This is a genomic window from Nocardia sp. 2TAF39, from assembly GCF_052114905.1.
Taxonomy (GTDB): domain Bacteria; phylum Actinomycetota; class Actinomycetes; order Mycobacteriales; family Mycobacteriaceae; genus Nocardia.
Map to the genome: position 1 here is coordinate 115,343 of NZ_JBFRFQ010000003.1, position 94,117 is coordinate 209,459.

Sequence of the window (94,117 nt, forward strand, 5' to 3'; positions counted from 1 at the left end):
GCTTGCGTGCGCCGAATCCGATGACGTCGCCGCCGAGATTGCGGATCGGCCAGAGTAGACGCCGGTGGAAGCGGTCGATCGGGCCGCGCTGGCCCTGCCGCGACAGTCCGGCGGCCTCCAGCTCCTTGAAATCGAAACCCTTGCGCAGCAGATGCTTGGTCAGCGTGTCCCACCCGGCGGGGGCGTAGCCGCAGCCGAATTGCTGAGCCGCGGCCGCGTCGAAATTGCGGTCGGTGAGATATTTGCGCGCCGCCTCGGCTTCCGGCTCGCGCAATTGGGACAGGTAGAACTCGTGCGCGGCCGCGTTCGCCGCGACCAGGCGGGAGCGGGTGCCCCGGTCGCGCTGCACCGAGGTCCCGCCACCCTCGTAGTTGATCTGGTAGCCGACCCGGTCGGCGAGCTGCTCGACCGCCTCGACGAAGCCGACGTGCTCGATCTTCTGCAGGAAGGCGAACACGTCGCCGCCCTCACCGCAGCCGAAGCAGTGAAATAGGCCGTGGTTGGGTCGCACGTGGAACGAGGGCGATTTCTCGTCGTGGAACGGGCACAAACCCTTCATGGAGTCCGCACCCGCGCGTTTCAGCGCTACGTACTCCCCCACCACATCTTCGATCCGGACGCGTTCGCGTATCGTCGCGATATCGCGATCAGGGAGTCGTCCGGCCACGGCAGTGAGTCTAGGCGAAGGCGGCGGCGACCCGCCCGGAGGCTGGTCAGGCCGGGTCGGAAGAGTTGACGCGCTATACGTTCAACTGGGCGGCGACGCGCTCCAGACGGCTCTCGGTGTAGGAGGCGATCTGGTCGACGATGACGCGTACATGGGCGGTGTCGTCGGTAGCAGCGTCCCAGACGGGCAGCAGGAGCGGGTCGAGGCTGTGCGGGGCGGTGGCCAGCAGCCGCTCGGCCACCGCGAGGATGCGTTCCCGCTGGGCGGCCTGCCGCAGCTTGTGCGCCGGATCAGACATGACGTAGCGCAGTGCGACGGTCTTCAGCAGGGCCACCTCGGCGGCGACGATGCGCGGTATCTCCAACTCGGCGTCATAGCGGGAGAGCTGCCCTTGCCCCGCGACCTCCCTGGTCGCCATGATCGCGGCGGTGGCGAAACGGCCGACGAGCTCGCTGGTCAGGCGCTTCAACGCGACCGAAGCGGAGAATGTGCCGTCGTACCCGGAGGCCGCCGCGACCACGGGCAACTCCGACAGTCGTTGCGCGGCGGCGGTCAGTTCGTCGGCCGACAGCGAGTGCTGAAATTGGCCGAGGGTCGCCAGCGCGTCCTGCTCGGCAGGGTCGGCGAGGGCGCGTAGATCGATACGCCCGGCGAGCACACCGTCCTCGACGTCGTGTACCGAGTAGGCGACGTCATCGGACCAGTCCATGATCTGGCACTCCAGGCTGGGTCGCCGATCGGGCGCACCCTTGCGTATCCACTCCAGACGCTCGGAGTCGACCTCGTACGCCCCGAACTTGGTGCCGGAACCTGTTCTGCCCCAAGGATATTTGAGGGCGGCGTCCAGTGAGGCACGGGTGAGGTTGAGGCCGGCGCTGGTACCGTCGGCCGCGAGCACCTTGGGTTCGAGGCGGGTGAGGATGCGCAGGTTCTGCGCGTTGCCCTCGAATCCGCCGTACGCATCGGCGAAGGTGTCCAGCGCTGTCTCGCCATTGTGGCCGTAGGGTGGGTGGCCGATGTCGTGGGCAAGGCCGGCCAGGTCGACCAGGTCTGGGTCGCAGCCGAGGCCGTCGGCGATGCTGCGGCCGATCTGGGCGACCTCGATGGAATGGGTGAGCCGGGTGCGCGGGGTGTCCCCCTCGCGCGGACCCATGACCTGGGTCTTGTCGGCCAGCCTGCGCAGCGCGGCCGAGTGCAGCACACGGGCGCGGTCACGGGCGAACTCGGTGCGGTGGCCGGTTTCGAACTCACTGCGCGGCGGCCCGAGGCCCGCAGTCTTGGCGCCTTCGACGACGATGCGTTCCCTGTCGTATTCGGTGTAGCTGTCGCCCATCGGATCTCACTGTCCCGCCGTATATGTGAAGTCCGCCGAGAAATGGGTGAGCTGGTACCACAGTAAAGCGCCGGTCTCCCTGGCGATTCCGTGCGCCTGTGATTCCCGGGTGTAGACGGCGGGACCGGTTCTGGTCGGCGCGGTCCACGCGGCGAGGCCTTCGTCGCGCGCCATGGTGCGGGTGCGCAGCGAATGCCAAGGATCGCTGACCAACACCGCGGAGGTCATGTCGCGCGCACGCATCGCGGTCGCGACCGCCTCGACACTACGCACGGTGTCCGAACCGGTTTCGACGGCGAGGATCTTGTCGCTGGGCACTCCGCGCGACTGCAAGTAGTTCTTCCCGGAAGCGGCCTCGGTGAACAGGTCGCCCTCCTGCTTGCCGCCGACGGTGATCACCCGCGGCGCGACACCGGCCCGGAACAGCTTGTACGCCTGATCGAGTCGCGCCTCGAATACGGTCGACGGGGTGCCGGAATACTGTGCGGCGCCGAGCACGACGATCGCGTCGGCCTTCGTGTAGTCGTCGATCCGCGCGACCTGCCACACGCGGAACGCGGTCCCGCCGACCAGCACCGCGCCCATCACCACCGAACCGACGACCAGTCGCCGTGCCCAGCGCAGCAACCCCGCGCCGAAGCCGAGCGGCCGGGCGAGGTCGCGAGCCGAACCAGCTCTGTTGCGCGTCGTTGGCGAGTTCACTCCCCAAGTCTGCCAGTAGGCGTGCCACTCCCGGCGAGTTCGGGCGCCCGGCGCGCGGTCCTCGGCTGATAGCACCTCTGCGAGGAACCAATCAATCGTGCGAAGAGGCACTGAACGCGCGACGGGGTACAGCTCGGGGATTACCAGCCGCGGGCGCGCCAGTCGCCGAGGTTCGGGCGCTCGGTGCCGAGGGTTGTGTCGTCGCCGTGGCCTGGGTAGACGACCGTGTCGTCGGGGTACCGGTCGAAGAGTTTTGTCGTCACATCTGCGAGCAGCGAGGTGAAGTCGTCGGATGCGGTGGTGCGGCCTACACCACCGGGAAACAGGGAGTCGCCGGTGAACAAGTGGGTGCGACCGGCGCCGTCGGTGAGGGCGAGGGCGACCGAGCCCGGGGTGTGGCCGCGCAGGTGGATGACCTCGAAGACCAGCTCGCCGATGGTGATGGTGTCGCCGTCGGCGAGGAGGCGGTCGGGGCGGACGGGCAACGGCTCGGCGTCCAGCACGTGGGCGGCGGTCGGGGCGGCGGTGGCGGCGGTGATCGCCCGCAGCGCCAACCAGTGGTCGCGGTGCTGGTGGGTGGTGACGATCAGCTGGATACGCCCCGACGTTTCCTGCTCGATAAGGGCCGCGATGCGCTCCGCCTCATTCGCGGCGTCGATGAGCACGGCGGCCCCGGTATTCGCGCACTGCACCAGGTAGCAGTTGTTGTCCATGCCGCCGACGGACATCTTGACGATCCGCGCGCCGGGGACGTCGCGCTGCTGCGGATTGGAGTTCGGGGATACGTGGCCGGTGTACGGGCGATCGATGGTGATCACGGAACGATGTTAACCAGTTAGATTCTTGCCATGTCATTGCCGCTGCCCAATGGCCTTACCCGCTGGACCGCCCGGCTGGCGATCGGCATCCTGCTGGCCGGCAACGCCTTGATCGGCGCTGCGACGGTCGCGGCCGAACCGCCCCTGCGAATGGGGACCTACGTCGAGGACTCGACCGAGGCACTCGACCCGGGCCGGCTCGACCGGGTGCGCTCGTCGGTGGATCAGCTCTATGCCGACCAGCAGGTGCGGCTGTGGGTGGTATATGTGCACAACTTCGACGGGCTCACCCCGGAAACCTGGGCCCGGCGCACCGCCTCGATGTCCGGGTTCGGCGCGCGTGACCTGCTGCTCGCGGTCGCCACCGAGGACCGCGGCTACTGGGTCGAGGGACGGTTGCCCAGCGGGGTCAGCGATTCCGAACTCGACCGCATCCTGACCCGCGAGGTCGAGCCCGCCCTGCGCGACGGGCGCTGGGCCGACGCCGGAGTCGCGACAGCCGACGGTCTGGACTCGGCCATGCGCGGCGGCGGAGTGAACATCGGCGCCATACTGATCATCGGCCTGCCCATCGTCCTCGTGGTCGGCGGTGTGGTGCTCTACTCGCGCAAGCGGCGCCGCGACCGGGCAAAGGCCGACCTGGCGGCCGCGCGAGAACTGGACCCGGAGAACACGGCGGCGCTGGCGGCGCTGCCACTGGAGGCCCTGCATGCGCGGTCGAGTGAGGTGCTGGTGGAGATCGACAACGCGGTCCGCACCAGCGGCGAGGAACTCGAGCTGGCTACCGGCGAATTCGGCGTCACCGCGACCACTCCGTTCACCACCGCGCTCGACCACGCGAAAGCCGCGGCTGCCGAAGCTTTTTCGATCCGGCAGCGGCTCGACGACGACCTTCCGGAGACGCGGGAGGAGCAGCGCACGCTGCTGATCGACCTGATCGGCACCGTGGGTCGCGCCGATCGCGAACTCGACGCGCAGGTCACCGAATTCGACGCCATGCGTAATCTGCTGATCAACGGCTCGGACCGGTTGAACGCCCTCACCAGGGACCTTGTCGATCTCACCGGCCGCATCCCTGCCTCGGAGGCGGAGCTGACCCGGCTCACCGCCGCTCATCCGGCCAGTGCTCTTGCACCGATTCAGGACAACGTCGCCATGGCGCGGGAACGAATCGCGTTCGCGGAGCGCAATATCGACGTGGGACGGTCCGCACTCACCCAGCCGGTGGGCGAGCAGGGTGGCGCGGTGGCGGCGATCCGGTCCGCTGAGGCCGCCATCGGCCAGGCCCGCACCCTGCTCGACTCCGTCGACAACGCGGCGACCACAATCCAGCAGGCCCGCGACGGATTGCCCGGCGTGCTGGACGAGCTGCGCCGCGACATCGCCTCCGCCACCGAGCTTTCCACCTTCGGCGGGCCTGCACTGGCCACCGCCGTCGCCGCTGCGCGATCCACCCTGGAAAAGTCGACCGTCGCCGCGGACTCCGATCCGCTGGACGCCTTCCACGACGCGGTCATCGCCGACAGCGACCTGGACCGTGCCCTCGCCGCGGCCACCGATCGCAAACTGGCCGCCGAGGACCTTCGGCGCAGGCTCGAGCGAGCACTGACCGACGCCGGTGCCCGGGTCGGCGCGGCCTCGGACTACGTCACCACCCGGCGCGGCGGCGTGGACGCCGAGGCTCGCACCCGGCTGTCGGAGGCGCAACGCAACCTCGACGAGGCACAGCGGCTGCGCGCGGGTGACCCGGCGCAGGCGCTCGAGCACGCGCAGGCGGCGGCAACCCTGGGCGGGCGCGCGATGCGGGCGGCGCAGGCGAGCGTGCACGCCTGGGAGAGCAGCCAGGCACCATCCGGCGGCGCCCAGGCCGGGGCGGTGCTCGGCGGCATCCTGATCGAAGGGCTGCTGCGCGGCGCGGCGAGCGGTGCGCGGCGCTCCGGGTCCGGCGGCTGGAGTGCGGGCTCCTACGGCGGCTCGACCGGTTCCCGTCGGATCGGCCGCGGCGGAAGGTTCTGATTACTGCGACATCAGACACCAACCGCCGACAGCGCGGTCAACTCCGCACGGGCCGCGGCGAGAAGACGGTCGGCGTGCACGCCCCCGCCGAGCAGGCCGACGGTCAGCTCACGGGCGAATGTGTAGACCAGGAAGGTAACCGCGGCGGAGGCGCCCGCCGACGGTCGGGGGTGGGCGGAGAGGTAGACGATCTCGTAGTCGGTCAGTTCGATCGCGGCCGGTGTGCGGAAGGTGGGAACGACGCCGGTGTTGGTCACCGCGATGTGCCCGGCCAGCGAGTAGGTTCTGGTCGCACCGTAGAAATCCGGAAAGTGCAGAACAGACTGGTGCACAACGCCCGAGGACAGATCGTCGGCCAGCCGGCCCGAAATGCGCTGCGCCAGTTCGACGAGACTCCCCGCAGGATCGACCTCGGCCACGAACGAGGCCATCCCGGCCATGTTCGTCCCCGCCGCCGCGGCGACGGGCGGATCGAACCGCGAGCGCAGGTCTACCGGATACAGACAGCCCAACGGCAATGCACCGCCGACGGTTTCGCTCGCGTATGCCCGCAACAATGCGGCGGTGACGAGCCCGTTGACCGTCACTCCCGACTTGCGTCCCAGCCCGACGATGCGCGTAGTGGCGTCCGGATCAAGACGCGAGCGCCGCGGACGCGCGAGCGTGCTGGGCGCGGGTTCCTCGCCGGCGGCGGGCACGACCTCGGCCTCCGGGGGAAGCGGCTTGGTCACGTCTTCGAATCCGGACACAACGGACCTGGCGACGCCATGCGCTTCGACGTACCACTCCAGCGGCTTCGGATAGGACTGTGGCACAACGGTTATGGGCGCACGATCGATGATGTCGGTGTAGTAGTCCCAGAGCCGGGACAACAGTCCGACGCAGTGCCCCGCGTCGGCGATGCTGTGGTGCGTGAACAGAGTGACACGCCAGCGGTCCGCGCCCGCGCCGACGACATCCAGGTAGGCCAACTGCGCGGCGGGATCCACCGCGGGTGGATCGATGGTTTCCACGTCACCGTGGCGCACCGACGCCGGGGTCCACGCCTGCTCGTCTGGAGCGAGCAGATATCCCTGTCCCGCAACATCTTCCATGATTCGGCAGGCCACCACCGGATACGCGCGCCGCACACTGTCGAACGCCTCCCGCAGCGCGGCCGCGTCGAGTGGTCCTTGCACCGACACCGACCGCCCCGTGTAGGTGCCGTGCCGTACGAACCGCTGCTCCGACGGCGCCAACGTCCGCAGCACATCATCCTCATCCCGCAACACTTCGCAAGCGTGCGGCAACTCCGGCACGGGTGCAAACCAGGCCGCCCGGGCGGATGCGGAAGACTGCCGGTATGAGTCTCGCGGCACGTCTGGAGGACATCGGCCGACCCCTGGTCGAGGAACAGCTCACCCATCCCACGGTGGCCGGGATCGCCGAAGGCACGCTACCCGAGCCGATCTTCCGCTCCTGGCTGGAGCAGGACTATCTGTTCCTGCTCGACTACGTCCGGGTGTTCGCCCGCCTCGCCTGGCAGGCGCCCGCGGCCCATCTCGGCGACCTGGTCGACCTCGCGCACGCCACCTACCACGAGGAGTTGTCGCTGCACCGGTCGCTCGCCGTCGAGTTCGGCGCCGACCTCGACGGCGCGACCAAAGGCGCGCCGTGCTCCGCGTATACGGCGTTCCTGCTCGAGTCGGCTGCCTCGTACAGCGAGGGCCTTGCCGCCCTCTATCCGTGCATGTGGGGGTACTCCACGCTCGGAGTACTGCTCGCGCGGAACCCGCCCGGCGAGCCGCGCTATCGCCGCTGGGTCGACACCTACGCCGATCCCGGCTTCGCCGAGCTTGCCCGGCGTTGCGCGCAGATGATCGACGAGGCGGGCACCGACCCGGCACGCGCGGAAGAACTATTCAGGGAAGGCATGCGCCACGAACTCGCGTTCTGGGACGTGCCCCGCTGACTCGCCTGCACGGACGGATCAGGGCACAGCTCGCGCCCGGATCTCGCGTCCATCGTGTTGGCGACCAAGCATTTCAGGGGTGCAGCACGATTTTGCCGCGGGTGTGGCGCTGCTCGAGTTCGCGATACGCGTCCTGCACCTTTTCCAGCGGATAGACCGCCGCGATCGGAACCTCGATGTCGCCCGCGGCGGCCTGATCGGCCAGTTCGGCGAGGACGTCGATAGTGGCCGCATCCGCGTTGCCCTCGCCTTTTACGCCGTACTTCTCAACAGCGACGAAGTTGATGATGGTGTCGATGCGATCCACCGGGACACCGAGTTCGATAGCGATGTCCACGTAGTCGGCGCCGTAGGTGTCGATGAATGCGTCCAGTCCATCTGGGGCTGCGGCGCGCAGTGCATCGATCAGATTGTCGCCGTATGCGATCGGGGTCGCACCGGTCGAGCGCAGCCACTCGTGATTGGCCTCGCTTGCGATGCCGATGACTTCGGCGCCCCTGGCGCGCAACAACTGCACCGTGATCGAACCTACTCCCCCGGCCGCACCGGAGACCGCGACCGTGTCGCCCTCCCCAGCCGCCACAGCACGCACAGCAGCGAAAGCCGTTGTGCCGGCTACGAACAACGCTCCGGCGACGTCCCAGTCCAGATTCGCAGGCTTGGGCGTCACCTGATCGGCGGGCACCACCACATGGGTGGCGTGGCTGGCGCGATTATCGGTGAATCCGAGCACCTCGTCACCGGCCCGAACACCGCCGACACCGGCACCGACCGCTACGATCCGGCCCGAGAAATCGGTGCCCTCCCCGGACGGGAACGTCGCAGGCCAGCGTTCGTGCAGCGCACCGGTTCGGATCATCGCCTCACCGGGATTGACGCTTGCCGCGACGACCTCGACGACCACCTGCCCAGGCCCTGCTTTCGGAGTGGGCACCTCGCGAACCTTCAATTCGTCGATCCCGCCGTAGCGGTCGAACTGCACTGCTCTCGTCATGCGTAGCTCCTCACCCTCGCTGATCTGCGGTCTTTCGAAGCGTCAACGGTCTGGTCCGACCGGATATTTCCGCCGACCGAAACCGGGGGATCGCGCCACCCCGACCGATCACGTCGCGGTGCCGTGAAACCTCGCGGTGCTCATTCCGACCACGACCGTCGACACGCGAGAACAGTCCCTGCAACAAACGGCTCCTGATCGAGAAACGCCCCGTGACCGGTTCGGCCACGGGGCGTCGTCGGAGTGAGTCAGGCGCCGATCAGGTGCTGGGCCAGGTAGCCCTCGACCTTGTCCAGCGCGATGCGCTCCTGAGTCATCGAGTCCCGCTCGCGGATGGTCACCGCCTGGTCCTCCAGCGTCTCGAAGTCGACGGTGATACAGAACGGCGTGCCGATCTCGTCTTGGCGGCGGTAGCGGCGGCCGATGGCGCCCGCGTCGTCGAACTCGACGTTCCAGTTCTTGCGCAGCTGCGCGGCAAGGTCTTTCGCTTTCGGCGTCAGATCCGCGTTGCGCGAAAGCGGAAGCACCGCCGCCTTCACCGGGGCGAGGCGTCGATCCAGCCGCAGCACCGTGCGGGTGTCCACGCCGCCCTTGGCGTTGGGTGCCTGGTCCTCGGCGTACGCGTCAACCAGGAATGCCATCAGCGAGCGGGTCAGACCGGCCGCCGGCTCGATGACGTAAGGGACGTACCGCTCGTTGGTGATCTGGTCGAAGAAGCTCAGCTCGGTGCCGGAGTGCTCGGCGTGCGTCTTCAGATCGAAGTCGGTGCGGTTGGCGACACCCTCCAGCTCACCCCACTCGTTGCCCTGAAAGCCGAATCGGTACTCGATGTCGGTGGTGCCCGCCGAGTAGTGCGAAAGCTTGTCCTTCGGGTGCTCGAAGAGCCGCAGGTTCTCGGCGGTGATGCCGAGGTCGGTGTACCAGGAGAACCGCGTGTCGATCCAGTACTTGTGCCACTGCTCGTCCTCGCCCGGTTTGACGAAGTACTCCATCTCCATCTGCTCGAACTCGCGGGTGCGGAAGATGAAGTTGCCCGGGGTGATCTCGTTGCGGAAGCTCTTGCCGATCTGCGCGATACCGAACGGTGGCTTCTTGCGCGCGGTGGTCATCACATTCGCGAAGTTGACGAAGATGCCCTGTGCGGTCTCGGGGCGCAGGTAGTGCAGACCCTCCTCGGACTCGATCGGGCCCAGGTAGGTCTTGAGCATCATGTTGAAGTCCCGCGGCTCGGTCCAGCGGCCGACGGTTCCGCAGTTCGGGCACGCGACGAGCTCCATCGAGACCGTGTCCGGATCGTCGATCTTGTTCTTCAGCGCGTACGCCTCCTGCAGGTGGTCCTGCCGGAAGCGGTGGTGGCAGTTCAGGCATTCGACCAGCGGGTCGTTGAACACGCCGACGTGACCGGAGGCGACCCACACCTGGCGCGGCAGGATCACCGACGAGTCGAGGCCGACGATGTCCTCGCGGCTGGTGACCATCGCGCGCCACCACTGCTTCTTGATGTTCTCCTTGAGTTCGACACCCAGCGGACCGTAGTCCCATGCCGACTTGGTGCCTCCGTAGATCTCACCGCTCGGGTACACCAGACCCCGGCGTTTGGCGAGGTTGGCAACGGTGTCCACCTTCGACTTGGGTGCCACTCGAGAATTCTCCATCCAGTTGCGAGTCGGATCAGGTCAATTGAATGCGTTGTCTTCAATCGAATGCCACGCATCAACCAGGTCGGCTCTAGCCTATAGACCCTGCCCAACCGAGTTTCCACCGCACAGCCAACCCCTGACACAGGCCGACCGACACGCCTGTTTGACATGCGCACCTGTGCATATCAAGATGGTAATGCTTTCCAATAAGGAGTTGGGTGACATGACCGCCGAGACCGCTGCTGCGCCGCCGCACAATCCCTACCGATCGCCCGCCCCCGCGCCGGTTCCCGCGCGGACCGTGCTCGAGGACGCGGGTGAGTTGTTACGGGCGTTGGCCGCTCCCGTGCGCATCGCCATCGTGCTGCAGTTGCGCGAGTCGCCGCGGTGCGTGCACGAGCTGGTCGACGCGCTCGGCGTGACCCAACCCCTGGTCAGTCAGCATCTGCGTATCCTCAAGTCCGCGGGCGTCGTGCACGGTGAGCGGTCGGGTCGTGAGGTGCTCTACGAACTAGTCGACGACCACTTGGCGCACATCGTCGTCGACGCCGTCGCGCACGCCGAGGAAGGGTGATTCGTGCCAGACAATACGGCCGCTCCACAGAAACCGGTCGGTATCCGCAGCACCAGGCAGCGCAGCGCCATCGCCGCGCTGCTCGGTGACATCGACGAGTTCCGCTCCGCCCAGGAGCTACACGACGAGTTACGCAAACGTGGCGAAGGCATCGGCCTCACCACGGTCTATCGGACGCTGCAGTCCCTGGCCGACGCGGGCATGGTGGACGTGCTGCGCACCGACTCCGGCGAATCCGTCTACCGCCAGTGCTCGAATGGCCACCATCACCACCTGGTCTGCAGACGCTGCGGCCGCACCGTCGAGGTGGAGGGTCCGACGGTCGAGACGTGGGCGGAGGCGATCGCGAGCGAACACGGCTTCACCGAGATCAGCCACACTCTCGAGGTGTTCGGCACCTGCACGGCTTGTGTATCGGCGGGCCACCGAGGGGTGTAATCGGCCCACCGCGCCAAACGACCCCGACGAACAGCCGGGCCGAAGAGTTTCCGGTTTCCGGCTGTTCTTTTCGGACCACGCCGCGGGAAGGGCCGGGTCGCACGCTGACGACGGGTGTCGGTCACCTTCCGTACCGTCTCGCACTGGTAGGGCCGCCCTCGGCCGAGGACGGCCCTATCATGACCGAACCAACTCAACCCACGGGGACCGCGTCCCGCGCCGGAGCCGGCTCCGGCGCGGGACGACCGCGCAGCGCGGCAATCCCGAGCAGCACGAGCGCGGCGGCGGCCCAGATCAGCAGCACCGCGAGCGGACCAGTCGCGGCGGCTCCGTCGAAGAACGCGACCGAGCGCAGCAACGAGGCTGCCGCGCCCGGCGGCAGCAGCTGGCCGATGGCGCCCCACGGCTGCGGCAACAGTTCCGGAGCCGACGTCGCCGCCGAGAACGGGTTGCCGACCAGCAGCATCGTGAGCGCGGCGATGCCGATTCCCGCGCGGCCGATCACGGCGGCGAGTCCGACGACCGCGCCCGCGACCGCGAATGAGACCAGTCCGGCCACCGAGGCGAGCACGAGGTAGGAACCGGGCACCACCGACATCCAGCCTTGGATGATCGCCATGCTCAGCAGCCCGCCCGCGACGCCGAAGATCCCCAACCCGATCACCTTGCCGCCCACCGCCGGGATCAGCAGCGCGAGCAGCACGCCCGCCGCAAGGCCGGACATCACCAGCGGCAGCACCATGGCGCCGAACGCAGTTCCCCGCGGATCGTCCGAGTCGGCAGCCACCACATCCTCCACCCTGGCGGCCGGAGCACCGGAGAGCTGCTGGCCGACCTGGGTGAGCTGCTGTGCGACAGCCGGACTCGCACCGGAGGCGACCAGCACGCGGGGCGGCCCGTCGCCGGTGACGATCGCGCCGTAGACCTCCCGATCCGCGATCGCGGCGCGGGCGGCGGCCTCGTCGGCAACGCTGGAGATGTCGAAGGCATCCGGACTGTGCTCGGCCAGCCGGTCGGCGACCATCCCGGCAGGCGGGCCGGTGACGGCCAGCGGCAGGTCACGCGGCGCGATATTGGCGGCGGGCCAGGCGAACGCGATCAGCATCAGCGCTTGGAGCAGGGCGGCGCCGAGGCCGAGCGCGAGCGCCCGCTGCATGGTGTTCATGACGTTCTCCCCAAAATCGAATGATCGTTCTCTTTCGATGGCTTTACCGTGGCATGCGGGGCCGAGGTTGTCAAGAACGGACATTCGTTTTACTTTGGGATCATGCCCCGAGTCAGCGAAGAACACCTGGAACGCCGAAAGCAGCAGATTCTGGACGCCGCGCGGCTGTGCTTTGCCCGCAAGGGGTTTTTCGAGACCTCGATGCAGGACGTGTTCGCCGAATCGGGACTTTCGGCCGGTGCGGTCTACCGGTATTTCAAGAGCAAGGACGAGCTGATCACCGCGCTGGCCTCCCAGACAACCGTGCACCTTCGCATAGTGATGGACGAAGCGATCCGCCACGACCCGCTGCCGACACCCGCAGACCTGATCACGACGATCGCCGAAGAGATCGTGCGCCAGAGCGGTCCCGACGGGCCAGTGCGGCTGGCGCCGCAGGCCTGGGCGCTGGCCCTGGTCCATCCCGAGGCGGGCGAGATGGTCCGGACGACGATGTTCGCGATGCGCGCCCTGTGGGTCACCTACGCCGAACGCATGCGTGCGCAGGGCTGGCTGCCCGATGACGCCGACACCGATGCCGTGGCCAAGGCGATCATCGGACTGTTGCCTGGCTTCATCCTCCAGCACCTCGTCCTCGGCGACATCGACCCGGAGACGCTGGCGCGGGGCGTGCGGACGTTACTCCCCTTCGGTGAAACCGCCGTACGGCCGAAAGCCGGCTGAGACGAACGAATTTCCCACGACGCAACGATCACAGCCAGCCGAGTCGCTCCGCGGCGCGCACCGCCTCGGCCCGCGTGCTCGTTCCGGTCTTGCCGATCGCCGACGAAAGATGATTGCGCACCGTACCTTCCGACAGGTGCAGCTGCTCGGCAATGGTGCTCGCGGGCGCGCCGTCGGCCGCCGCGGCAAGCACCTCGCGCTCCCGCGCGGTCAACGGTGATGTGCCCGAGGTCAACGTCTCGGCAGCAAGCGCCGGGTCGACCACGCGCAACCCCATATGTATCCGGCGCACCGCGTCTGCAAGTTCCCTGGCCGGAGTGTCCTTGACAACGAAACCGCTTGCGCCCGCGTCGATCGCGCGGCGCAGATAGCCCGGCCTACCGAAGGTGGTGACCATCAGGATCCGCACGTCCGGGTGGGCGGCGTGCAGCTGTCGGGCCACCGCGATGCCATCCATGCCGGGCATCTCCACATCCAGCAGGACCACATCGGGGTTCGTCCGCGCGACGACGGCGAGCACCTCATCGCCGCGGCCGACCTCACCGACCACCTCGAGGTCGGTCTCCAAGCCGAGCAGCGCGGCCAGCGCGCCGCGCACCAGCGCCTGGTCATCGGCCAGCAAAACCCGGATCATCGCACCCACTTCCTATTCCGGGACCGTGGCGCGGACACGCACGCCTCCTTCCTTCGGTGCCGACAGCGTCAGCGTTCCACCCGCCGCACGCACGCGTTCTCGCAGCCCGGCCAGCCCGGAGCCGGACGCGCTGCCCGCGGGGAGTCCGCGGCCGTCGTCGACCACCTCGATGGTCGTCGCGGTCACCGTCACCGTGCAGTGGCGGGCGGCGCTGTGCCGGATCACGTTGGTCACCGCCTCGCGCAGCACCCACCCGAACAGCTCGGTGGACGGCGTTTCGGCCAGCAGCGCCGGATCGGGCAGCACGGCGGCGATGTCGGCGGCGGCGAGAGCGGTTCTGGCATTGGCAAGTTCGCCGCGCAAGGAGACCCCCCGCAGGCCGCCCACGGTCTCGCGCACTCCGGCCAGCGCCTCCCGCGCGAGGCGTTCGATATCGGCGAGCTCGGTTCTGGCCCTGGTCAGGTCGACATCGACGAGTCGTTGCGCGAGTTCGGTCTTCACAGTGATCACGGTCAACGAGTGTCCGAGGATGTCGTGCACGTCGCGGGCGACGCGATTGCGCTCCTCGATGAGCTCCAGCTCGGCGCGCTGACGGCGGGCCAGCTCAGCGAACCGGTCCCCGCGCAACCCCAACTGCCTGGCCACCCACACGGCGGCTGGGACGAACGCCAGATAGAACGGCTCTCCGTCCAGATGCCACGCCCGTACCGCCACCGGGACCAGCAGCATGCTCAGCATCACCGCGACGACGACGAGGGCGGACGTGCGCAGCGGGAAACTGAACACAGCAACCACTGCGACATAGATGGCGGTGGGCATGGCGACTTCGCCGAGCAGCGCGACCATCGCCACCGACAGCGCGACCATCAGCGCCAGCAGTGCCCATGCCCTGCGGTCGACTGGCAGGTCCTCGAACGGGCTGTCCTCGGCCGACTTGCGGAACGTGACGAAGGCAGTGACGATCAGCGCGGCGAACACGAGCACGCAGGCCGCGGCGGTCACTGCGATCGCGCGTTCACCGTGTATCCAGCTCTGGCGGATCGGGCCGATCAGATAGGCCAGCCAGACCACCGCCATGATGGCACCGAACCACGCCCTGCCCCGTCCGTCGGTACCGAACGACCGCTGGTCGAGCAGACCGTCCACCGCGCGCGCGTACCTCTTCGCCCACGCGGCCGCCACTACCGTCCGCACGCCCATCCGCTGCTCCCACGCGTCCCGGCACAAGGCCCGGCACGGTATCGGCCCTGCGCGTCATACCCGGTCACGAGGACCGACGCTACCGAACCCCGTTCGGCCCGCACCGCACGTACACGGACGCGGCGGCGCGTGGTGTGTACCCGGCGCAGCGCGGCAACACCGGCCGTCCGGACGGAGGGCCGGTCGCGTGGCCGGGCCACGCGCTGCTCAGCGCGCGGTGTCACGGCGGAACAGGGCGGCGGCGCCGACCACGAATACCGCTGCCCAGACGACGATGTTGAGGACGGCCAGCGCGATCGACCCGCCGTCGGTATCCCCGAACGGCATCCTGGCCAGTGTTGCGACGCCGTTGGTCGGGAACACTTTCGACACCGTCTCGAACCATCCGTGCAGCGGCATGAACAACCCGCCCGCGAACGACAGCCCCGCCAGCACCGGACCGAGCAGCTGCATCACGTTCTCCGAGGGCAGCAGGTAGCCTACGAACAGGCCGAATGCCGCGAAGACGAGCGAGCCGACCCAGGCGAGCAGGAAGCACCCGACCCAGGCGGAGGGCGTGAGGTGCGCGCCTAGCAGCCCGCCGACGACGAACACCGCCGCAACCGAAACGAGCCCGAGCACCATCGCGACGGCGACCTTGGTGGCGATGTAGGCGACCGGCCGCAGCGGTGTGAGCCGCAACTGGCGGCTCCAGCCTTGCGCGCGCTCGACGGCGACCATCGCTCCCCCGCTGGTGGTTGCCAGCATCGCGCCGTACACGGCCATCGACACCATGACGTAGCCGGTGACATTGCCGGAGCCGAAAACCTGTGTCTTGTAATCGGATTTCAGCCCGAAGATGACGAAGAACAGTGGCGGCATGATCAGTGTGAAGATCAGGGTGCGCCGGTTACGCAGCATGCGACGCAGTTCCAGTCGCAGAAACCCGAGGTTGAAACCGCCGAGCGCGAGCGGGGCCCTGGCCGAATGAGTTTGCGGGACAGTCATGTCAGTGGTCTCCTGCTGTGTGATGGGACGTGGTCAGGGCGAGGAAGGCGGTTTCCAAGTTGTGCGCGGTGATCTCCAGATCGACCGCGGCGGCCTCGCTCAGCAGGAACCGCGCGACGACGTCGGAGTCTTTGGCGTGCACCAGAATTCGATCACCGCGCAGCTCGACGTCGTCGACGCCGCGAATGGCGAGCAGCCGGGCCGGGTCGGCGCCGGGCAACGTAGCGCTCACGATGCGGCCCGCGGCCAGGTTCTTGATCTCGGCGGCACTACCGTCCGCGACCACCCGACCCGCACGAACCAGCACGATCCGGTCGGCGTAGGCATCGGCCTCGTCCAGGTAGTGGGTGGCGAACAGGACAGTACGTCCACGCCGCGAGTCCTCTCGCATCGCCTGCCAGAATTCCCTGCGCCCTTCGACATCCATGCCGGTGGTGGGTTCGTCGAGCACGATGAGGTCCGGGTTCGGCAGCAAGGCCAGTGCGAACCGCAGTCGCTGGCGCTGTCCGCCGGAGCACTTGCCCACCATGCGGTCGGCGATCTCGGCGATGCCGGCACGGTCGAGCACCTCGTCGACCGGCCGCGGGCTCGCGTGCAACGTCGCCACCAGCCGGACGGTCTCGGCGACGGTGAGGTCCGGCAGCAGCCCGCCCGCTTGCAGGACGGCCGAAACACGGCCGGCCGCCAGCGCCGCACCGGGTGTTCCGCCGAAGACGGCAACGGCGCCCGAGTCGGGCCGCGCCAGGCCGAGCAGCAGGTCGATGGTGGTGGACTTGCCCGCGCCGTTGGGGCCGAGGAACGCGACGATCTCGCCCGGCTCGACGACCAAGTCGAGCCCGTCTACGGCCCGCACCACGCCCCCTGGCGTCGGGAAACTCTTACGCAGGTCGCGCAGTTCGATAGCGGGCGCGTCCCGGTGCGGCGCCGAACCTATCGCCGCGGCGGTTGTCGTTGCTGAAGTCATGACTCAACGGTCGCTCGAATCCGCGCCCGATACCTCGCACAGCTGTCACGACCTCGGCATGACAGATGTCATGCTCTCAGGGCAGCAGACCGTGCCTGGCCCGGCCCGCGTTCGACAGGACGAGCAGCAGCATCGTGGTCAGCGCCTGGTCGTCCAGCCCGGCGGCAGGGAAGGTGTACCGCAGGATGACGTCGGCGAGATTGCCGCGACCGATCACGGTGAGCGAGCCGAACTGCAATGCGTTATTGCGCTCGGCCACCCGCTTGTGCAGCTGGGATTTGAGCGGCCGGTCCCAGGCCAGCACGCAGGTGAGGGTCAGCACGTCCAGACCTGGCGCGAGATTCACCGCGCGCAGCGAGCACAGGGCGCCCTCGTATTCGAATCCGAGCGACCCTTCGGGGTCGACACGCACGTCGATGTCGTAATGCGACAGGCAGGCCCCGGCCCGTGCCTGCAGCTCCCGGTCCGGAGTCACCGCTGCGTCCATGTCCGTCCTGCCGTTCACTTGGCGCCGCCGAAGCGACGGTCACGCGAAGCGTACTGGAGACATGCCTCCCACAGGTTGCGCCGGTCGAAATCGGGAAACAGCGTGTCCTGGTAGACATATTCGGCGTAGGCCGACTGCCAGATGAGGAAGTTGGAGCTGCGGAACTCGCCCGACGGACGCAGGAACAGATCCACGTCGGGCATGTCCGGCTCGTCCAGGTATTTCGCCACCGTCGACTCGGTGATCTTCTCCGGATCGATCTCGCCCGCCGCCACGCGGCGCCCGATCTCCCTTGCCGCATCGGCGATTTCGGCCCGGCCACCGTAGTTGACACACATGGTGAGGGTCATCACCGTGTTGTCCTCGGTAAGCTGCTCGGCGATCTCCAATTCGTTGATCACGCTGCGCCACAGGCGCGGTCGGCGTCCAGCCCAGCGCACCCGCACGCCCATCTCGTTCATCTCGTCGCGGCGGCGGCGGATCACGTCGCGGTTGAAGCCCATGAGGAAGCGCACCTCTTCGGGGCTGCGCCGCCAGTTCTCGGTGGAAAAGGCGTAGGCCGACAGCCACTTCACCCCGATCTCGATGCAGCCCTCCACGGTGTCCATCAGCACCGCCTCGCCGCGTTCGTGACCGGCGGTGCGCGGCAGCCCGCGCTCCTGGGCCCACCGCCCGTTGCCGTCCATCACCAGCGCGACATGGTTCGGCACCAGCTCCGGCGGCAGCTGCGGCGGACGAGCTCCCGACGGATGCGGCGAAGGCGGACGGATGGCACCCGCGGTGTTCGGCCTGGTCGTGGTGGAAGAGTCTCGACGGAGGATCACGGGCTCCATCCTGCCTGATTGCCCCGGCACCCTGTACTGGCGAGTTGCTTCCTGATGAATTCCGGGGTCCCCTTCGGCAAAAGTGACCTATTCTTTTCCATACCGTGATGCTGGGGAGGGGTTTCTCGCACGTGATCGATCTACCAAGCACCGGAACCGCAGCAGGTTTCCGCGCCACTCGCGAATTACTCGGACTGCCGGTCCCTTGGTGCGCGCGATTCTTCGAGGTCGCCGAGCGCACCGTCGAACGGTGGGAGAAGGGCGCCTTCCAGATCCCCGACACCGTGGCCCGCGAGCTCGCCTCGATCGCGGACGAGACCGAGCAAGTGGTCGATGCCATGGTCGACGCCATCTACACCGGAGAGATCTCCCCGCGCCTGCACACCTACCGAAGCAACGACGATTACTGCAAGCACGAGCCCAACACCCGCTACCCGGCCACCTGGCACCGTGCGGTGTGCGCCCGCGTCATGGTCGAGCTACCCCAGGTAGAGCTTCAATTCGTGGAGTAGTGGCTTTCCCGGACCGCTCGAGCAACGGCAAGGTACGCAACTGACGCTCCAGATGCCACTGCAGATGCGCCGCGACCAGGCCGCTGGCCTGTCTGCGCACCGTGTCCGGCACCGTCTCGACGTACTCCCACTCGCCGCGCAGCAGTGCGATCAGTAGATCGAGCACCCCGGGGGCGGGTGTCGCCGCGCCCGGCGGACGGCAGTGCACGCACACCGCACCCCCGGCCGCGACATGGAAGGCCCGATGCGGGCCCGGCGTCGCGCACTTGGCGCATTCGTCCAGCGCGGGCGCCCAGCCCGCGAAACCCATGGCGCGCAACAGGAACGCGTCCAGGATCAGTTCGTGCGGGCGCTGCTTGGCCGCGATCGCGCGCAACGCACTCGCGGTCAGCGCGTGCAGCCGAGGCGCGGGCGCGTGCTCCTCGCCCGCCAGACGTTCGGCGGTTTCCAGCACGGCGCACGCGGTGGTGTAGCGCCCATAATCGTCGATGATGTCGGCGGCGAACACCTCCATCGTGTGCACCTGGGTGACCGTGTCGAGCGTGCGTCCCGGATACAGCTGCACATCGATGTAGGAGAACGGCTCCAGCCGGGCCCCGAACCTCGACTTGGTTCGCCGCACCCCCTTGGCGACCGCCCGCACGAGACCGTGCTGCCGGGTGAGCAGCGTGACGATGCGATCCGCCTCGCCGAGCTTGTGCTGGCGCACCACCACAGCCTCATCCCGATACAAACGCACGGCGTCAGTTTAATTGCAGCGCCTGCGGCGCTGCGTGTTCGCGGCCCTTTTGTGGCTCGCGTCCGAGAGACCGACGCTGGCGACTGCGTCGCGGACGCGTCGGCCGCTCGGACGCGAGCCGGGCCGCGAACAGGCAATGCTCGGTCTCGCTTCGCTCGGAAACGGCGGTCGGGCCGACGTGGTCGCGTCAACTCCTGGCCGCAGGACCAGGGCGTTGGCCAATTGCTGGAAGCTTACGGACGAGCGGACGGCCATCGACGACTTCGGCGCGGACGCATAGGCCACTCGGACGCCAGCCGGGCCGCGACCGGCGCTCGATGACCTCGCGCCGGGGTGGATCGAGCGGGTGATTGCCAGCGCCGCCCTGTTCGCGCCTCGGCAGCGAGGCTCCGAGCGCGACCGGATAGGCGCTGCGATGTAGTCCGTCCTATCCAGGACCTGTCCACCGTCGGTGCGGCGGCTCCGCCACGACGCCGAGAGGGGCGCCCGGAATCGGTCGGGTCGCCGAGTTTGGCACACCGATCGCAGGCGTGTCGATTCAACTGCTGGTGCGCACGATCCCGGAGATCAGCAGCAGTACCGATTGCTGGGTCTGCGCACGGGCGGCGTCCGGATCGGCGGCGTGTGCGACGATCAAGGCGGCCTCGCTGATCACGCTGATGACCAGCTGGGCGAGCACCGGGATCGGGGCGTCCGCGATCAGTCCGGCGTCGCGGGCGCGCTCGAGCTGCCTGGTGATCAGGCCGAGACCGTGGGCCGACTCGAACTCGCGCCACGCCTGCCAGCCGAGCACTGTGGGGGCGTCGGTGAGGGCGATCCGCAACATCGGGGGCCGCTGGCAGATCTCCAGGAAAACACCGAGTCCGACGGCCATGCCGGCCATCACATCGTCGGGATCGGCCGAGGCGATGGCCTTTTCGATCTCCTCGGTGGTCTCGACCTCGATCTGCTCGAGCACGGCCAGGAACAGTCCACGCTTGTCGCCGTAGTGGTGGTGCAGCGCGCCGCGGGTGACCCCCGCCTCGCCGACCAGCTCTTCGCCAGAGGTCCCCGCGAAGCCGCGCTCGGTGAACAGGCGGCGTCCGGCCTGTTCGAGCGCCGCCCTGGTGACGCGGGAGCGGTCTTCCTGGCTACGGCGTGGCATGCAGCCGAGTGAACTCCAGGATCGATTCGGTGAGCAACTCCGGCTGGTCTTCGGGCAGGAAGGTGTAGGAGTCGCCGATGAGCTTCAGCGTCGCGTTCGGCAGGTCGCCGGCCAGACGTTCGGCGAACGAGAGCGGGAAGATGCGGTCCTCCCGCGCCCAGACCAGCAGCACGGGAATATCGACGTCGGCGAAGTGGCTCGCGGCTGCCAGCGTGTAGCTGCGATGCGCGGACCGAAGGAAGCGGCGCAGATCTTTTCGGATCGCGGCCGACTTCCGGCTCGGCAGCAGATAGGAGTCGGCGATCTCGGGCGGCACCGGCCGCTTGGTGACCAAGCCGAAGGCCAGCGGCAGGCGGTGCAGCGCCCGAATGCGCATCGCCTCGGTCAGCGGGCGCATCGACCCGGGGATCTTCGCCAGCAGTGGGAGCGCCGTGAACGGCTGCGGCAGGAAGCCCTCGTAGCTGTCGACCGACGCCAGCACGACGCGGCCGATCCTGGACCGATCGCGAGTGAGCAGCACCTGCGTGATCGCGCCGCCGGTGTCATTGGCGACCAGGGTCACGTCGGTGAGGTCGAGGCGCTCGAGGAACGCGGCGATCAAGTCTGCGACGCCGGTCGGGGTCAGTTCCGCGTCGGGGACTGGAATCTCGTGTGCGCCGAGCGGCCAATCCGGTGCTATGCAGCGGTAGCCCGCGGCGGCGATCGCGGGCACCACCTTGCGCCAGAGATCCGCGTTGACGAGCAGGCCGTGCACAAAGACGACCGGAGCGCCCTCCCCGGTCTCGTGGTAGCGGATGCGGCCGGCTGCCAAGTCCACCTCATGGGTGCGGCCGAGTGATGTGCTGGTTGCCATGGTTCCTCCCAGTGGTCGTATGTTCGGGACCACTGTTACATACATACTGTATGTATGTCTAGAGAAGCACTACTACCCAGGGCGGAACTTGCGTAACCGATATGGACGATTGACCAAATGCGGCGCTACGGTTACCGAAAACGATGAGACGGAGCTCAGATGACGGCGTCCGGACCCGTATTACGTCCGATACGCGGGAGTTCGGGCTGGCCGAGCTGGCGGCTGTGATCGCGCGAGGCGTGATCACCTCGACGGCGGCGGTCGGCGCGGTACTCGACCGGATCGAAGCGTCGCAGCCCACGCTCAACGCGTTCCGGATCGTGCGCCGAGAACGGGCGCCGGCCTGGCCGAGCGCGGGATCGGCCAGAAGGGGTACTTCATCCTCGGATTTCCCGGCGAGACCCGCGAAGAGATCGACGCCACCGAGCAGCTGATCCACCGATTGTGGGAAGCTACCGATCAGCTACCCGGCCGATCACCGGCGCCGACTGGTTCGGCCACACCCGCAGCCGACCGGACCCGAACTGGGGAGATGGCTCGCATGATGGGATGGCTCGGCCAACCGGCCAAGCGGGCCGAAATCGAGGCCAGGCCGTTGCATTACGGGTACTGGCTCTCGCTCTTGACGTAACCGTGCTGGTGAAAGGCCCGACCACGATCATCGTCGGCCCGGGCGGTGTTGCCGCCAGCCAGGTCGAGGCCCCTCCGTGGTTGGCCACGGACGGTGCCGGTGACGTGCTCGCCGGAATCGCGGGTGCGCTGATGGCGGCCGGGCTGAACGCGCTGGATGCGGGTGAGCTTGCGGCGTTCGTTCACGGCCGCGCCGCGATGGTCGCTCATCGCGCTCGGGGTGGTGGTCCGCTCACCGCCAGTGCGGTCGCTCAGGCAACCCCGGAGGTCATCGGGGCTTTCCTTGCGTGCTGTCAGTAGCGGTCGGCGGCCTCCGCTCGGGCGGCTGGTCGAATCGGTCAGAAACCCAGTTTGCCCAGTTGCTTCGGGTCGCGCTGCCAGTCCTTGGCGACCTTCACGTGCAGATTCAGGTAGATGCGGGTACCGAGGATGTGCTCGATCTGCTTGCGCGCGTTGGTGCCGACCTCTTTCAGCCGGGAGCCGCCCTTGCCGATGACGATGGCCTTCTGGCTGGGCCGCTCGACATACAGCAGCGCGTGTACGTCGAGCATGTCCTCGCGGTCCGCATAGGGCAGGATCTCCTCGATGACGACGGCCAGCGAGTGCGGCAGCTCGTCGCGGACGCCCTCGAGCGCGGCCTCGCGGATCAGCTCGGCCATGAGCGTCTCCTCCGGCTCGTCGGTCAGCTCGCCGTCGGGATAGAAGGCCGGGCCCTCCGGCATCTTCGAGGCGATGACATCGACGAGGACCTCGACCTGCTCGCCCTTGACCGCCGACACCGGCACCACATCCGCGTCCGGGCCGAGCAGCTGGGAGACCGCGACCAATTGCTCGGCGACCTGGTCCCGGCTCACCTTGTCGATCTTGGTGACCACGCCGAGCAGCGTGGTCTTCGGCGCCATCTGCTTGATCTGCTGCACGATCCAGCGGTCGCCCGGCCCGATCTTCTCGTCGGCGGGGATGCAGAGCGCGATCACGTCGACTTCCGAATACGTGTCGCGCACAAGGTCGTTCAAGCGCTGGCCGAGCAGCGTACGCGGCCGGTGCAGGCCGGGAGTGTCGACCAAGATCAACTGGGTGTGCTCTCGGTGCACGATGCCACGAATAGTGTGCCTGGTGGTCTGCGGGCGCGAGGAGGTGATCGCGATCTTCGCGCCGACCAGCGCATTGGTCAACGTCGACTTGCCCGTGTTCGGCCGTCCGACGAAACAGACGAAGCCGGAACGGAATTCGGCGTCCTCGCGCACCTCGGACCGGTCAGCCACCACGCACCTCGCCGGCATCGGCCGAATCGTCGACGATCTCGAACACCGCGCCGTCGCGGTCGGTGAAGATGATCCGCGCCACCGCCGACACCTCCCGCACCGCGATGACGCCGAAGTCGGACAAGCGCCCGCCGACAACCACGGCCGCCTCGAATCCCTCCGCGCCGCTGGAGATCGCCGCGGCCACCGCGGCTTGCAGCGCGGTCAGGCGCAGCGCCGTCAGGTTGACCTCGCCCGCCGCGTAGGTGCGTCCGTCCGTATCGCGGATGGCCGCGCCACTCGCGCCGCCGGTGCGGCCGAGCGCGCCACGGGCCAGCACCATCAGCTTATTGTCCTCGGCATCCAGTTCGGTCATCCGATGTCTCCGTCCTCGTTACGATCGGCCGGGGTCTCCGGCTCCGATCCGTTGGCCTTGCGCTTGCCATTGGGGTTGTCGCCGTTGGATTTCTCGGCCTGCACCTTTTCGGTCGCCTTGCGCACCACCACGGTGTGCACCCGCATCCGCCCCCGCGCATCCGCGCGACCCTCGCCGCGCAGCACCAGACCGTGCACCGCGACCTTCGAACCGGGCAGCGGCACACGGCCGAGTTCGTGCGCCAGCAGGCCGCCGACAGTGTCGACGTCCTCCTCCTCGATCTCCAGCCCGTACAGCTCGCCGAGGTCTTCCACCGACAACCGGGCAGACACCCGGTAGCGGCCCCCACCGAGGTTCTCGATGGGCGGTGTCTCGTCCATGTCGTACTCGTCGGCGATCTCGCCGACGATCTCCTCGAGCACGTCCTCGATGGTCACCAGGCCCGCGATGCCGCCGTACTCGTCCACCAGCAGCGCCATATGATTTCGCCTGCGCTGCATTTCGTCGAGCAGGCTGTCCAGCGGCTTGGAGTCGGGCATGAACACGGCGGGCCGCATGGCCTCGCGCACCCGCACTTTTCGGCTGCGATCCGCATACGGCACAAGGTCTTTCAGATAGACGACGCCGAGAATGTCATCGACGTTCTCGCCGATCACCGGGATGCGCGAATGCCCCGAGCGCACCGCGAGCGACAGCGCCTGCGCCGCGGTCTTGTCCGCCTCGATCCAGACCATCTCGGTGCGCGGCACCATCACCGCACGGGCTGGGGTGTCGCCGAGCTCGAAGACCGACTGGATCATCCGGCGCTCTTCGTCGGCCACCACGCCGCGCTCGCCTGCCATCTCGACCACCTCTCGCAGCTCGATCTCAGAGGCGAACGGGCCGTTGCGAAAACCCTTGCCCGGGGTGATCGCGTTGCCGAGCAGAATCAGCAGCCTGCTGAGCGGACCGAGCAGCGCGCCGATGAACTGCAGCGGCAGCGCGGCGGCCAGCGCGATCGAGTACGCGTGCTGACGGCCGAGCGTGCGCGGGCCGACGCCGATCACCACATAGGACACCAGCACCATTACCAACGCGGTGACCAGCAGCGCCCAATCGTCCGCCCAGACCGCGAGCAGCCCCGCCGCGAGCAGTACCGTGGCGCCGATCTCGCACAGAATGCGCAGCAGCACCATGAGATTCACGTAGCGGGCCCGGTCGGAGACGATCCGGGTCAGCCGCACGGCGCCGGGCCGGTCGGCGCGCACCAGATCCTCGACTCGGGCCGGCGAAATCGTATTCAGCGCCGAATCGACACCGGCGAACACCCCACCCACCGGGACGAGCAGGACCGCGAGCAGAACGAGGGTCTGTGAATTCACGCGGGTCCCAGGGAATCACCCGGTGTGGTGAAGCCCGCCTTACCCAGCAACCGCGCGTCCCGCGCGGCCAGCTCGACCCGTCGCCGCGCTTCGCGCAGGCTCTCGTACCACTCCTCGAGCAGCCGGGCCTGCAGCGCGAACATCTCCTTCTCCTCCTCCGGCTCGGCATGGTCGTAGCCGAGTAGGTGGAGCACGCCGTGCACGGTGAGCAGCGCGAGTTCGTGATCCAGCGAGTGGCCCGCCTTACGGGCCTGGCCCGCCGCGAACTCGGGGCACAGCACGATGTCGCCCAGCATCGAGGGGCCGGGTTCGGGGCTGTCCGGGCGCCCGCCCGGCTCGAGTTCGTCCATCGGGAAGGACATGACGTCGGTCGGGCCGGGCAGGTCCATCCAGCGCATGTGCAGGTCGGCCATGGTGTCGAGATCGACGAGCACCATCGACAGCTCCGCGGCCGGGTGTACGTCCATCCGGGCGATCACGAATCGCGCGACGCTGACCAGGTCTTCTTCGGGCACGTCGATACCCGACTCGTTGGCGATCTCGATACTCACCCGAATAGCGTACGATCCCGGCGATCGTATGGCGGTAGCGGAGCCCCGCCCGGCGGAACGAGTTACCGCCGGTCCGTCCGGCCCGCGGCGCGCCGCTGTGCCCGGTTGCCGCCATAATGCGCAGCGACCTGCGGACGCGACTCGGCCTCGAACCGCTCGTAGGCGTCGACGATGTCCGTGACGAGCCGATGCCGGACCACGTCGCTGCTGGTGAGCTGTGCGAAGTGGATGTCCTCGATCTCGGTGAGGATCTCCGACGCCGCACGCAGACCCGACCGCGCACCGGTCGGCAGGTCGACCTGGGTAACGTCACCGGTCACCACGATCTTCGAACCGAACCCGAGGCGGGTGAGGAACATCTTCATCTGCTCGGCGGTGGTGTTCTGCGCCTCGTCCAAAATGATGAACGAGTCGTTCAAGGTACGACCACGCATGTATGCCAGCGGCGCGACCTCGATGACACCGGCCGCCATCAGCTTCGGGATGGCCTCCGGATCCATCATGTCGTGCAGCGCGTCGTAGAGCGGACGCAGGTACGGATCGATCTTCTCGTTCAGCGTGCCGGGCAGGAAGCCGAGCCGCTCCCCCGCCTCAACCGCGGGACGGGTGAGGATGATCCGGTTGACCTGCTTGGACTGCAGCGCCTGGACCGCCTTGGCCATCGCGAGATACGTCTTGCCGGTACCGGCGGGTCCGATGCCGAACACGATCGTGTTGGCATCGATCGCGTCGACATAGCGCTTCTGGTTGAGAGTCTTCGGCCGGATGGTCCTGCCGCGCCGGGACAGGATGTCCAGGCTGAGCACCTCCGCCGGGGACTCACTCGAGCCCTCGGTGAGCATCGACACGGTGTGGCGCACCGCCTCCGGAGTGACCACTCGATTGCGGCCGGTGAGCGCGACCAGCTGCTCGATGACCCGCTCGGCCAGCGCGACATCGGCCGCCTTGCCGGTGAGGGTTACGGAATTGCCTCGGACGTGAATGTCCGCGTCGAGCAGCCCTTCGAGTTCGCGCAGATTCTGGTCGGCAGAACCGAGGAACGGAAACACGGATTCGGGAGCGAGTTCGATACTCGAACGCACGGTGCGCGCTGCGGGCCCTGAACCGTCACCGCCACCGATGCCTGCCTCAGGTGTAGTCGGTTCGCCGATCTCGCCTTGTGTTCTCAAAAGTGGCTGAAGCCTGCTTTCCGGTCTCGACTGCTGTATTGAGGCAAGTTTAACGCGCCCCACCGACACCGCCCAGTGAATAAGCCGCCGACAGCGGGACAGCTATCACGGGATTCCCCCGCGCCGCTGGGCCCAATCCGCGGTGAAATCACGAAATCGGCGCACCGCGTCCGGCAATATCGCGGCCGCGGGCCAGATCAGCCCGACCGCGCGGGAGGCACCCGCGTCCGCGAGCGGCACGGTCACCGGACCGGACAGCGGGCTCGCCGACAACGGGTCTTCGCGCGGCAGGATCGCCACGCCCAACCCCGCCGATACCAGCCCGGCCACGGTGACCAGGTCGCTCGACTGGAAGGCGATCCTCGGCCGGATGTCCGCGGCCGCGCACAGCTCGTCGAAGATGCGCCGCATCCCGAAGCCCTGATGCATCACGACGAACTCCGCGTCGGCGACCTCCGCGAGCCGGACCTGCCTGCGTCCGGCCAACCGGTGGTCAGCGGGCACCGCGAGCACAAGAGGTTGACGCAGCACAGTGCGCCAACCGACGCCGGCCACGGCCGGGCGTGGCGAGACGATGCCCAGATCAGCCTCGCCGTCGAGCACCCGCTGCGTAACGGACTCGGCAGCCCCTTGCCACAGGGTCACCGTGATCCGGCCGGAGCCGCGCCGGAAACCGCCGATCAGCTGCGGCACGAGCGACCCGCCGAAGGAATGCTGGAACGACAGTCGCACCACGCCCTTGGCGGGGTTGGCCAGATCGGCTACGGCTTGCACGGCCCCGTCCAGCTCGGTCTGCGCGCGGCGGGCGTGCTCGTAGTAGATCCGGCCGAACTCGTTGAGGGTGATGCGTTTACCGCGGCGATCGAACAGCTCGACGCCGATCCTGCGCTCCAACCTGGCGAGCATGCGCGACAGCGTGGGCTGGGCGAGGTGCAGCCGATCGGCCGCCGCGCCGACCCGCTCCAGTTCGGCGAGTGTCGTGAACCACTCCAGGTCTTCACCCAGCACAGCCCGGCCTCCATATATGTGATGAGTGCATGAACTCTCTCATTATTATTCATTTCCTTTCTGAACGACGGATGGCGATCCTGAACCGCAGGAGGAGCCCATGACCACGACGCAAACCCCGGACACCCAGCACGAGCGCCGGATCACGACGGCGCTGTTCGCCGCCGGACTCACGACTTTCGCGTCCATGTACAGCGCCCAAGCCCTGCTGCCCAGCATCTCGGCGGCATTCGGCGCCACACCAGCGCATGCGGCGCTCGCGGTGTCGCTCACCACCGGTTTCCTTGCGCTGGCGAGCGTTCCGGCGGGCGCGCTGTCGTCACGTATCGGACGGACCAAGGTGATGATCGGCTCCGCCGTCGCGGCGGCCGCGATCGGTCTGCTGCTACCGCTGAGCCCGTCGCTGGGTGTGCTGCTCACCGGGCGAGCGCTGCAAGGAATCGCGCTCGCGGGCGTGCCCGCGGTGGCGATGGCCTATTTGGGAGAAGAGATCGGCGGCGCCGGAGTGGGCGCCGCGATGGGAACCTATGTGGCCGGCACGACGATCGGCGGGCTGGCCGGGCGGTTGATTCCGACGTTCACCCTGAACCTGGCGTCCTGGCGATGGGCGGAAGCAGCGGCGTCGGTCGCCGCGGCGGCGTGCACGGTGTGGTTCATCCGGGGCCTGCCGCCGTCCCGCGGTTTCGTCGCACGGCCCGCCGGAATCCGCACGGTACTCGGCGATCTCGCGACACAGCTGCGCCATCGCGGGCTGCTCGCGCTTTTCGGGCTGGCCTTCGTGCTGATGGGCGGGTTCGTCTCGGTCTACAACTATCTCGGCTACCGCCTGATCGGGGCGCCGTTCGGGCTCCCAGAGGCGCTCGCCGGGCTGGCGTTCGTCCTGTACCTGGCTGGAACGGCAGCGTCGGCCGCAGCCGGGCGCCTGGCCGATCGGGTCGGCAGGCAACAGGTGCTCGCGGCGTCGGTGGGACTGATGGCCATCGGTCTCGCGGTGACAGTTCCAGATCACCTCGGCACCGTGATCCTGGGCGTATTGCTCTACACCGCCGGGTTCTTCGGAGCGCATACGACAGCAAGCGCATGGGTCAGCGTGATGGCGGGGGGCAACCGTGGTGCGGCGTCGTCGCTGTATCTGTTCGCCTACTACCTGGGCAGTGCGCTCGTGGGCGGCGCGGCGGGCATCGCCTACGCCAGAGGCGGGTGGCTCGGTCTGGTCGGGGGAATCTGCGTTCTGCTCGTACTCGCGGCGATGCTCGTGTGGGCGTTGGCGAGTCATTCGCGCGGATCGGAGCGACACCCGGGGGTAGTCGGCGCCTGAGCACGCAGGCCGGCGCTACCTCACCAGCGCGGGGTCAGAGCACCCAGGGCGCCGAGGGCGACCGCCGCGGCGGTGGACGTGCGCAGAACGGTCGGTCCGAGCAGCGTTACCTGGGCGCCCGCATCGGCCATGGCCGTCAACTCCGTGTCGTCGAGGCCGCCCTCGGGGCCGACGACGAGGATGATCTCGGTGGTGTCGGCGAACGGCAGTTCGGCGAAACGGGCGGTCCCGGATTCGTGCAGCGCCGCGATGATCGCGCCGTCGGCCTTGGCGGTACGCACCAGTTCGAGCAGGTCGGCGGTGCGGTACAGGTCGGCTACGTGCGGGATGTAGGCGCGGCGGGATTGGCGTGCGGCCGAGCGGGCGGCGGCGCGCCATTTGTCGACCGCCTTGGCCGCCTTGCCTTCCCAGTTCGCGACGCAGCGCGCCGCCTGCCATGGAATGACGACATCCGCGCCCGCCTCGGTCATCAGCTCGACGGCCAGCTCCGAGCGATCCGATTTGGGCAGCGCTTGGACCACGGTGACGCGCGGCGCAGCCGGGGCGGCGAGCATCCGGTTGCGTACCGCCAGTTCTAGCCGATCACGTTGCACAGCAACGACTTCGGATTCGGCGAGGACACCGCGACCGTCGGACAGGGTGATCGGCTCGCCGACCCGGATACGGCGCACCGTGGCGGCGTGCCTGCCCTCCGGGCCGTCGAGCACCGCGACAGCGCCCGGTTCGGGCACCTCGTCGAGGTAGAAGACCGTCGCGGCCAACTAGCGTCCGCTGAACGACGCGCGCAGCCGCGCGAACAAGCCGCTGTTGTGCTCGGACTGCGCCGACATCACCTCGGCGCGCTCGCGCTCGCGCAGGCCCTTGTATGTGCGCAGCAACTCGGCCTGCTTGCTGTCCAGCTTGCTCGGGATCACGATGTCCAAGTGCGCGAGCAAGTCGCCGCGCGCGCCGGAACGCAGGCGCGGCATACCATGGCCGCGCAGCACGGAGACCTCCCCCGGCTGGGTGCCTGGTGCGATGGTCAGCTCGGTGGGGCCGTCCAGGATAGTGTCGATCACGACGGTGGTGCCCAGCGCCGCGTCGACCATCGGAACCCGGATGGTGCAGTGCAGGTCGTCACCATCACGGACGAACACGTCATGCGGCTGCTCGACGATCTCGACGTACAAGTCGCCCGCGTGGCCACCGCCCGGGCCCACCTCGCCCTGCGCGGCAAGGCGCACCCGCATGCCGTTGGCGACACCCGCGGGGATCGGCGCGGCGATCTCGCGGCGCGCCCGCACCCGACCGTCTCCACCGCACTTGTGGCACGGGTCCGGGATGGTCTCGCCCGCGCCGCGGCAGGTCGGGCACGGACGCGAGGTCAGCACCTGGCCGAGGAAGGAGCGCTGCACGGACTGCACTTCTCCCGCGCCGCCACAGGTTTCGCAGCGCACCGGCTTGGATTTGCCGTTGGTGCCCGAGCCCTGGCAGATGTCGCACAGGATCGCCGTGTCCACGGTCAGGTGCTTGGTCACGCCGACCGCGCATTCGGCCAGGCTGAGCCGGGTGCGGATCAGCGAATCGGCGCCCGGCTGGACGCGACCACGCGCCTTGCGGGGCGCGCCCGATCCGCTCATGCCCCCGAAGAACGCCTCGAATACGTCGCCGAGGCCACCGAAGCCCGCGCCGTTGAAGCCGCCACCACCGCCGCCGGATTCCAGCGGGTCGCCACCCAAGTCGACGATGCGGCGCTTCTCCGAATCCGACAGTACCTCGTAGGCGGTCGACACTTCCTTGAACTTGGCCTGCGCTGCCTCGTCGGGGTTGACGTCGGGGTGGAGCTCACGCGCCAGCTTGCGGTATGCCCGCTTGATCTCCTGGTCGGTCGCGTTCTTCGCGACGCCGAGCAGTCCGTAGTAGTCCCGTGCCACTTGAGTTCTCTAGTCCTTGGTCGTTTCGACAGTGCCGCCGGTGCCGGCGCCACATCCACCGCACGCTGACATCAGCATTAGTCTTGTGCACTCAACTTTATCCGGCCGGAATGTCGAGCTTATCAGCGGCGGGGGTGGCCGGTGTCACGGTCAGCGTTCGGCGAGGACCTCGCCGATATATCGGGCGACGGCCGCCACCGAGGCGATCGTTCCTGGGTAGTCCATCCGGGTCGGGCCGAGCACACCCATGCCGCCGAGTACCGCCCCCGCCGCGCCATAGCCGGTCGACACCACCGAGGTGCCGCGCATTTGCTCGACCTGCGTCTCCTCGCCGATCCGCACCGTCACCGTCCCCGGCTGCTGGGCGGCGGCCAGCAGCTTGAGCACGACCACCTGCTCCTCCAGCGCCTCCAGTACCGCGCGCAGAGAGCCGGGGAACCCGAAGTCCGCGGCGTTGCGGGTGAGGTTGGCCGTGCCGCCGAGCACCAACCGCTCCTCTGGATGTTCCACCAGCGTCTCGACCAGCACCGTGGACACCCGAATCAGCACTTCACGCAGTCGCGGCGGCGCGTGTTCGGGCAGTTCCGCGACCGCCGCCGAGGCCGCGGCCAGGCGCTTGCCGTCCATCGCGCCGCCGAGCATGCCGCGCAGCGCGGCCAGATCCTCGTCATCGATCACCGCACCGAGTTCCACCAGGCGCTGGTCGACGCGGCCGGTATCGGTGATCACCACGAGCAGCAACCGCGCGGGATTGAGCGCGACGACCTCGATGTGCCGGACCGTCGACGCCGACACCGTCGGGTACTGCACGACGGCGACCTGCCTGGTCAGCTGGGCCAGCAGCCGCACGCCACGACGCAGCACGTCATCGAGGTCGACACCCGACTCCAAGAAATCCATGATCGCCCTGCGCTCCGCGGCCGACAGCGGCTTCACCTCGGAGATCCGGTCTACGAACTGGCGATAGCCCTTGTCCGTGGGAATGCGCCCGGAACTCGTATGCGGCTGCGCGATATAGCCCTCTGCCTCCAACACGGCCATATCGTTGCGCACCGTCGCGCTGGAAACACCTAGGTTATGCCGCTCGACCAGGGACTTCGACCCGATCGGCTCCTTGGTCGCGACATAGTCGGCGACGATCGCGCGCAGGACCTCGAAGCGCCGATCCTCGGTGCTCGACATCGGCCCCACCTCCTCGCTTTCGTCTTCGGTCACGCCGGACCCCGGCGCCGACGGCCCGCACCCGGCCCACAAGTCCGGGTGAATTCGGGGTTCGTCTGTTTATCCAGTCTAATTGTTTCGCGCCGAATCGCCGGTTTGCGCGGGTGCACGGACGCTCGCCGCACGCGGCCGTTGGCCAGGCGACGAGTGGCATATGACTGCGGCAAAGAAGACCTCCCTGGTGTGCCACTCGACAAGATCTGGTGGTGAAGCCGGCGCGCCGCCGGCCACGAGGTTCATGCGATGTGCGGCAGAACCTCTGCGGCGAGGCGCTCCATCTGGGCGGACGAGTCGAACAGAGGGTTGACGAGGATCAGTTCGGCTCCGGCGGCCACCACCTCTTGCAGACCTCGGATGCAGGTGGTGGGCGGGCCGCAGACGGCGACCGGGAGAAGGGTTCTGCCGTAGTCGCCGTATTGCGCGATGAGCGCGTCGGACATGCGGGAGCGGGCGCGGTCGGGGTCGTCGTCGACGGCGATGTAGACGCGTTTGGCGATGCGGAATTCCGTGGTGTCCCTCTCGGTTTCGGCGAGGGCGGCGCGGACGATCGGGACCTGCTCGGCGAACTGGGCCGTGGTGGTGGAACCCGCGCCGAAGAAGCCGTCGCCGTGTCGGGCGGCGCGGCGCAGTGCGGCGGGCTTGCTGCCGCCGAACCAGAGCGGCGGGTAGGGCTTCTGGAATGGCTTGGGCTCCATGGTGGCTCCGGACAGCTGCCAGAAGCTGCCGTCGATGTCGATCGTCGGCTGGGTCCACAGCGACTTCATCACCCGCAGGCCCTCGTTGAAACGGATTACGAGGTTGTCGCCTGGGTCGACGTCGAAGGCGGTGAGCATCCGGTTGCGTCCGCCGATGCCCACGCCGACCTCGACGCGTCCGCGGCTGAGCTGGTCCAGCGTCGAGATCCGTTTCGCCAGGTGGACCGGGTTGTGCAGGGGTGTGACGAACACGGCGCAGCCGAGCCGAAGCCGCTGGTTGCATGCCGCCGCGAACGCCAAGGTCTCCAGCGGGCTCAGGCTGGGTGCGGACCCGATGACCTGCTCGGTCATCCACACGCTCTCGAAGCCGAGTTCCTCGGCCCGATCCAGATACGCCCGCAGTTCGGTCGGCTGGAACGCACCGTCATCGACATGCTGCGGAACCGAGATCGCGTATCGCATAAAGCCTGACCCTAGACCCCGGCCTGAGCACCGTGCCGCACCAACACGGGCAGTCGAAAAGCCGCCGAGCGGCACATGACCGCGGCAAGGTCGACCGAGTAGACCCCACCGTCACGTCCCGCTCGGCGGAGCGATCAGCGTGGAATGGCGGATTCGACCATGGCGGCCACGTCGTCGGGGCGGGAAACCAACGAGGCGTGCGAGGCGTTGATCTCGCTGCTGTGCGCGCCCATGCGCTGAGCCATGTAGCGCTGGGACGCGGGCGGGATCACGCGGTCGGCACCCGACACCAGGTACCAGCTGGGGGTGTCGGACCACGAAGGCGGGCCGGAAGGTTCGAGGTTGGCCGCCAATGCGATGGAGTGCTGGTGGTCGATCATGTCCGCGGCGGTGGCGGGGCCGACGTCCTGGGCGAAGACGGAGTTGAAGCTGGCGGGCGCTACGAAGCCGTCGATGTTCTTGCCCGCGATACCCCCGGGGTCGTCGACGATCGCCACCTGGAGCGCGGGCGGCAGCAGCTGACTGCCCGGGAACCGGATCGGGTCGAGGGCGAGCTGGGCCACCTCGCCCTGCACCGGCGCGAAAGCGGCGATGTAGACCAAGGATTCGACCTTCGGGTCGTGCACGTTGCTGATCACGAAGCCGCCGTAGGAGTGGCCGACCAGCACCACGGGACCGGAGATCGTATCCAGCGCGCGCTGGACGGCGGCAGCGTCCTTGGCCGGTCCGCGCAGCGGATTGTCCGGCGTCACCACGGGATAGCCGCGGTCGCGCAGCAGGGCGGCGACACCATCCCAGCTGGTGGTATCGGCGAAGGCGCCGTGGACGAGGACGATGGTCGACAGTCGCGCCGCCTGTGCGGGCCCTGCGGACACAGTGGCGAGCGCGAGGGCGAGCGCGGCCAAGACGCCGCGCACGGTATGTCTGCGCTTCATCGAGTTTCCGCCCTTCTCAGCTCGTCAGGAAGTCGAGCAGGTCGGCGTTGAATGCCTGTTCGTAGTCGCCGCAGAGTCCATGCGGCGCACCCGGATACACTTTGAGCTGACCCCGCGGGAGCAGGTTCGCGGTTTTGGGGGCGGAGGCAACGAACGGGACGATCTGATCGTCGTCACCGTGTGCGACCAGAACCGGTATGTCGATATTGGGCAGCTCCGCGGTGAAATCGGTCTCGGAGAACGCCTTGATGCAGTCGAGTGCTCCCTTGAGCCCGACCTGCATGCCCATCAACCAGAAGTGATCCCGAAGCCCTTGCGAGACAGTCGATCCCTCGCGGTTGGCGCCGTAGAAGGCAGCGGTGAGATCTTGGTAGAACTGCGATCGGTCAGCGGCGACACCGGCTCGAATCCCGTCGAAGACGTCGATCGGCAGCCCATCCGGATTGGCGTCGGTTCGCAGCATCAGCGGCGGAACCGCGCCGAGCAGAACAGCTTTCGTGACCCGGGCGGTGCCGTGCCTGGACAGGTACCTGGTGACCTCGCCGCCACCGGTCGAATGCCCCACCAACACCGCGTCGGTGAGCTCGAGCTCGTTGATCACTGCGGCGAGATCGTCGGCGTAGTGGTCCATGTCGTGCCCGTCCCACACCTGGCCGGAGCGGCCGTGACCGCGGCGATCGTGCGCGATGGCACGGTAGCCGTTGCTCGCCACCAGGTTCATCTGGTTGTCCCAGGCATCGCCGTTCAGCGGCCAGCCGTGGCTGAACACCACGGGACGTCCGGTACCCCAGTCCTTGTAGTAGATCTCGACACCATCGGTGGTCGTGATCGTCGGCATGCGGAAACTCCTTCTGTTTGGAACGGATGGACGGACTACACCGCACCGGGCACTGCCGGCAGGTTCCTGGCGAGGAATTCCAACGCGGTGTCGGCGAGTTCGCGCCAGCCGTGGTCGGCGGGCATGGAATGCCCGCGATCCGCGAACACCGCGAGTTCGGTCACCGCCGGATTGCGGCGCTGGATCCGGTAGGCCGACCGCACGGTGGCCTCCGGGACGGTCCGGTCGAGCCCGCCCGCGAACATCAGCAGGGGCCCTCGCTCACTACGCGTGTCCACCGTCGCTTCGCTGCGCGGCACGAAATTGGCCGGACCCGCCTGGAACAGCGGCCGTCCCGGCGCCGGGATGGCGTAGTCGGCGAAAAGCTGGTCGGATTCCGCACGGGACACAGCGTTGGCGAAGGCGCGGTGATAGCTCTCGGCGGTGTGCGACCACGTCTTGGTGCGCAGCCACGGGCGGCCGAGGACCGGCAGTACGTTGCGCAGCTGCACGAGCGGCAGCGTCAGCACCCCTTTGAACTGCGCGGGCGCTATCGCCACACACGCGCTGGCAAACCCGGTGCCGAGCAGTTTCTGCGCGATCAGCCCCCCGAAGGAATGCCCGATGACGACCGGCGGCATCGGCAGCGTGGAGATGAACTCCGCATAGTGATCGGTGGCCTCGGCGATGCCGCGGTTGTTCAGCGCCGCGGGATCCTTCCTGGTCGCCTCCGGCGTCGCACCGTCGCCAGGCCACCCCGGGGCCGACGCCTGGTAGCCGGCGCTGTCGAACAGTTCGAGCCAGGACGCCCAGCTGCTGCTGTGCATCCACAAGCCATGAATGAACACCACCGGGCGTGATTGCGGTCGCGACACCTGGCCTCCTCGGGCGAACAGGAATCCACCGACGTGGAACTCCGTTCGACAGCGTATGACGGGCGGTGGCCGGAAAAATGACTGTCCGTGCACGATCCTCGGCTGAGAATGCACGACCCGATCGGCCTTGGACGTGCGACGATTGCCGGATCTGTCCCATTGCGACGGAGGCTGCCATGACGGTCGTGTTCAATTCGGACACCATCGCGCCCCATGAGCGGGTGGACGCGGTGGCTGCCGCGATGCAGGAGGCGTCGGTCCCGTCCCACGTCGTTCTGGATCCGCCGGCGGAGGGTGTGCACGCCACATTCGACGTGTGGCAGTTCGGCGAGGCGAGCATCTTCCGCGCGCGCACCACCGGCATCCAGCTGATCCGCACGCCGAAGCAAGTGCGTACCTCACCAGCGCCGGTGCTGGCCGTCGCCGTGCAGCAGGCGGGCGACGGGCGGTATGAGCAGGGCGGCGTCCAGCGCACCGTTCGGCCGGGCGAACTGCACGTCATGGACCTGAACGCACCCTACGACTTCAGTTGGCACGGCGAGGGCACATCAACCTGCCTGCACGTGCCGCTCGACCAGCTCGGCCTGCCTGCCGAGCTGATCCGGCAGGCCGCGATCCGGGTACAGGACAGCCCGCACTATCGGCTGGTGGCCAACCACATCGTTCAGCTGACCACCGACGGCGACGCGCTCAGCGCCGACCCTGCGGCCGCGCTGTCCGGTTGTGCCAGTATCGAATTGATCCGGGGGCTGCTGTTGTCGGCAGGAAGCGACGACGGCAACGGCGCCGTAATCCCCTCGGATATCCAGCTGTCTCGGATTCGCGCCTACGTGCGGCGCAACCTGGCCGATCCCGACCTCGGCGCGGAACAGATCGCCGGGGCACACAGCATGTCGGTCCGGCAGCTGTACAAGATCTGCGCGAACGCGGAGTACAGCCTCGAACAGTGGATCATCAGCCAGCGGCTCGACCGGGTGCGCACGGATCTGACCAGGCCGGAACATATGCACCGGACGATCGCGATGATCGCGCGGCGCTGGGGCTTTCGCGATCCGTCACATTTCGCCCGGCGCTTCCGCACCGCCTACGGGCTCTCGCCCCGGGAATGGCGGCGGGTCGCGACGGCCGAGGGCGAGCCGTAGCCGCGAACTAGCCGCGATCGCAGACCTTCGCGTGCTTGCCCGCGAGGGCGTCGAGGCCGAGCATCGCCAGTAATGACTGGCAGTCGGCGGCGTTCTCCGCGTAGCTGGCGACGGTGCGGGCAGCGACGGCGCTCTGGCGCGCGTTCTCCGCTTTCTCCGCTTTCCTCGCCTCAGCGAACTCGCCCGGTTCATGGATAAGGGTGATGTGTCGTGCCGACGCCATGAGTCTCCTTGAGGGTTGGTCGAAGCCTACAAGGCTCGCCAGCGCCGCGATACCCGAACCGAACGGGCACTTCGTCGAATCGCCGAATCCTGGCACCGGGCCGGGCGCTCGGCGCGGCACGCGACCGCACGGAACGTCGTTATGCGAGTTCGAATCTCGTCGGCGGCGCCCCGAACTTCACCCGGAGGTCTTCGCCGGGTCAGCCGCCCACGCCGCATCAACGTCCATGGCCGGTACGGCTAGCTCAGCAGCTCTCGGACCACACCGTCGGCGAGCAGCCGACCGCGATCGGTGAGCACCAGCCGATGATCACCCGACCGGTACGCGAGACCATCGGCCACGACCCGATCCACCGCGACCGTCCCGGACGCGTCGAGTTCGGCCAGCGGCAGACCAGTACGCAGCCGGACAGCGAGCATGACGCGCTCCAGATAACGCTCGTCGGCACCGAGCGCCTCCCAGCCCCCCGCCGGCAACCCGCCCTCGGCGACCCGGTCCGCATAGCGTGCCGGGTGTTTCACGTTCCACCAGCGCACTCCCCCCACGTGACTGTGCGCGCCGGGCCCCGCGCCGAGCCAGTCACCGCCGTCCCAGTAGCCGAGGTTGTGTCGGCAGACCGCTCCGTCGCCAGCGGCCCAGTTCGATACCTCATACCAGCCCAGCCCGGCCGCGCCGAGCCGGGCATCGATGCGTTCATAGCGCGCGGCGAGCACATCGTCGTCGGGCGCGGGCAGTTCGCCGCGGCGCACCCGACGCGCCAGGGCGGTGCCGTCCTCCACGATCAGTGAGTAGGCCGAGACGTGATCGACGCCCGCGCCGAGCACCGCGTCCAGGCTGGCGTCGAGATCGGCGTCGGTCTCGCCCGGCGTCCCGTAGATCAGGTCCAGGTTGACGTGCTCGAAGCCGGCGGCGCGCGCCTCGCGGGCGGCAGCGACCGCGCGACCGGGGGTGTGCGTCCGGTCGAGCACCCTCAACACGTGCGCCGCGGCGGACTGCATGCCCAATGAGACCCGAGTAAACCCGGCGTCCCGGATGCGCTCGAACAATTCCGGCGAGGTGGATTCCGGATTGGACTCCGTGGTGACCTCGGCGTCGGCGGCGAGGGTGAATTCGCCGCGCACCGCGGCGAGCACCGCGGCGAGCCCGTCGCCGCCCAGCAGAGAGGGTGTCCCTCCGCCGACGAAGATCGTGGCCACTTCCGGGGTCGAGGTCGGCAACGCCGCGAACTCCCGCGCGGCCGTGGCCAACTCCCCACGCAGCGCGTCCAGCCAGGACTGCGGCGACGCCGACGTGCCGAGCTCACCCGCGGTATAGGTGTTGAAGTCGCAGTATCCGCACCGCGTAGCGCAGAACGGAACGTGCACGTAGACGCCGAACGGCCCACGTCCGAAATCACGCAGCACCGGCGCGGAGCGGTCGGCGCTCGAGGGGGCGACGGCGGAAGAAGTCACCTATCCAGTGTGAACGTCGCCGTGTCCGCACCGCTGGCCGGCCCGTGGTACACGGTGGCGGCCACCGCCCGGATGGCGTCTGTATCGGCGACTGAACTACTCATGGCGCAGAGCCTGCTACCTCGAGCATGCTTCAGGTCAAACGGCGTGCGCGGCGTCACAGCAGACCACCGGACCTATCACGAGCCTCGTTCGGCACAGGAACTATGACTGCCGTCACAAATCAGGTCGGCAGTCCAGGGAATTTCCCTCGAAATTGCGGAAAATATGGCCGCGGGGTCGGGAGGCCATTGCTGACGTGGCACAATGGCCCCCATGCGCGTTTTGGGAGTACGGCTTGTGGCACGTCGCCACGTCGACTACAAGCGCGTATGTAGCGCCTGCTGTCTGCCCGGTTCCCTCCGGTAGCTCGAGCGGCGCCACAGTCCGGGTCTCCCCGGCGATTCCCGAGACCGACTTCATCGGCCCGCTGACACCGCAGGCGTGAGTCAGCCCCTCACGCCCTCACGACGGATGTACCACCCACCCCGCAGGAGCGACCCTATGACGTCGAGCACCGGCGCCGGTCCGACCGAACAGCCCGAACCCCGGCCGGGGCACCACGCGCGCCCCGAACGCCCCGCCTCCGAACGCCGCGTCCGCCCGGACCGCCCGCGTCCAGCGGCCTCCGCCGGGCCACGCGCCCGCACCGGCAAACCCGTGCGTCGCAAGGCCGAGGGCCAGTGGGCGCTGGGTTACCGCGAGCCGTTGAACCCGAACGAGCAGTCCAAGAAGGACGACAACCCGCTCAACGTCCGCGCGCGGATCGAGAACATCTACGCCAAGACCGGCTTCGACAGCATCGACAAGGGTGACCTGCGTGGGCGGTTCCGCTGGTGGGGTCTCTACACCCAGCGCGAGCAGGGCTACGACGGTAGCTGGACCGGCGACGAGAACATCGACCTGCTCGAGGCCAAGTACTTCATGATGCGCATCCGCTGTGACGCGGGCGCGCTGAATGTCGCGCAGCTGCGCACCCTCGGCCAGATCTCCACCGAGTTCGCCCGCGACACCGCCGACCTCTCCGACCGCGAGAACGTGCAGTACCACTGGATCGAGGTGGAGAACGTCCCCGAGATCTGGAAGCGGATCGAGGCGGTCGGTCTGAAGACCACCGAGGCGTGCGGCGACTGCCCGCGCGTGGTGCTCGGTTCCCCACTGGCCGGCGAATCGCTGAACGAGATCCTCGATCCGACGCCAGCGATCGACGAGATCGTGCACCGCTACATCGGCAAGAAGGAGTACTCCAACCTGCCGCGCAAGTTCAAGACCGCGATCTCCGGCCAGCAGGACGTGGTGCACGAGATCAACGACGTCGCATTCGTGGGCGTGGTCCACCCGGAGCACGGCCCCGGTCTGGACCTGTGGGTCGGCGGCGGGCTGTCCACCAACCCGATGCTGGCGCAGCGGGTCGGTGTGTGGGTGCCGCTGGCGGAGGTCCCCGACGTGTGGGAGGCCGTGGTCTCGCTCTTCCGCGACTACGGCTACCGCCGCCTCCGCACCAAGGCGCGGCTGAAGTTCCTGGTCAAGGACTGGGGCATCGAGAAATTCCGTCAGGTGCTCGAGGACGAGTTCTTGAAGCGCAAGCTGATCGACGGCCCCGCGCCGGAGCAGCCGACCAAGCCGATCGACCACGTCGGCGTGCAGAAGCTGCGCAATGGGCTCAACGCCGTCGGCTTCTCCCCCATCGCGGGTCGGGTGTCGGGCACCGTCCTGACCAAGGTCGCCGACGCGGCGGAGCGATTCGGCTCCGACCGCATCCGGTTCACCCCCTACCAGAAGCTGATCGTGCTCGATGTCGCCGACGACAAGGTCGACGCGCTGATCGACGAGCTGGAACCGCTCGGGTTGCAGGCCCGCCCGTCGCTGTGGCGGCGGAACCTGATGGCCTGCTCCGGCATCGAGTTCTGCAAGCTCTCCTTCGCCGAGACCCGCAAGCGGTCCCAGGTGCTGGTGCCCGAGCTGGAGGAGCGGCTCGCGGATCTCAACGCGCAGTTGGACGTCCCGATCACCATCAACATCAACGGTTGCCCGAACTCGTGCGCCCGGTCGCAGATCGCCGACATCGGATTCAAGGGCCAGCTCGTCGACGACGGCACCGGGAATCACGTGGAGGGTTTCCAGGTTCACCTCGGTGGCAGCCTCGGCTTCGACAGCGCCTTCGGGCGCAAGCTGCGCCAGCACAAGGTGACCAGCGGCGAACTCGGTGACTACATCGAGCGGGTGGTGCGCAACTTCGTCAAGCACCGCGAGGACGGCGAGCGATTCGCCCAGTGGGCGGTTCGCGCCGACGAAGCCGACTTGAAATAAGTCTCGACGGGAGATCAATTGTGACAACCCAACTCGCGGAAAAGCTGTCCGAGGACGAGCTACGAGCCATCGCCGCACGCGGCGCGGCCGAGCTCGACGGCGCCTCGGCGAGCGAACTCCTGCAGTGGACCGAGGACACCTTCGGTGCGAGCTACATCGTCGCCTCCAACATGCAGGACGGCGTGCTGGTGCAGCTGGCCGCCGAGGTCCGCTCCGGTGTGGACGTGCTGTTCCTGGACACCGGCTACCACTTCGCCGAGACCATCGGTACGAGGGACGCGGTAGAGGCGGTGTACGGGGTGAACGTGATCAACGTCCGCCCCGAACACACTGTTGCCGAACAGGACCGCCTGCTGGGCAAGAATTTGTTCGCCCGCGAGCCGAACGAGTGCTGCCGGTTGCGCAAGGTCGTCCCGTTACAGAACTCGCTCGCCGGCTACAACGCCTGGGTCACCGGCATCCGCCGGGTCGAGGCGCCGACGCGGGCGAACGCGCCGCTCATCTCGTTCGACGAGGCGTTCGGACTGGTGAAGATCAACCCGATCGCGCTGTGGTCCGACGACGAGATGCAGGACTTTATCGAGCAGCACGGCATCCTCGTCAATCCCCTGGTGGAGGAGGGATATCCGTCCATCGGCTGCGCTCCGTGCACACGGAAGCCGGAGCCGGGATCCGATCCGCGAAGCGGCCGTTGGGCTGGCCTCGCCAAGACCGAATGCGGGTTGCACACCGCATGACCGAGTCAGGGCCCGAAGGAGGCAGCGTGCGTAACCACGCAGGGCCCCTCGGGCATGCAGAGAAAGACACCGCATGACCGAGTCAGGGCCCGAAGGAGGCAGCGTGCGTAACCACGCAGGGCCCCTCGGGCATGCAGAGAAAGACACCGCATGACCGAGTCAGGGCCCGAAGGAGGCAGCGTGCGTAACCACGCGAGGCCCCCGGGGCATGCAGAGAAGGACACAGCATGACCGAAACCATCCGAAGCGAACGTTCCCTCGGCATCAGCGAATTCGACACGCTTGCCGCGCTGGAGTCCGAGTCCATCCACGTCTTCCGCGAGGTGGCGGGCGAGTTCGAGCGGCCGGTGATCCTGTTCTCCGGCGGCAAGGACTCCACTGTGCTGCTGCATCTAGCGCTCAAGGCCTTCTGGCCCGCGCCGCTGCCATTCGCGCTGCTGCACGTGGACACCGGGCACAACCTCCCCGAGGTGCTCCAGTTCCGGGACAAGGTGGTCGAGCGCTACGGCCTGCGCCTGTACGTGGCGAAGGTGGAAGACTATCTGGCCGACGGGCGGCTCACCGAGCGTCCCGACGGCATCCGCAACCCGCTGCAGACCGTCCCGCTGCTGGACGCGATCAGCGAGAACCGCTTCGACGCCGTGTTCGGCGGCGGCCGTCGCGACGAGGAGCGCTCGCGCGCCAAGGAGCGGATCTTCTCGCTGCGCAACGCGTTCGGACAGTGGGACCCGAAGCGGCAGCGCCCGGAGCTGTGGAACCTCTACAACGGGCGGCACGCGCCGGGCGAACATGTGCGCGTATTCCCGCTGAGCAACTGGACCGAGCTGGACATCTGGCGCTACATCGCCCGCGAGGACATCGATCTGGCGAGTATCTACTACGCGCACGAGCGGCCGGTGTACCAGCGCGACGGCATGTGGATGACGCCGGGCGTGTGGGGCGGCCCGCGCGACGGCGAGGTGCTGGAGACCAGGTCGGTGCGCTACCGCACCGTCGGTGACGGATCGTCCACCGGCGCCATTCTTTCCGACGCGGCCGACAATGACGCGATCCTCGCCGAGGTCGCCGCGTCTCGACTGACCGAACGCGGCGCGACCCGTGGGGACGACCGAGTGTCGGAGGCCGCGATGGAAGACCGCAAACGAGAGGGTTATTTCTGACATGTCCGACCTATTGAGGCTGGCCACCGCCGGTTCTGTCGACGACGGCAAGTCCACTCTGGTCGGACGCCTGCTCTACGACACGAAATCCGTACTGGCCGATCAGATCGATGCCGTCACGCGCGCGTCGGTGGACAAAGGTCTTGCCACACCGGATCTTTCGCTGCTCGTGGATGGACTGCGCGCGGAACGCGAACAGGGCATCACCATCGACGTCGCCTATCGCTACTTCGCTACGCCGCGGCGCTCTTTCGTGCTCGCGGACACCCCCGGGCACGTGCAGTACACCCGCAACACCGTATCCGGCGCGTCCACCGCGCAGCTGGTGATTCTACTTGTCGACGCGCGCAAGGGCGTCATCGAGCAGACCCGCCGGCACGCCGCGGTGCTCGCGCTGCTCGGCGTGCCGAAGCTGGTGCTCGCGGTGAACAAGATCGACTTGGTCGACGACGCCGCCACCGTGTTCGCCGACATCTCCGCGGAGTTCACCGAACTCACCGGCAGGTTGGGCTGGACGAGTGACGACGTGCTGGAGATCCCGGTATCGGCGCTGCACGGCGACAACATCGCCACCCGCTCGGACAACACCCAGTACTACAGCGGTCCCTCGCTGATCGAGCATCTGGAGTCGGTACCGGTCGACGCGGACAGTACCGGCAATCACTCACTCGGACTGCGGTTCCCGGTGCAGTATGTGATCCGGCCGCGCACCTCCGAATACCCGGACTACCGCGGCTACGCGGGACAGATCGCGGCGGGCACGGTCGCGCCGGGCGACGAGGTCGTCGTGCTGCCCTCCGGTATCCGCACAACCGTCGAGCGAATCGACACCCCGGACGGCGAGCTCGCGGTGGCGCAGACCGGCCGCAGTGTCACGCTGATCCTGGCCGACGATGTCGACGTCTCGCGCGGCGACATCATCGCCTCGGTCGCCGACGCGCCGGAGCCCATCGACACGTTCGACGCGACGGTCTGCTGGCTGGGCGACAAGCCGTTGCGCCCCGGCGGACGCCTGCTGCTCAAACACGGCACCCGGACCACCCAGGCGATCGTCGGCACGCTTCTGGAGCGCTTCGACGAGCAGCGCCTGGCCGCCGACCCGAACCCGGAGTCGTTGGCGCTCAACGATATCGGGCGCATCTCGGTGCGGGTCGCCGAGCCGATCGCGGCCGACGACTACCGGGTGAACCGGCACACCGGCAGCTTCCTGCTGATCGACCCGTCCGGCGGCAACACGCTGGCCGCTGGATTGGTCGGCGATGCGCTGTCCGCGGTCGAGGTCGGCGCCGGAGCCTGAGATGCCGCCCACGCAAGCCCCTTTCGGCGCCGCGCCGGTCGTGCGCGGGTCCGGCACGGCACCATCCAGCGCCGCGGCGGTCCAGGTAACCGCCCGATCGGGTTATGCGACCACCTGGCTCGGCTACCCGCCCGCCATGACCGGCGGCGTTACCGCCTCGAAGCCGCCCGCGCTGATCGCGGTGGCCCACGGCAGTCGTGATCCGCGGTCGGCGGCGACGGTGTCGGCGGTCGCCGCCGCCGTCGCGGCCGCACGCCCGGATATCGATGTCCGACTCGCCTTCCTCGATCTCAACGCGCCCTCGGTCGAGCAGGTCGTGGATGGTGTTGCGGCCCAGGGACATAGGCACGCGGTGGTGACGCCGCTGCTGCTCGGCAGCGCCTTCCATGCCAGAGTCGACCTGCCCGGTCTGCTCGATGCGGCCCGGGCCCGTCAGCCACAGCTGCGGCTGACACAGGCCGACGTACTCGGCCCCGATATCGGACTGATCGCCGCGCTGCGGGATCGCGTCCTGGCCGCCTGCTCCGCGCGAGATGCCGTGCACCCCCTGGCGGATCGTCGCCTCGGCATAGCGGTCGCGGCGGTCGGCTCGTCCTCGGCCACGGCCAATGCGCGTACCACCGAGGTGGCCGATCGGCTCGCCGCGCTCACCGGATGGCGTACCGAGATCTGCTTCGCCACCACCGAACCGTCGGTGGCCGAGGCCATTGCGGCACTGCGTGCCGACGGCGCGGACCGGGTTTTCGTCGCGCCATGGTTCCTCGCCCCAGGTCGGCTGACCGACCGCCTGGTCGGCGCGGCGCCGTACGCGATCCACGCCGACGTCCTCGGCCCGCACCCGGCGCTCACCGACGTCATCCTGGACCGCTATTACACGGCGATCGCCGAGCCGCACGCGCTCTCGGCCTGACCGCGGGATTTCAGCGGATCACCGAAACAGCGGAGCAACCCGCCCCCACCGCATCTCGCTATCTATCCCACCCACTCGCCGATTAGACCCACGCAATCCGAGGCAGTACCGGCCAACTGCGGGAACCCTGATGCCGGTAAAAGCATTCGCCGATCAGGCGGAAACCGGGTGACAGAACTCAGCCGAGCAGGTTTTCCACGATGGAACGGGCGGTGGCGACACCCATTCGTCGCCCATCTGCCGGGCGGTGTTGGCGGCGGCGATGACGGCGTCCAGTTCGAACGCGATGACCTCGGTGGTGCGTTCGCCGAGGTGGCCCTGCTCCTTGGCGCGGCGATGCCCTGCTGCTCGACCTCTGGGACTACCCGCTGCGCCTGCGCCACGACCTGATGAGCGCCGACCTCATCCACCTCACCACCAGCGGCCACACCGCCCTGGCTTCGGAAATGTTGCGCGCCTTGGCTGCCCACATCCCAGCATCACGCTGAGCACGTCGCGTGGGGCAGGACGGCGACTTCTCTCAGTAGGACACCACGTCCCACTCGCATCGCGGCCAGCGGTGCAGGGCGCACGCGCGCCCTGCACCGAGCTCAGCGAGCGCGGCCTTCGGCGTGACCTGGAACGAGCCGTTGACCACGGCGCCGCGCCGACCCCCGTCGTGCTCGGTGCGGACGCCGCGCTCGCCTCAGGCGGGACCGGTTGATGGCGATCGGCGAGTGGTCAGGTCAGCATGTCCCGCTCGTCCGGCCGTCAGCGGTGGGCCGGTAGCGGTCGACCAGTTCGGCGCCGAGGCGGGCCAGTTCGACACGGACGTCGGGCGGACCGAGGACTTCGAGCGAGGCGCCCCATCCGGCCAGCTGCTGCGCGATCATCCACGCGGTCGGGGCGGTGATGCGGACCTGGACGCGGCCGTCGTCGGTGGGGCCGTCCACCACGCAGTTCCTGCCCTGCTGGTCGCGCAGGATCGGCAGCAGGCGCTCGGGGACGAGAACAGTCGCGGCGGTGGTCGCGCGGCGCTGTTCCATCTCGTCGACCACCTGTTCCCAAGCGGCGGAGAGATCGAAATCATCGGGGCGGTGTGACTTTTCGTCGGTCGGGATCACCTCTGCGATGCGATCGACCCGAAAGGTTCGCTGTCCACGCTCGGTTCCGGCCACCAGATACCAGAGGGCGTCCTTGTCGACCAGGCCCCAGGGGTCGACGAGACGCTCGGAGCGCTCGCCTGCCCGGTCGGCGTAGTGCAGCCGAACCTTGGTGCGCTGCACCACCGCTCGCTGCAGCAAAGTCACGACCGGCGGCAGCTGCCGGTCGTTCGCACCCCAGCGGGCTTGGTCGATCACGATGGCGTCGGCCGCCGCCTCCGCGTCTCCGCGAAAGGGTTGCGGCAGCGCCCGGACCAGTTTGCGCAGCGCTGATTTCACCTCCGGCACCGCGCCCGCGGACGGACCTGCCAGCAGGAACAACGCACGCGCCTCCCCCGCGGTCAACCCGCTCAGGTCGGTGCGCGCACCGCCGACCAGCGTCCAGCCACCGCCGCGACCGGGCTGCGGGTACACCGGCACACCGGCCGCCGACAGCGCCTCGAGATCGCGGCGCGCGGTGGCCACCGAGGTCTCGAGTTCCGCGGCGACCTGCGCGGCGGTCACCCGTCCGCGCGTCTGCATCATCAGCAGGATCGCCACCAATCTGTCCGCTCGCATGCACACAATTCTGCCGATAAAAGTGCTCATTCGGTGAGCACTTCAAGGTGGATGATGGTTTCACAAGCGCGAACGAGCACACCGAAGGAGATCCGACATGCTGCGAGGAATGGCGACGAGCACCTTTTACGCCGACGACCTGGAGGCCGCGAAGGACTGGTACACCGAGTTCCTGGGCGTCGAGCCCTACTTCCACGTCCCCAACGGCTACTACGAGTTCCGCATCGGCGACTACCAACACGAATTCGGCATCGTGAACCGGGCCTACGCCCCGGCGGGTGCGCGCAACGAGCCGGGCGGCGCCATCATCAACTGGCATGTCGACGATCTGCGGGCAACGGTCGACCGGCTGCTCGAACTCGGCGCGAAAGAATACGACCCCATCACCGAACGCGGCGCCGGCACGGGTTTCTCGACCGCCTCGGTAGTCGACCCGTTCGGCAACGTCCTCGGCCTGATGACGAACCCGCACTACCTCGAGATCCTCGCCGAAACCGGCCCGGCGTAACCCGAGCCGCGGCCGCGGGCTGCTGGGCGGGTATTCGTTTGCGGACGCCGTGCCCCGCAACGTTTCCCAACCGACCGCCCGCACCGCGACACCATTTCAGGTGGGACGACATCGGCGGCGCGCCGGGTAACCATGTGGTTGCGGTGCGATCTGCGTCATATGATCGGCCGCACACCCGCCGTCGCTGCACAGACGGCATCCGGCTTGGTCAGGCTTGGAAGGACACCGTATGGTCATCCGCGCCCGAGTAGTACACGGCGCCTCTGGCGCCGATGGCGTCACCGGCACAGCAAACACCCCGGACACAGTCCAGGGGGACGACGAGTCCACATCGGACCGGGCGCTCGCCGATATCGGCACACGCGGGGAGTTGCCCGCCGACGGACGGGACGAGCTGGACTCGACCCGGATCATGCCACCGCTCGACGCGTTCGGCCCCGCCGACATCCTGCGCCGACCCGACGCGCTCGGCCACACGAGCATCCTGCCGCCGCTGGAGCTGTTCGGGGAGGACGACAGCGCACCGCTGCCCGCCCGCCACCCGTGGGCGACCCGAGTCGTGATCGGCATCGCGACGGCGGTGGCGGTCGCGCTCGTGGCGATCACCGGGTTCGCGCTGGTCGATCGGGCCGCCCACGGCGACGCGACCGTCGCGACAGAGCAGGTGGGCAGGGCGGCCGATACCGTAACCCGCAAGGGAACTGTGGTGGCCGAGGGCGGCTCGGCAACAGCGCTGCTGTCGCACAGCGTGGGCAAGATGGTCGTCTCTGCCGTCGGCCTGCCCGCGCTGGACCGCGAACACGGCTACCAGCTGTGGCTGATCCCTAACACGGGCGCACCGCGGTCGGCCGGAATGATGCACACCGAGGGCATGCGCACCGAGCAGGTGGCCGACCTGCGCGACGACACCGCGTTCGTCGTGATCACCACCGAACCCACCGACGGTTCGCTACAGCCGACTACGCCGATCGCGGTCCGGATCGACCTGGCCTGAGCCAGGCGACGGGGACGCCGTAGAACGTCGTGCCAGTTCGCGAATGCCCTGCGCGAGCCGTGGTTTCACCACTCCGACAGCGATCGGCGTAACCATGCCGAAAGGACGACCACGTCAGGCGTGAAACCAGCGCTCCAGGACGGTCGCGACGCCGTCCTCGAGTACGTGGTCGGTGACCTCGTTTGCGAGGCTCCGCACCTCTGCGGGGGCATTCGCCATCGCCACGGAATGCGCTGCCCAACGGAGCATCTCGCGGTCGTTGTAGCCGTCGCCGATGGCCAGGGTCGCCTCGTGCGGAATGCCGAGGGATGTGCGCAGCCGCTCCAGCGCCCAGCCCTTGGACACACCCCGGCGGCAGACGGTCAGCCACGGGCCGAACTCACCATGTACCCAGCTCGCTCCCGGCACCTGGAGGGTGCGCAGCGCACGGAGCATCTCCGCCAGCGAACCGTCGGGCCACCAGCCGTTCAGCCGCGGGGTGGGTTCGCTGCTCAACGCGTGATGGTCGACGAGCAGGTACTCCCCGATCGAGAATTCGCCCGGACTGATGCCGGTGGCCCAGGTTCCGATCCCGACCTTCTCCACGGCGAAGATCATTTCCGGGAACAGCGCACGCAACGCGGTGACGGCCGGTGCTGGGTCGAAGGTCTGCACTGCGACCGGCTCGCCCTTCGCCACGTCGATGTGCACCGCCCCGTTCGAGCACAGCGCGTGGCCTTCGTTCAGCCCGAGCTCGGTGAGCACGGAACGCGTCGTCAGCAGGGTGCGCCCGGTTGTCACCACGACATGCGCGCCTGCCTCGACGGCCCCGCGCACCGCAGCGATCACGCGCGTACTGACCGGCGTCCCGGTGTCCAGCAGCGTCCCATCCACGTCCAGCGCGATCAGCTGGGGTCCCCCGGATACCACCAGCCCATTGTGCCTCCGTAGCCCCGCACTCGTCAGCCGATCAACAGCACCGAGATCTCCACTTGCGCCCGAGGATTCGGCGCCGACACAGCCAGGGGCTAACGACCGCGAGCTCCACTCCCGCCGGAACCCCCGACGCCACCGGACGAAGAACCGCCGGACGTCGGCCCTCCGCCCGAGCCGAAACGGCCCGCGGAACCACCGGGAGACGAAGCGCCCGACGAGTTTCCGGCCGGCGACCCACCACTGGAAGACGGACGCCCAGAGCCACCACCCGACGTAGAGCCACCGGTCGACGCACCCCCTGGATAAGCACCGGAGGACGCACCACCGGACCCCCCACCCACGCCAGGACGCCCCGCCGCACCACCGGAAGACGAAGTCCCCGACGAGTTTCCGGCCGACGACCCGTCACCGGAAGAAGGACGCCCAGAGCCACCGGTCGACGCACCCCCTGGATGACCACCGGAGGACGCACCACCCGACGCCCCACCCGCGCCAGGACGCCCCGCCGCACCACCGGAAGACGAAGTCCCCGACGAGTTTCCGGCCGACGACCCGTCACCGGAAGAAGGACGCCCAGAGCCACCGGTCGACGCACCCCCTGTGGAACCACCTGACGACGCACCCGCGGGACTACCAGCAGAACTGTCCGAGGAGGAACCGCCTGTCGAGGAACCTCCGGAGGCGGTGCCGCCGGAGGCACTGTTGCCCGAAGACGCTGCGCCGGTAGAGGTTCCATCAGCCGTTTCCGGCGACGTGCCACCGGTCGAAGCGCCAGAGGAGGCGTCGCCCGGTGAGGTCGTGCCGGAGGAGTGGCCCTGGTTTCCACCATGCGTTCCGGATGTCGGAGTGTCGGACACACCCCCGGTGGAGGGAGCGTCGGTCGAATGGCCCGGCGTTGTCGCGCCGGGAACGGTCGGGTTGGACCCGGGATTCGGGACCGGAGGTCTCGAACCTGGCTGGGGCGCTGGCGCGGTCGCGCCTGGTGCCGGGACCGGCACCCCCGCAGACGGTGCGGTAGACGTCTCGGTACCCGCCGCGGGCGGCTGAGCAGGCACGGGCGGCTGATCGGGGACTTTGGGGACGCGGTGGACGAAAGGACCGAACGGCAGCGGGTTCACGAAGTAGGCCGGGTTGGAGTATGTCCCGCCTCGGGATCCCTCCGGCCCGCAGCAGGTTCGAGGTTCCCGATGCGAGCCGCTCGGAGAGTTGGACATCGAAGGGCCATACGTCGTGCTACGAGGAGCCGGCTTGATGAACCGGCTGTACGCGGAGGTTCGCGGTGAAAGGAACGAGGGCATCACCTGCCCTGAGTTCCATCGCACGGGGGCGGCCATCCGGGACCATGCCTCGGCGGCCTCGCCCCGCGCGTCGTACAGCAGGGCGTCGGTCGGCGCGTCGATATCCGGTAAGCGGTCGAGCATCGGCGACAGCTCAGGCACCGTGGGACCGCCGAAAACGGTGACGGCCGACATGGCGACCGCCGAAACCACAGCGGCGCTGGAGAACACGGCTACGCGCGGCGTGACGACCCGACCGCCAGATGCGCCGAGTGCCATGGTCCGCGCCGCCATGAGGGCCGCGCCTGCTGCGACAGTCTGCCCGGGGTCGGCCGAAATCACCACGGGTCGGCCGAGTTCGGCGAGCGTGCGCGCCACTTCGGCGGGCCGGGACGCACCACCGACCAGGAGGACACGACCGATGTCGGACATCGTGATCCCTGCCTCCCGGACGCAGGCACGGACCACCTCGAGCGAGTCGTACACATGTGCGGTGCGCAGCCCGTCGATGTCGACGATCGACGTCATCGACAAGCCCGCGGACCGGGGCGTGACGGTCGGGGCGTACCGCGCGATCATCGATCCCAGCGGCCTGCCACCGAAATCGTAGGAGCGTACCGGCTTTCCGATCATCGGATGGTTGTCCCAATCCGGGCCGACACGCACGACGGTCACGTCGAGGCTGGTGCCACCGAGGTCGTAGACCAGGACGAAGCTCGACTCCAGGGGGCCGTACTCATGTTCCAACCATTCGGCCGCCGCCACCGGTTCGGGCACCAGCAGCACGTCGCCGCCCCCGGATAGGTCCAGCGCCTGGCGTAGCAGCGCGACCTGCTTGTCGGAATAGCTTGCCGGATAGGTCGCTATGACGCCGGACGCACATGCGCCGGGCTCGGCCGCGCGCAGTTCGTTCACCACCGCGGCGACGAGGTTGGCGGGCGACCAGATGCGGCCCCCTACGATCACGGGATCCGGGTCGCGGCTCAGATCGGCGAAATCCTTGACCGCCACGGTGAATTGGGGAACTCCGCCGATCCGGAGTCCACCCGCGCTGTCGAACGTCACGGCGGTGCGCCGCGAACGCACCACGGGACGAGTGCGCTCTCCGGTGACCGAAGCCGTCACGGAGTTCACTGCACCGATGCTGAAACCCAGACCTGTGGTCATCTGCTATCCCGTCAACGCACCGTGACCACGTCCATCACATAGCCTAACCATGTGGCCGCGGTCGTCTTCCAAACAGCGACTACAGGTTAGCCGCTTCGGGTCAATACGTATGCGTAATTGATATGCAGCGTTTCGCCGATCGCCATGGTCGTTCAAACCACCAGGTAGAAGCATCGAAGATCATGCGTTCAGCACCCTGGACACGTCAATTCGACTGCGCGCCGCACGTTTCCGCTACCTTACAGCGATTGAGATATCGCACCCCCAACCAAACCGAAGGACGGCTTTCCCGCCTCGAACCACACCGCATGATCAACACCTACCGGTCGGTAGCCAAATCATTGCCGACGCTGGGGATTTCGTGAAACGGCCGCGCCGGAGCAATTAATTGACACGTCAAACTCGAAGTCCGATATACGCCAGCCCCGGCCGCTTCCGCCAGCTTTACTCGACAGCGCGACCCACCGCACGAGGTGAGATCGCGCGAATGGAAAGGGAGTGGAGAGATGGGAACACGGTTCGCCGAGCAGGTCGTCCTGATCACCGGCGCCAGCTCGGGGGTGGGCAAGGCGGTGGCGATGCGGGTCGCGAGCGAAGGCGCTGCGGTCGTGCTCGGCGCGCGTGGCAAGGACGCGGGCGAACAGGTGGCCGCCGACATCCGCGTGGCCGGTGGCCGGGCGCTGTTCGTTCCGACCGATGTCACGGTGGAGCAGGACGTGGCGCGTCTGACCCAGGCGGCGCTGTCCGAATACGGCCGTCTGGACGCGGCATTCAACAATGCGGGCGCCGTGCACGCGTTCGGGCCGATCGAAGAGATCGAGGAGCCGGGCTGGCGCGCCGACCTGGAGCTCAACCTCACCAGTGTGTACTACGGCCTGCGGCACCAGGTTCCCGCGCTGGTCGCCTCTGGCGGCGGGGCGATCCTGAACAACGCGTCGAATCTCGGTGTGGTCGGAATGGGCTCGGTGGCGCCGTATGTGGCGGCCAAGCACGGCGTGGTCGGGCTGACCAGGGCGGCGGCGCTGGAGGCTGCCGACAAGGGCATTCGGGTCAACGCACTGGTGTCCGGGGCGGTGGACACACCGGCGTTCCGGAATTCGATGGGTGCGACGCCAGAAGGTGTGGCGACCATCGCCGCGCTGCACCCGCTGGGCCGGATCAGTACGCCGGAGGAGATCGCGTCGTTCTGCGCGTACCTGCTCAGCCGCGAGGCGAGCTTCGTCACCGGTGCGGCGCTGGCCGTCGACGGCGGGTTCACCGCGCGCTGACCATCCGGGTTCGGTCGCCGCGAGCGCCGAAGGGCCGGACACCTGGTCCACGCCCTCATCACGGGGGCCGGTGTCCGAAACAGCGGACGCTCGAAGCGAAATACCACGATGTGGGACCTCGAAGTACCGGCGGTGGCGGTACCTCGAGGCGGACTTCGGTCAGCTGCGGGTCAGCAGACGGCGGATGCGGCTCGGGCGAGCGATGACTGCCCCGACGGCGCGGACCGCGGGCCTGCGCCGACGCACCAGGCGGTCGAACTCCGCCGCGGTGCCTGCGGGTTCGGGCAGCCGACCGGCGTTGAAGTCCGCGGCGAGCTGCCGCACCGTCTCCTGTGCGCAGGACTTGTTGGTGCCGATGAAGCCGGTGGGACCGCGCTTGATCCAGCCGGTGACGTAACTTCCCGGCAGCACCGCGCCGCCTACGCGGTCCAGCACCCGCCCGTCCTGGTTCGGAATCACGCCCGCGCTCTCGTCGAACGGCAGACCTGGCACCGGAACGCCGCGGTAGCCGACCGAGGTGAGCACCAGGCCCGCGTCGAACCGATCGGACTCCCCCGTCGCGACCGCGCGGACGCGTCCGTCCCGATCGATGACGAGGTCGGTGCGGCCGACCTCGATGCCGGTCACCCGGTCGGTGCCGAGGATCGCGATGGGCGCGGACAGGTACCGGAACACGATCCGCTTGCGCCTGCCGCCCGGGCGGGTGCGCAGGCCGCGCAGCAGCCACAGCTTCTGTTCGACCTGATAGGGCAGCTCCGGATCGAACTCGGGTAGCTCGCCCTCGATCACGACGTCCGCATCGGAACCGAGCAGTCCGACGAATTCCGGCACGGTGAACGCGGATTCGAGCGGACCGCGGCGGCCGAGCACGACCACCTCCTCGAGCTTGCTCTCCCGCAACGCGCGCAGCGCATACGGGGCGATGTCGGTGTCGGCCAGCATGTCGGGGTCGCTGGTCAGAATGCGCGCCACGTCCAAGGCGACGTTGCCGTTGCCGACGATCACCGCACGCTGCCCGGACAAGTCGAAGACACGGGCGGTGTGATCGGGATGCCCGTTGTACCAGGCGACGAAGTCGGTGGCCGGCACGCTGCCTGCCAGCCGTTCACCCGGGATGCCGAGCTTGCGGTCCGACGACGCACCTACCGCGTAGATCACTGCGTGGAAGTGGTTGAGCAGTTCGGCAGGCGAAATGTGCGCCCCGATCTCGACATTCAGGTACGATCCGAACCCCGGCTGCGCCGAGATCACGTCGAACAGTTCGCTGACCTTGCGGGTCTTCTCGTGGTCGGGCGCGACGCCGTGCCTGGCGAGCCCGTAGGGCACCGGCAGCCGGTCGAACACGGTTACCGACACATCCAGCTGGGTCAGCAACTCGTCGGCCGCATACATCGCCGACGGCCCGGAGCCGACGATCGCTACGCGGAGCGGCTGCCGGTCGGTATGAATCTCCGCCGCGGGCACCGGCCGCGCCAGCAGCGGGCGCGGGCGCGTCTGCCGGTAGAAATCCGCGTTGATCTCGATGAACGGCTTCTGTTCCTCGGTCAGCTTCTTCGATGACACGATGGCGTCGACCGGGCACGCAGTGGCACAGGCGCCGCAGTCGACGCACGCCTTGGGGTCCACGTACAGCATCTCCGCCGTCAGAAAGTCCGGTTCGTCGGGTGTGGGATGGATGCAGTTGACCGGGCAGGCGTAGACGCAGGACGCGTCGCTGCAACAGGACTGGGTGACGACGTACGGCATGGTCGGCTCAGGCGGCCTTGCTCGCGGCGCGCCGCGGCTCGGAGCGGTACCGGGTGGTGTGGCCATCTATCTGGAGCAGCTTCCAGACCGCCTTGGAGACCGGGTTGATCAGTCCGATGTCCTTGGCCAGGGTGCGCACATCGCAGAAGTAGTCACTGAAGACCTGTTTGGCCTCCTCGGACCCGTAGAAGAGCTCCTTGCGAACCTTCTCCGGGATCTCGAACTTCTCGAAGAACGACCGCGGCGGGGTCACGATGGCGCGGCCGAGGATCCACATGACGATCGGCATGGCCAGCGACAGCACGAACTTCTGGCCCGGCTTCGCCTGGGGCACATGGTTCTTCAGGAACTCGTGCGCAAAGGAGATGTGCCGCGCCTCTTCCGCCACGTGGATGGCCATGACCCCGCGCATGATCGGGTGCACCTCTTCGCCCGAGCGCAGGATCTGCTTCTGGATATGGTCGATCGGCTCCTCGCCGGCCAGTACGGCCATGAAGAACAGGTTCGGGAACCAAGCCGCCACCGGCGCGCCCACGTACTTGAACTTGCTGACCAGCGGACCCATCCCGGGAACGTCCAGTCCGATCCGGTTGACCATCTCCTGGAACATCAGCGTGTGGTTGTGCTCCTCGATCATCTCGTGGGAGCAGTACCGGAACTCCGGCGAGCCGTTGGGCAGGCCGAAGTTGTGGATGACCATGCCGCTGATCAGAATCGACTCGAACTGCAGGCCGACCTTGGCGATATTGGACTGCCGATACTTGCCGACCGCGATCTTCGCTTCGGTCGGCAGCGCCTGGTACCAGGGGTGGCGGCCGAGCGTATCGGCGGACACGGGCAGAATCCAGCGATCTTCACCGGCGTCGGCGGCGAAGTCGGGGTTGTCCCAGTCGATGTCCTCGAACGGGTCGAAGTGCTTGTCGACCGATCCCTCGGAGAGCAGCAGCAGCTTCGCGGCGTACTCCTGCGCCTTCGCCAGATCGGGATCGACTGTGGGCGTCACGGCTGTGGACATCGTCGTCACTGCCTCTCCTCGGTGGGACCTTTACCTGTATCCCATAGTTACACCAACGGAGAGTTACGTCAACCCAGCAGTCGCTAGGGTGATCCGGCGATGCCCGCCCTCATCGCGGGCATCGCCAGACAGCCCGCTTACCGCACCCCCACCTGCGACAATCCCACGATCACTCCGTCACTGGGCACGACGGACAGACCTACACCGACCAGCGACAGCGCCGTTACGACGGCACCCCTGGCCAACCGGCGTTTGGCCCGACCCGACAAGAGCAGGGCACGGGCGGCCGCGGGACGACCGGCGCCCCGGCGGCGGCCGCCTCGACGCTGGTCGGCCGATGCCCCGGCCTCTGCCTCGGCGTCCGCCTCTGCCTCGGCCGCCGCCGTGCGCCCGATGATCGCGGCGCCGTCGGCGATGGTGCGCTCTGGGTCCGGCGCGGTGATCACCGGCCTGGCCAGCTCGTCCGCGAGCACTTGTGCCACCTCGACCGGCCGGGCCGCACCGCCGACCACGAGGACGCGGTCGACGTCTGCCATGGTGACGTCCGCGGTCCGCAGGCAGCGGTAGACGAGTTCGAGGGATTTCTTGATATGCGCCGAACGCAGTTCGTCGACATCGGCGACCGACTCCGTTATCGAGGACGAGGGCAGACCGTGTCCGGCCCCGGCGCGTTCGGCACACCGCGCCCCGAACGCGCGTCCACCGAACTCGGTGGAGCGCAACGACTCACCGACGATCGGATTACACGGACGACCCACGCCGACCCGGACCAGCGTGACGTCGAGGCCGGCGCCGCCGAGGTCGTAGACCAGGGCGAGGCCGGGCATGAGCGGGCCGCGATCGGCCTCGAGCCAGGTTGCCGCCGCGACGGGTTCGGCGACCAAGGCCACCTGGGTGAGGTCCGCGGCGTCCAACGCGGCGCGTAGCTCCCCTACCTGCTCATCGGTATAGCGGGCCGGATGGGTCAGCGCGATACCGACACCGGCGCCACGCGACGGATGATCGTGCAGCGCCTCGCGGATCACGCACTCGGCGACCGTCGCGACGAGATTCGCCGGCGAGAGCGTACGGCGCCCGACCCGCGCCCGGATGGTCGAGCGCTGGGTGAGGTCGGCGAATTCGGTGATCGCGCGACCGTGCCGGGGAATCATGCCGACCCTGGCCACTCCGGTGCTGTAGAAGCTCAGCGTGGTGCGGCGGGTAATCGCCTGCGGGCGCAGCCTTTTGCGCGGCCCCGGCGGAGCCTTGGCCGAACCTTCCTCCGCCAGAGCGGAAACCGTGTTCACCGTACCGATGCTCAAACCGAGACCAACCGCCATCGCAATCCACCTGATCGCCGTGCCGATTTGCTTCGAACGCCGTCCAGGCAACCACTCCGCGATCTTCGTGCCAACCCCGGACAACCGATTGTCCGCATGCCGCCTGTTCCGACCCGAGCCGCACAACTCGACCCATCGTTCGACCCATCCGCGCGCCACTTACCACACAGGCCGACCGGTCGGGTTTCCTTGCGGCACGCGGGGTTCAGCGCGGCAAACCCATAGTTTGCCAACAAGGGGACAGCACTGCATCAATTTCGCGGTGATACCTTCTTAACTGCGACAACTGATCAGATTGGATGGAAGCGAACAATTTGCTGAACTGGACCGGCGCATCAATTCCGGCACGATGCCGCGTCGACTAGGAAACCGTGCCCGGCGCGATTCCCGGCCGCGAAAGGTAGCCGTCCCCGGCAATTTCAGCGCGGCAGGAGCCTTCCGTCCATGCCGGTGCGAGACAGTATCGGCCGAGAAATCAGAGGGCTCAGCTACATTCCAGCTGCCAAACGACATGCGGCGCGTCGAGAACGACGCGCCGATGGCCGAATTGGCGCCGACCGCTAATGCGTAGGCAGTTCCGGGATACGGGTGGCGCGGGCGTAGACCGTCTCGCCGTCCGACAGCCGCAACGCCTCCGCGTCACCGCGGGTGACCTGCGCGGCGAACAGGTCGCCGGTCGCGGCATTACGCAGTTCGACACGCACCTCGAAACCGAGATGGACCACGCGCTCCACCGTCGCCCTCGTGACGCCCGCCGATTCCGCGGTGCCTTCGTGTTCGGCGAGCGCCATGCTCGGGTCGCGGCCGACGCGAATGTCGTGCGGGCGCACCAGATGTCCGTTCAGCCGGGCCACCGCGCCGAGGAAGGACATGACGAACTCGTTGGCGGGACGGTCGTACACATCCTCCGGGCTGCCGATCTGCTCGATGCGGCCCTTGTTCATCACCGCGATCCGGTCGGCGACGTCGAGCGCCTCCTCCTGGTCGTGCGTGACCAGCACCGTAGTCACATGGACTTCCTCGTGCAGGCGGCGCAGCCAGGTCCGCAGGTCGGCGCGGACCTTGGCGTCCAGCGCACCGAACGGCTCGTCCAGCAGCAACACCTGCGGGTCGACGGCCAGCGCGCGGGCCAGCGCCATGCGCTGCCGCTGCCCTCCCGACAACTGCGCCGGGTAGCGGTGCTGGAAGCCGTCCAGCCCGACGATGCCGAGCAGTTCGTCGACGCGCTTGCTGATCTCGCCCTTGGGGCGCTTGCGGATCTTCAGGCCGAACGCCACATTGTCGCGTACCGTCATGTGCTTGAACGCCGCGTAATGCTGGAATACGAAGCCGATGTCGCGCTTCTGCGGCGCCACCCGGGTGACGTCGCGGCCCGCGATGGTGACCACGCCGGAGTCCAGCGATTCGAGCCCGGCGATCGAGCGTAGCAGCGTCGACTTGCCCGAGCCGGAGGGGCCGAGCAGTGCGGTCAGCTCACCGGACGGGATGTCGATGGTGACATCGTCGAGGGCCGCGAACGAGCCGTAGTTCTTCTTCGCGTTGGTCACGGTGATCACTTGGTGCCCCGCTTACGTTCGAGGAGGGTCATCAGCAGAAGGCTGACAAGAGCAATGCCCATCAGCAAGGTCGCGGCGGCGTAGGCGCCGAAGGTGTTGTGGTCGTTGATGTATCGCCCGTGCACGAGCAGTGTCAACGTCTGCGACTTGCCGGGAAGGGCGGAGGACACCATGATCACCGCGCCGAACTCCCCGAGCGCGCGAGCCACCGTGAGCACCACACCGTAGGTGAGCCCCCACCGGATTGCGGGCAAGGTGATCCGCCAGAACGTCTGCCATCGAGACGCACCGAGGGTGGCCGCGGCCTGCTCTTGGTCGTCGCCGATCTCGTGGAGCACCGGCTCGACCTCGCGCACCACGAACGGCAGCGTGACGAATATGGTGGCGATTACCATGCCAGGCAAGTTGAAGATCACCTGGAGGCCCAGGTCTTCGAGCCCGCCGAACCAGCCGCCCGCGCCCCACAGCAGGATCAGCGACACGCCGACCACCACCGGCGAGACCGCGAACGGCAGGTCCACGATGCCCTGGACCAGGCTACGGCCGGGGAACTTTCCGCGGACCAGCGCGATCGCGGTGACGATGCCGAAGACGACGTTCACCGGAACGACGATCGCCACGACGAGGATCGACAGCTGGAAGGCCGAGATAGCCGCGGGCGTGCTGATCGAGTCGACGAACGCGCCGACGCCCCGCTCGAAGGTGCGCCACAGAATGATGATCAACGGCAGAAGCAGCAGCACGAACAGATAGCCCAGCGCCACCGTCCGGAGTGAGATGCGGGTCGGTGCGGACAGTTTCATCGGGCGGCCTGCTCTTTGCGCGCGGCGCGTTCGGCGAGTAGCCGCAACACCAGCAGCGTCGCGAACGAGATGACCAGCAGCGCGACCGAGACGGCCGCCGCATTCACCGGCCGGTCGATCTCGATCTGCTTCTGGATGTACTGCGAAGCCATCTCCGTCTTGCGCGGAATGGCGCCGCCGATCAGGACCACCGACCCGTATTCGCCGATCGCGCGGGCGAAGGCCAAGCCGCCGCCGCTGATGATCGCGGGCGCCAGCGTAGGCAGCACGATCCGGCGGAAGGTGGTCCAGTTGTCCGCGCCGAGCGAGAGCGCGGCCTGCTCGACCTCGAGGTCGGCTTCGATGAGCACCGGCTGCACCGAACGCACCACGAACGGCAGGGTGACGAACGCCAATGCCACGACCAGACCGGGCTGCGTGGCGTTGAGGTGGATATCGATCGGGCTCTGCGGCCCATACAGCGATAGCAGCACGATGCTCGCCACGATGGTCGGTAGCGCGAACGGTAGATCGATCAACGTGTTGACGATGCCTTTACCGGGGAACTCGTCGCGGACCAGCACCCAGGCGATCAGCGTGCCCATCACCACGTTGATCAGTCCCACCACCACCGACACCAGCACGGTGATACGGAGCGAGTCCAGCGCGGCGGGCGCGGTGACCGCATCCCAGAAGCCGGACCAGCCGTCCTCGAAGCTGGTCACGGTGAGCGCGGCCAGGGGCAGCAGCACGATGATGCTGAGCCACAGCACCGCGGTGGCGATGCCGAGCGGACCCACCGAGCCGGTCACCCGCAGCCACGACCAATTCCAGCGTCCGGGCCGGCGCGCGGAACCGGTCTCGGCGGCGGAGCCGCCGGGACCGGCCAGCACGGTCCCGGCGTTACTGCTGTCAGTCACGATGGTTCAGTTTCCCGTGTCCGAAACGACCGGTTACTTGGTCGCTTTGTCGTAGATCACCGCGACGGAGCCGGTGTTCGGGGTGAACAGCTCCTTGTCCACGGTCTTCCAGCCACCGAGGTCGGCGATCGTCCACAGCTTCTGGGGTGTCGGAAAGTCCTTGGCGTAGTCGGCGGCCACCGTCGGGTCGACCGGCCGGAAACCGGCCGCGGCCCATGCCTTCTGCCCCTCGGTGGTGAACAGGAAGTCGCGGAAGGCGACGGCCTTCTCCTGGTTCTTGCTGTTCTTCAGCACCGCGACCGGGTTTTCGATCTTGAAGGTGACCGGCGGGACGGTGTGCTCGATCGGGTCGCCGTTACGCTCGGAGAAGATCGCCTCGTTCTCGTAGCTCAGCAGCACGTCACCGGTGCCCTGCAGGAAGGTCTCGGTCGCCTCGCGGCCCGACTTCGGCTGCACCTTCACGTGCTCGTTGGAGATCAGCTGGCTCAGATAGTCCAGGCCCGCCTGCGGGTTCTTGCCGCCGTCGCTCTTGGCCGCGTACGGCGCGAGCAAATTCCACTTGGCCGAACCGGAGCTGAACGGGTTCGGTGTGACCACTTCCACACCCGGCTTCAGCAGGTCGTCCCAATCTTTGATGCCCTTCGGGTTGCCCTTGCGGACCACGATCGCGACGACCGAGCCGAACGGAATCCCCTTGGTGGCGTCGGCATTCCAGCTCGTGTCCACCAGGCCGGCGTCGACGAGGCGGGTGATGTCGGGCTCGACGGAGAAGTTCACGATGTCGGCTTGGGCGCCGTCCTTCACCTTGCGGGACTGGTCGCCCGAAGCACCGTAGGACTGCTGGATCTGGATGCCTTTACCCTGCTCGGTCTTGTTGAACTCGGGAATCACTTTGTCGAAGCCAGGCTTCGGCACCGCGTAGGCATAGAGATTCAGGGTGCCACCGCTGCCGTCGCCGCCGCCTCCCCCGGCCGAGTCGCTGGCTCCACCGCCGCACGCGGTGAGCGCGACCGCCGCGAGCGCAGTGAGTGCGACCGCGCCGTAGCGTCGGCGCGAAGAGAGCCAGGATTTGCGAGACATCGGAGTTGGCCTTTCCTGCGGACCGCCATTTGCCCGGTAGTAGTCATCGGTGGCGGAGACATTGCGGTAATCAGTAGACCTGTCGCCCGTGTAATGGCGATGGCGCGATCGTCGGCCGAGTCGGCCGCCGGGGGTTCGGGTACGTCTGCGGAAAGGTTGCGCGCCAGTCTACGGGGCAGGGAGACACAGAAGGACCCGGGTTCCGATCAACGACAGAGAATGTCCGCGACCGCGAGATCCCCGACAGCGATCAACGCCAATTCATGGCGGACCGGCGGGACGGAACTCGAAGACACGGGCAGACTGTAGCAGAGCACGGCGTCTGAGTTCGAATCATAGAGTCTCGACATAAAGGGGGTTCATCCCATGACTGCCAGCCCAGACCGGGTCCGCACCCGGTTCCCCGGCATCAGCACGCGCGCATGGGAACATCCCGCGGACCGCACCGCTCTGGTGACGCTGCGCTCGCTGTCCGGGTTCGACGTCGTGCTGCGGACGCTGTCGGGTTTGCTACGGGAGCGCCAGCACCGGCTGCTGTACCTGGCCACTGCGGTCCGGGTGGACGAGCGCCAATTCCGCACAGTGCACCACCTCCGCCAGGACTGCATGGAGATCCTCGATGCCCGCACGACGCCAGAGCTGTTCGTGCTACAGAGCCCGCAGGTGAACGCCTTCACCATCGGAATGGACCAGCCGTTCACCGTGCTGACGACCGGACTGATCGACCTGATGGACACCGAGGAACTTCGCTTCGTGGTCGGACATGAGCTCGGGCACGCGCTGTCCGGGCACGCGGTGTACCGCACCATGCTGATGCACCTGCTGCGGATCACGGCGAGCGTCGGATGGATGCCGGTGGGTGGGTGGGCGCTGCGCGCCATTGTCGCGGCGCTGATGGAGTGGAGCCGCAAGTCCGAGCTGTCCGGCGACCGCGCCGGACTGCTGTGCGGCCAGGACGTCGACGCCTCGGTGCGGGTGCACATGAAGACGGCGGGCGGCACCTGGATCGAAGAGATGAATCATGGGGCGTTCCTGGCCCAGGCCGACGACTACGAGCGGTCCGGCGACCTGCGCGACGGGGTGCTCAAACTGCTCAATCTGGAATTGCAGAGCCACCCGTTCTCCGTCCTGCGCGCCGCCGAGCTGCGGCGCTGGATTCAGAGCGGCGACTACGACCGCGTGCTTACCGGCGACTATCCCCGCCGCGAGCAGGACAAGAACACCCGGATCGGCGACGAGATGAAGGAGGCGGCTCGCGCCTACAAGGCGAATTTCGACCAGTCGGAGGACCCGCTGATCCGGACCGTGCGCACCCTCGGCAGGGATGTCGGCTCGGCGGCGACCACGGTCGCACACGAAGTCGGCGACACGGTCTCGAAGCTCGGCAAGCGGTTCAACGACTGGCGGACGGGTGAGAATTAACCTGCGCTCAGCGGGTGAACAACCAGACCACGACGACGAGCACGAGCAGAGCGACCAGCGCGAGCTGGACCCGGGATCGAGGCATCAACGCGCCCCGCTCTGCACGGGCTGACGGTTCTCGGCGGCGACGACCAGCTCGGGTTCCTCGACGGCCGAACGGGACCTCATCGCGGGCGGCGCCGTCAAGGCGGCGTTCCTGCGGTCGAGCATGCGCAGCACGGAGCGCAGAATGCGGTCCAGCCCGTAGGCGATAGCGAAACTGATCGGAACCATGCCCACGAGAACCACAAGGAACTGCGGAATGAACGGCAGTCCCGCGACCCACAGCTCGAAGCCGTCCCACCAACCTGCGATGCGATGCACGGCTCCAGCCTAGTAGGTCCGCCCAGGTGCGCTTCAAGACCGACCGCCCCGGGACCGACAAGACGCCGTAGCAGTGGACGACAGGCACGGATCGGTCCGAAGATGGGGTATGGCGTCCTCCGATGATCTCACCGTCGACGAACCGTACGACCTGCCGGTGCCGAGTTCGTTGATCGAAACACGGCGCTACCGCGCCTATCCCCCGATCGACGACTACGCCTTCTTGTCCGACTGCGAAACCTGCTGTCTGGTCGCCAGCAACGGCGCGGTCGAATGGATGTGCGTGCCACGCCCGGATTCGCCGAGCGTCTTCGGCGCGATGCTGGACCGCAGCGCCGGGCACTTCCGGATCGGACCTTACGGCGTCAGCGTGCCCGCCGCCCGCCGCTACCTGCCCGGCGGGATGATCCTGGAGACCACCTGGCAGACCGACACCGGATGGCTGATCGTGCGCGACGCGCTGGCGCTCGGGCCGTGGCACAACAACGACCAGCGCAGCAAGACGCACCGGCGCACGCCGATGGACTGGGATGCCGAGCACTTGTTGCTGCGCACGGTGAAATGCGTGAGCGGCACGGTAGAGCTCGAGATGAGCTGCGAGCCCGCATTCGAGTACCACCGCGCCACCGCCCGCTGGGAATACACCGGCAAGGTGTACGAGGAGGCGACTGCGGTCCGCAGCGATGACCCGAGCGCTGGCCCGAACCTGGTACTCACCACCGATCTACGCCTCGGCCTGGAGGGTCGGGAGGCCCGTGCTCGCACCAGGATGAAGGAGGGCGATGAGGTCTTCGTCGCCCTGACCTGGTCGGAGCTGCCCGCGCCGCGTACCTTCGAGGACGCCGCGCAGCGGATGTGGCAGACCACCGAGTGTTGGCGCCAGTGGATCACGCTCGGCAACTTCCCGGATCATCCGTGGCGTGACTACTTACAACGCAGCGCACTCACACTCAAGGGCCTCACCTACGCTCCGACCGGAGCGCTGCTAGCGGCGGCGACCACCTCGCTACCGGAAACACCTTGCGGACAACGCAATTGGGACTACCGCTATACCTGGGTGCGGGACGCCAGCTTCGCACTGTGGGGCCTGTACACGTTAGGCCTCGACCGCGAGGCCGACGACTTCTTCGCCTTCCTCAACGACGCGACCACCGGCGATAACGGCGAACCCGTCCCCCTGCAGGTGCTCTACGGCATCGGCGGCGAGCGCGATATCACCGAGAGCATCCTCGACCACCTCGGCGGTTACGACCAGGCCCGGCCCGTGCGAATCGGCAACGGCGCCTACAACCAGGACCAGCACGACATCTGGGGCACCATGCTCGACGCGGTGTACCTGCACGTGAAGTCGCGCCAGCAGGTACCGGAGACCTTGTGGCCGTTGCTGGTTCGCCAGGTGCACGCGGCTATCGCGCACTGGAAGGAACCCGACCGCGGCATCTGGGAGATCCGCGGCGAACCGCAGCACTTCACATCCTCCAAGGTGATGTGCTGGGTGGCGCTCGACCGCGGCGCGAAACTCGCCGAGCTGCACGGCCAGTACGAGCACGCCACCGAGTGGTACACCATCGCCGAGGAGATCAAGGACGACATCCTCGCCAACGGCGTGAACTCCGAAGGCGTGTTCACCCAGACCTACGGCGGCGACACCCTGGACGCCTCGCTGCTGTTGGTGGTACTCACCCGCTTCCTGCCATCGGACGATCACCGGGTGCATGCCACGGTGCTGTCCATCGCCGATCGGCTCACCGAGAACGGCTTGGTGCTGCGGTATCGGACCGAGACCACCGACGACGGATTGACCGGCGCGGAAGGAACTTTCACGATCTGCTCGTTCTGGCTGGTGTCCGCGCTGGTCGAGATCGGCGAACTCCAGCGGGCCAGGCATCTGTGCGAGCGACTGCTGGGCTTCGCCAGCCCGCTGCGCCTCTACGCCGAGGAGATCGATCCGCGCAGCGGCCGCCACCTCGGCAATTTCCCACAGGCGTTCACCCACCTGGCGCTGATCAACGCCCTGACCCACGTGATCAGGGCCGAGGAATCCCGGCACGCGGGCCAATTCCAGCCCGCGCACTCGCCAACCGGCCATCCGGTCTGACCGACGTCTCCGGCCAATGGCTGCTTACTCGGCGACGAGGCCGTCGGCTTCCGCGCGAAGGGCGCGTAGCTTGCGGAGTCGCGCGTCGAGGTCGGCGATTCGTTCCTCCCTGCGATCGCCGTACTTCCCGTAGGCCTCCTCTGCGACACGCAACGCCTCGTCCGCGCGGCGCGATGCCTCCGTCGCGATGTCGGTGAAGTAGTCGCGCAACACCCGCTGCATACCGCGCAAGCGGTTGCGCGACTCCTTTCCGACCTGGAAGATCACGTCGTCCATCAGCCGAGCGACCGCGACCTTGGCCTCGGCGCGCCTGCGCAGCTTGCGGTTCTTGCGGTCGTCCCACAGCGCGTTGACGCCGAGCAGCACGCCCGCGCCCGCCGAGTACCAGTTCACCAGCGACATGCCGAGCAGGCTGGTGGCGAGACCGACCATCAGGATGCCACCGTATGAACCACGCAAACCGGTCAGGAACTGCTGGGTGACACCGGCTTTCGCGCTCTCCAGCGGTTCCAGGGGCTGCACGTGTTGGAGCACCTCGTCCGGGTCGGCCAGGCGCAGGTCGAGCAGTGGCGCGGCGTGGTGGTCGGCCGGGAACTTCGCGGCCACCTGCTCACTCAGCTCCATGGAGCGGTAGTGCGCCACGGCGAAATTTTCCTCGACCGCTGCGCAGACCCGTGCGTCCAGGTCGGCGCCGAAGTCCCGCCACCGGCGAGCCGGATCGGACTTGGCGATCTCGGCCTCGGCGTCGCGGATCAAGCTGCGCAGTCGATGGCGCAGATCGTGCTCGATATCGGCTATGAGCTCGGTGCTGCCGTCGACCAGGGCGACCTGCCAGTTCGCCGTGCGCTGCCGCAGCTGATCGGCCTCGTCCCGCGCACGGACGAGCTGACCGGTGATCTCGGCCCTGCGACGGGTATCGCGTAGCGCCTCGGACTCGGTGCGCAATGTCACCGCGAGGTGGTCGCCGACCAGTCGGATGTCCTGTACCGCTGCTTCCAGCGCGACCGCGTCGGCGCGTGCGACCACATAGTCGCGCAGGTGGTCGATCAGTTGGGGCACACCGGATTCGATGTCGCGCTGGTGGTCGGCGGACATCCCGGCCTGCCGGTGCATCGCCGCCGAGACCGGCGCCACCGCGAAACCCAGCCCTGCCTCGTCGAGCAGTTCCCGGTTCCGCTGCTGGATGTGCGACCAGTTCGGGGACACGTCGATCTTGTTCAGCACACACACCACGGTGGGGCAGATCCGCTGGATGCGCTGCAGCTGGGCGATCTGCTCCATGGTCAGCTCCGCGCCCGCGTTGCCGACGTAGAGCACGGCGTCGGCGGCGGCGATCATCGACCAGGTGGTGCGGTTGTCGCCCAGCGCGCCCGGCGCGTCCATGACTACGACCCCGTCGGCGAGCAGCGGGCTCGGATGGGTGAACTCGGCCCGCACGACACCCTGGGCGGCCAGCGCCGGGCCGGGATCGAGCGGATCGACCGCCTGGCGCTCGGTGCGGCCCAGCTCGGTCTGACGTACCAGCGTAGCGGTCGCCTCCGGACCGTACTCGACGATCACCGGGACGCTCAGATCACTGTTCGTCGCGCTGACCGACGCGCCGACCAGGCCGTTGACCAGCGTGCTCATGCCGTTCTTCGGCTCGCCGACGACCACGAGCCGTACTCGCGGATCGGTCACCCTGGCGTGGACCATGCTCAGCCGACTGCCGAGGTCGTCACGTCCGGCGAATCTGGCCGTCTCCCGCAGTTCGTCGAGTATTCGGATGAGCGGGGCCATCGCGTCCGGATGTTTCACGGTCGCGGCCTTCAGCCCGGCAGCGGCAGACAACCCTCTTCCTTACTCTCGGTGACTCTTGATCGATATACCCCCTGCGAATACTCCGCAGTCGTCCAATCTTTCGGGCCGCTACATGAGCGGGAAGTCCAGCCCGCTGAACACCATGTGGTGCGTCTCGGTCATGGTCGTCTCCGGGAGCAGTGCACCGGACAGGCTGCCGCCTGAGACCATGGCGAGCAACGAGTGGTCGGCAAACATGTGATCGGCGATCGGGAACGGGGCGACACCGGGGTCGGCGGAATGGTCGACCGCGAGCGGCGCGGAGATCCCGTGCGGCTTGGGGTCGATCACCGGTGGCTTGACCGGCGCAGGCACGTGGGTCGGCGCGGGAGCGATGTGGGTGGGCGCGACCGGGCTGGGCGGATCGATGTCGACCGTGGGCGGGTGGGCCGGCGCACTGTAGGTCGGCGCGACGGTCGGCTGCTCCGGCGCGGAGTACGTGGGCTCGGACGGACGCGACGCGGTCGGCACGTCGTCGGTCGGCAGTTCGTTGGTCGGCAGGTCGCTGGTCGGCTGGGTGCTGTGCGAGGTACCCGCCCCAGTGCTCGGAAGGCTGGTGCCACCCGGGGTCGTCGCGTCGTCGTCCGGTATGGACGTCGGGTGCACCGGGGTGTTGGTAACCGTCGCGCCAGGCTTGGTAATCGTCACGTCCGGACCGGTGACACCGCCGTTCGGCATCGTGGTGGTGCCCGCGGCCGGGGGTTTGGTGATGTCGTAGTCCGGCGTTTTCGGCACGGACGGGATGGTCGGCGTCGTGACGTGGCCAGAGATGACCGGCGTCGGCGTGGTCTTGATGATCGTCATCGGCGTGGTCACCGTCGTGATGGGTGACTGGGTCGGGTCGGACGGATGCGAATCGGTCACCGGCGCGGGCTTCACCACGGGAGCCGGCCGCACCGCGTCGAACAACGCGGGGACGGCCGCGGCCGGAGCCGTCAGCACCGACGAACCCTCCGGCGCGGCAAGCACATTCGCGATCGGTGTGGAGGCGGCGTCTGGCTGGATGGTGGTCTGCAACGGGGTGACCGCGACGACCGGAGCGACGGCGGACGCGGCCTGGGCCGGGGCCACTGCGGCGGGGCCGACGGACGCGGTGGGCGCACCCGACGCCGCCGGAGCGGGCCCGGCGGCGATCGGCATCGAGATCGCCAGCGGCTGGGCGACCGGCTGCGCCGCCGCGGTCAGCGCCGACGACTGCCCGGCGGTGGGCATCGTGACGCCACCGGCGAGACCAGGATTGCCATGCCCCGGCGACTGCGCCTCGGTGAGCGCGCGGCCGGTGCCGTCCGGCACGCGCATGCCTTCGGACAACCAGTCGGTGTACTCGTCGAGCTGGTCCCCCACGTGGCCGACCGCGACATCGACCTCCACTTCCGAGGTGAAATAGGCAGCGTTCGGGCCGAGCCCGAATTCGGCCGACCACTGCGTGCCGATGAAAACCCCGAGCCCGTCGCCTCCCGCGCCGATACCGTCGAACGGATCTGCCGCTGTCGGCGTCGCACCGAGGCCGTTGCTGCCCGGCAGGTCGAAGATCGTGGAGCCGGGTGCGACGAAGCCGTTCGCGCCTGGAAGGCCGAAGCCGTGCCCGGCCTGACCGAGCCCGTGGCCGGGCAGACCGAAGCCGTGGCCGCCGGGAAAGTCGACATCACCGGACGATTCGGTACGGGCGGAGCCAGGCGTCGACCGTTCGTCGGAGACAACGCCGCCCGTTCCGGCGATCGGCAGCGCGGCGTGGTGACCGGCGACGCCGGGTATGCCCGACACACCAGGGATACCCGGGATACCTGACATACCCGGCACGCCAGGGATACCCGGCACACCAGGGATACCCGACATACCGGGCGCACCGGGGATACCTGGCATCCCGGGCACGCCAGGGATACCCGGCACAGGAGAGATGCCCGGCACACCAGGGATACCGCCCAGCCCGGGGATACCGGCACCGGAGGATCCGGGCAGCTGCATTCCGTGCCCGCCATCATCGGCGCCCAGCGGGGTGGGCACCACGCCCGCATCGGTTCCGCTGTACTCGCTGTCGAACGTGTGCAGCGGAGCGGTACCGGTACCGCCGACGTTCACGTCGACATGAACGTCAACGTGCAGTGTGAAGCCCGATGCAACCCCGCCTTGCGCGACCGGGGCGATCGGTGGATGTGGCGGCGTGAACGGCGCGGGCTCCACCACGGGGTCCGGGAAGGTGATCACCGGGCTCGGCTCGTCGGGATCGGGATCACCGTTGTGCGCCCAGCCGGTGTTCCAGCTGTCGAGCCGGGACGCGCCCGGCTCTGCGGGAACACCACCGCCGTTCGCGGCCACGAGAGCGCCGCCCGTGACGTACGCGCCCGCGCGCGCGACCCGCGCGACGCCGGTTGCCACATGATAGGCGGTGTCACCCGCGCGTTCGGCCGCTTCGGTGTCGTCGTCGAAGGGCAGATCACGCGTCATAGAAACTCCGCTCTCGGGTGTCCAGCATCCTCACCGCGCCGGACCGACCAAGTGAAGATCACCTAACAGTATTTCGGGAATATTCGCCTGTCACATTCTTGAGGACTGTAGAGAATACGACTGTTGCGAGCAAGACGACCTTGCCATCTGCGATATCAGGAACGAAAGCCCTATTTCGGGTGGCTTTACAGACTGGACGCAGTCTCGGAACGAAGCGTCGTAACCCATTAACGGGCGCCTGCGGCGCCGCCCGACAGTTCACACTGGAACCTGCGCCGCCGACGCCGACCACCGGCCCGGCCGCATACCGCGCGCGGCGGGTGATCCACACCGCGCGCGGCGTCGGCTTCGGACTCCGGGAGCAGGACGTCAACAAGAAAGCCCGCTCAGGGCCGACGCTTGCGCATGCGCCTACGCGCGCCGGGCTAGCGCTACTTTTTGTCCTTCGGTTTGTCCGAGGCGGCATCCGAAGACAGCGCGGCCACGAAGGCTTCCTGCGGGACATCGACGCGGCCGATCGTCTTCATCCGCTTCTTGCCTTCCTTCTGCTTCTCCAGCAGCTTGCGCTTCCGGCTGATATCACCGCCGTAGCACTTCGCGAGCACGTCCTTCCGGATGGCCCGGATATTCTCGCGCGCAATGATCTTCGAGCCGATCGCGGCCTGGATCGGCACCTCGAACTGCTGGCGTGGGATCAGCTCGCGCAGCTTCGTGGTCATCTTGTGGCCGTAGGCCTGGGCGGCATCCTTGTGCACGATCGCGCTGAACGCGTCCACCGCCTCGCCCTGCAACAGGATGTCCACCTTCACCAGTTGCGACTCCTGCTCGCCTGCCTCTTCGTAATCGAGACTCGCGTACCCGCGGGTGCGCGACTTCAGTGAGTCGAAGAAGTCGAAGATGATCTCGGCCATCGGCATGGTGTAGCGCAGTTCGACACGGGTCTCGGACAGGTAGTCCATGCCGCCGAGCTCGCCGCGGCGAGACTGGCACAGCTCCATGATCGAGCCGATGAACTCGCTCGGGGAGATGATGGTGCACTTCACAATCGGCTCGTAGACGTTGCGCACCTTGCCTTCCGGCCAGTACGACGGATTGGTGACAACCTGCTCGGCACCGTCTTCCATCTCCACCCGGTACACCACGTTCGGTGCGGTCGAGATCAGGTCCAGGTCGAATTCGCGCTGCAACCGCTCGCGGGTGATCTCCATGTGCAGCAGTCCGAGGAAGCCGCAGCGGAAGCCGAACCCGAGCGCGACCGATGTCTCCGGGGTATAGGTCAGCGCGGCGTCGTTGAGCTGGAGCTTCTCCAGAGCGTCACGCAGGTCCGGGTAGTCGGAGCCGTCCACCGGGTAGAGGCCCGAGTAGACCATCGGGCGCGGCTCGCGGTAGCCGGTGAGCGGTTCGGTCGCGCCGCCGCGCGCGGCGGTCACCGTGTCACCGACCTTCGACTGACGCACGTCCTTCACGCCGGTGATCAGGTAGCCGACCTCGCCGACGCCGAGCCCCTGAGTCGGCTTGGGCTCCGGCGAGACGATGCCGATCTCCAACAGCTCGTGCGTGGCGCCGGTGGACATCATCTTGATCTTCTCGCGCGGGGTCAGCTTGCCGTCCACCACGCGGACGTAGGTGACCACGCCGCGGTAGGTGTCGTAGACCGAGTCGAAGATCATCGCGCGGGCAGGCGCGTCGGCGGCGCCGACCGGCGGCGGCACCTGCGCGATCACCTGGTCGAGCAGATCGGCCACGCCCTCGCCGGTCTTGCCGGACACGCGCAGCACGTCCGACGGCTCGCAACCCACGATGTGCGCCAGCTCGGCGGCATAGCGCTCCGGATCGGCGGCGGGCAGGTCGATCTTGTTCAGCACCGGGATGATCGTCAGATCCTTGTCCAGCGCCAGGTACAGGTTGGCCAGCGTCTGCGCCTCGATGCCCTGCGCGGCGTCGACCAGCAGGATCGCCCCCTCACATGCCTCCAGCGCACGCGACACCTCATAGGTGAAGTCCACGTGGCCGGGCGTGTCGATGAGATGCAGCACGAAGTCGGTGCCCGCGCTCTCCCCCGTTCGGGGCTGCCAGGGCAGCCGCACGTTCTGGGCCTTGATCGTGATGCCGCGTTCACGCTCGATATCCATCCGGTCCAGATACTGGGCGCGCATCTGCCGCTCCTCGACCACACCGGTCAGTTGCAGCATCCGGTCGGCCAGCGTCGACTTGCCGTGGTCGATGTGCGCGATGATGCAGAAGTTCCGGATCCGGGTGGGATCGGTGAAAGTCGTGTCGGCGAAGCTGGCGGGCACTCCACTCCTCATGGGTATCGGCAAACTGCCGTCCATCGTCCCATGAGCAGTACGAAGGCTCCGCCAGTGGTGCTCTGTCTGATTGGCAGCGCCTGCGGCGCTGCGCGTTCGCGGCCCCCTCTCGGCTCGCGTCCGAGCGGGCGAGACTCGCGACTGCGTCGCATGCGCTTCGCCCGCTCGGACGCGAGCCGGGCCGCGCACGGTGCTCGTAAGACTCGCACCCGTCGGGGCTGAGAATTCCGCGGCTTGCCCCGGGTTTACCGTCGCGCTCCAAAATCACACGCCGCGCTGAGAGCGGAGGACCCCGACGACACGGCGAATCGGGCGCGGATGAGAAGGGGTGGGCGCGCCGTTATTCTCCAGGGATGGCCCGAAGTTGGAACTCTCTCGGCAAGCAACTCGGTCTCATCGCGAAGAAACAGGGGCCCAAGATCGTCAAACAGCAGGGACCCAAGCTGGTGGAACGACTGGTGGGGACGCTGGCGCAGCGTCGCGCGCCCAGCGGCGTCTCGGTGCGGCCTGCCGCGTCGACACCGGTCCCGACGGCCGAGCGGGCACGACAGATCGTCTATTCGCCGCAGCTGGACGGACGGGCCGATCCGGGTGAGATCGTGTGGACGTGGGTGCCCTTCGAGGAGGATCCCAGCAACGGCAAGGACCGGCCGGTGCTGGTGGTCGGCCGCGACCGCAGCACACTACTGGGCTTGATGCTGTCGTCGAATCCCGAACGCGCGCACGACCACAACTGGGTCGGCATCGGCAGCGGGTCCTGGGACCACGACGCACGGCCCAGCTGGGTCCGGCTCGACCGGGTACTCGACGTGCCGGAGGCGGGCATCCGCCGCGAGGGAGCGATCCTGCCGCGCAAGACGTTCGACGTGGTCGCACACCGGCTGGTGATCGAATACCGATGGAGCTGAGCCGCTCCAGCGCAAAAGTCGGTCAACCCAGTCCTGCGAGGGAGGGGTGTCGATCGTGATGCCGATACCCCTGTCATCGCCGACCTCCGCACCGAAGCGTTGCGGCCCGGACCCACTCGGCCCGATGCGCCGCCCGGAGCGACACCGTCAGGAGAGCATCTCGCGCGAACGGCCGTACAGCAGGCCGTACACCAGCGCGCCGAGCACGCCGCCGATCAGCGGGAACACCACGAACGCCCAGACCTGCCCCATCGCACCGTTCTGGTAGGGGGCCACGGCGAGACTGCGGGCCGGGTTTACCGAGGTGCCGTCCACCGGAATCGAGACCAAGTGGATCACCGCCAGCGTGACACCGATGGACAGCCCGGCCAGCGGTACGTCGGAGATCTGGTCGGTGGAGGCCAGCACCACGAATACCAGCAGCGCTGTCAGCATCACCTCGATGATGATCATGGCGGCCATCCCGTAGCCGTTCTGCACGACCACCTCACCGAGCGGCCCGGTCTTCGCCGACGGACTGTGCGCGCCCCACCCGTTCGCACCGAGCCCGTCGACCGAACGGTCGTAGGATGGCAGATTCTTGGCCAGCGCGAACAGCACGAGGCCTGCCAAGAAACCGCCGATGAGCTGGGCGATCACGTACCCGGCCGCGGACACCGCGCTCACTCGGCCGAGCAGCAACTGGCCGATGGTGACCGCCGGATTGACATGACAACCCGAGATCGGCCCGATCGCGTAGACGAGGAACAGCAGCGTGAGTCCGAAGGCCAGCGCAATCCCGAGCGCGCCGACCCGCTCCCCCGCCAGCACCGCCGTGCCGGCGCCGCCGATCACCAGGACAAAGGTGCCGAGCGCCTCGGCGCCCCATTTCTTGCTGTCGGGAATCGGTTTGTTCTCGGCAACCTCTTCCACGACTTCCTGAGCCGTTGGAGACATCTGTCCACCTTCCGCGTTCCAGACGTGGTGCTCTTGCGAGCCGTGGTACCGCTTCGACAACAGAGCCGCTCGAGATCAACGGTTGCCCGCCGGACGCTATGCGAGTCTGGTGATCTCTACAACGACTTCGAGATCGGTGGAGCTACCTCCGGAGAATATGCCCTTCAGAAGTGGAACATCGGCATAATCGCGGCCGACACCCAGGAAACGTGCTGTTCAGCGCTAGCGATGTTGTTCGCCAGAGCGTAGCCACACCAAGCGCCGGTGCACGCATCGATCCAGCCGTGCGACTGTCCAGCAACCGTTACGCCGATCTCGGCGGACGGGCTGGGGTGTCACACGTTGCGGCAACGCCGTGTGAGACACAGATAGATATCTCGCGTCACTCACCTCCCCGGGTGGAACTCCGGCGGCCGGACAGAGCGGTCGTCCTCGCTTCGGCCAGGTCCGACACGCACCGATTTCGTGTGCCGAACGGCGACTGGTACCCTCGATCTTCGGCGCTGCGTTACCCATTTACCCCGGGTTTGTGTCGCGCGCTCCCGAACTTTCCAGGACAGACACCCACCAGACAGGAACACGAGGAAACAGGCGTGGCCAACATCAAGTCCCAGATGAAGCGGATCCGTACCAACGAGGAAGCGCGCAAGCGCAACCAGTCGGTCAAGTCCGCGCTGCGCACCGCCATCCGCAGCTTCCGGGAGGCCGCGGCCGCCGGTGACAAGGAGCAGGCCGCCGAGCGTCTGCAGTTCGCCAGCCGCAAGCTGGACAAGGCAGCCTCGAAGGGTGTCATCCACGCCAACCAGGCCGCCAACAAGAAGTCGGCCCTGGCGCTGACCCTCAACAAGCTCTGACGCACCGGTACCGCGTGCCGGTACCACGCTCTGACGCAGCCGCCGTGGCCTCGATGACCACGGCGGCTTTTGTCGTGCCCAGACCGCGTCGCCAGGGTTTCTGCGGACCTGTCCTTCGTCGACCCGACTCCCCACCTGGCGCTCTCCAGGGGATTCCGGATCAGCCCACGCCGTGTCGATGGTTCCAGCTACCATTCCGCGCATGGTAACCGTGTATGCCAATCAGACCGTCGTCCGCGCCGAGGACCTGCCGGATGTGATCCGGGCGGCCGAGGTGCTCGGATTCGGCTTGAAGATCGAGAATGTGCTGGTTCCCGACGATGACGGCGGTTACTCGTTGGAGTGGATCGTCACGCGGGACGAAGACGTCCCCGCCTTCGAGGAGTGGGAAGGCCGCTACGAGGACGGGGAAGACGACGAGGAGCTGGTGATTCTCAGCTCGGCGGAGTAGTCCCGGTCACAGCTGGATCGGCGGCCAGCCGATCCAGCGCGGTCTGGGAGTCCTCGTCCGCGGCCCGGTAGATCACGATCCGCTGGTCGGGATCCTGCACCGGCATCAGGACCTCGTAGGTGACCACCAGCGGGCCTACCACCGGATGGCGCAGCGGCTTCTTCCCGCGCCCCTGCACTCGGACGTCGTGGCGGGCCCACGCTTGCTCGAACTCGGGGCTGTGCGCGGTGAACTCGGCGATCAGGTCGGCCAGCACCTGGTCGTCGGGGTGGGCGGCCCAGGCCGCGCGCAGATCCGCGATGCCCTCGCGGATGATGCGTTCCCGTTCGACGTAGAACTCCCGCATGCCCGGGGCCATCAGGCACAGCCACATGGAGTTTCGCTGCCGCTCTGGCAGGGCACCGAAGTCCGTGATCAGCCGCGCCATCTCCCGGTTCCAGGCCAGGATGTCGTAGCGGTGGTTCACCAGCATCGCGGGCAACGGCGACAGATCGTGCACCAGCACAGCCAGCGCGGGCGCGGGCACCGTGCTCGGTTTGCCGTTGTTCGGCAGCCGCTGCCGCGCCAGGTCGAAAAGGTAGGCGCGCTCGTCGCTGTCCAGCCGCAGCGCCTGCGACAGCGCTTCGAGTACCTCCGCCGACGGCCGCAGCCCGCGTCCCTGTTCCAGTCGCACGATGTAGTCCGTGCTCACCCCCGCCAGCTCGGCGACCTCCTCACGCCGTAGTCCCGGCGTCCGCCGCGCCTGTCTGCGCTGCGGCAATCCGAGGTCACGCGGGGTCAGGCGTTCTCGCCGGGCCCGCAGGAAGGCCGCCAGTTCCTGTGTTCGATCCACGCCGATCCCGGGCCCTCCGTGGTTACGCAAACTTCCGCCTCCGGGGCTGAGATCGCGGCGCGGTGTTGAATCTGCGCCGCTCTCGACCCCTCCGTGGTTACGCAAACTTCCGCCTCCGGGGCTGAGATCGCGGCGTGGTGTTGAATCTGCGCCGCTCTCGACCCCTCCGTGGTTACGCAAACTTCCGCCTCCGGGGCTGAGATCGCGGCGCTGTCGCCTTCACCGTGCCAGTCATCATCGTCGATCCTACGGCTGACTAGGACTGGCTTTCCCAGGAAGAGGCCTCCCTTACCCCCGCCCCGCGCGTCGCGGAAGACTCGATACCGACAACACAGCATCTCGACGACAAGGAGCTGGACATGTCCGGAGCCCGCACCCTCGACACCTACCGGCTGCTCGGCCGCTCAGGTCTTCGGGTGTCTCCCCTGTCCCTCGGAACCATGACCTTCGGCGCAGACTGGGGCTGGGGCGCCGACAAGGACGAGGCACGCAAGATCTTCGACACCTACGTCGACCGTGGCGGCAACTTCATCGACACGGCCAACCAGTACACCAACGGCACCTCCGAGCAACTGCTTGGCGAATTCACCGCGGACAACCGCGAAAGCCTGGTGCTGGCAACCAAGTACACAATGCTGCGCCGCCCTGGCGACCCGAATTCCGGTGGCAACCACCGCAAGAGCATGTTCGCCTCGGTCGAGGCCAGCTTGCGCAGGCTGAACACCGACTACATCGACCTGCTCTACCTGCACGCCTGGGACTTCCTGACCCCGGTCGAGGAAATCCTGCGCGGCATGGACGATCTGGTGCGCTCGGGCAAGGTGCTCTACGTGGGCATCTCCGACGCACCAGCCTGGCAGGTCTCCCGGATGCAGACCATCGCCGACCTACGCGGCTGGTCGCCGCTGATCGCGCTGCAGATCGAATACAGCCTGATCGAGCGGACCGTGGAACGCGACCTCATCCCCATGGCGCGTGAGCTGGGCCTCGGGGTGATCCCGTGGTCGCCGCTGGCCAGCGGCGTGCTCAGCGGCAAGTACAGCCGCGCCGATCTGGACCATGAGGCGGAAGGTTCGCCCGAGGGCAGCCGCAAGAACGTGGCCGCCGCCAACGGCTCGCTCACCGAGCGCGGCCTCGCCATCGCTGACGTCGTGAAGGAGGTCGCGGGCGAAATCGGCACGACCCCTTCACAAGTCGCGTTGGCCTGGACCCTGCGGAACCCCGGCGTCACGTCGCCGATCATCGGCGCGCGCACTGCCGCGCAGCTCGAGGACAACCTCGGGGCGCTCGACGTCGAGTTCGACGCGGCTCAGCTCGTCCGGCTGGAGCAGGCCAGTGCCGTCGACCTCGGCTTCCCGCATGAGATGCTCGCGCGCCCGATGACGCGCAGCGTCACCTTCGGGGACCTGAAAATCGAAGGGCGCGACTGATCGTCGGCCCCGTGCGGCGGTGCGACCGGGACTTGCACCGCCGTATGGGGCTGTCCTAGGCTCGTGCCGCACCTCACGGCGCCGTAAGCGTTCACGTCAACCAACGCACCGGCCCCGCCGCCCGGCGGAGTCGTTGCTTGACGACAGACTTTCGGAGCGACCGATGAATTCCGCGAACACCCACTCCCGCGCCGGCTTCGGCAGGCTGCCCGCCCGCTACGCGGCGGTACTCTTGCCCATGCTGCTGTCGATCCTGATGACCTGCATAGTTTCCCTGATCAGCACCCTGATGAGCGACGGCATCGCAATCGGCGTGTGGCTGCGTTCCTGGGCCGTGTCCTGGCCCATCGCGTTTCCGACGCTGCTGCTGGTGCTGCCTCTGGTGCGCCGCGCCACCGCAACCCTGGTCGAGACCCCGTAGCGGCGTCACCGCTCGGTCGATGAATTCCGGTCCGCCGAACCGTCTGCATCGGTGACAGCACCGACCGCGGAGAGTGACGATGGACTTGGACGAAATCATGGTGTGGACGCGCACCGAACGGCTCGGGCTCGCCGAATTCCTCGACGATCTGGACGAACACGAGTGGTTGACCGACTCCCTGTGTCCCGGCTGGACCGTGCACGATGTGCTGGCCCACGTCACCCTGTCCAACCGGGTCACCTTCTGGCCGACGATCGCCGGAGTGATCCGGGCTCGGGGGAACTGGAATCGCATGACCGAGCGGATGGCACGCGATCGCGCCGCCCGCTACCCACCCGCCGAGCTGATCGCGCAATTACGCGAGGGTGCCGGTTCGGCGCGGCGGGCGCCAGGAGCCGGTCCACTGGCCCCTTTGGTGGACACCATGATCCATGGACAGGACATCGCGCGGCCGCTCAGGCGGGGGCGGGCGATGCCGACCGAACAGGCGGTCGTCGCACTGGAACATGTGCTGCGCAGCCCGTTCTACGGCGCAGAGAAGCGGGTGCGCGGCGTTCGGCTGATAGCCACCGATGCGGACTGGTCGGCAGGCATCGGGACAGAGGAGATTCGCGGACCACTGAGCGATCTGCTGCTTATGGCGACCGGGCGCACGGCTGGGCTCGACGGAGTGACCGGGACGGGGGTGCAGCGCATCGCGAGCAGGCTGTAAGTGACCTTTCCGATCTCGTCATCGGTGGTCACGCAGAACTACTCGTCGGCCTCCCTGAAAGCGGCTGGCTCGACGTCAAGTCGCAACACTACGACTCGAGCTCAGATCGTCGGAAAATCTCACCAGCCGAAGTCGGGCGTGCGGCTGCCCACCGAACTCGTCGTCCACCCCGGTCACGTGCGCGATCCTGACGTCGGCGAACAGTCGTCCGCCGAGCAGGTCGCCGAGGTCCGCCGCCTGCATGATGAACTCGATGAACTCGGCGACCAGTGGCCGCGTTAACGCGCGCCCAGCGAGTCGTGATTCGATTCGGATCGACTCTGTCCGTATGACATTCGAGGTGACCGTGACTCAGCCGCCCGTCCAGCCGAATTCCGTCGAGCCGCCGACCCCGGACCGGCGCCGAACCAAGGCACTGATCCTCATCGCACTCAGCGCCGCGCTCGGCGCGATCGCGTTGATTCTCGTATTCGTCGGCCTGGTCGTCGGCGACGACAACGAGTCAGCCTCTGCCGCTGCGCCATCGACGACGAGCGAGGCCGCGCCAGCACCGCCGGCCGCCGCGAAGCCGTCGCCAACACGGGCACCGGACGCCCCGTTCGGGGCGTCCGACCCACGATGCGCGCCCGCGGCGGCATCCGTCATCGATCTCGTGCAGCCGGGACTCATACGTGCCAGTTGGCAACTGACCAACGGCGCAGTGATCAGCATCGGCGACACAACATATTTCGGAGCGGAGATCGTCGACCAAAACGGTGCGATGAAAGAGCGCTCGAGCGTATGGATCATCCGCAATGGCCAGGTGTATGCGTCGACCGGCAGCGCGCGGAACAACACGATGTTCCCGAAAGCTTCAGCCGCACCGGTGAACATCTCGCCCAGTGACGAGCTCGTGCAGGCCGTCGACACCTGCGTGGTGAACGTAACGCTCGGGCGCTGATATCCGGCTCCAGACACACGAAATCGCCCCGGCCGTGGCCGGGGCGATTTCATTGCCAGGCATTTCTGCGCTCAGCTGAAGTAGACGAATGTATTCGATGCTCCGGCCGCCGGCGTTCCCGTTGCGCCGAACGGAGTCGTGGAGGCGACCTACACCGTATCTCCGCTGTCGAGCGGTGATCGACTGCGGTGTGAGGGTGGCTGACGACAGGCTGAATCCAATACTCAGCGTCGCAATCGTGGTTGAGTTCTTGATCTCGGCACCACAACACCGTTCGGCACCATCACGCCGATCCGTCGACCGCGACGCCACGGTCGAGGTAGGGCGGTCGCCCCGCATCGCCACGGCCTCCCGACAACCAAGGGGAAGTCCGACGGTCGGCTACCAGGGTGCTCCGTGACGAGCGCCCACCGGCGAAACCGGTTACCACCACTCGCTGCGACAGCCGCGCAGGCGAATCCGGCGACCACTTCGGGTATCTCGCGGCGGGTCCGCCTCGGTCAGCTTGCGCCGTGCAGGTCCAGGATCTGGGTGAGGGCGTGTTCGAGGGCGTAACCGGCGTCGGCGGCGCCACCTTTGACATCGGCATTGAGAGTGGCGACCACCTGGAGGGCCGAGCCGATGGTCGCCGGGGTCCAGCTGCGGGCTTGGGCCTGCGCCTTTTTCACCTTCCATGGCGGCATGCCGAGCTGCTGGGCCAGTGCGAACGGGTCGCCGCGGCCTGCCGAGCCGACCCGCGCGATAGTGTGCACCGAATCAGCGAGGGCGTCGGCGAGCAGGACGTACGGCACGCCGCGGTCGTTCGCCCAGCGCAGTGCCTCCATCGCACCGGGGCGGTCTCCCGCTACGGCGAGTTCGGCCACATCGAACCCGGAGACTTCGGCTTTGCCCGAGTAGTAGCGACGCACGGCCGCGATATCGATCTTGCCTCCGGTGTCGGCAGCCAGCTGCGCACACGCGGCCGCCAGCTCGCGCAGATCCGAGCCCACCGCTTCCAACACGACCTGCACGACTTCGCCCGACACCCGGACCCCGGCGTTGCGGAACTCGCCGCGAACGAACTCGACCCGCTGCGCGGCCTTGGTCAGCTTCGCGCAGTCGTGGGTGACGGCCCCCGCCTTCTGCAGCGCGGGCGCCAGGGCCTTGGCCCGCCCACCCCCGGAGTGCAGGACCGCCAGCACTACGCCCTCGGGCGGGTCCTGTGCCGCCTCGGTGATCACCGCGACCGCGTCTTTCCCCGCCTCGGCCGCTGCCTCGAGAATGATCACCCGATCCTCGGCAAACAGCGACGGGCTCAGCAGTTCGGCCAGTTCGGCAGTACTCGCATCCCCCGCCCGCAGCCGATCCACCGGCACCGCGTCCCCGTCCGGCGCAGACGCCCGCACCTGCGCGGTAACCTCGGCCAACGCCCGCTCGATCAGCAGCTCTTCTTCCCCGAGCGCCAGGTGCACCTGTGCAGAACGCCCGCTCACCACAGCGCCTCCCCGGTACCCGACTCCGCAGTGCCCGAGGGCCCTGCCTCGGCAGTTCGCTCGCTCATGCCTCCCCCTCGCTAGCACTCGGCTCCACCATGACCGAGAACCCGGCTGTGCCCATCGCTCGCTCGCTGCGCTCGCTCATGGCGTGATCCTACGATCCCCCACCGACACCCGAAGCCCGGTACCTCGTCGGCCGACTGAAGCCGCCGAACCGCCTCGGCTCCGGGCCGATGTGGGCTGCTGCGGCGGTCAGCTGGGTTCGCCAATCTCGCACAGGATTTTCAATAGGTCGTGTGGGGCGTCGCGCATGAGGTTGTGCTCGGCGTCCAGCGCGTGCGTTGTCCACGCCGGGTCTTCTCGTAGGCGCTGATAGAGGGGAGTGAACGGGGACTGGCCTTTCCACCCGGCGGCGTACACGTACACGTTGCGGCGGATGTGGGTGAGGTCGGTCGCGAGCTGGAGTGGTTGCAGCACCGAGGCAAGCGGATGAGGCGTGGCCCGCGGGTCGAAGAAGGGTAGTGGCCGCACCGCATCGCCTGTTTCCACCACGTCCACGTACCACTGTCGTTCCTGGTCGGATACCAGGCTCCAGCAGGAGTCACCGTGTCGGGGCACCATGGCGTCCAGATATACCAGCGAGTCGACTCGGTCCGGGTTTCGATCGGCCGCGCCGGTGATCACCATGCCGCCGTAGCTGTGGCCGACCAGGACCGCATTTCGTACGTTCTCGCTGACCAGCACACCGGCGACGTCCTGGACGTGGGTATCCAGGTTCACCCCGGTCCGCAGCAGATGACTGCGTTCGCCGAGGCCGGTCAGAGTCAGTGGGTGGACGTTGTGGCCGTGCGCGCGAAGTTGTTCGGTGAGCTGTTCGAAGCACCAGCCACCGTGGCACATACCGGGTACGAGGACAAAGGTCGTCACTGCTGTTCTCCTTCGTGAAGTGGGTGGGAAGCCCGGATTGTGTTGCCGCGCAGGGGATGAACTGTCAGATCGGTCGGGGTGCCGGAGTGCTGCGGGCGATCGGCCGCACGTGGCGATCCGGTCCGCGACGGGGGCGTGGCCGCGATCGCGGCGGCGGAGGTGCACAGAATCGCACGCCCGCGATGCCGCCCTCGCCCTGCTCGCCGCCGCGGCCGACTCCGTAGTCAGCTGACGCCGGGAACGCACCGCCGCACACATCTCCGGAACCGTGCGCACCGAACGCCAGCGGGCACATCTCGACTGCGTTCGCTATGCCTCGCGGTCCCCCGGGCGATCGAGTAGCTGCATCGACGCGTTCGATGAGCACCTTCGGAGCTCATGGCTCAACGTGAGGTCGTCATGCCCAGGCTTCGGCCGTCGCCGACGATCGCGATGTCTCCGTGCTGGTCGGTGCGTGCCACCGTCGCGCCGAGCGCCGACAGGTTCGCGAGGACGGCGGGGTTCGGGTGGCCGAAAGTGTTATCCGCGCCGACACTGACGAGCACGAGGCGTGGACGCACTGCGTCGAGGAAATCTCGTGTAGTAGTGCGTGATCCGTGGTGTGGGAGCTTGAGGATCTCGGCCTGGATGGGGATTCCGGCATGCATCAGCGCGCGCTGTGCGGGTGCTTCGATATCCCCGGTGAACAGGATGCGACCGGCGGGAGTGCTGGCGGCGACAACCACGGAGCGATCGTTCGCGTCATCCGTTTCGGCTCCGCGGGTGGGCCGCGGCCCATGCAGGGTTGGCGCCAGAACTTCGAGTTCGACCGCGCCGAAACTCAACACGTGTCCAGCCGACAGCTCCAGCAGCGGCACCCCCGCGTTTCTGGCGACGGTCGAGACCTGCGCCAGATCCGCGACCGGCACCAGCGGATCCGTGCTGCCAGTCCGATTCACCGTCGGCACCGGCCCGTATCCCGCAGGCCGGCAAGCAGTGTGCGCCCGCGTCGAAGCGCCGTCGCCGGTTCGGTCGCCTCCGGACAGTCGCCACTCGGCCACGGATGTCGTCCGGTCGTCAGTGCCTCCCGGCACACCCGCATCACCCTCGACAGCACTATCGCGCCCACCGCTAGTGCGGAACCGCACACCCGCACCACCCCCGGCGGCACGATCGCGCCCGCCACCGGCTCGGAACTGCGGACCCGCATCACCTTCGATAGTTCTGTGTCGCCCGTCGCTTCTTCGGAACCGAGCACCTCCCGGCCCTACACGGCTGTCGCGCACACGGCTTGGCCAGGCGTCCGCGTGTCTCCGCTCGGCTGGCGGTGTCGGGGCATCACCTGATTCGCAGCCCGCGTCGGCCCCAGGGGTTGAGTGAGCGTATTCGGGTGCGACGGCCGGTGGGAGTCCATCGAGTTCGTGCAGGCCGACAGCTATCGCGGCGACCGCGCGGTCGTTCAAGGCGCCGGTGAGGCCGCCGATGTGGTCGGCGTGCGGATGGGTGAGGATGAGCAGGGGGATCTGCGAGATGTGCAGGCGGTCCAGACAGGTTCGGATCGGACGCGGGTCGGGTCCGACATCGATCACGACGGCGGCGCCGGGACCGACCGCGAGGGCAAGGCCGTCGCCTTGGCCGACGTCGCAAGCCGCGAGGATCCAGCCGTTCGGCGGCCAGCCGGGATGCCAGACGCGGACCGGAATCAAGATCGCCGCGACGCCGAGCGCTACCGCGGCGGCGATTCGACGCACGGCACGCGAGCGCAGCGTCACGATTGCCGCCGCGACGACGACGCTCGCGATCAGCCCACCCGCGAAGCCGCCCGGCACCACGACGGACGCCCCGGGTAGGGCGGCCGCATGTTCGGCGACGAACAACAACCACCACATCGGTGGAGCGACGCACCGTAGAACGAGGTCGGCGAGTGGCGACCAGAGGCAGGACAGAACCGCACCACCTGCCCCGATCACGGTGATCGGCGCGACGACCGGTGCCACAAGGACATTCGCGAGGACGGCGACCAGGCTGAGCCGCCCCGTGAGTGCGACCATGATCGGCGCGGTGACCACGAACGCTCCCGCGGACACCGCGACGATCTCGGCGGGCGCGCGCCGCCAACCCCTCGCCCGCAACCAATCGGCCCAGCTGGGCGCCACCAGAATCAGGCCGGCGGTCGCGACAACCGACAGTGCGAAACCCGCGTTCACGGCGAGTCCGGGCCACAAGGCGAGCAGCGCGATGGTCGCGGCACACAGCGCGGGCAGTGCCTGTTTCCGGCGACCGGTGATCAGGGCCAGCACTGCGATCGCGCCCATCGCCCCGGCACGCAGCACACTCGGGTCCGGACGCGCGACAACCACGAACATGAGCAGCGCTGCCGCCGCGACCGCCGCCGCGGTACGCGGGCCGAGAGTCAGCAGCCGCACCGCGAACAACACGACGGATAAGAGGATGGTGAAGTTCGCGCCACTCACGACACAGAGGTGCTGCATCCCCGCGATGCCGAACTCGTCGCGGACCTGGGTGGGCAGCGCCGAGGTGTCGCCGACGACGAGCGCAGGTAGGAGTCCCGCGGCGTCGGCCGACAATACCCGCGCGGCCGCCGCCGCGAAATCGGCACGCACCGAACCCGCGACGCCCTGCCACCACGGCAGCGGCCCGACGGACTTCGGCGGTCCATGCGCGCTCAGCGCCACGACGGTGAGATCAGCTCGACGTGGCTGATCCACCCGCGCCAGGAACTCGACCGGCCTGCCGGGTGACAGCTCGGCCCATCCCTCTCCGGCGGCGAGGACCACCACCGCACCACCGGCACGGACTGTCGCGTCGCCGCGCCGGTACTCCCGCAGATCCGCCTGGACCACCCACTGCTTTTCGCCGCCGAGTGTCTTGCCGCGCACCGGTTTCGGATCGTCGTTCAGCGTCACTACCACGCGCAGCGATTGTCCCGACGCCGCACGCAGCGGATGTGTCGCCACCCGATGCGCCCGCCACGCCGCGGCGGACGCGAATCCCGCGCCGAGCACCACGGCCGCGAGTGCCACCACCACCACGGCCCGCCATCGTTCACCGCGGTGCGCGATCGCCCACAGCAACAGCACCCACAGCCCGATAGCCAACACGGCCAATGCGGCGGCCAGCATTACTCCCGTCTTCCACCCCGCCGTCAACGCCACGATCGTCGCTCCCCAGCAGCACAGCGCCGCTGGCAACAGCCTGGCATCGAGCACTTGGGCGGCATCGGGATCGGCGTCGTCGCGAGCCGAACGGTGACCGGCGGCGCGCACAGCCGTGTCGTCCCTCTCCGAACGTGCACCTGTTGCGCTTGTCGAGCGGATCGCGCCGCCCGAGTCGGCTTTCATACCGTCACCAGATCACGCAGCCGGGCCAGCCGGGCCGGGCCGATTCCCTCGACCTCCCCGAGCTGCTCCACGGAGGTGAAGCGCCCATTGGTAGCACGCCAGCTGACGATGGCGCGGGCGGTAACCGGCCCGACCCCCGGAAGAGCGTCGAGTTCGGTCTCGGAAGCGGCATTGAGGTCGACCCTGGCCGCCGGGCCCGCCGGGCGGCCCGAGGAAGACGACGAACCGGACGATGGGCGACCGCCTGCGCTGATCGCCGAACTGCCCGGCCGCGACAGACCAGGGTTCGGTGCGGCCGGACCGACCAGCACCTGGTCTCCATCCGACAGACGCTGGGCCAGGTTCAGCCCGCTGGTGTCGGCGCCGTCGGTCGGGCCGCCCGCCGCGGCGATCGCGTCGGCGACCCGCGATCCCCCGGGCAGTCGGACGAGGCCGGTGCGATGGACCAGGCCGACGACGCTGACGACCAGTTCGGTCGCCGACTGGCCCGGATCAGTGTGCACCGGCAACGCATCGGGTGGCGTGACCACGCTCGCTGACAGAACCGCGGCGGGTCGCGAAGCGGCCGTCGGCCGGATCGCGGGCAGCGGCGGAACCGCCTGGGCTATCGGACGCTCGCGGAACACGACCGCCGCGGCGACCGCCATCGCGGCCAGCCCGACCACCGCCAGCGCGCGCACACCGCGGCGGCCCGGATCGAGCCGCACACCCCGGAACCGCACCGGCACAAGGCGATCTCGCCAACCCGAGCCGGCAACCGGTTCCTCGAGCCAGCCTGGAGACCGCACCCGGCCGACCTCGCGCCCGTTCTCCTCCACCGGGTCCAGGTCGGCGGGCAACTGCTCGAGATCCCATCGCCCCACGCCGACGGGCCGACCGGCCGGGCCGGTACCCGCACCGTCCGTTCTGCTCGCGCTGATCTGGGCGGTCAGGGCGCCCAGTCGCCGTCGCACTCGCTCGCGTTCGTCCTGTCGTGGCATGGCGGCGACGGTAGTGCCGCGGCACGGGCGAAAGGCCCAGCACGACCAGCTGATTCAATGAACCTGTTGATAGCCGCCGCGTTGTGGACAACTCGATCCGGAGCTCCCGGAAAGCCGACGCATACGTCGCTACGCTCGGCCGTCACAGGATTCCACCGTGCCCTGATCGCCGCCGTGGGCGAACGGCGCAGAAGTTCGCCCTCACCGGCAGGGCGCGCGAAAGGGACCCCGTATGACCCACCCTGCCGGCCTCTTCCCGCGCTACTTCGCCCGCGGCAGGTACCTGGGTGCTGTCCCCGAATCGTCGCGATCTACCGAAACTCGACTGGGCTGCTCGCGGTAACCCGTGCCGCGCCACCGGGCATGATGCTCCGCTCCGCGGCACCGCTACCGACCGCGACGCCCACCCGAGTTGGCCCAGCTACCGGGATCAGCCAGGAGGTTTATGCCCTGCTGGGCGCGACCCGACACCGACAGCGCCCCGCCGTTCCTCCTCCGCAATGCGCTGATCCGACACGTCAGCCCAGATTTTTGGCGAAGCAGTTCGACAACGGCAGCGGTTCGTACGGCGAGAAAATCGGAATCCGATGGTAACCATTGCGTTGGTAGAAGCGAACCGCTTCCGGCTGCAGGTGACCGGTCTGCAAAATCAGTCGCGGGCGCCCCGCCGCGCGAGCGGCCTCCTCGGCGGCGCCGAGAAGCAGCGCCGCGGCGCCGGAACCACGGTGCGCGGGACGAACGAACATCCGCTTGACTTCGAGATCGTCGGCGTTCCAGCGGATCCCGGCGTGGCCGACGGGCTCATCGGAGTACGCGACGAAGGTGCGGTGCACGGTGGCGGGATCGACCGCATGCGGGTCGGTGCGCAGCGTCCGCTCCAGCTCGGCGTAGCGCGGTCGAACCTCGACGGCCATCTCCGCACGCAGTGCCGCGGCGTCGGGATGCTCCCATTCGACCGAGGACACGGTCACCGGCGGACGAATCGGCGGAATCGCGGAACTCGTCATTCCCCCGACGCTAACGGTCGGTCCCGCGCAGTGCTCGAATTCGGATCACCGAGATCGCTGGTCCGGGTCAGGCGCAGCCGCCGGGGACGACAAGAACGCCGACGGCGCCGAGGCCGAGATGGACGGCGAGGGTGGGGCCGAATTCGGTGATCAGGAGTTCACGGATGCCGGGGATGAGTTCGCGCAGCTGGGTCGCGAGGGTGTCTGCCGCGTCCGCGGCGCCGAGGTGCTGGACGGCGACGGCCGCGCCGCCGTCGCCGGCCGCATCGACGGCCGCCGCGACGAGTTTCGCGTACGCCTTGGCGCGGGTGCGGGCCTTCTCGCGAAGTTCGAGCCGTCCCTCGACGATGTGCAATAGCGGCTTGGTGACCAACTCCGTGCCGAAGAACGCCGCCGCGGACGACAGCCTGCCGCCACGCCGCAGCTGCTCCGTGCGGTTGACCAGGATGAACGCGCGGGCGCGACTGGAGGCGGCGACCGCCGTGTCGTAGACGACGTCCAGCGGCGCGCCGGCCCGCGCCCGCCGCGCGGCGGCAAGCGCCGGCAGTCCGGTCGCCAGCCCGGCACCCAGCGAGTCGACCAGACGCACCCGGTCGGCGGCGTCCATGTCGCGGACGGCCTGCCGACCCGCCTCCCAGGTTGCGGACAGCTGCCGGGAAAGGTGCACCGCGACAACGCCGTCACCGCCGCTGCGCAGCAGTGCCTCCTCGTACACCGCGCGCAGCTCACCCGGTGACGCCGCGGAAGTGGTCACCGTGTCCGCGGCGTAGTCGATATCGACCGGATCTACACCTTCCCTGATCGCTCGGTCACCGATCAGGACATGCAGCGGGACGACGGCGATATCCAGCTCGTCGACGTGTTCGGCAGGAAGGCTGGCGGACGAATCGGTGACGACCACGACGGCCACGGACTACCGAACCTCCTGCAAGGTCTTCACCATCGCGTTGGCCACGGCGGTGTGCCCGGCCCAGCCCCAGTGGATGCCGTCCGGGTTCGCCTCGCCGGAGAAGATGTTGTCGCGCACCGCTTCAGCCAGGTCGACCAGCGGCACCGAGGTTCGGCCCGACCAGGCTCGCAACGCCTTCACGGCAGGCTCCCGACCGGAGTGGACGCGCCCATAGGCGTCGCATTGGTGCACCGACGGCAGCACCGCGACAACCGGCAGATCGGGCCGCAACTGAGCCAGCGCGGTGCGCGATTGCTCCAGATAGTCGACGCTCACCTTCGGCGGAAGCGCCACGGGGCGGCCGAGTTTCGAAAGTTTCGGCTGCAACCAGGTATAGGTGGCGCGGACGGCGCGGCGTATGGCGGGCGGGCGCACATAACGGATCAGCTCGCGCAGCGCGGTCGGCAGTGGCGAGGGCAGCGTATCCATGCCGCCGACAGCGAAGACCACCGCACCGGCGCGCGGTACCGCGGCCCATACACGCGGATCACCGATCAGTGCCCAGTAGGCGTCGCGGCAGGTCCAGCCGATACGGCCGACCAGCTCGACGTCCCAATCCAATTCGGCGGCAACCAGGTTCGGCCAAATCCGCGGATCGTCGGCGGGTAGCCCACCCTTGGGTCCGAAATAGGCGAGCGAGTCGGCGATCACCAGCAGAACGGGACGCGGGGAATTCCGCGGTTCGGCGGGTTCTTCCGCGTCTGCCGATTCCGGTGTGGAAGCGACAGATTCGGCGGAGACGACAGACTCGACTTCCTGAATTACCACGTCAACGGCGGGCTCGGCAACTGATGGCGACTTCGCTGCGGGTGCCACGCCGGCGGCAGAGTCGGCGTCGGCGGCAATTTCCGGGTCCGCGGAAAGCTCCGCATCAGCAGCAAGCCCCGCGTCGGCGGCAACCTCCGCGCCAGCAGCAAAGTCGGCGGCGGCCTCGGTGTCCGCGGAAAGCTCCGCATCAGCGGCAAAGTCGGCGGCGGCAACTTCCGAGTCGACGGAGAGCTCCGCATCAGCCCCGAGCTCCGTATCCGGGGCACGGACCACGTCGGTGGCAGCGTCGGTGTCAGCTGCAAGCCCCGCGATGGTGGCGGCATCCGCGTCAGTGGCGAGGACCCCGGCGGCAAGCTCGTCGTCGTGGGTGCCCTCGTCATCGGCGGCAGCGACCGCTGCGACGGGTGAGCCGGTCTCGGCGGGCACAAGTCCGACAGCTTCCGCTACCGGTGCGTCACCCTCCGCGTCCGCTCCGTCGGAGTCCTCGGCGGACGACTGTTCCGCCGCACCGGATTCACCGACCGCACCCGACGGCGCTCCCTCTGGCTGGACACCGGATTCGCGGCGAGGCGGTGGCGGGCCGCCGAACAATGCGTCCGGCAAGTGTCGTTCGGCCTTGGCCGAAACCTTCCGGAACAGTTCGTCCGGGACCGACCTGATCGGCTCTTCAGAGGACATCGGGTGCTACCTTCGCCGCTGCGTTCCACACATCCAGACGCCAGCCGGGCTGTTCGATGCTCGGGCCGTGGCTGCTGAGCTGAACCCAGCTGGTATTGGCCAATCCTCCGAGGATCGGCCAGTTCTGGGGCGGCAGGTCGAGCAGCGCGGCCGTGAGGGCAGCGATCAACCCGCCGTGCGCCACCAGGATGATAGTCCGGCCGGGCCAGTCCTGCTGCTCGACAAGCAATTCCTGGACCACCGGCAGCGACCGCGCGCCGACCTCGAGTTTGCTCTCGCCATTCGGCGGGGTGTAGTTCGCATCGAGCCGCCACGCCATGCGCGCGCCGGGGTAGTCGGCGTCGACCTCGAGGTGGGTCAATCCCTCCCAGTCGCCGAGGTCGGTCTCCCGCAGCCTGGTGTCCGGGACGATAGTCAGCCCGGTGTGGTCGGCGAGCGCCGTAGCGGTGTCGAACGCGCGACGCAGGTCCGAGGAGAGTATCGCGATGGCGTTGCGCGAGACGAGTTCGCGGGCAGCCTCTTTGGCCTGCCTGCGCCCCAACTCGGTGAGATCGGTGTCGATCTGGCCCTGCATCCGGTCGGTGGCATTCCATTCGGTTTGCCCGTGGCGCAACAGGATCAGGGTGCGCACTCCGGCGTATTTGCTCACGGTCTCGCCTCGCCGATGGTATGCGGAGCCGCGAACCATGTTGTCGCGACAGCTCGTTCGCTCACCGGGCCTCGTCCTCCGTCGCCGCGCCTGCGCGAACCTTCGGCGCGGCGGTGATCCCCTCGACCGGCACGACCGGGCAGTCCTTCCACAGACGTTCCAGCGCATAGAAATTGCGCTCGTCGTTGTGCTGGATATGCACCACGACGTCGACGTAGTCCAGCAGTGCCCAGCGGCCTTCGCGGGTGCCCTCACGCCGGACGGGCTTGTGCCCGGCCGCGCGCAGCTTCTCCTCCACGTTGTCGACGATGGCATTCACCTGCCGTTCGTTGGGCGCGGAGGCGATCACGAAGCAGTCGGTGATCACCAGTTGCTCGGACACGTCGAGCACTACCACGTCGGAAGCCAGTTTCTCATCCGCTGCCCGCGCGGCGACCTGCGCAATCTCCACCGACTCGACCGACGCCGTCATACCTGCACCTCGCTGACGCTCATTGCCCGCACCTCGCTGCGCTCGCTCACGCTCAGCTACCTTCCGCTGCTCCGGGCACATACAGGTGCCGCTTCGATATGTACTGCACCACGCCGTCGGGGACGAGGTACCACACCGGCCGGTTCTCGGCGGCGCGGCGACGGCATTCGCTCGACGAGATCGCCAGCGCCGGGATCTCGATCATGGTCACCGCATCGACCGGAAAATCCCGCAGATGCTCCTCGAGATGATCGATGTTCAGCTCGTACCCCGGACGGCTCACCCCGACGAACTTCGCCAGTTCGAACAGTTCTGCCCAATCCTGCCATGTCAGGATGCTGGCCAGGGCGTCAGCACCGGTGATGAAGTACAGCTCGGCGTCGGGATTCTGCGTCTGCATCTCCCGCAGCGTATCGACGGTGTAGGTGACCTTGCCACGGTCGATGTCCATGCGGCTGACCGAGAACCGGGGGTTGGACGCGGTCGCGATCACCGTCATCAGATAGCGGTCCTCGGCCGGGCTGACCTGCTTGTGCGCCTTCTGCCACGGCTGACCGGTTGGGACGAAGATCACTTCATCCAGGTCGAAGCGGTTCGCGACCTCGCTGGCCGCGACCAGGTGACCGTGGTGGATAGGGTCGAACGTGCCGCCCATCACGCCCAGCTTGCGGCGGCGCCGACCGGTTTCGTGCATGACTGCCGAGCTTAACGGGTCGACTCCGGGCAGGTCGGGGCGGTCAGCGGGGCGGACGTCAACGGTGGACGACCGGCCGCGCAGAGGACACTGCTCGGTGGAAACGGTGTGCTGGGCGCCCAACCCTCGAGGCCGCCGACCTCCACTTTCGGAGCCAGGTGATCGCGCGAGGTCAACTCGGCGCACGAAATGGCTCAGTGCAACGGCCTCTGCGTATCGAAGACTCTGCTTAGCGCAACTCACGGATCAGCACATCGAACTCTGGGGCGTCGGGCCACGATGGCCGCAGGGTGCCTACCCGGTGCCACCCCCAACTCTTATAGCGCTCGTAGGCGCGAGTGTTGTCCAGCTCCACCAGCAGCGTTGCCCGCTGTTCCGGTCGCCCGCCCATCAGTTCGTCGTGCAGGGCGCGTCCGATGCCTTGGCCTGTGTACTCCGAGCACACCATGATCTCGCTGAGCGCGAAGGTGCGGCGGCCGTCTTCAGCTGCGAACGCGGCTGGGTCGGCGGACGAGTCGTTCAGTCGCAGCCCTTCCCACCAGCGCGCGTTCGGCGGCAGCGGCCACCCCCACGTTTGGCCAGCGGCCTTGCCATGGATACGGGCAACCACAAGCTCGAACCCGGTGTCGCTGCGACTGGTGTAGGCATCGAAGCGATTCAGGAACTCGGCCGAAGTGTCGAACAGGTTGCCGCTCGCGATGGCCTCGACGTAGGAGCGGCGATAGATGTCGTCCACGAGCTCGCGTAGCTGGCGGGCTTGGTCTGCGGTGTAACGCGTGAACTCGAGACCCGGCAGGTTCTGGGTCATGTAGTGATGGCTTTCTGTGTGAGAGTGTCGAATTGGCCGCGGAAGTCGCTGCCGATCGGGAGCCGGTGGACCGCGACGCGAATCGGGTCCATGACGCGCAGTGTTCGGGTAGATGACACCTTCGCGAGAGCGGTCAGGACCGGCCTGCTCTCCTCCAGCGCACCGCGTATATCGCCCATGCGGGCTCTCGTGGCGGCCGACCACGCGCGCAAGTTCACGGCGTTGCGGGTGCCGACTTGTTGGTCTGCGGCGGCTACGTACAGACCAAGGGATCGGGCCAGGTCGCCGATGTCGCCGTATCCACGTGCCTCGTGACCGCCGACTTCGGCGTGTGTCATGAACCGGAGCCATTGGGGGCATTGATCGATCGGCTCGAACTGGGCGGCGTGATCCATCTCCCGCCACGCTGTTGCCGTTGCGCGCCCGAAGGCTGCTCGGTCCCCGAGAATGCCGTAGAACTGCGCCTCGCGTACGGCGATGAGTGCATGTATCCGGCCCGGTGGGCGTCCGCGCATGAGGTCGCGTGCGCGCTCGACCAATTGGAGGGCTTTTTGTGGGCTGCCGTGTCCGGAGCGGGCGAGGGCGAGGGATTGGTTGGCGGCGCACAGGCAGGTGTCGGCGATCAGGTCGCTGTCGTTGGCTTCGGTGCCGAGGGCCAGGGCGTCGGCGAAGCAGCGGCGCGCAAGCGGGTGCCGGTGGGCGTCGTAGGCGAGCCATCCAGCGAGGACGGCGAGTTCGCCAGTGGCCCTGGTGAAGGCGTTGCCCACAACGCTGTTGTAGGCGCAGGTGTCGAGGAGGTTTTCCGCGCGAGCCAACTGCTCGACGGCGAAGTTGACCAACTCGGCTCCGCCAATGTTTTGATCTGTCTGTTCGAGCGCGTCGACGCCATCGAGCAGGCGTTGCACGTCGCTCGTATCGAGTCGTTCCTGACTGGCCGCCAGCAGGGTGACAGCAACCCCTGCCGTCGCCAGCTTCCCGAATTCCCGCCGTTTCACATCGTCTTCGTCGACTTTCCACTCATTCATGCCGAGCGTGTCGTCACCAGGTTCGGCCGGTTCCGACTGAGCGGTTTCCGTGCCGCTGAGAACAGGATGCCTGCCGATCTGCGATGGCACAGCTGCCAGTTGCTGCCAGAATCGTTCCCGCTGCACCGGGTCGAGGTCGCTGTAGACCGTGTCGAGCGCTTCGGCCGACCGCCCCTTGACTGGGCGCTCGGCTGTGGTCTTCTGTTCCCACTTCTGCACAGTCGCAGTCTGAAACCCGACTTTCTCGGCGAACTCCTCCTGTGTCATGCGCAGAGCAACTTCGCGCAGCGCTCGGACTTCCTTTCGTGTCCATGTGCTGACGATCATTACCGCCCCTCGCCCGTGCCTCCAACGGTCCGTAGGAGAAGCGTACGACCTCGATGCGAGTTCCGTGTCTGGGATTTCATGCTCAGCATGGACAGGCTGGAGGAGCCCCGCCGCCGGGTTGATGCGGTGCCCTCATCGGCTCCCCGGCGGCGGGTGCACACCAGTACATCGAGCAGAGGAGTCGTTTGTGGATCCATCGAAACAGTTTGGGCACACCCCGTTGTCGGTGTGTCACTTCTACCGGAAGGTGTGTGACCTGCCCGCCGAAGTCCACCCGCCGCATCTCGGGCGAATCACGCTGCGGGCGGGGCGGGTGTGCGGGTTGATGATGCCCGCGTTCCTCGGCTCGGAAGTCAAAGCGTGGATGCACCGCACGGGCCAGCAGGCCGGGCCGGTACTGACGCATCCGCGCTCGCAGCGCTGGACTTTCCTGGCCGGGCCGGACCTGCCGGAGGCGGAATTTTTCAAGCTGAATGAGACCGGTGGGTGTGTTTAAGCGGCTGTCGTGTCGGTCTCCTGGGTGGTGCCGTGAGTTGGTTGGTTGATCCAGACGGTGTCGGGGAGGTCAAGGATCTTCGGTGCTGTGGTGGTGGCGAAGCGC

General features: G+C 68.0%; 90 protein-coding genes and 1 pseudogene (1 of these 91 only partly in view). 29 read left to right on the plus strand and 62 right to left on the minus strand.

Annotated features, from left to right (window positions below; genetic code table 11):
* The 4 genes from dnaG to AB4Z47_RS03135 form a co-directional block, all read right to left on the minus strand.
* Positions 1-667 carry the 5' end (the start) of a DNA primase gene (gene dnaG / locus AB4Z47_RS03120; RefSeq protein ID WP_441947647.1) on the minus strand. Its footprint begins 1,259 nt before the window's first position, so the window shows 667 of its 1,926 coding nt (coding positions 1-667); it begins with the start codon at positions 665-667; its stop codon lies off the left edge, out of view.
* Positions 668-740: 73 nt separating this feature from the next.
* The gene (locus AB4Z47_RS03125) at positions 741-2,000 is read right to left on the minus strand and encodes a deoxyguanosinetriphosphate triphosphohydrolase (protein ID WP_441947648.1); all 1,260 of its coding nucleotides are present in this window, start codon (positions 1,998-2,000) and stop codon (positions 741-743) included.
* A gap of 6 nt (positions 2,001-2,006) precedes the next feature.
* The gene (locus tag AB4Z47_RS03130) at positions 2,007-2,702 is read right to left on the minus strand and encodes a YdcF family protein (protein ID WP_441947649.1); all 696 of its coding nucleotides are present in this window, start codon (positions 2,700-2,702) and stop codon (positions 2,007-2,009) included.
* Between the two features lie 140 nt (positions 2,703-2,842).
* Positions 2,843-3,520: an MBL fold metallo-hydrolase gene (locus tag AB4Z47_RS03135; protein WP_441947650.1), complete on the minus strand. Its 678-nt coding sequence runs from the start codon at positions 3,518-3,520 to the stop codon at positions 2,843-2,845.
* 30 nt (positions 3,521-3,550) lie between these two features.
* Here AB4Z47_RS03135 and AB4Z47_RS03140 point away from each other — a divergent pair, with 30 nt between their 5' ends.
* Entirely contained in the window at positions 3,551-5,536 is a 1,986-nt protein-coding gene (locus AB4Z47_RS03140) for a TPM domain-containing protein (protein WP_441947651.1), read from the plus strand.
* A gap of 11 nt (positions 5,537-5,547) precedes the next feature.
* Here the strand turns inward: AB4Z47_RS03140 and AB4Z47_RS03145 are convergent, their stop codons facing one another.
* A complete protein-coding gene (locus AB4Z47_RS03145; RefSeq protein ID WP_441947652.1) occupies positions 5,548-6,807 on the minus strand; it encodes a phthiocerol/phthiodiolone dimycocerosyl transferase family protein in 1,260 nt (419 codons plus the stop codon).
* Positions 6,808-6,878: 71 nt separating this feature from the next.
* Between AB4Z47_RS03145 and AB4Z47_RS03150 the strand changes: the two genes are divergently transcribed.
* On the plus strand, positions 6,879-7,487 hold the full coding sequence (locus AB4Z47_RS03150) for a TenA family protein (protein ID WP_441947653.1): 609 nt from the start codon (positions 6,879-6,881) through the stop codon (positions 7,485-7,487).
* A 73-nt stretch (positions 7,488-7,560) separates the two neighbouring features.
* Here AB4Z47_RS03150 and AB4Z47_RS03155 read toward each other — a convergent pair whose 3' ends face one another.
* A complete protein-coding gene (locus AB4Z47_RS03155; protein WP_441947654.1) occupies positions 7,561-8,481 on the minus strand; it encodes an NADP-dependent oxidoreductase in 921 nt (306 codons plus the stop codon).
* A 248-nt stretch (positions 8,482-8,729) separates the two neighbouring features.
* A complete protein-coding gene (locus AB4Z47_RS03160) occupies positions 8,730-10,121 on the minus strand; it encodes a glycine--tRNA ligase (protein WP_441947655.1) in 1,392 nt (463 codons plus the stop codon).
* A gap of 223 nt (positions 10,122-10,344) precedes the next feature.
* On the opposite strand from AB4Z47_RS03160, the gene AB4Z47_RS03165 reads away from it, so the two are divergent.
* Together AB4Z47_RS03165 and AB4Z47_RS03170 are read left to right on the plus strand one after the other, a co-directional pair.
* Positions 10,345-10,695, plus strand: coding sequence for an ArsR/SmtB family transcription factor (locus tag AB4Z47_RS03165; protein ID WP_441947656.1), 351 nt, complete (start codon positions 10,345-10,347; stop codon positions 10,693-10,695).
* 3 nt (positions 10,696-10,698) lie between these two features.
* Complete coding sequence (locus tag AB4Z47_RS03170; RefSeq protein ID WP_441947657.1) at positions 10,699-11,133, plus strand: Fur family transcriptional regulator; 435 nt, start codon at positions 10,699-10,701, stop codon at positions 11,131-11,133.
* 193 nt (positions 11,134-11,326) lie between these two features.
* Here AB4Z47_RS03170 and AB4Z47_RS03175 read toward each other — a convergent pair whose 3' ends face one another.
* Positions 11,327-12,298, minus strand: coding sequence for a hypothetical protein (locus AB4Z47_RS03175; RefSeq protein WP_441947658.1), 972 nt, complete (start codon positions 12,296-12,298; stop codon positions 11,327-11,329).
* 102 nt (positions 12,299-12,400) lie between these two features.
* Here AB4Z47_RS03175 and AB4Z47_RS03180 point away from each other — a divergent pair, with 102 nt between their 5' ends.
* Positions 12,401-13,021 carry a TetR/AcrR family transcriptional regulator gene (locus AB4Z47_RS03180; RefSeq protein ID WP_441947659.1) on the plus strand — a complete coding sequence of 207 codons (621 nt, stop codon included), beginning with the start codon at positions 12,401-12,403 and terminating at the stop codon, positions 13,019-13,021.
* Positions 13,022-13,049: 28 nt separating this feature from the next.
* Here the strand turns inward: AB4Z47_RS03180 and AB4Z47_RS03185 are convergent, their stop codons facing one another.
* The 6 genes from AB4Z47_RS03185 to AB4Z47_RS03210 all read right to left on the minus strand — a co-directional run bounded on the left by AB4Z47_RS03185 (position 13,050) and on the right by AB4Z47_RS03210 (position 18,126).
* Positions 13,050-13,655, minus strand: a complete 606-nt coding sequence (locus AB4Z47_RS03185) for a response regulator (protein ID WP_441947660.1) — start codon at positions 13,653-13,655, stop codon at positions 13,050-13,052.
* Positions 13,656-13,667: 12 nt separating this feature from the next.
* Positions 13,668-14,855, minus strand: coding sequence for a sensor histidine kinase (locus AB4Z47_RS03190; RefSeq protein WP_441947661.1), 1,188 nt, complete (start codon positions 14,853-14,855; stop codon positions 13,668-13,670).
* 207 nt (positions 14,856-15,062) lie between these two features.
* Positions 15,063-15,842 (minus strand): ABC transporter permease, encoded by a 780-nt coding sequence (locus AB4Z47_RS03195; protein ID WP_441947662.1) that lies wholly within the window; start codon positions 15,840-15,842, stop codon positions 15,063-15,065.
* Position 15,843: 1 nt separating this feature from the next.
* Positions 15,844-16,806: an ABC transporter ATP-binding protein gene (locus tag AB4Z47_RS03200; protein ID WP_441947663.1), complete on the minus strand. Its 963-nt coding sequence runs from the start codon at positions 16,804-16,806 to the stop codon at positions 15,844-15,846.
* 76 nt (positions 16,807-16,882) lie between these two features.
* Positions 16,883-17,293 carry a YbjN domain-containing protein gene (locus AB4Z47_RS03205; protein WP_441947664.1) on the minus strand — a complete coding sequence of 137 codons (411 nt, stop codon included), beginning with the start codon at positions 17,291-17,293 and terminating at the stop codon, positions 16,883-16,885.
* Between the two features lie 14 nt (positions 17,294-17,307).
* Positions 17,308-18,126 (minus strand): isoprenyl transferase, encoded by an 819-nt coding sequence (locus tag AB4Z47_RS03210; protein ID WP_441947665.1) that lies wholly within the window; start codon positions 18,124-18,126, stop codon positions 17,308-17,310.
* Between the two features lie 122 nt (positions 18,127-18,248).
* Here AB4Z47_RS03210 and AB4Z47_RS03215 point away from each other — a divergent pair, with 122 nt between their 5' ends.
* A complete protein-coding gene (locus AB4Z47_RS03215; protein WP_441947666.1) occupies positions 18,249-18,629 on the plus strand; it encodes an Aca2/YdiL-like domain-containing protein in 381 nt (126 codons plus the stop codon).
* On the opposite strand, the gene recO is transcribed toward AB4Z47_RS03215, so the two are convergent.
* From recO to AB4Z47_RS03230, 3 genes are all read right to left on the minus strand, one after another.
* On the minus strand, positions 18,586-19,368 hold the full coding sequence (gene recO, locus AB4Z47_RS03220) for a DNA repair protein RecO (RefSeq protein ID WP_441947667.1): 783 nt from the start codon (positions 19,366-19,368) through the stop codon (positions 18,586-18,588). The genes AB4Z47_RS03215 and recO overlap by 44 nt on opposite strands.
* A 538-nt stretch (positions 19,369-19,906) precedes the next feature.
* Complete coding sequence (locus AB4Z47_RS03225) at positions 19,907-20,512, minus strand: TetR/AcrR family transcriptional regulator (RefSeq protein ID WP_441947668.1); 606 nt, start codon at positions 20,510-20,512, stop codon at positions 19,907-19,909.
* Positions 20,499-21,365, minus strand: a complete 867-nt coding sequence (locus AB4Z47_RS03230) for an alpha/beta fold hydrolase (RefSeq protein WP_441947669.1) — start codon at positions 21,363-21,365, stop codon at positions 20,499-20,501. The genes AB4Z47_RS03225 and AB4Z47_RS03230 overlap by 14 nt, the downstream gene beginning before the upstream one ends.
* Positions 21,366-21,914: 549 nt before the next feature.
* Here AB4Z47_RS03230 and AB4Z47_RS03235 point away from each other — a divergent pair.
* A complete protein-coding gene (locus AB4Z47_RS03235) occupies positions 21,915-22,295 on the plus strand; it encodes an NAD(P)H-hydrate dehydratase (protein WP_441947670.1) in 381 nt (126 codons plus the stop codon).
* A 38-nt stretch (positions 22,296-22,333) separates the two neighbouring features.
* Here AB4Z47_RS03235 and era read toward each other — a convergent pair whose 3' ends face one another.
* From era to AB4Z47_RS03265, 6 genes are all read right to left on the minus strand, one after another.
* A complete protein-coding gene (era, locus tag AB4Z47_RS03240; RefSeq protein ID WP_441947671.1) occupies positions 22,334-23,260 on the minus strand; it encodes a GTPase Era in 927 nt (308 codons plus the stop codon).
* Positions 23,253-23,615 carry a cytidine deaminase gene (locus AB4Z47_RS03245; RefSeq protein ID WP_441947672.1) on the minus strand — a complete coding sequence of 121 codons (363 nt, stop codon included), beginning with the start codon at positions 23,613-23,615 and terminating at the stop codon, positions 23,253-23,255. The genes era and AB4Z47_RS03245 overlap by 8 nt, the downstream gene beginning before the upstream one ends.
* Entirely contained in the window at positions 23,612-24,976 is a 1,365-nt protein-coding gene (locus AB4Z47_RS03250) for a hemolysin family protein (RefSeq protein ID WP_441947673.1), read from the minus strand. The genes AB4Z47_RS03245 and AB4Z47_RS03250 overlap by 4 nt, the downstream gene beginning before the upstream one ends.
* Complete coding sequence (ybeY, locus tag AB4Z47_RS03255) at positions 24,973-25,527, minus strand: rRNA maturation RNase YbeY (RefSeq protein WP_441947674.1); 555 nt, start codon at positions 25,525-25,527, stop codon at positions 24,973-24,975. The genes AB4Z47_RS03250 and ybeY overlap by 4 nt, the downstream gene beginning before the upstream one ends.
* A gap of 62 nt (positions 25,528-25,589) precedes the next feature.
* Positions 25,590-26,648, minus strand: coding sequence for a PhoH family protein (locus AB4Z47_RS03260; protein ID WP_441947756.1), 1,059 nt, complete (start codon positions 26,646-26,648; stop codon positions 25,590-25,592).
* Between the two features lie 153 nt (positions 26,649-26,801).
* Positions 26,802-27,704: a LysR family transcriptional regulator gene (locus tag AB4Z47_RS03265; protein ID WP_441947675.1), complete on the minus strand. Its 903-nt coding sequence runs from the start codon at positions 27,702-27,704 to the stop codon at positions 26,802-26,804.
* 100 nt (positions 27,705-27,804) lie between these two features.
* Here AB4Z47_RS03265 and AB4Z47_RS03270 point away from each other — a divergent pair, with 100 nt between their 5' ends.
* Positions 27,805-29,022 (plus strand): MFS transporter, encoded by a 1,218-nt coding sequence (locus AB4Z47_RS03270; RefSeq protein WP_441947676.1) that lies wholly within the window; start codon positions 27,805-27,807, stop codon positions 29,020-29,022.
* Positions 29,023-29,042: 20 nt separating this feature from the next.
* On the opposite strand, the gene AB4Z47_RS03275 is transcribed toward AB4Z47_RS03270, so the two are convergent.
* The 7 genes from AB4Z47_RS03275 to AB4Z47_RS03305 all read right to left on the minus strand — a co-directional run bounded on the left by AB4Z47_RS03275 (position 29,043) and on the right by AB4Z47_RS03305 (position 35,940).
* Positions 29,043-29,783, minus strand: coding sequence for a 16S rRNA (uracil(1498)-N(3))-methyltransferase (locus AB4Z47_RS03275; RefSeq protein WP_441947677.1), 741 nt, complete (start codon positions 29,781-29,783; stop codon positions 29,043-29,045).
* Positions 29,784-30,935 carry a molecular chaperone DnaJ gene (gene dnaJ / locus AB4Z47_RS03280; protein WP_441947678.1) on the minus strand — a complete coding sequence of 384 codons (1,152 nt, stop codon included), beginning with the start codon at positions 30,933-30,935 and terminating at the stop codon, positions 29,784-29,786. It lies immediately after the preceding gene.
* A 150-nt stretch (positions 30,936-31,085) separates the two neighbouring features.
* A complete protein-coding gene (gene hrcA / locus AB4Z47_RS03285; RefSeq protein ID WP_441947679.1) occupies positions 31,086-32,117 on the minus strand; it encodes a heat-inducible transcriptional repressor HrcA in 1,032 nt (343 codons plus the stop codon).
* Positions 32,118-32,392: 275 nt separating this feature from the next.
* Positions 32,393-33,313, minus strand: coding sequence for an LLM class flavin-dependent oxidoreductase (locus AB4Z47_RS03290; RefSeq protein WP_441947680.1), 921 nt, complete (start codon positions 33,311-33,313; stop codon positions 32,393-32,395).
* Positions 33,314-33,447: 134 nt separating this feature from the next.
* Positions 33,448-34,248 carry an alpha/beta fold hydrolase gene (locus AB4Z47_RS03295; protein WP_441947681.1) on the minus strand — a complete coding sequence of 267 codons (801 nt, stop codon included), beginning with the start codon at positions 34,246-34,248 and terminating at the stop codon, positions 33,448-33,450.
* Positions 34,249-34,264: 16 nt separating this feature from the next.
* On the minus strand, positions 34,265-35,086 hold the full coding sequence (locus tag AB4Z47_RS03300) for an alpha/beta fold hydrolase (RefSeq protein ID WP_441947682.1): 822 nt from the start codon (positions 35,084-35,086) through the stop codon (positions 34,265-34,267).
* A 35-nt stretch (positions 35,087-35,121) separates the two neighbouring features.
* Positions 35,122-35,940 (minus strand): alpha/beta hydrolase, encoded by an 819-nt coding sequence (locus AB4Z47_RS03305; RefSeq protein ID WP_441947683.1) that lies wholly within the window; start codon positions 35,938-35,940, stop codon positions 35,122-35,124.
* A 176-nt stretch (positions 35,941-36,116) separates the two neighbouring features.
* Between AB4Z47_RS03305 and AB4Z47_RS03310 the strand changes: the two genes are divergently transcribed.
* Entirely contained in the window at positions 36,117-37,082 is a 966-nt protein-coding gene (locus AB4Z47_RS03310) for a helix-turn-helix domain-containing protein (RefSeq protein ID WP_441947684.1), read from the plus strand.
* 7 nt (positions 37,083-37,089) lie between these two features.
* On the opposite strand, the gene AB4Z47_RS03315 is transcribed toward AB4Z47_RS03310, so the two are convergent.
* Together AB4Z47_RS03315 and hemW are read right to left on the minus strand one after the other, a co-directional pair.
* Positions 37,090-37,305, minus strand: a complete 216-nt coding sequence (locus AB4Z47_RS03315; protein WP_441947685.1) for a hypothetical protein — start codon at positions 37,303-37,305, stop codon at positions 37,090-37,092.
* A 239-nt stretch (positions 37,306-37,544) separates the two neighbouring features.
* The gene (gene hemW, locus AB4Z47_RS03320) at positions 37,545-38,708 is read right to left on the minus strand and encodes a radical SAM family heme chaperone HemW (RefSeq protein ID WP_441947757.1); all 1,164 of its coding nucleotides are present in this window, start codon (positions 38,706-38,708) and stop codon (positions 37,545-37,547) included.
* A 363-nt stretch (positions 38,709-39,071) separates the two neighbouring features.
* Between hemW and AB4Z47_RS03325 the strand changes: the two genes are divergently transcribed.
* The 6 genes from AB4Z47_RS03325 to AB4Z47_RS03350 all read left to right on the plus strand — a co-directional run bounded on the left by AB4Z47_RS03325 (position 39,072) and on the right by AB4Z47_RS03350 (position 45,209).
* Complete coding sequence (locus tag AB4Z47_RS03325) at positions 39,072-39,164, plus strand: Ms4527A family Cys-rich leader peptide (RefSeq protein WP_441947686.1); 93 nt, start codon at positions 39,072-39,074, stop codon at positions 39,162-39,164.
* 135 nt (positions 39,165-39,299) lie between these two features.
* Positions 39,300-41,105, plus strand: coding sequence for a nitrite/sulfite reductase (locus AB4Z47_RS03330; RefSeq protein WP_441947687.1), 1,806 nt, complete (start codon positions 39,300-39,302; stop codon positions 41,103-41,105).
* A 20-nt stretch (positions 41,106-41,125) separates the two neighbouring features.
* Positions 41,126-41,842: a phosphoadenylyl-sulfate reductase gene (locus AB4Z47_RS03335; protein ID WP_441947688.1), complete on the plus strand. Its 717-nt coding sequence runs from the start codon at positions 41,126-41,128 to the stop codon at positions 41,840-41,842.
* Between the two features lie 227 nt (positions 41,843-42,069).
* Positions 42,070-43,002, plus strand: a complete 933-nt coding sequence (gene cysD, locus AB4Z47_RS03340) for a sulfate adenylyltransferase subunit CysD (RefSeq protein WP_441947689.1) — start codon at positions 42,070-42,072, stop codon at positions 43,000-43,002.
* Position 43,003: 1 nt separating this feature from the next.
* On the plus strand, positions 43,004-44,299 hold the full coding sequence (locus tag AB4Z47_RS03345) for a sulfate adenylyltransferase subunit 1 (protein WP_441947690.1): 1,296 nt from the start codon (positions 43,004-43,006) through the stop codon (positions 44,297-44,299).
* A gap of 136 nt (positions 44,300-44,435) precedes the next feature.
* Complete coding sequence (locus AB4Z47_RS03350; RefSeq protein ID WP_441947758.1) at positions 44,436-45,209, plus strand: sirohydrochlorin chelatase; 774 nt, start codon at positions 44,436-44,438, stop codon at positions 45,207-45,209.
* A gap of 725 nt (positions 45,210-45,934) precedes the next feature.
* Here AB4Z47_RS03350 and AB4Z47_RS03355 read toward each other — a convergent pair.
* Complete coding sequence (locus AB4Z47_RS03355) at positions 45,935-46,909, minus strand: helix-turn-helix transcriptional regulator (protein ID WP_441947691.1); 975 nt, start codon at positions 46,907-46,909, stop codon at positions 45,935-45,937.
* 97 nt (positions 46,910-47,006) lie between these two features.
* Between AB4Z47_RS03355 and AB4Z47_RS03360 the strand changes: the two genes are divergently transcribed.
* Positions 47,007-47,417: a VOC family protein gene (locus AB4Z47_RS03360; RefSeq protein ID WP_441947692.1), complete on the plus strand. Its 411-nt coding sequence runs from the start codon at positions 47,007-47,009 to the stop codon at positions 47,415-47,417.
* Positions 47,418-47,646: 229 nt separating this feature from the next.
* Entirely contained in the window at positions 47,647-48,411 is a 765-nt protein-coding gene (locus AB4Z47_RS03365) for an anti-sigma factor (protein ID WP_441947693.1), read from the plus strand.
* 114 nt (positions 48,412-48,525) lie between these two features.
* Here AB4Z47_RS03365 and AB4Z47_RS03370 read toward each other — a convergent pair whose 3' ends face one another.
* Positions 48,526-49,320 carry an HAD family hydrolase gene (locus tag AB4Z47_RS03370; RefSeq protein WP_441947694.1) on the minus strand — a complete coding sequence of 265 codons (795 nt, stop codon included), beginning with the start codon at positions 49,318-49,320 and terminating at the stop codon, positions 48,526-48,528.
* 98 nt (positions 49,321-49,418) lie between these two features.
* Positions 49,419-51,770 (minus strand): Hsp70 family protein, encoded by a 2,352-nt coding sequence (locus tag AB4Z47_RS03375; protein ID WP_441947695.1) that lies wholly within the window; start codon positions 51,768-51,770, stop codon positions 49,419-49,421.
* Between the two features lie 506 nt (positions 51,771-52,276).
* Here AB4Z47_RS03375 and AB4Z47_RS03380 point away from each other — a divergent pair.
* Positions 52,277-53,038: an SDR family NAD(P)-dependent oxidoreductase gene (locus tag AB4Z47_RS03380; RefSeq protein WP_441947696.1), complete on the plus strand. Its 762-nt coding sequence runs from the start codon at positions 52,277-52,279 to the stop codon at positions 53,036-53,038.
* A 159-nt stretch (positions 53,039-53,197) separates the two neighbouring features.
* On the opposite strand, the gene AB4Z47_RS03385 is transcribed toward AB4Z47_RS03380, so the two are convergent.
* From AB4Z47_RS03385 to AB4Z47_RS03420, 8 genes are all read right to left on the minus strand, one after another.
* Positions 53,198-54,784: an FAD-dependent oxidoreductase gene (locus tag AB4Z47_RS03385; protein ID WP_441947697.1), complete on the minus strand. Its 1,587-nt coding sequence runs from the start codon at positions 54,782-54,784 to the stop codon at positions 53,198-53,200.
* A gap of 7 nt (positions 54,785-54,791) precedes the next feature.
* Positions 54,792-55,799: an AurF N-oxygenase family protein gene (locus tag AB4Z47_RS03390; protein WP_441947760.1), complete on the minus strand. Its 1,008-nt coding sequence runs from the start codon at positions 55,797-55,799 to the stop codon at positions 54,792-54,794.
* 137 nt (positions 55,800-55,936) lie between these two features.
* The gene (locus AB4Z47_RS03395) at positions 55,937-57,085 is read right to left on the minus strand and encodes an Hsp70 family protein (protein ID WP_441947698.1); all 1,149 of its coding nucleotides are present in this window, start codon (positions 57,083-57,085) and stop codon (positions 55,937-55,939) included.
* 593 nt (positions 57,086-57,678) lie between these two features.
* Positions 57,679-58,674, minus strand: a complete 996-nt coding sequence (locus AB4Z47_RS03400) for a sulfate/molybdate ABC transporter ATP-binding protein (RefSeq protein WP_441947699.1) — start codon at positions 58,672-58,674, stop codon at positions 57,679-57,681.
* Complete coding sequence (gene cysW / locus AB4Z47_RS03405) at positions 58,671-59,477, minus strand: sulfate ABC transporter permease subunit CysW (protein WP_441947700.1); 807 nt, start codon at positions 59,475-59,477, stop codon at positions 58,671-58,673. The genes AB4Z47_RS03400 and cysW overlap by 4 nt, the downstream gene beginning before the upstream one ends.
* Positions 59,474-60,274: a sulfate ABC transporter permease subunit CysT gene (gene cysT / locus AB4Z47_RS03410; RefSeq protein WP_441947762.1), complete on the minus strand. Its 801-nt coding sequence runs from the start codon at positions 60,272-60,274 to the stop codon at positions 59,474-59,476. The genes cysW and cysT overlap by 4 nt, the downstream gene beginning before the upstream one ends.
* Positions 60,275-60,409: 135 nt before the next feature.
* Positions 60,410-61,456 carry a sulfate ABC transporter substrate-binding protein gene (locus tag AB4Z47_RS03415; RefSeq protein WP_441947701.1) on the minus strand — a complete coding sequence of 349 codons (1,047 nt, stop codon included), beginning with the start codon at positions 61,454-61,456 and terminating at the stop codon, positions 60,410-60,412.
* 206 nt (positions 61,457-61,662) lie between these two features.
* Positions 61,663-61,752 (minus strand): Ms4533A family Cys-rich leader peptide, encoded by a 90-nt coding sequence (locus tag AB4Z47_RS03420; protein WP_441947702.1) that lies wholly within the window; start codon positions 61,750-61,752, stop codon positions 61,663-61,665.
* 70 nt (positions 61,753-61,822) lie between these two features.
* Between AB4Z47_RS03420 and AB4Z47_RS03425 the strand changes: the two genes are divergently transcribed.
* On the plus strand, positions 61,823-62,878 hold the full coding sequence (locus tag AB4Z47_RS03425) for a M48 family metallopeptidase (protein WP_441947704.1): 1,056 nt from the start codon (positions 61,823-61,825) through the stop codon (positions 62,876-62,878).
* Between the two features lie 84 nt (positions 62,879-62,962).
* Here AB4Z47_RS03425 and AB4Z47_RS03430 read toward each other — a convergent pair whose 3' ends face one another.
* Complete coding sequence (locus tag AB4Z47_RS03430; RefSeq protein WP_441947706.1) at positions 62,963-63,241, minus strand: hypothetical protein; 279 nt, start codon at positions 63,239-63,241, stop codon at positions 62,963-62,965.
* Positions 63,242-63,350: 109 nt separating this feature from the next.
* Between AB4Z47_RS03430 and AB4Z47_RS03435 the strand changes: the two genes are divergently transcribed.
* On the plus strand, positions 63,351-65,339 hold the full coding sequence (locus tag AB4Z47_RS03435; RefSeq protein ID WP_441947707.1) for a glycoside hydrolase family 15 protein: 1,989 nt from the start codon (positions 63,351-63,353) through the stop codon (positions 65,337-65,339).
* Between the two features lie 24 nt (positions 65,340-65,363).
* Here AB4Z47_RS03435 and AB4Z47_RS03440 read toward each other — a convergent pair whose 3' ends face one another.
* From AB4Z47_RS03440 to lepA, 3 genes are all read right to left on the minus strand, one after another.
* On the minus strand, positions 65,364-67,169 hold the full coding sequence (locus AB4Z47_RS03440; RefSeq protein WP_441947709.1) for a hypothetical protein: 1,806 nt from the start codon (positions 67,167-67,169) through the stop codon (positions 65,364-65,366).
* Positions 67,170-67,247: 78 nt separating this feature from the next.
* Complete coding sequence (locus AB4Z47_RS03445) at positions 67,248-69,623, minus strand: hypothetical protein (protein WP_441947710.1); 2,376 nt, start codon at positions 69,621-69,623, stop codon at positions 67,248-67,250.
* A gap of 431 nt (positions 69,624-70,054) precedes the next feature.
* Positions 70,055-71,956, minus strand: a complete 1,902-nt coding sequence (lepA, locus tag AB4Z47_RS03450) for a translation elongation factor 4 (RefSeq protein WP_441947712.1) — start codon at positions 71,954-71,956, stop codon at positions 70,055-70,057.
* Between the two features lie 329 nt (positions 71,957-72,285).
* Here lepA and AB4Z47_RS03455 point away from each other — a divergent pair, with 329 nt between their 5' ends.
* On the plus strand, positions 72,286-72,840 hold the full coding sequence (locus tag AB4Z47_RS03455) for a type II toxin-antitoxin system PemK/MazF family toxin (RefSeq protein WP_441947714.1): 555 nt from the start codon (positions 72,286-72,288) through the stop codon (positions 72,838-72,840).
* A gap of 147 nt (positions 72,841-72,987) precedes the next feature.
* Here the strand turns inward: AB4Z47_RS03455 and AB4Z47_RS03460 are convergent, their stop codons facing one another.
* Together AB4Z47_RS03460 and AB4Z47_RS03465 are read right to left on the minus strand one after the other, a co-directional pair.
* Positions 72,988-73,776 (minus strand): aquaporin, encoded by a 789-nt coding sequence (locus AB4Z47_RS03460; RefSeq protein WP_441947715.1) that lies wholly within the window; start codon positions 73,774-73,776, stop codon positions 72,988-72,990.
* A 96-nt stretch (positions 73,777-73,872) separates the two neighbouring features.
* A pseudogene (locus AB4Z47_RS03465) lies at positions 73,873-74,111 on the minus strand (transglutaminase family protein); the annotation flags it as partial.
* Positions 74,112-74,369: 258 nt separating this feature from the next.
* Here AB4Z47_RS03465 and rpsT point away from each other — a divergent pair.
* Both rpsT and AB4Z47_RS03475 read left to right on the plus strand, forming a co-directional pair.
* Positions 74,370-74,630: a 30S ribosomal protein S20 gene (gene rpsT, locus AB4Z47_RS03470; RefSeq protein WP_441947717.1), complete on the plus strand. Its 261-nt coding sequence runs from the start codon at positions 74,370-74,372 to the stop codon at positions 74,628-74,630.
* Positions 74,631-74,832: 202 nt separating this feature from the next.
* Positions 74,833-75,081 (plus strand): hypothetical protein, encoded by a 249-nt coding sequence (locus tag AB4Z47_RS03475; RefSeq protein WP_441947718.1) that lies wholly within the window; start codon positions 74,833-74,835, stop codon positions 75,079-75,081.
* Here AB4Z47_RS03475 and AB4Z47_RS03480 read toward each other — a convergent pair.
* Positions 75,065-75,913 (minus strand): helix-turn-helix domain-containing protein, encoded by an 849-nt coding sequence (locus AB4Z47_RS03480; protein ID WP_441947720.1) that lies wholly within the window; start codon positions 75,911-75,913, stop codon positions 75,065-75,067. The two genes, AB4Z47_RS03475 and AB4Z47_RS03480, sit on opposite strands and share 17 nt — an antisense overlap.
* A gap of 359 nt (positions 75,914-76,272) precedes the next feature.
* Between AB4Z47_RS03480 and AB4Z47_RS03485 the strand changes: the two genes are divergently transcribed.
* From AB4Z47_RS03485 to AB4Z47_RS03505, 5 genes are all read left to right on the plus strand, one after another.
* Positions 76,273-77,343, plus strand: coding sequence for an aldo/keto reductase (locus tag AB4Z47_RS03485; protein WP_441947721.1), 1,071 nt, complete (start codon positions 76,273-76,275; stop codon positions 77,341-77,343).
* Positions 77,344-77,506: 163 nt separating this feature from the next.
* Complete coding sequence (locus AB4Z47_RS03490; protein ID WP_441947723.1) at positions 77,507-77,764, plus strand: DUF2798 domain-containing protein; 258 nt, start codon at positions 77,507-77,509, stop codon at positions 77,762-77,764.
* Between the two features lie 79 nt (positions 77,765-77,843).
* Positions 77,844-78,476: a maleylpyruvate isomerase family mycothiol-dependent enzyme gene (locus AB4Z47_RS03495; protein ID WP_441947724.1), complete on the plus strand. Its 633-nt coding sequence runs from the start codon at positions 77,844-77,846 to the stop codon at positions 78,474-78,476.
* Positions 78,477-78,758: a hypothetical protein gene (locus AB4Z47_RS03500; protein ID WP_441947726.1), complete on the plus strand. Its 282-nt coding sequence runs from the start codon at positions 78,477-78,479 to the stop codon at positions 78,756-78,758. It abuts the gene before it with no gap.
* Positions 78,759-78,804: 46 nt separating this feature from the next.
* On the plus strand, positions 78,805-79,416 hold the full coding sequence (locus tag AB4Z47_RS03505; RefSeq protein ID WP_441947728.1) for a DUF2510 domain-containing protein: 612 nt from the start codon (positions 78,805-78,807) through the stop codon (positions 79,414-79,416).
* A 500-nt stretch (positions 79,417-79,916) separates the two neighbouring features.
* Here AB4Z47_RS03505 and holA read toward each other — a convergent pair whose 3' ends face one another.
* From holA to AB4Z47_RS03565, 12 genes are all read right to left on the minus strand, one after another.
* Positions 79,917-80,888, minus strand: a complete 972-nt coding sequence (gene holA, locus AB4Z47_RS03510) for a DNA polymerase III subunit delta (RefSeq protein WP_441947730.1) — start codon at positions 80,886-80,888, stop codon at positions 79,917-79,919.
* A gap of 255 nt (positions 80,889-81,143) precedes the next feature.
* Complete coding sequence (locus AB4Z47_RS03515; protein ID WP_441947732.1) at positions 81,144-81,818, minus strand: alpha/beta fold hydrolase; 675 nt, start codon at positions 81,816-81,818, stop codon at positions 81,144-81,146.
* A gap of 383 nt (positions 81,819-82,201) precedes the next feature.
* Entirely contained in the window at positions 82,202-85,159 is a 2,958-nt protein-coding gene (locus AB4Z47_RS03520; protein ID WP_441947734.1) for a ComEC/Rec2 family competence protein, read from the minus strand.
* Positions 85,156-86,139 carry a helix-hairpin-helix domain-containing protein gene (locus tag AB4Z47_RS03525; protein WP_441947736.1) on the minus strand — a complete coding sequence of 328 codons (984 nt, stop codon included), beginning with the start codon at positions 86,137-86,139 and terminating at the stop codon, positions 85,156-85,158. Before AB4Z47_RS03525 ends, AB4Z47_RS03520 begins: the two co-directional genes overlap by 4 nt.
* A 518-nt stretch (positions 86,140-86,657) precedes the next feature.
* Positions 86,658-87,146, minus strand: coding sequence for a GNAT family N-acetyltransferase (locus tag AB4Z47_RS03530; protein ID WP_441947738.1), 489 nt, complete (start codon positions 87,144-87,146; stop codon positions 86,658-86,660).
* A gap of 67 nt (positions 87,147-87,213) precedes the next feature.
* Positions 87,214-88,056: a DegV family protein gene (locus AB4Z47_RS03535; protein ID WP_441947740.1), complete on the minus strand. Its 843-nt coding sequence runs from the start codon at positions 88,054-88,056 to the stop codon at positions 87,214-87,216.
* Positions 88,057-88,059: 3 nt separating this feature from the next.
* Positions 88,060-88,752, minus strand: a complete 693-nt coding sequence (gene octT / locus AB4Z47_RS03540; RefSeq protein WP_441947764.1) for a diglucosylglycerate octanoyltransferase — start codon at positions 88,750-88,752, stop codon at positions 88,060-88,062.
* Between the two features lie 778 nt (positions 88,753-89,530).
* Positions 89,531-90,229, minus strand: a complete 699-nt coding sequence (locus AB4Z47_RS03545) for a histidine phosphatase family protein (RefSeq protein WP_441947742.1) — start codon at positions 90,227-90,229, stop codon at positions 89,531-89,533.
* 22 nt (positions 90,230-90,251) lie between these two features.
* A complete protein-coding gene (gene rsfS, locus AB4Z47_RS03550) occupies positions 90,252-90,662 on the minus strand; it encodes a ribosome silencing factor (protein WP_441947744.1) in 411 nt (136 codons plus the stop codon).
* Positions 90,663-90,714: 52 nt separating this feature from the next.
* A complete protein-coding gene (gene nadD, locus AB4Z47_RS03555) occupies positions 90,715-91,356 on the minus strand; it encodes a nicotinate-nucleotide adenylyltransferase (protein WP_441947746.1) in 642 nt (213 codons plus the stop codon).
* Positions 91,357-91,585: 229 nt separating this feature from the next.
* Positions 91,586-92,164: a GNAT family N-acetyltransferase gene (locus AB4Z47_RS03560; RefSeq protein WP_441947748.1), complete on the minus strand. Its 579-nt coding sequence runs from the start codon at positions 92,162-92,164 to the stop codon at positions 91,586-91,588.
* Positions 92,161-93,456: a hypothetical protein gene (locus AB4Z47_RS03565; protein WP_441947749.1), complete on the minus strand. Its 1,296-nt coding sequence runs from the start codon at positions 93,454-93,456 to the stop codon at positions 92,161-92,163. The genes AB4Z47_RS03560 and AB4Z47_RS03565 overlap by 4 nt, the downstream gene beginning before the upstream one ends.
* Positions 93,457-93,703: 247 nt before the next feature.
* On the opposite strand from AB4Z47_RS03565, the gene AB4Z47_RS03570 reads away from it, so the two are divergent.
* Entirely contained in the window at positions 93,704-94,012 is a 309-nt protein-coding gene (locus tag AB4Z47_RS03570; protein WP_441947751.1) for a hypothetical protein, read from the plus strand.
* The last annotated feature ends 105 nt before the right edge of the window (positions 94,013-94,117 follow it).

What these genes read in the sequence shown, in the direction of transcription:
- AB4Z47_RS03125 (WP_441947648.1), bottom strand. Translation starts at nt 2,000, where the DNA reads ATGGGCGACAGCTACACCGAATACGACAGGGAACGCATCGTCGTCGAA.
- AB4Z47_RS03140 (WP_441947651.1), top strand. Translation starts at nt 3,551, where the DNA reads ATGTCATTGCCGCTGCCCAATGGCCTTACCCGCTGGACCGCCCGGCTG.
- AB4Z47_RS03150 (WP_441947653.1), top strand. Translation starts at nt 6,879, where the DNA reads ATGAGTCTCGCGGCACGTCTGGAGGACATCGGCCGACCCCTGGTCGAG.
- AB4Z47_RS03155 (WP_441947654.1), bottom strand. Translation starts at nt 8,481, where the DNA reads ATGACGAGAGCAGTGCAGTTCGACCGCTACGGCGGGATCGACGAATTG.
- AB4Z47_RS03165 (WP_441947656.1), top strand. Translation starts at nt 10,345, where the DNA reads ATGACCGCCGAGACCGCTGCTGCGCCGCCGCACAATCCCTACCGATCG.
- AB4Z47_RS03175 (WP_441947658.1), bottom strand. Translation starts at nt 12,298, where the DNA reads ATGAACACCATGCAGCGGGCGCTCGCGCTCGGCCTCGGCGCCGCCCTG.
- AB4Z47_RS03180 (WP_441947659.1), top strand. Translation starts at nt 12,401, where the DNA reads ATGCCCCGAGTCAGCGAAGAACACCTGGAACGCCGAAAGCAGCAGATT.
- AB4Z47_RS03185 (WP_441947660.1), bottom strand. Translation starts at nt 13,655, where the DNA reads ATGATCCGGGTTTTGCTGGCCGATGACCAGGCGCTGGTGCGCGGCGCG.
- AB4Z47_RS03190 (WP_441947661.1), bottom strand. Translation starts at nt 14,855, where the DNA reads ATGGGCGTGCGGACGGTAGTGGCGGCCGCGTGGGCGAAGAGGTACGCG.
- AB4Z47_RS03195 (WP_441947662.1), bottom strand. Translation starts at nt 15,842, where the DNA reads ATGACTGTCCCGCAAACTCATTCGGCCAGGGCCCCGCTCGCGCTCGGC.
- AB4Z47_RS03200 (WP_441947663.1), bottom strand. Translation starts at nt 16,806, where the DNA reads ATGACTTCAGCAACGACAACCGCCGCGGCGATAGGTTCGGCGCCGCAC.
- AB4Z47_RS03205 (WP_441947664.1), bottom strand. Translation starts at nt 17,293, where the DNA reads ATGGACGCAGCGGTGACTCCGGACCGGGAGCTGCAGGCACGGGCCGGG.
- AB4Z47_RS03210 (WP_441947665.1), bottom strand. Translation starts at nt 18,126, where the DNA reads ATGGAGCCCGTGATCCTCCGTCGAGACTCTTCCACCACGACCAGGCCG.
- AB4Z47_RS03225 (WP_441947668.1), bottom strand. Translation starts at nt 20,512, where the DNA reads ATGCCACGCCGTAGCCAGGAAGACCGCTCCCGCGTCACCAGGGCGGCG.
- AB4Z47_RS03230 (WP_441947669.1), bottom strand. Translation starts at nt 21,365, where the DNA reads ATGGCAACCAGCACATCACTCGGCCGCACCCATGAGGTGGACTTGGCA.
- AB4Z47_RS03235 (WP_441947670.1), top strand. Translation starts at nt 21,915, where the DNA reads ATGGCTCGGCCAACCGGCCAAGCGGGCCGAAATCGAGGCCAGGCCGTT.
- AB4Z47_RS03245 (WP_441947672.1), bottom strand. Translation starts at nt 23,615, where the DNA reads ATGACCGAACTGGATGCCGAGGACAATAAGCTGATGGTGCTGGCCCGT.
- AB4Z47_RS03270 (WP_441947676.1), top strand. Translation starts at nt 27,805, where the DNA reads ATGACCACGACGCAAACCCCGGACACCCAGCACGAGCGCCGGATCACG.
- hrcA (WP_441947679.1), bottom strand. Translation starts at nt 32,117, where the DNA reads ATGTCGAGCACCGAGGATCGGCGCTTCGAGGTCCTGCGCGCGATCGTC.
- AB4Z47_RS03290 (WP_441947680.1), bottom strand. Translation starts at nt 33,313, where the DNA reads ATGCGATACGCGATCTCGGTTCCGCAGCATGTCGATGACGGTGCGTTC.
- AB4Z47_RS03295 (WP_441947681.1), bottom strand. Translation starts at nt 34,248, where the DNA reads ATGAAGCGCAGACATACCGTGCGCGGCGTCTTGGCCGCGCTCGCCCTC.
- AB4Z47_RS03300 (WP_441947682.1), bottom strand. Translation starts at nt 35,086, where the DNA reads ATGCCGACGATCACGACCACCGATGGTGTCGAGATCTACTACAAGGAC.
- AB4Z47_RS03310 (WP_441947684.1), top strand. Translation starts at nt 36,117, where the DNA reads ATGACGGTCGTGTTCAATTCGGACACCATCGCGCCCCATGAGCGGGTG.
- AB4Z47_RS03315 (WP_441947685.1), bottom strand. Translation starts at nt 37,305, where the DNA reads ATGGCGTCGGCACGACACATCACCCTTATCCATGAACCGGGCGAGTTC.
- AB4Z47_RS03325 (WP_441947686.1), top strand. Translation starts at nt 39,072, where the DNA reads ATGCGCGTTTTGGGAGTACGGCTTGTGGCACGTCGCCACGTCGACTAC.
- AB4Z47_RS03330 (WP_441947687.1), top strand. Translation starts at nt 39,300, where the DNA reads ATGACGTCGAGCACCGGCGCCGGTCCGACCGAACAGCCCGAACCCCGG.
- cysD (WP_441947689.1), top strand. Translation starts at nt 42,070, where the DNA reads ATGACCGAAACCATCCGAAGCGAACGTTCCCTCGGCATCAGCGAATTC.
- AB4Z47_RS03345 (WP_441947690.1), top strand. Translation starts at nt 43,004, where the DNA reads ATGTCCGACCTATTGAGGCTGGCCACCGCCGGTTCTGTCGACGACGGC.
- AB4Z47_RS03350 (WP_441947758.1), top strand. Translation starts at nt 44,436, where the DNA reads ATGACCGGCGGCGTTACCGCCTCGAAGCCGCCCGCGCTGATCGCGGTG.
- AB4Z47_RS03355 (WP_441947691.1), bottom strand. Translation starts at nt 46,909, where the DNA reads ATGCGAGCGGACAGATTGGTGGCGATCCTGCTGATGATGCAGACGCGC.
- AB4Z47_RS03360 (WP_441947692.1), top strand. Translation starts at nt 47,007, where the DNA reads ATGCTGCGAGGAATGGCGACGAGCACCTTTTACGCCGACGACCTGGAG.
- AB4Z47_RS03365 (WP_441947693.1), top strand. Translation starts at nt 47,647, where the DNA reads ATGGTCATCCGCGCCCGAGTAGTACACGGCGCCTCTGGCGCCGATGGC.
- AB4Z47_RS03375 (WP_441947695.1), bottom strand. Translation starts at nt 51,770, where the DNA reads ATGACCACAGGTCTGGGTTTCAGCATCGGTGCAGTGAACTCCGTGACG.
- AB4Z47_RS03380 (WP_441947696.1), top strand. Translation starts at nt 52,277, where the DNA reads ATGGGAACACGGTTCGCCGAGCAGGTCGTCCTGATCACCGGCGCCAGC.
- AB4Z47_RS03385 (WP_441947697.1), bottom strand. Translation starts at nt 54,784, where the DNA reads ATGCCGTACGTCGTCACCCAGTCCTGTTGCAGCGACGCGTCCTGCGTC.
- AB4Z47_RS03390 (WP_441947760.1), bottom strand. Translation starts at nt 55,799, where the DNA reads ATGTCCACAGCCGTGACGCCCACAGTCGATCCCGATCTGGCGAAGGCG.
- cysW (WP_441947700.1), bottom strand. Translation starts at nt 59,477, where the DNA reads ATGAAACTGTCCGCACCGACCCGCATCTCACTCCGGACGGTGGCGCTG.
- AB4Z47_RS03415 (WP_441947701.1), bottom strand. Translation starts at nt 61,456, where the DNA reads ATGTCTCGCAAATCCTGGCTCTCTTCGCGCCGACGCTACGGCGCGGTC.
- AB4Z47_RS03425 (WP_441947704.1), top strand. Translation starts at nt 61,823, where the DNA reads ATGACTGCCAGCCCAGACCGGGTCCGCACCCGGTTCCCCGGCATCAGC.
- AB4Z47_RS03435 (WP_441947707.1), top strand. Translation starts at nt 63,351, where the DNA reads ATGGCGTCCTCCGATGATCTCACCGTCGACGAACCGTACGACCTGCCG.
- AB4Z47_RS03445 (WP_441947710.1), bottom strand. Translation starts at nt 69,623, where the DNA reads ATGACGCGTGATCTGCCCTTCGACGACGACACCGAAGCGGCCGAACGC.
- lepA (WP_441947712.1), bottom strand. Translation starts at nt 71,956, where the DNA reads ATGGACGGCAGTTTGCCGATACCCATGAGGAGTGGAGTGCCCGCCAGC.
- AB4Z47_RS03455 (WP_441947714.1), top strand. Translation starts at nt 72,286, where the DNA reads ATGGCCCGAAGTTGGAACTCTCTCGGCAAGCAACTCGGTCTCATCGCG.
- AB4Z47_RS03460 (WP_441947715.1), bottom strand. Translation starts at nt 73,776, where the DNA reads ATGTCTCCAACGGCTCAGGAAGTCGTGGAAGAGGTTGCCGAGAACAAA.
- AB4Z47_RS03475 (WP_441947718.1), top strand. Translation starts at nt 74,833, where the DNA reads ATGGTAACCGTGTATGCCAATCAGACCGTCGTCCGCGCCGAGGACCTG.
- AB4Z47_RS03485 (WP_441947721.1), top strand. Translation starts at nt 76,273, where the DNA reads ATGTCCGGAGCCCGCACCCTCGACACCTACCGGCTGCTCGGCCGCTCA.
- AB4Z47_RS03490 (WP_441947723.1), top strand. Translation starts at nt 77,507, where the DNA reads ATGAATTCCGCGAACACCCACTCCCGCGCCGGCTTCGGCAGGCTGCCC.
- AB4Z47_RS03495 (WP_441947724.1), top strand. Translation starts at nt 77,844, where the DNA reads ATGGACTTGGACGAAATCATGGTGTGGACGCGCACCGAACGGCTCGGG.
- AB4Z47_RS03505 (WP_441947728.1), top strand. Translation starts at nt 78,805, where the DNA reads ATGACATTCGAGGTGACCGTGACTCAGCCGCCCGTCCAGCCGAATTCC.
- AB4Z47_RS03520 (WP_441947734.1), bottom strand. Translation starts at nt 85,159, where the DNA reads ATGAAAGCCGACTCGGGCGGCGCGATCCGCTCGACAAGCGCAACAGGT.
- AB4Z47_RS03525 (WP_441947736.1), bottom strand. Translation starts at nt 86,139, where the DNA reads ATGCCACGACAGGACGAACGCGAGCGAGTGCGACGGCGACTGGGCGCC.
- AB4Z47_RS03530 (WP_441947738.1), bottom strand. Translation starts at nt 87,146, where the DNA reads ATGACGAGTTCCGCGATTCCGCCGATTCGTCCGCCGGTGACCGTGTCC.
- AB4Z47_RS03545 (WP_441947742.1), bottom strand. Translation starts at nt 90,229, where the DNA reads ATGGTTCGCGGCTCCGCATACCATCGGCGAGGCGAGACCGTGAGCAAA.
- rsfS (WP_441947744.1), bottom strand. Translation starts at nt 90,662, where the DNA reads ATGACGGCGTCGGTCGAGTCGGTGGAGATTGCGCAGGTCGCCGCGCGG.
- nadD (WP_441947746.1), bottom strand. Translation starts at nt 91,356, where the DNA reads ATGCACGAAACCGGTCGGCGCCGCCGCAAGCTGGGCGTGATGGGCGGC.
- AB4Z47_RS03560 (WP_441947748.1), bottom strand. Translation starts at nt 92,164, where the DNA reads ATGACCCAGAACCTGCCGGGTCTCGAGTTCACGCGTTACACCGCAGAC.
- AB4Z47_RS03565 (WP_441947749.1), bottom strand. Translation starts at nt 93,456, where the DNA reads ATGACACAGGAGGAGTTCGCCGAGAAAGTCGGGTTTCAGACTGCGACT.